The sequence below is a fragment of the Brevundimonas huaxiensis genome (assembly GCF_014218725.1).
GTDB classification, from domain to species: Bacteria; Pseudomonadota; Alphaproteobacteria; order Caulobacterales; family Caulobacteraceae; genus Brevundimonas; species Brevundimonas huaxiensis.
Genome location: NZ_JABBJE010000001.1, coordinates 55,183 through 169,554 on the forward strand (window position 1 = coordinate 55,183; position 114,372 = coordinate 169,554).

The 114,372-nt window shown below is 66.1% G+C and carries 103 protein-coding genes (1 of these 103 only partly in view); 68 read left to right on the plus strand and 35 right to left on the minus strand.

Annotation, left to right across the window (positions count from 1 at the left end):
- Positions 1-61: 61 nt before the first annotated feature.
- The gene (locus HF680_RS00305) at positions 62-1,081 is read right to left on the minus strand and encodes an RluA family pseudouridine synthase (RefSeq protein ID WP_185223715.1); all 1,020 of its coding nucleotides are present in this window, start codon (positions 1,079-1,081) and stop codon (positions 62-64) included.
- An 83-nt stretch (positions 1,082-1,164) separates the two neighbouring features.
- Here HF680_RS00305 and HF680_RS00310 point away from each other — a divergent pair, with 83 nt between their 5' ends.
- Positions 1,165-1,800, plus strand: a complete 636-nt coding sequence (locus tag HF680_RS00310) for a DUF2799 domain-containing protein (protein WP_185223716.1) — start codon at positions 1,165-1,167, stop codon at positions 1,798-1,800.
- 9 nt (positions 1,801-1,809) lie between these two features.
- Here the strand turns inward: HF680_RS00310 and fba are convergent, their stop codons facing one another.
- The 3 genes from fba to gap form a co-directional block, all read right to left on the minus strand.
- Positions 1,810-2,895 carry a class II fructose-bisphosphate aldolase gene (gene fba / locus HF680_RS00315; RefSeq protein WP_185223717.1) on the minus strand — a complete coding sequence of 362 codons (1,086 nt, stop codon included), beginning with the start codon at positions 2,893-2,895 and terminating at the stop codon, positions 1,810-1,812.
- 144 nt (positions 2,896-3,039) lie between these two features.
- Positions 3,040-4,236: a phosphoglycerate kinase gene (locus tag HF680_RS00320; protein ID WP_185223718.1), complete on the minus strand. Its 1,197-nt coding sequence runs from the start codon at positions 4,234-4,236 to the stop codon at positions 3,040-3,042.
- A gap of 463 nt (positions 4,237-4,699) precedes the next feature.
- Entirely contained in the window at positions 4,700-5,707 is a 1,008-nt protein-coding gene (gene gap / locus HF680_RS00325; protein ID WP_045810439.1) for a type I glyceraldehyde-3-phosphate dehydrogenase, read from the minus strand.
- Between the two features lie 258 nt (positions 5,708-5,965).
- On the opposite strand from gap, the gene HF680_RS00330 reads away from it, so the two are divergent.
- The 11 genes from HF680_RS00330 (at position 5,966) to HF680_RS00380 (ending at position 17,654) form a co-directional block, all read left to right on the plus strand.
- A complete protein-coding gene (locus HF680_RS00330; protein ID WP_168189895.1) occupies positions 5,966-6,118 on the plus strand; it encodes a hypothetical protein in 153 nt (50 codons plus the stop codon).
- Between the two features lie 91 nt (positions 6,119-6,209).
- Entirely contained in the window at positions 6,210-7,949 is a 1,740-nt protein-coding gene (gene ilvD, locus HF680_RS00335; protein ID WP_185223719.1) for a dihydroxy-acid dehydratase, read from the plus strand.
- Positions 7,950-7,952: 3 nt separating this feature from the next.
- Positions 7,953-8,966 carry a ketol-acid reductoisomerase gene (gene ilvC, locus HF680_RS00340; RefSeq protein WP_185223720.1) on the plus strand — a complete coding sequence of 338 codons (1,014 nt, stop codon included), beginning with the start codon at positions 7,953-7,955 and terminating at the stop codon, positions 8,964-8,966.
- A gap of 19 nt (positions 8,967-8,985) precedes the next feature.
- Complete coding sequence (gene ilvG / locus HF680_RS00345; protein ID WP_185223721.1) at positions 8,986-10,698, plus strand: acetolactate synthase 2 catalytic subunit; 1,713 nt, start codon at positions 8,986-8,988, stop codon at positions 10,696-10,698.
- Position 10,699: 1 nt separating this feature from the next.
- Positions 10,700-10,951, plus strand: coding sequence for an ACT domain-containing protein (locus tag HF680_RS00350; RefSeq protein WP_039244600.1), 252 nt, complete (start codon positions 10,700-10,702; stop codon positions 10,949-10,951).
- On the plus strand, positions 10,951-12,198 hold the full coding sequence (locus HF680_RS00355) for a 2-isopropylmalate synthase (RefSeq protein ID WP_185223722.1): 1,248 nt from the start codon (positions 10,951-10,953) through the stop codon (positions 12,196-12,198). Before HF680_RS00350 ends, HF680_RS00355 begins: the two co-directional genes overlap by 1 nt.
- On the plus strand, positions 12,191-13,648 hold the full coding sequence (leuC, locus tag HF680_RS00360; protein WP_185223723.1) for a 3-isopropylmalate dehydratase large subunit: 1,458 nt from the start codon (positions 12,191-12,193) through the stop codon (positions 13,646-13,648). Before HF680_RS00355 ends, leuC begins: the two co-directional genes overlap by 8 nt.
- The gene (gene leuD / locus HF680_RS00365; protein ID WP_185223724.1) at positions 13,641-14,228 is read left to right on the plus strand and encodes a 3-isopropylmalate dehydratase small subunit; all 588 of its coding nucleotides are present in this window, start codon (positions 13,641-13,643) and stop codon (positions 14,226-14,228) included. The genes leuC and leuD overlap by 8 nt, the downstream gene beginning before the upstream one ends.
- Entirely contained in the window at positions 14,225-15,331 is a 1,107-nt protein-coding gene (gene leuB, locus HF680_RS00370) for a 3-isopropylmalate dehydrogenase (protein ID WP_039244589.1), read from the plus strand. Before leuD ends, leuB begins: the two co-directional genes overlap by 4 nt.
- 217 nt (positions 15,332-15,548) lie before the next feature.
- Positions 15,549-16,892, plus strand: coding sequence for an ammonium transporter (locus HF680_RS00375; protein WP_185223725.1), 1,344 nt, complete (start codon positions 15,549-15,551; stop codon positions 16,890-16,892).
- A gap of 66 nt (positions 16,893-16,958) precedes the next feature.
- Positions 16,959-17,654 carry a TorF family putative porin gene (locus HF680_RS00380; protein WP_185223726.1) on the plus strand — a complete coding sequence of 232 codons (696 nt, stop codon included), beginning with the start codon at positions 16,959-16,961 and terminating at the stop codon, positions 17,652-17,654.
- 59 nt (positions 17,655-17,713) lie between these two features.
- Here HF680_RS00380 and HF680_RS00385 read toward each other — a convergent pair whose 3' ends face one another.
- From HF680_RS00385 to HF680_RS00400, 4 genes are read right to left on the minus strand one after another with little or no spacing between them, the layout of a single operon-like run.
- Entirely contained in the window at positions 17,714-20,086 is a 2,373-nt protein-coding gene (locus HF680_RS00385) for a glucan 1,4-alpha-glucosidase (RefSeq protein ID WP_185223727.1), read from the minus strand.
- Between the two features lie 8 nt (positions 20,087-20,094).
- Positions 20,095-21,036: an alpha/beta hydrolase gene (locus HF680_RS00390; protein ID WP_052689507.1), complete on the minus strand. Its 942-nt coding sequence runs from the start codon at positions 21,034-21,036 to the stop codon at positions 20,095-20,097.
- On the minus strand, positions 21,033-22,544 hold the full coding sequence (locus tag HF680_RS00395; RefSeq protein WP_185223728.1) for an MFS transporter: 1,512 nt from the start codon (positions 22,542-22,544) through the stop codon (positions 21,033-21,035). The genes HF680_RS00390 and HF680_RS00395 overlap by 4 nt, the downstream gene beginning before the upstream one ends.
- Entirely contained in the window at positions 22,541-24,604 is a 2,064-nt protein-coding gene (locus tag HF680_RS00400; protein WP_235968803.1) for a glycoside hydrolase family 97 protein, read from the minus strand. Before HF680_RS00400 ends, HF680_RS00395 begins: the two co-directional genes overlap by 4 nt.
- 106 nt (positions 24,605-24,710) lie before the next feature.
- Here HF680_RS00400 and HF680_RS00405 point away from each other — a divergent pair, with 106 nt between their 5' ends.
- Entirely contained in the window at positions 24,711-25,724 is a 1,014-nt protein-coding gene (locus tag HF680_RS00405) for a LacI family DNA-binding transcriptional regulator (RefSeq protein WP_045810428.1), read from the plus strand.
- A 5-nt stretch (positions 25,725-25,729) separates the two neighbouring features.
- Here HF680_RS00405 and HF680_RS00410 read toward each other — a convergent pair whose 3' ends face one another.
- The gene (locus HF680_RS00410) at positions 25,730-27,373 is read right to left on the minus strand and encodes an alpha-amylase family glycosyl hydrolase (protein ID WP_317133971.1); all 1,644 of its coding nucleotides are present in this window, start codon (positions 27,371-27,373) and stop codon (positions 25,730-25,732) included.
- On the minus strand, positions 27,370-29,187 hold the full coding sequence (locus HF680_RS00415; RefSeq protein WP_205195858.1) for an alpha-amylase family glycosyl hydrolase: 1,818 nt from the start codon (positions 29,185-29,187) through the stop codon (positions 27,370-27,372). Before HF680_RS00415 ends, HF680_RS00410 begins: the two co-directional genes overlap by 4 nt.
- Positions 29,188-29,475: 288 nt before the next feature.
- On the opposite strand from HF680_RS00415, the gene HF680_RS00420 reads away from it, so the two are divergent.
- Both HF680_RS00420 and HF680_RS00425 read left to right on the plus strand, forming a co-directional pair.
- Positions 29,476-32,280: a TonB-dependent receptor gene (locus tag HF680_RS00420; RefSeq protein ID WP_205195859.1), complete on the plus strand. Its 2,805-nt coding sequence runs from the start codon at positions 29,476-29,478 to the stop codon at positions 32,278-32,280.
- Positions 32,281-32,479: 199 nt separating this feature from the next.
- On the plus strand, positions 32,480-33,754 hold the full coding sequence (locus HF680_RS00425) for a sugar MFS transporter (protein WP_161638554.1): 1,275 nt from the start codon (positions 32,480-32,482) through the stop codon (positions 33,752-33,754).
- Positions 33,755-33,823: 69 nt separating this feature from the next.
- Here HF680_RS00425 and HF680_RS00430 read toward each other — a convergent pair whose 3' ends face one another.
- Positions 33,824-34,429 (minus strand): TetR/AcrR family transcriptional regulator, encoded by a 606-nt coding sequence (locus HF680_RS00430; RefSeq protein WP_240893620.1) that lies wholly within the window; start codon positions 34,427-34,429, stop codon positions 33,824-33,826.
- 132 nt (positions 34,430-34,561) lie between these two features.
- Between HF680_RS00430 and HF680_RS00435 the strand changes: the two genes are divergently transcribed.
- The 3 genes from HF680_RS00435 to HF680_RS00445 are packed head-to-tail and all read left to right on the plus strand — an operon-like array spanning position 34,562 to position 40,479.
- The gene (locus HF680_RS00435; RefSeq protein WP_185223731.1) at positions 34,562-35,764 is read left to right on the plus strand and encodes an efflux RND transporter periplasmic adaptor subunit; all 1,203 of its coding nucleotides are present in this window, start codon (positions 34,562-34,564) and stop codon (positions 35,762-35,764) included.
- Between the two features lie 3 nt (positions 35,765-35,767).
- Complete coding sequence (locus HF680_RS00440; protein ID WP_185223732.1) at positions 35,768-39,046, plus strand: efflux RND transporter permease subunit; 3,279 nt, start codon at positions 35,768-35,770, stop codon at positions 39,044-39,046.
- Complete coding sequence (locus tag HF680_RS00445; RefSeq protein ID WP_185223733.1) at positions 39,046-40,479, plus strand: efflux transporter outer membrane subunit; 1,434 nt, start codon at positions 39,046-39,048, stop codon at positions 40,477-40,479. Before HF680_RS00440 ends, HF680_RS00445 begins: the two co-directional genes overlap by 1 nt.
- Positions 40,480-40,558: 79 nt before the next feature.
- On the opposite strand, the gene HF680_RS00450 is transcribed toward HF680_RS00445, so the two are convergent.
- Entirely contained in the window at positions 40,559-42,646 is a 2,088-nt protein-coding gene (locus HF680_RS00450; protein ID WP_185223734.1) for a catalase, read from the minus strand.
- A 181-nt stretch (positions 42,647-42,827) separates the two neighbouring features.
- Between HF680_RS00450 and murC the strand changes: the two genes are divergently transcribed.
- The gene (gene murC / locus HF680_RS00455) at positions 42,828-44,240 is read left to right on the plus strand and encodes a UDP-N-acetylmuramate--L-alanine ligase (protein WP_185223735.1); all 1,413 of its coding nucleotides are present in this window, start codon (positions 42,828-42,830) and stop codon (positions 44,238-44,240) included.
- Here murC and HF680_RS00460 read toward each other — a convergent pair.
- Positions 44,237-44,914 (minus strand): hypothetical protein, encoded by a 678-nt coding sequence (locus HF680_RS00460; RefSeq protein ID WP_185223736.1) that lies wholly within the window; start codon positions 44,912-44,914, stop codon positions 44,237-44,239. The genes murC and HF680_RS00460 overlap by 4 nt on opposite strands.
- A gap of 98 nt (positions 44,915-45,012) precedes the next feature.
- On the opposite strand from HF680_RS00460, the gene murB reads away from it, so the two are divergent.
- The 7 genes from murB (at position 45,013) to lpxC (ending at position 56,011) form a co-directional block, all read left to right on the plus strand.
- Positions 45,013-45,924, plus strand: coding sequence for a UDP-N-acetylmuramate dehydrogenase (murB, locus tag HF680_RS00465; RefSeq protein ID WP_185223737.1), 912 nt, complete (start codon positions 45,013-45,015; stop codon positions 45,922-45,924).
- Between the two features lie 78 nt (positions 45,925-46,002).
- Positions 46,003-46,944 (plus strand): D-alanine--D-alanine ligase, encoded by a 942-nt coding sequence (locus tag HF680_RS00470; protein ID WP_185223738.1) that lies wholly within the window; start codon positions 46,003-46,005, stop codon positions 46,942-46,944.
- Complete coding sequence (locus HF680_RS00475; RefSeq protein WP_205195861.1) at positions 46,932-47,819, plus strand: cell division protein FtsQ/DivIB; 888 nt, start codon at positions 46,932-46,934, stop codon at positions 47,817-47,819. Before HF680_RS00470 ends, HF680_RS00475 begins: the two co-directional genes overlap by 13 nt.
- Before the next feature lie 55 nt (positions 47,820-47,874).
- Positions 47,875-49,167, plus strand: coding sequence for a cell division protein FtsA (ftsA, locus tag HF680_RS00480; RefSeq protein ID WP_039247066.1), 1,293 nt, complete (start codon positions 47,875-47,877; stop codon positions 49,165-49,167).
- 144 nt (positions 49,168-49,311) lie between these two features.
- On the plus strand, positions 49,312-53,103 hold the full coding sequence (locus HF680_RS00485; protein ID WP_185223739.1) for a TonB-dependent receptor domain-containing protein: 3,792 nt from the start codon (positions 49,312-49,314) through the stop codon (positions 53,101-53,103).
- A gap of 247 nt (positions 53,104-53,350) precedes the next feature.
- Positions 53,351-54,925: a cell division protein FtsZ gene (gene ftsZ / locus HF680_RS00490; RefSeq protein WP_185223740.1), complete on the plus strand. Its 1,575-nt coding sequence runs from the start codon at positions 53,351-53,353 to the stop codon at positions 54,923-54,925.
- A 186-nt stretch (positions 54,926-55,111) separates the two neighbouring features.
- Positions 55,112-56,011, plus strand: a complete 900-nt coding sequence (lpxC, locus tag HF680_RS00495) for a UDP-3-O-acyl-N-acetylglucosamine deacetylase (protein ID WP_185223741.1) — start codon at positions 55,112-55,114, stop codon at positions 56,009-56,011.
- Here lpxC and pgeF read toward each other — a convergent pair.
- From pgeF to lgt, 3 genes are read right to left on the minus strand one after another with little or no spacing between them, the layout of a single operon-like run.
- On the minus strand, positions 56,008-56,778 hold the full coding sequence (pgeF, locus tag HF680_RS00500; protein ID WP_185223742.1) for a peptidoglycan editing factor PgeF: 771 nt from the start codon (positions 56,776-56,778) through the stop codon (positions 56,008-56,010). The genes lpxC and pgeF overlap by 4 nt on opposite strands.
- Positions 56,779-56,791: 13 nt before the next feature.
- On the minus strand, positions 56,792-57,877 hold the full coding sequence (locus tag HF680_RS00505; protein ID WP_185223743.1) for a class I SAM-dependent methyltransferase: 1,086 nt from the start codon (positions 57,875-57,877) through the stop codon (positions 56,792-56,794).
- The gene (lgt, locus tag HF680_RS00510) at positions 57,874-58,749 is read right to left on the minus strand and encodes a prolipoprotein diacylglyceryl transferase (RefSeq protein WP_185223744.1); all 876 of its coding nucleotides are present in this window, start codon (positions 58,747-58,749) and stop codon (positions 57,874-57,876) included. Before lgt ends, HF680_RS00505 begins: the two co-directional genes overlap by 4 nt.
- Positions 58,750-58,922: 173 nt before the next feature.
- Here lgt and HF680_RS00515 point away from each other — a divergent pair, with 173 nt between their 5' ends.
- The 3 genes from HF680_RS00515 (at position 58,923) to HF680_RS00525 (ending at position 60,593) form a co-directional block, all read left to right on the plus strand.
- Complete coding sequence (locus HF680_RS00515) at positions 58,923-59,210, plus strand: accessory factor UbiK family protein (RefSeq protein ID WP_185223745.1); 288 nt, start codon at positions 58,923-58,925, stop codon at positions 59,208-59,210.
- 73 nt (positions 59,211-59,283) lie between these two features.
- On the plus strand, positions 59,284-59,787 hold the full coding sequence (locus HF680_RS00520; RefSeq protein WP_017504503.1) for a type III secretion system chaperone family protein: 504 nt from the start codon (positions 59,284-59,286) through the stop codon (positions 59,785-59,787).
- 17 nt (positions 59,788-59,804) lie between these two features.
- The gene (locus tag HF680_RS00525; RefSeq protein ID WP_317133972.1) at positions 59,805-60,593 is read left to right on the plus strand and encodes a pyrroline-5-carboxylate reductase family protein; all 789 of its coding nucleotides are present in this window, start codon (positions 59,805-59,807) and stop codon (positions 60,591-60,593) included.
- Here HF680_RS00525 and HF680_RS00530 read toward each other — a convergent pair.
- The 3 genes from HF680_RS00530 to HF680_RS00540 all read right to left on the minus strand — a co-directional run bounded on the left by HF680_RS00530 (position 60,590) and on the right by HF680_RS00540 (position 63,255).
- Positions 60,590-61,066: a hypothetical protein gene (locus HF680_RS00530; protein ID WP_055754198.1), complete on the minus strand. Its 477-nt coding sequence runs from the start codon at positions 61,064-61,066 to the stop codon at positions 60,590-60,592. The two genes, HF680_RS00525 and HF680_RS00530, sit on opposite strands and share 4 nt — an antisense overlap.
- Before the next feature lie 85 nt (positions 61,067-61,151).
- On the minus strand, positions 61,152-62,519 hold the full coding sequence (locus tag HF680_RS00535; RefSeq protein ID WP_066626393.1) for an ATP-binding protein: 1,368 nt from the start codon (positions 62,517-62,519) through the stop codon (positions 61,152-61,154).
- A gap of 4 nt (positions 62,520-62,523) precedes the next feature.
- Complete coding sequence (locus HF680_RS00540) at positions 62,524-63,255, minus strand: response regulator (RefSeq protein ID WP_369796268.1); 732 nt, start codon at positions 63,253-63,255, stop codon at positions 62,524-62,526.
- A gap of 88 nt (positions 63,256-63,343) precedes the next feature.
- On the opposite strand from HF680_RS00540, the gene HF680_RS00545 reads away from it, so the two are divergent.
- Both HF680_RS00545 and HF680_RS00550 read left to right on the plus strand, forming a co-directional pair.
- Positions 63,344-64,222: a branched-chain amino acid aminotransferase gene (locus tag HF680_RS00545; RefSeq protein ID WP_039246906.1), complete on the plus strand. Its 879-nt coding sequence runs from the start codon at positions 63,344-63,346 to the stop codon at positions 64,220-64,222.
- 133 nt (positions 64,223-64,355) lie between these two features.
- Positions 64,356-65,627, plus strand: coding sequence for a NupC/NupG family nucleoside CNT transporter (locus HF680_RS00550; RefSeq protein WP_045810404.1), 1,272 nt, complete (start codon positions 64,356-64,358; stop codon positions 65,625-65,627).
- A gap of 7 nt (positions 65,628-65,634) precedes the next feature.
- On the opposite strand, the gene HF680_RS00555 is transcribed toward HF680_RS00550, so the two are convergent.
- The gene (locus tag HF680_RS00555; protein WP_039246907.1) at positions 65,635-66,066 is read right to left on the minus strand and encodes a PaaI family thioesterase; all 432 of its coding nucleotides are present in this window, start codon (positions 66,064-66,066) and stop codon (positions 65,635-65,637) included.
- A 47-nt stretch (positions 66,067-66,113) separates the two neighbouring features.
- On the opposite strand from HF680_RS00555, the gene HF680_RS00560 reads away from it, so the two are divergent.
- From HF680_RS00560 to HF680_RS00630, 15 genes are all read left to right on the plus strand, one after another.
- A complete protein-coding gene (locus tag HF680_RS00560) occupies positions 66,114-66,416 on the plus strand; it encodes a DUF3253 domain-containing protein (RefSeq protein WP_185223747.1) in 303 nt (100 codons plus the stop codon).
- On the plus strand, positions 66,406-67,047 hold the full coding sequence (locus tag HF680_RS00565) for a uracil-DNA glycosylase family protein (RefSeq protein WP_185223748.1): 642 nt from the start codon (positions 66,406-66,408) through the stop codon (positions 67,045-67,047). Before HF680_RS00560 ends, HF680_RS00565 begins: the two co-directional genes overlap by 11 nt.
- 16 nt (positions 67,048-67,063) lie before the next feature.
- Positions 67,064-68,089 carry an alpha/beta fold hydrolase gene (locus HF680_RS00570; RefSeq protein WP_185223749.1) on the plus strand — a complete coding sequence of 342 codons (1,026 nt, stop codon included), beginning with the start codon at positions 67,064-67,066 and terminating at the stop codon, positions 68,087-68,089.
- Between the two features lie 89 nt (positions 68,090-68,178).
- Positions 68,179-69,819: a flagellar basal-body MS-ring/collar protein FliF gene (fliF, locus tag HF680_RS00575; RefSeq protein ID WP_185223750.1), complete on the plus strand. Its 1,641-nt coding sequence runs from the start codon at positions 68,179-68,181 to the stop codon at positions 69,817-69,819.
- Complete coding sequence (gene fliG, locus HF680_RS00580) at positions 69,819-70,853, plus strand: flagellar motor switch protein FliG (RefSeq protein ID WP_039246914.1); 1,035 nt, start codon at positions 69,819-69,821, stop codon at positions 70,851-70,853. The genes fliF and fliG overlap by 1 nt, the downstream gene beginning before the upstream one ends.
- A gap of 1 nt (position 70,854) precedes the next feature.
- On the plus strand, positions 70,855-71,517 hold the full coding sequence (locus tag HF680_RS00585) for a FliH/SctL family protein (protein ID WP_185223751.1): 663 nt from the start codon (positions 70,855-70,857) through the stop codon (positions 71,515-71,517).
- Positions 71,517-71,849, plus strand: a complete 333-nt coding sequence (gene fliN, locus HF680_RS00590) for a flagellar motor switch protein FliN (RefSeq protein WP_039246916.1) — start codon at positions 71,517-71,519, stop codon at positions 71,847-71,849. Before HF680_RS00585 ends, fliN begins: the two co-directional genes overlap by 1 nt.
- Positions 71,850-71,885: 36 nt before the next feature.
- The gene (gene flbD, locus HF680_RS00595; RefSeq protein WP_185223752.1) at positions 71,886-73,298 is read left to right on the plus strand and encodes a sigma-54-dependent transcriptional regulator FlbD; all 1,413 of its coding nucleotides are present in this window, start codon (positions 71,886-71,888) and stop codon (positions 73,296-73,298) included.
- A gap of 4 nt (positions 73,299-73,302) precedes the next feature.
- Positions 73,303-74,208 (plus strand): class A beta-lactamase, encoded by a 906-nt coding sequence (gene bla, locus HF680_RS00600; protein ID WP_185223753.1) that lies wholly within the window; start codon positions 73,303-73,305, stop codon positions 74,206-74,208.
- 13 nt (positions 74,209-74,221) lie between these two features.
- Positions 74,222-76,318 carry a flagellar biosynthesis protein FlhA gene (flhA, locus tag HF680_RS00605; RefSeq protein WP_185224286.1) on the plus strand — a complete coding sequence of 699 codons (2,097 nt, stop codon included), beginning with the start codon at positions 74,222-74,224 and terminating at the stop codon, positions 76,316-76,318.
- Positions 76,319-76,425: 107 nt separating this feature from the next.
- Complete coding sequence (locus HF680_RS00610; protein WP_185224287.1) at positions 76,426-77,907, plus strand: sensor histidine kinase; 1,482 nt, start codon at positions 76,426-76,428, stop codon at positions 77,905-77,907.
- Positions 77,904-78,326: a response regulator gene (locus HF680_RS00615; RefSeq protein WP_231576585.1), complete on the plus strand. Its 423-nt coding sequence runs from the start codon at positions 77,904-77,906 to the stop codon at positions 78,324-78,326. Before HF680_RS00610 ends, HF680_RS00615 begins: the two co-directional genes overlap by 4 nt.
- 35 nt (positions 78,327-78,361) lie before the next feature.
- Positions 78,362-79,366, plus strand: a complete 1,005-nt coding sequence (locus tag HF680_RS00620; protein WP_317133996.1) for a sensor histidine kinase — start codon at positions 78,362-78,364, stop codon at positions 79,364-79,366.
- Positions 79,367-79,380: 14 nt separating this feature from the next.
- Entirely contained in the window at positions 79,381-79,824 is a 444-nt protein-coding gene (locus HF680_RS00625) for an NUDIX domain-containing protein (RefSeq protein WP_185223754.1), read from the plus strand.
- 83 nt (positions 79,825-79,907) lie between these two features.
- Positions 79,908-80,087: a CsbD family protein gene (locus HF680_RS00630; RefSeq protein ID WP_185223755.1), complete on the plus strand. Its 180-nt coding sequence runs from the start codon at positions 79,908-79,910 to the stop codon at positions 80,085-80,087.
- Positions 80,088-80,155: 68 nt separating this feature from the next.
- Here the strand turns inward: HF680_RS00630 and HF680_RS00635 are convergent, their stop codons facing one another.
- The 3 genes from HF680_RS00635 to HF680_RS00645 are packed head-to-tail and all read right to left on the minus strand — an operon-like array spanning position 80,156 to position 82,425.
- Positions 80,156-80,653, minus strand: a complete 498-nt coding sequence (locus HF680_RS00635) for a hypothetical protein (RefSeq protein ID WP_185223756.1) — start codon at positions 80,651-80,653, stop codon at positions 80,156-80,158.
- Between the two features lie 45 nt (positions 80,654-80,698).
- Positions 80,699-81,877, minus strand: coding sequence for a vWA domain-containing protein (locus HF680_RS00640; RefSeq protein ID WP_185223757.1), 1,179 nt, complete (start codon positions 81,875-81,877; stop codon positions 80,699-80,701).
- A 20-nt stretch (positions 81,878-81,897) separates the two neighbouring features.
- A complete protein-coding gene (locus HF680_RS00645; RefSeq protein WP_185223758.1) occupies positions 81,898-82,425 on the minus strand; it encodes a GNAT family N-acetyltransferase in 528 nt (175 codons plus the stop codon).
- A gap of 73 nt (positions 82,426-82,498) precedes the next feature.
- On the opposite strand from HF680_RS00645, the gene HF680_RS00650 reads away from it, so the two are divergent.
- From HF680_RS00650 to dxs, 5 genes are all read left to right on the plus strand, one after another.
- On the plus strand, positions 82,499-83,437 hold the full coding sequence (locus HF680_RS00650; RefSeq protein WP_185223759.1) for a histone deacetylase family protein: 939 nt from the start codon (positions 82,499-82,501) through the stop codon (positions 83,435-83,437).
- A 23-nt stretch (positions 83,438-83,460) separates the two neighbouring features.
- Positions 83,461-84,123 (plus strand): histidine phosphatase family protein, encoded by a 663-nt coding sequence (locus HF680_RS00655; RefSeq protein WP_052247765.1) that lies wholly within the window; start codon positions 83,461-83,463, stop codon positions 84,121-84,123.
- A 48-nt stretch (positions 84,124-84,171) separates the two neighbouring features.
- The gene (locus HF680_RS00660) at positions 84,172-84,423 is read left to right on the plus strand and encodes an exodeoxyribonuclease VII small subunit (RefSeq protein WP_185223760.1); all 252 of its coding nucleotides are present in this window, start codon (positions 84,172-84,174) and stop codon (positions 84,421-84,423) included.
- Positions 84,424-84,502: 79 nt separating this feature from the next.
- A complete protein-coding gene (locus tag HF680_RS00665; RefSeq protein WP_137722573.1) occupies positions 84,503-85,378 on the plus strand; it encodes a polyprenyl synthetase family protein in 876 nt (291 codons plus the stop codon).
- Positions 85,379-85,435: 57 nt separating this feature from the next.
- A complete protein-coding gene (gene dxs, locus HF680_RS00670; protein ID WP_185224289.1) occupies positions 85,436-87,349 on the plus strand; it encodes a 1-deoxy-D-xylulose-5-phosphate synthase in 1,914 nt (637 codons plus the stop codon).
- A 9-nt stretch (positions 87,350-87,358) separates the two neighbouring features.
- On the opposite strand, the gene gcvA is transcribed toward dxs, so the two are convergent.
- The gene (gcvA, locus tag HF680_RS00675; RefSeq protein ID WP_185223761.1) at positions 87,359-88,288 is read right to left on the minus strand and encodes a transcriptional regulator GcvA; all 930 of its coding nucleotides are present in this window, start codon (positions 88,286-88,288) and stop codon (positions 87,359-87,361) included.
- A 124-nt stretch (positions 88,289-88,412) separates the two neighbouring features.
- Here gcvA and cysG point away from each other — a divergent pair, with 124 nt between their 5' ends.
- From cysG to HF680_RS00700, 5 genes are read left to right on the plus strand one after another with little or no spacing between them, the layout of a single operon-like run.
- Positions 88,413-89,798, plus strand: a complete 1,386-nt coding sequence (gene cysG / locus HF680_RS00680; RefSeq protein ID WP_185223762.1) for a siroheme synthase CysG — start codon at positions 88,413-88,415, stop codon at positions 89,796-89,798.
- Complete coding sequence (locus HF680_RS00685; protein ID WP_185223763.1) at positions 89,795-90,070, plus strand: DUF2849 domain-containing protein; 276 nt, start codon at positions 89,795-89,797, stop codon at positions 90,068-90,070. The genes cysG and HF680_RS00685 overlap by 4 nt, the downstream gene beginning before the upstream one ends.
- Positions 90,070-91,737, plus strand: coding sequence for a nitrite/sulfite reductase (locus HF680_RS00690; protein WP_185223764.1), 1,668 nt, complete (start codon positions 90,070-90,072; stop codon positions 91,735-91,737). Before HF680_RS00685 ends, HF680_RS00690 begins: the two co-directional genes overlap by 1 nt.
- Entirely contained in the window at positions 91,724-92,800 is a 1,077-nt protein-coding gene (locus tag HF680_RS00695) for a phosphoadenylyl-sulfate reductase (RefSeq protein WP_185223765.1), read from the plus strand. The genes HF680_RS00690 and HF680_RS00695 overlap by 14 nt, the downstream gene beginning before the upstream one ends.
- Positions 92,801-92,836: 36 nt before the next feature.
- Entirely contained in the window at positions 92,837-93,835 is a 999-nt protein-coding gene (locus HF680_RS00700) for a cysteine synthase A (RefSeq protein WP_185223766.1), read from the plus strand.
- A 160-nt stretch (positions 93,836-93,995) separates the two neighbouring features.
- On the opposite strand, the gene HF680_RS00705 is transcribed toward HF680_RS00700, so the two are convergent.
- From HF680_RS00705 to flgF, 7 genes are all read right to left on the minus strand, one after another.
- On the minus strand, positions 93,996-95,783 hold the full coding sequence (locus HF680_RS00705) for a DUF885 domain-containing protein (protein ID WP_185223767.1): 1,788 nt from the start codon (positions 95,781-95,783) through the stop codon (positions 93,996-93,998).
- A gap of 49 nt (positions 95,784-95,832) precedes the next feature.
- Complete coding sequence (locus HF680_RS00710; RefSeq protein WP_205195865.1) at positions 95,833-96,333, minus strand: hypothetical protein; 501 nt, start codon at positions 96,331-96,333, stop codon at positions 95,833-95,835.
- Between the two features lie 11 nt (positions 96,334-96,344).
- Positions 96,345-96,773 (minus strand): hypothetical protein, encoded by a 429-nt coding sequence (locus HF680_RS00715; protein WP_185223768.1) that lies wholly within the window; start codon positions 96,771-96,773, stop codon positions 96,345-96,347.
- A 142-nt stretch (positions 96,774-96,915) separates the two neighbouring features.
- The gene (flgH, locus tag HF680_RS00720) at positions 96,916-97,638 is read right to left on the minus strand and encodes a flagellar basal body L-ring protein FlgH (protein WP_045810385.1); all 723 of its coding nucleotides are present in this window, start codon (positions 97,636-97,638) and stop codon (positions 96,916-96,918) included.
- Positions 97,639-97,650: 12 nt separating this feature from the next.
- A complete protein-coding gene (locus tag HF680_RS00725) occupies positions 97,651-98,259 on the minus strand; it encodes a flagella basal body P-ring formation protein FlgA (RefSeq protein ID WP_235968804.1) in 609 nt (202 codons plus the stop codon).
- Between the two features lie 10 nt (positions 98,260-98,269).
- On the minus strand, positions 98,270-99,058 hold the full coding sequence (gene flgG / locus HF680_RS00730) for a flagellar basal-body rod protein FlgG (RefSeq protein WP_039246952.1): 789 nt from the start codon (positions 99,056-99,058) through the stop codon (positions 98,270-98,272).
- Positions 99,059-99,072: 14 nt separating this feature from the next.
- Positions 99,073-99,813, minus strand: coding sequence for a flagellar basal-body rod protein FlgF (gene flgF / locus HF680_RS00735; protein ID WP_185223770.1), 741 nt, complete (start codon positions 99,811-99,813; stop codon positions 99,073-99,075).
- Between the two features lie 180 nt (positions 99,814-99,993).
- Here flgF and HF680_RS00740 point away from each other — a divergent pair, with 180 nt between their 5' ends.
- From HF680_RS00740 to HF680_RS00785, 10 genes are all read left to right on the plus strand, one after another.
- Positions 99,994-100,662, plus strand: coding sequence for a flagellar basal body-associated FliL family protein (locus HF680_RS00740; protein WP_185223771.1), 669 nt, complete (start codon positions 99,994-99,996; stop codon positions 100,660-100,662).
- Between the two features lie 2 nt (positions 100,663-100,664).
- Positions 100,665-101,708 carry a flagellar motor switch protein FliM gene (fliM, locus tag HF680_RS00745; RefSeq protein ID WP_017504455.1) on the plus strand — a complete coding sequence of 348 codons (1,044 nt, stop codon included), beginning with the start codon at positions 100,665-100,667 and terminating at the stop codon, positions 101,706-101,708.
- Complete coding sequence (locus HF680_RS00750) at positions 101,708-102,289, plus strand: DUF6468 domain-containing protein (RefSeq protein ID WP_045810380.1); 582 nt, start codon at positions 101,708-101,710, stop codon at positions 102,287-102,289. Before fliM ends, HF680_RS00750 begins: the two co-directional genes overlap by 1 nt.
- Before the next feature lie 17 nt (positions 102,290-102,306).
- A complete protein-coding gene (locus HF680_RS00755; RefSeq protein ID WP_185223772.1) occupies positions 102,307-103,227 on the plus strand; it encodes a MotE family protein in 921 nt (306 codons plus the stop codon).
- An 86-nt stretch (positions 103,228-103,313) separates the two neighbouring features.
- A complete protein-coding gene (locus tag HF680_RS00760) occupies positions 103,314-103,454 on the plus strand; it encodes a hypothetical protein (RefSeq protein ID WP_156146762.1) in 141 nt (46 codons plus the stop codon).
- A 96-nt stretch (positions 103,455-103,550) separates the two neighbouring features.
- A complete protein-coding gene (locus tag HF680_RS00765; RefSeq protein ID WP_039246962.1) occupies positions 103,551-103,790 on the plus strand; it encodes a DUF3297 family protein in 240 nt (79 codons plus the stop codon).
- 43 nt (positions 103,791-103,833) lie between these two features.
- Complete coding sequence (locus HF680_RS00770; protein ID WP_185223773.1) at positions 103,834-105,279, plus strand: M28 family peptidase; 1,446 nt, start codon at positions 103,834-103,836, stop codon at positions 105,277-105,279.
- A 215-nt stretch (positions 105,280-105,494) separates the two neighbouring features.
- Positions 105,495-106,751, plus strand: a complete 1,257-nt coding sequence (locus tag HF680_RS00775) for a site-specific integrase (RefSeq protein WP_185223774.1) — start codon at positions 105,495-105,497, stop codon at positions 106,749-106,751.
- 96 nt (positions 106,752-106,847) lie between these two features.
- Positions 106,848-107,906, plus strand: coding sequence for a type IV toxin-antitoxin system AbiEi family antitoxin (locus HF680_RS00780; protein ID WP_205195867.1), 1,059 nt, complete (start codon positions 106,848-106,850; stop codon positions 107,904-107,906).
- Complete coding sequence (locus HF680_RS00785; protein ID WP_185223776.1) at positions 107,900-108,757, plus strand: nucleotidyl transferase AbiEii/AbiGii toxin family protein; 858 nt, start codon at positions 107,900-107,902, stop codon at positions 108,755-108,757. The genes HF680_RS00780 and HF680_RS00785 overlap by 7 nt, the downstream gene beginning before the upstream one ends.
- On the opposite strand, the gene HF680_RS00790 is transcribed toward HF680_RS00785, so the two are convergent.
- From HF680_RS00790 to HF680_RS00800, 3 genes are read right to left on the minus strand one after another with little or no spacing between them, the layout of a single operon-like run.
- Positions 108,754-109,290, minus strand: a complete 537-nt coding sequence (locus HF680_RS00790) for an SLATT domain-containing protein (RefSeq protein WP_185223777.1) — start codon at positions 109,288-109,290, stop codon at positions 108,754-108,756. The two genes, HF680_RS00785 and HF680_RS00790, sit on opposite strands and share 4 nt — an antisense overlap.
- Positions 109,287-109,967: an SMODS domain-containing nucleotidyltransferase gene (locus HF680_RS00795; protein WP_185223778.1), complete on the minus strand. Its 681-nt coding sequence runs from the start codon at positions 109,965-109,967 to the stop codon at positions 109,287-109,289. The genes HF680_RS00790 and HF680_RS00795 overlap by 4 nt, the downstream gene beginning before the upstream one ends.
- On the minus strand, positions 109,946-110,200 hold the full coding sequence (locus HF680_RS00800) for a hypothetical protein (RefSeq protein ID WP_185223779.1): 255 nt from the start codon (positions 110,198-110,200) through the stop codon (positions 109,946-109,948). The genes HF680_RS00795 and HF680_RS00800 overlap by 22 nt, the downstream gene beginning before the upstream one ends.
- A 572-nt stretch (positions 110,201-110,772) precedes the next feature.
- Between HF680_RS00800 and HF680_RS00805 the strand changes: the two genes are divergently transcribed.
- On the plus strand, positions 110,773-111,135 hold the full coding sequence (locus HF680_RS00805; protein WP_185223780.1) for a hypothetical protein: 363 nt from the start codon (positions 110,773-110,775) through the stop codon (positions 111,133-111,135).
- Between the two features lie 565 nt (positions 111,136-111,700).
- Here the strand turns inward: HF680_RS00805 and HF680_RS00810 are convergent.
- Positions 111,701-113,776: a TonB-dependent siderophore receptor gene (locus HF680_RS00810; RefSeq protein ID WP_185223781.1), complete on the minus strand. Its 2,076-nt coding sequence runs from the start codon at positions 113,774-113,776 to the stop codon at positions 111,701-111,703.
- Positions 113,777-113,881: 105 nt separating this feature from the next.
- Here HF680_RS00810 and HF680_RS00815 point away from each other — a divergent pair, with 105 nt between their 5' ends.
- A protein-coding gene (locus HF680_RS00815; RefSeq protein WP_185223782.1) for an ABC transporter substrate-binding protein crosses the window boundary here: on the plus strand, positions 113,882-114,372 show its start. 697 nt of this gene lie beyond the right edge of the window; the window shows 491 of its 1,188 coding nt (coding positions 1-491); its start codon is at positions 113,882-113,884; the stop codon falls past the right edge of the window.

The window sequence follows — 114,372 nt, forward strand, 5'->3', positions numbered from 1 at the left end:
TCGCCGTCCTATATAGAACTTTGTCAGTTGCTATTCAAGACCGGCCCAGACCGGCCGCTGTTCAGAGTTCGGCGAGGCGAGTTTCGAGATGCTGCATGTCAGACGGCGGCGCGGTCTCGAAGCGAAGCGCCTCGCCCGTGACAGGATGGACAAAGCCCAGCACGGCGGCGTGCAGGGCCTGACGCTCAAGGCCCGCTTCGGCGATGGCGGCGCGAACGGGTATGGCGGGGCTGCCCGAGCCGTAGGTGGCATCGCCGAGGATCGGCGCGCCTTTGGACGACAGGTGGACGCGGATCTGATGGGTGCGGCCGGTGTGCAGGGTGCAGGCGACGCGCGCGGCCATGGGGGCGCCGCCAGCTTTCGCGGGCTGCCCGAAGGTCGCTTGGACGACATAGTCGGTGATGGCCTCGCGACCGCCGGTCTTGAGGACCGCCATCTTCTTGCGGTCGCTGGTGGAGCGGCCGATGCGGGTGTGGATGCGGCCGGTCGCGGGCGATGGCGCGCCGCGCGTCAGGGCGATGTAGGTGCGCTCGATGTCGTGCGCAGCGAACAGGGCGGACAGGCCGGCGTGGGCGCGGTCTGTCTTGGCGGCGACCATGACGCCGGACGTGTCCTTGTCCAGCCGATGAACGATGCCGGGGCGGGCGACGCCGCCGATGCCCGACAGGCTGTCGCCGCAATGGGCCAGCAGCGCATTGACCAAGGTGCCGTCGGGCGTGCCGGGCGCGGGGTGGGCGGCCATGCCCGCGGGCTTGTCGATGACGATCAGGTCGGCGTCCTCGTAGAGGACGATCAAGGGGATGGCCTGGGGCTGAGGCATGGCCGGCGCGACGGGCGGCAGGGCGACGGCATAGAGGCCGGGCTGGGCCTTGGCGGAACCGCCGGTCAGGACCGCGCCATCGCGACTGACAGCGCCCTCGACCAGCAGGGCCTGGAGCCGGGCGCGCGACAGGGTAGGGAAGGCGCCGGCCAGGGCCTTGTCCAGGCGAACGCCGGCCGCGGCGATGCGGGCCTCCAGCACCTCGGCGGGGGCGCCGGTTGCAGGGTCTTCGTCGTCATCGATCAGATCATGGGCGGACACGTCGTCTCCCTAGCACGACCGGCCGCTTGCGCGAGGGGCGCGGGTGAGGTGATAGTCAAGCTTGGGGGCGTAGGGGACATCCGATGAAGCGGTTGATGATCGCCGGGGGCGCGTTCGCCGCAGCGGCGCTGCTGAGCAGCTGCACCACCATGAGCAAGGACGAATGCCTGGCCGGGGCCTGGGGCGAGAAGGGCTATGCGGACGGGGCGTCAGGCTATCCGATGACGCGACTGGACGACCACGCCAAGGCCTGCGCCAAGTTTCAGATCGCACCCAACCCGGCTGCCTATGGCTCGGCGCGTGAAGATGGCTTGCGGACCTACTGCACCTTCCAGCGCGGCTGGGAGGAGGGGCGGGCGGGCAATACCTATTATGGCGTCTGTCGGCCGGAGGAGGAGCAGGCGTTTCTGCCGGCCTATCGTGACGGCCGACTGCTGCATGAGGTCGAGGACGCGTACCAGACGGCGGAAAGCGCGCTGAACAGCGCCGAGGCCCGGATCGAGAACCGCGAAGACAAGCTGGAGGCCAAGGAGCGCGAACTGCGTGGCGAAGGCCTGACGGACGAGGAGCGGGAGCGCATTCGTGACCGCATTCAGGAGGTCAGAGGCGAGATCCGCGATGCGCGTCGCAATGCCCGGGAGGCCCGCGACGCGCTGGATCAGGCGGAATGGGACGTTCGACGGGTACGGCGCGAACTGAGCGGCCGCTACCCGGTCTAAACGACGGTCCTAGGCGGCCTTGACGGCGGCGCCGCGGAAGGACGGATCCAGGTCGCCCGAGGCGTAGCGCTTCGCCATCTGGGCGGTGGAGAGGGGACGAATCTTGGAGGCCTGACCCTCGCAGCCGAACTGCTGGTAGCGCTCCATGCAGAGCTTCTTCATCGCCTCCTTGGCGGGCTTCAGATAGTAGCGCGGATCGAACTCGCCCGGCTTCTCCATCAGGGCCTTACGGATGGCGCCGGTGATGGCCATGCGGTTGTCGGTGTCGATGTTGACCTTGCGCACGCCGTGCTTGATGCCGCGCTGAATTTCCTCGACCGGCACGCCCCAGGTCTGAGGCATTTCGCCGCCGTACTGGTTGATGATGTCCTGCAGGTCCTGCGGCACCGAGGATGAACCGTGCATCACCAGATGGGTGTTGGGCAGGCGGCGGTGGATTTCCTCGATCACGTTCATGGCCAGGACCTCGCCGTCCGGCTGACGCGTGAACTTGTAGGCGCCGTGGCTGGTGCCCATGGCGATGGCGAGGGCGTCGACCTTGGTGGCGGCGACGAAGTCGACGGCCTGATCCGGGTCGGTCAACAGTTGCGAATGGTCCAGCTTGCCTTCGAAGCCGTGGCCGTCCTCGGCCTCGCCCATGCCGGTTTCCAGCGAGCCCAGCACGCCCAGTTCGCCCTCGACCGAGACGCCGCAGGCGTGGGCCATTTCGGTGACGCGACGGGTGACGTCGACGTTGTATTCATAGCTAGCGGGGGTCTTGGCGTCCTCCTCCAGCGAGCCGTCCATCATCACGCTGGTGAAGCCATACTGGATGGCGGTGGCGCAGGTCGCCGGGCCATTGCCGTGATCCTGGTGCATACAGACCGGGATGTGCGGATAGAGTTCGGCCAGGGCGTCGATGAGCTTGGCCAGAACGATGTCGTTGGCGTAGGTCCGGGCGCCGCGCGAGGCCTGGATGATGACGGGGGCGTTGACCTCGTGGGCCGCCTCCATGATCGCCAGACCCTGTTCCATGTTGTTGATGTTGTAGGCGGGCAGGCCGTAGTCATTCTCTGCCGCGTGGTCGAGCAGCTGTCGCAGCGTGATGCGCGCCATGGGGTAGTCTCCTGAGCCGAAAAGTCTTTTTGGTTGGGCGAGAGATTAGACGCCGGACAGCGCGAAGTCACGCCGTGTTACAGCCGTTTCAACGCCGATTTCAAAGACAGGATGCAGGCGTGATCCGCCTGCATCGCTGAGCCTTCAGGCCCGCAGGGCCTCGACGCCGGGCAGGGGTTTGCCCTCCATCCATTCCAGGAAGGCGCCGCCGGCGGTGGACACGAAGGTCAGGTCCGCCGCGACGCCGGCATGACCGACCGCCGCGACCGTGTCGCCGCCGCCCGCCACCGCGATCAAGGCGCCGGCCTTGGTGCGCTCGGCGACGTGCTTGGCGGCCGCGACCGTGGCGGCGTCGAAGGGCGGCACCTCGAACACGCCCAGCGGGCCGTTCCAGATCAGGGTCTTGGAGCCGTCGATGGCGGCGTTCAGGCGCGCGACGGTGTCGGGGCCGGCGTCCAGGATCTTGTCGTGAGCGGACAGGGCCTCGCCGGTCTTGACGGTGCGGGCCTCGGCGCCGGGCTTGACCTCGGTCGCCACCACGACATCGACGGGCAGCAGGATGTCGCAGCCCTTGGTCTCGGCTTCCGCCAGGATTTCGCGCGCCGTGTCCGCCATATCCTTTTCGGCCAGCGAGCCGCCGATATCGACGCCTTGGGCATACAGGAAGGTGTTGGCCATGCCGCCGCCGATAGCCAGCGTGTCCAGCTTGCCGACCAGGTTCTTCAGCAGGTCCAGCTTGGTCGAGACCTTGGAGCCGCCGACGATGCCGACGACCGGCTTCTGCGGATTGCCGAGCGCGGCGTCGAGCGCATCGAGTTCGCGGCGCATGGACTCGCCGGCATAGGCCGGGATGTGGTGGGCGACGCCTTCGGTCGAGGCGTGGGCGCGGTGCGCGGCCGAGAAGGCGTCGTTGACATAGAGATCGCCGAGATCCGCCAGCTTCTGGGCGAAGACCGGATCATTGGCCTCTTCCGCCGCATGGAAGCGCACGTTTTCCAGCAGGACAACGCCGCCCGCATCCAGGTCGCGAATGGCCTCCACGGCGTCAGGGCCGATGCAGTCGTCGGCGAAGCGGACGGGGGCGCCGAGCAGCGCTTCCAGCGGCTGGACGATCGGCTTCAGGCTCATCGACGGAACGCGCTGGCCCTTGGGACGGTCGAAGTGGGCCAGCAGGGCGACCTTGGCGCCGGCATCGCGCAGGCGCTGGATCGTCGGCAGGGCGACCCGCAAACGGGTGTCGTCGGTGACCTTGCCGCCCTCCATCGGGACGTTGAAGTCCACGCGGACCAGCGCGGTCTTGCCGGCGAGATCCTTGGCGTCGTCGAGGGTGCGGAAGGTCATTGGTCGGCTCCAGTTAGGAGTTGATTGCGCTGAAAAGAACTCTCGAAGTTTCGGCATTGGTCGGACCGACATGCAGAGAACTCGACGCCTGAGGTGCCCACATGCGGCTCCCACATCTCATTCGCACGCACGACAGTTGACCCAGACCGACACTCCCAGTGATGAAACAGGTTGGAGTCAGAATAAGCTTTGACGTTCGTCCCTAGGTGACGCCAGCGCCTGAACTCACACTGTCCAAGCGCTGTGCTGGCGGTCTGCAAGCTAACACCAGCTAGGCGAAAATCCGGATCGCGCCCGAAGGGGGCTAACTGTGGGTTCGTTTGGTAGGTCTCAAGCGACATACGAAACAAGCCAGCAGGCGTCAGCAATTGCGTAGTAGATCTAACGAACACAACCAAAGCGATGGCGGCCCCGATCAGTGCGATCCAAGCCCAAAAATTGAGGCGCACCGATTCATCGCGATCTAGAGGAACTTCGCCATCTGCAGCGCGGTGTCGCTCATGCGCGTCGCGAAGCCCCATTCGTTATCGTACCAGCTCAGAACGCGGGCCAGTTTGCCGTCGACAACCTGGGTCTGGGGCAGGGCGGCGGTGGAGGAGGCGGCGATGTGGTTCAGGTCGTGCGAGACCAGCGGGTCGGTCGTGGTGAACAGCACGCCCTTCATCGGGCCGTCGGCGGCGGCCTGAAGCGCCGCGTTGATCTCTTCGACCGTGACTTCGCGACCGGCGACGACCTTCAGATCGACGACCGAGACGTTCGGGGTCGGGACGCGGATCGACGAGCCGTCCAGCTTGCCCTTCAGCTCCGGCAGGACCAGGCCCAGGGCCTTGGCGGCGCCGGTCGAGGTCGGGATCATCGACAGGGCTGCGGCGCGGGCGCGGTACAGGTCCTTGTGCATCGTATCCAGCGTCGGCTGGTCGCCGGTGTAGGAGTGGATGGTGGTCATATAGCCGCGCTCGATGCCGAACAGGTCGTTCAGCACCTTGGCTACCGGGGCCAGGGCGTTGGTGGTGCACGAGCCGTTCGACACGACGATGTCGTCGGCAGTCAGGGTCTCGTGGTTGACCTTGTAGACGATGGTCTTGTCGGCGTTGTCGGCGGGCGCCGAAACCAGGACGCGCTTGGCGCCGGCCTTCAGGTGGGCGCTGGCCTTGTCCTTGGAGGTGAAGATGCCGGTGCATTCGAAGGCGATGTCTACCTTCAACTCGGCGTGCGGCAGATTGGCGGGGTCGCGCTCGGCCGTAACCTTGATCTTGCCCGTGCCGACGTCGATCCAGTCTTCGCCGGAGGTCACCGTGCCGGGGAAGCGGCCGTGGACCGAATCGTAGCGGAACAGATGGGCGTTAGTCTCGACCGGACCCAGATCGTTGATCGCCACCACCTCGATGTCCGTGCGGCCGTGCTCGATGATCGAGCGAAGGACCAGACGGCCAATGCGGCCGAAACCATTGATGGCGACGCGAACGGTCATGGGAAGCTCCTCTGAACGGTAGGGTGTTGTGCGCTACATATACGTTGGCGTCTCAATGGAGCGGTCGCGGACGGGTTTCAACCCCGCGCACGTAACATGATGTGATGGACGGTTACGCTTCGTCGGCTGTCCAAATGTAGCAGCGGCAAGAAACACCCTTGTTTCGATCATTTTGCTTTCGTGACGCAAAATTATTGCGACGGGGGTTGTGCGACTCCGGCGGCTATGGTTTCTTGGCGTCAGAACAGGGAGCCGCCCGTGGCCACGATGACGCGCGACATAACGAAGGGACGCACCGCCAAGGCGGTCGCAGCCGTTCGCGCGCCGGTCGGCCTGGAAAGCCCCGTATTCCTCATTACGCTCGTACTTCTCGGCCTGCTTACGCAAGCGGCGTGGATGCACGCGACCTGACCTTAGACACACTCAGGATCGCCTCGCACCACCCCGCCTCCGAAAGGAAGCGGGGTTTTTAGTGCGCGGCGGTTCGAAACGAACCGGACCGATGACGCAAAATTCTACCTCCCAGCCCAGAAAGCCCAACGCGCGCAGCGCGGCGGTGACGGCTGGCCCGAACCGGGCGGCCGCCCGCTCATATCTGCGCGCCGCCGGCATGCAGGACGCCGACTTCGACAAGCCGATGATCGGCATCGTCAACACCTGGTCGACCGTCACGCCGTGCAACATGCACCTGGATCGGCTGGCCAAGGATGTGCGCGCCGGCATCGTCGCGGCGGGCGGCTATCCGGTCGATTTCAACACCATCGTCGTGACCGACGGCATCTCGATGGGCACGGCGGGGATGAAGGCCTCGCTGATCAGCCGTGAGGTGGTCGCCGACTCCATCGAACTGGCCATCGAAGGCCACCAGCTGGACGGCGTGGTCTGCATCGTCGGCTGCGACAAGACGATCCCGGCGGCGGCCATGGCCTTGGCCCGGATGGATATCCCCGGCCTGGTCTATTATGGCGGCACCATCATGCCCGGCGTGATCGGGACCAAGGAAGTCTCGGTCCAGGAAGTCTTCGAGGCCATCGGAGCCCATTCGGCCGGGGCCCTGGACGACGAAGGTCTGAAGGCGGTCGAACAGGCCGTCTGCCCCGGCGCGGGGGCCTGCGGCGGCCAGTTCACGGCCAACACCATGGCCATGGCCCTGTCGATCATGGGCATCTCGCCCATGGGCGCCAACGACGTTCCCGCCGTCGATCCGAACAAGGCCGCCGAGGGCGAGCGCTGCGGTCGGCTGATCGTCGAGCGCGTCTTTTCCGGCGACACGGCCCGCAAATACATCACTCGCGCCAGTCTGAAGAACGCCGCCGTCGCGGTCTCTGCCTCAGGCGGATCGACGAATGCGGTCATGCACCTGACGGCCATCGCGGCGGAGGCCGGGGTCGAGTTCGGGGTCGAGGACTGCCATCAGGCCTGCGTCGAGGCGCCGGTCATCTGCGACCTGAAGCCGGGCGGCCGCTTCCTGGCCTCGCACCTGTTCGCCGCCGGCGGCACCCGTCTGGTCACCCAGCGGATGGCCGAGGCGGGTAAGATCGTGAACACCCCGACCGTCACCGGCCGCAGCCTGTTCGCCGAGGCCGCCGAGGCCGAGGAGACGCCGGGTCAGGTGGTCGTGACCACCTTCGACGCCCCGGTGATGGATCGCGGCAGCTTCGCCGTCATCTATGGCGACGTCGCCCCGGAAGGCGCGGTCATCAAGCTGACGGGTCACAAGGTCGATACGTTCGAGGGTCCGGCCTGCGTCTTCGACTCAGAGGAAGACGCCTTCCACGCCGTTCAAGACGGATCGGTCGGCGAGGGCGACGTCATCATCATTCGCTACGAAGGACCCAAGGGCGGTCCGGGCATGCGCGAGATGCTGCAGGTCACCGCCGCCCTGAAGGGTCGCAGGATCGACAATGTCGCCCTGCTGACCGACGGCCGGTTCTCGGGCGCCAGCTACGGCTTCGTCGCCGGACACGTCTCGCCGGAAGCCGCCGTCGGCGGCCCGATCGCCCTCATTCGCGATGGTGACCGCATCACCATCGACGTCACCAACCGCCGCATCGACGTCAATGTCGATCTGGCGACGCGCCGGGCGGGCTTTACGCCCCACGTAGTCCGTCCGGCGCGAGGTGTCTTCGCCAAATACCGCGCCTCGGTCGCCTCGGCCGCCCAGGGCGCCGTCACCATCCCCAACCCGCCGCCGGCCCAAGTCCCGGCAAGCCACAAAACCAACGCTGCTCAGGACGCCTGACCCATGGCCATCACCATCTACACCAACGAAGACATCAAGCCGGGCGCCATCGCCGGCCAGCGCATCGCCATCATCGGCTATGGTTCGCAGGGTCGCGCCCACGCCCAGAACCTGAAGGACAGCGGCCATGACGTGGTCGCCGGCGTCCGTCACGGCGGCACGGGCTGGAAGCACGCCACCGCCGACGGCGTCCCAACCGCAGAGCCGGCCGAGGCGGTCAAGGGCGCCGACATCATCGCCATCCTGACCCCCGACATGGTTCAGGGCGACGTCTATCGCGACATCATCGAGCCGAACGCCAAGGAAGGTTCGGCCCTGCTGTTCGCCCACGGCTTCTCGATCATCTACGAGCGCATTACGCCGCGCGCCGACATGGACGTGATACTGGTCGCGCCGAAGGGGCCGGGCGACCTGGTCCGCCGCGAGTTCCAGCGCGGGCGCGGCGTGCCCAGCCTGTTCGCCGTCGAGAAGGACGTCACCGGCAAGGCGCGCGACCGGGCCATGGGTTACGCAAAGGGCAACGGCGGCGCGACCGGCGGCCTGCTGGAAACCACCTTCCGCGAAGAGACCGAGACCGATCTGTTCGGCGAACAGGCCGTCCTGTGCGGCGGCGCCAAGGAGCTGGTCATCCAGGGTTTCAACACCCTGGTCGAAGCCGGCTACCAGCCCGAGATCGCCTATTTCGAATGCCTGCATGAGCTGAAGCTGATCGTGGATCTGTTCTACGAGGGCGGCATCTCCAAGATGCACCACTTCATCTCCGAGACGGCCAAATACGGCGCGGTCGCCAGCGGCCCGCGCGTCGTGACCGAAGAGACCAAGGCCCGCATGAAGACCATTCTGGACGAGATCCAGGACGGCACCTTCGCGCGCAACTGGATCGCCGAGAACGAGGCCGGCAAGCCGCAATACGAGGCCTGGCTGAAGGCGGACCGCGAAAGCCAGATCGAACAGGTCGGCGCGCGTCTGCGCGAACGCATGGCTTGGCTGAACACGCCCAAGGCAGAAGCGGCCTGATCGCCGCCTGAACGACCGGATGACCCTGATGACCGCCGCCGCCTTCAAACCTCAAGCCGAGACCGCACCCCAGTCAGGTGCGCGTCTGCTGGTCTCCACCTTGGAGCGGCTGGGGGTGGAGGTGGTGTTCGGCTATCCGGGCGGCGCCATCATGCCGGTCTATGACGCCCTGGCTGGCTCCAAGCTGAAACACATCCTGGTCCGCCATGAGCAGGGCGCGGCCTTCTCGGCCGACGCCTATGCCAGGAAGAGCGGCAAGGTCGGCGTGTGCATGGCCACCTCCGGCCCTGGCGCCACCAACCTGGTCACCGGCATCGCCAATGCGATGATGGATTCGGTGCCGATCGTCTGCATCACCGGCAATGTCGCCCAAGGCTTGATGGGCACCGACGCCTTTCAGGAGATCGATATCCTGGGCGTCACCCTGCCGATCGTGAAACATTCGATCCTGGTCCGCTCGGCCGCCGAGGTGCCTGCCGCGATCGAGGAAGCCTTCCATATCGCCCGGTCGGGCCGACCCGGCCCGGTTCTGGTCGACCTGCCTAAGGATGTGCAGTTCGAGACGACCGGCGATGACTACGGATTTTCAATCCCCAACGAGACGGCACGCGTCGATTACGACGCCATCGCCGCCGCCGAGGCCGCGATCCGGGCTGCGAAGAAGCCGTTGGTCTATATCGGCGGCGGGGTGAAGATCGGCGGCGCGACCGAGGCCCTGCGCGCCTTCGTCGCCGCGACCGGTATTCCCCAGGTCTCGACCCTAAACGCCTTGGGCACCATCCCGACCGATGCGCCGGGCATGCTGGGCATGCTGGGTATGCACGGCACGCGCGCCGCCAACCATGCGGTGCAGGACAGCGATCTGCTGATCGTCGTCGGCGCCCGCTTCGACGACCGCGCGACAGGCAAACTGGCCGAGTTCGCGCCGAACGCCAGGATCGTCCATTTCGACATCGATGCCTCGGAAGTCGGCAAGCTGCGCAGCGCCAATGTCGCCGTCGTCGGCGAGCTGCGTGAAGGCGTTGAGGCGCTGACGGCGCGGATGCGGTCGGGCGCCGCCTTGGACATCCAGGCCTGGGCCGACGACTGCGCCGATGCGGCCAAAGCGGGCGCTCACCGCTATGACGCGCCGGGCGAGGGGGTTTATGCGCCCGCCCTGCTGAAGGAAATCTCGGAAGCGGCCGGCGATGACTTCGTCGCCGCCTGCGACGTGGGCCAGCATCAGATGTGGGCGGCCATGCACTGCCGCTTCGCCAAGCCGGAAGCCCACATCACCTCGGGCGGCCTGGGCGCGATGGGCTTCGGCCTGCCCGCCGGCATCGGCGCCAAGCTGGCCGATCCTTCGGCGACGGTCGTCACGATCGCCGGCGACGGCGGATTCATGATGAACATTCAGGAGCTGGCGACGCTGAAGCGTTACGGCATCCCGTTGAAGATCGTGCTGATCGACAATTCCTCGCTGGGCCTGGTGCGCCAGTGGCAGGAGCTGTTCTTCGCCGAGAACTATTCCGAGATCGACCTGTCCGACAATCCGGACTTCGTGAAGGTCGCCGAAGCTTTCGGCATCGAGGCCTTCCGCATCGATCGCCGCGATCAGGTGTCGGACGGCATCCAGCGCCTGTTGGCCGCCGACGGACCCTGCTTGGCCCATGTGGTCATCGACCCCCGAGACAATGTCTGGCCGCTGGTTCCGCCGGGCAAGAGCAATGCTGAAATGATGGAGGGCTCCTGAGATGAGCAACACGATCCACATCCAGATCGACCGTGCGGACGGTTCGCTTCAGCGTCTCATTGGCCTGGTGGAGCGCCGCGGCTTCCACATCGACGGCATGGCCTTGGCTGACGAGGGCGCTTTCCGCCGCATCGCCCTGACTGTGCGCGGCCGCGACGCTGGCCGCTGCATGGACAATCTGGGTCGCCAGATCGACAGGCTGTTCGGCGTGCGCCGCATCAGCAACGACATTATTCAATCCGAGGCCGCGTGATGCACCCCGACAAAGTACGAGTATCGGGCGTATCGCGCACCGAGCAGATCGCCGCTGACCCCAACCGCGTCATCGTCTTCGATACGACGATGCGGGACGGGGAACAGGCTCCGGGCTTCTCGATGAGCGCCCAGGCCAAGGTGAAGATGGCCCATGTCCTGCGGGATCTGGGCGTCGATGTCATTGAGGCCGGCTTTGCCGCCGCCTCGCCGGGCGACGAGGACTGCATCCGCCGCGTGGCGGGCGAGGTCGAGGGGCCGGTCTTCTGCTCCCTGTCGCGCGCCAACGAAAAGGACATCGACGCCACCTTCCGCGCGCTGGCGCCGGCCCCGAAATCGCACCGGCGTTGCCACACCTTCATCGGCACCAGTCCGATCCACCGCACCGCCAAGCTGAAGATGTCCACCAATGAGGTGCTATCCACGGCCGTACGGTCGGTGGAATACGCCCGCAGCCTGTTCGACGATGTCGAATTCTCGGCCGAGGACGCCTTCCGCACCGAGCCGGAGTTCCTGGCCGACGTGCTGGAGGCCGCCGCCGACGCCGGCGCCCGCACCCTGAACGTGCCCGACACCGTGGGCTATGCCACCCCGCAAGAGGTGCGCGAGCGGTTCGCCGCCCTGGCCGCGCGCATCAAGAAGCGGCATCCGCACGTGATCTTCTCGGCCCACTGCCACGACGACCTGGGCATGGCGGTCGCCAACTCCCTGGCCGCCGTCGAAGGCGGCGCGCGTCAGATCGAGGGCGCGATCAACGGCATCGGCGAGCGGGCCGGCAACTGCTCCATCGAAGAGGTCGTCATGGCGCTGAAGGTCCGCGAGGATCGCTATGGCGTCACGACCGGCGCCGACAGCCGCCATCTGGTGCGCGCGTCCAAAATCCTGTGCGAGATCACCGAGACAGTCATCGCCCGCAACAAATCGGTAGTGGGCATCAACGCCTTCGCCCATGAGGCGGGAATCCACCAGCACGGGATGCTGGCCGACAGCCGCACCTATGAGATCATGCGTCCCCAGGACGTCGGGTTCGAGGGCAGCTGGTTCGTGCTGGGCAAGCATTCGGGCCGTCACGCCATCGCCAAGCGCGCCGAGACCATCGGCCGTCCCATCGAGGGCGAGCGGCTGGCGGCGGTGGTCGCCGGATTCAAGTCACGCGCGGATCAGATCGGCGAGATCAATGACGCCGAACTGATCGCCATCATTGACCGGGTCGATGGCGTGTCCGAGGTCGTGGCCCAATATGCCTGATCCCAAGACCCTGTTCGACAAGGTGTGGGACGCCCACGTGGTGCGGTCGGAAACGGCCGACACGCCGGGCGTGCTGTATATCGACCTGCATCTGGTCCACGAAGTCACCAGCCCCCAGGCCTTCAGCGAGATCGAGGCGCGCGGGCTGAAGGTGCGCCGTCCCGACCGGACCTACGCGACCCTTGACCATTCCACCCCGACCCTGCCGGCGGGTCTGAACGGGCTGAAGCCCTATGTCACGGCCCAGGCCGAGGCTCAGGTCCATACGCTGGAGCGCAATTGCGCCGCCCACGGCGTGCCGCTGGCGGGATGGGGATCGGACGATCGCGGCGTGGTCCATGTCATGGGACCGGAACTGGGCCTGACCCAGCCGGGCATGACCGTGGTCTGCGGCGACAGCCATACGGCGACCCACGGGGCCTTCGGCGCCCTGGCCTTCGGCATCGGCACGTCCGAGGTCGGCCATGTGCTGGCGACCCAGTGTCTGTTGCAGCGCAAGGCCAAGGCCATGCGGGTGACCGTGACCGGCGAACTGCAGCCGGGCGTGTCGGGCAAGGATGTGGCGCTGGCCGTCATCGCCGCCATCGGCTTTGGCGGCGGCACCGGCTATGTCATCGAATATGCGGGCGAGGCGGTGCGGTCGCTGGACATGGAGGGGCGGATGACCCTGTGCAACATGTCCATCGAGGCCGGCGCGCGGGCGGGCATGATCGCCCCGGACCAGACGACCATCGACTGGCTGCGCGGACGCAAGCACGTCCCCGCCGACTATGAGGCGGCGACGGCCGAATGGCTGAAACTGGCGACGGATGCAGGCGCGGTCTTCGACAAGGAAGTCACCCTCGACGGCGCCGCCATCCGACCCATGGCGACCTGGGGCACAACGCCGGATGCGGGCGCGCCCATCGGTTCGCCTGTGCCGCAACCCCAGTCGGACTCGGACCGCAAGGCCATCGCCTATATGGGCTTTACGGCAGGGGAGGCGACGACCAGCCAGCCGGTGGATGTCGTCTTCATCGGCTCCTGCACCAACGGGCGCCTGCCCGATCTGCGCGCCGCCGCCGAGGTGCTGCGCGGCCGCAAGGTCAAGCCGGGTCTGCGCATGCTGGTGGTGCCGGGGTCCGAGGCCGTGCGTCGCGACGCCGAGGCGGAAGGCCTGGACCAGGTCTTCATCGCCGCCGGGGCCGAATGGCGCATTCCCGGCTGTTCGATGTGCATCGCCATGAATGGCGATTTCGTCGCGCCGGGCCAACTGGCCGTATCCACGTCGAACCGCAATTTCGAGGGGCGTCAAGGCAAGGACGCCCGCACCATCCTGGCCAGCCCGGCGACGGCGGCGGCGACTGCCGTGGCCGGGGTGCTGACCGATCCGCGCGTCTATCTGAAGGAGGCGGCCGCCCTCAAGCAGTCGAGCGCCGCGCGCGAGATGGTAGGAGCGCAAAATGTCTGAACCCTTCCAGGTGCTGACCTCCAAGACCGTGACCCTGAGTCAGGCCAATATCGACACCGACCAGATCATTCCGGCGCGGTTTCTGACCACGACCACGCGCGAAGGGCTGGGCAAGGCCGCCTTCTATGACTGGCGTTACGAAGACGACGGCTCGGAAAAACCCGAGGCCATTCTGAATCGCATCGATCCGGCCGAGCATCGCATCCTGCTGGCGGGCCGGAACTTCGCCTGCGGCTCGTCGCGCGAACATGCCCCTTGGGCGCTGCTGGACTATGGGTTCCGGGCGGTGATTTCGACCGAGATCGCTGACATTTTTACATCGAATGCGCTGAAAAACGGCCTGCTGCCCATCGTCGTCAGTCAGGCGGTTTGGGACGATCTGGCGTCGCAGCCGGACCAGCCGGTCACGATCGACCTCCAGGCCAATCAGATTCAGCGCGGCAATGCCGAACCCGCGCCGTTCGGGGTCGAATCCTTCGCCCGCCAATGCCTGCTGGACGGAGTGGACACCCTGGGATGGCTGCAAGCAAACATGCCTGAAATCGAAGCCTACGAGCGATCGAAAGAGACCGTAAGATGAGCACCGCCGCCACCAAGACCTACAACATCGTCCTGCTGCCCGGCGATGGCGTCGGACCGGAGGTCACACGGGCCGCGCGCGACGTCCTGCGGGTCATCGGCGACTTCTATGGTCACCATTTCGAGTTCGCCGAGCATCTGATCGGCGGCGCGGCCATCGACGAGACGGGCGAGCCCTTGCCCGAGGCCACACGCGCCGCCTGCGTCGCGTCCGACGCCGTGCTGCTGGGCGCCGTCGGCGGGCCGAAATGGGATGGCGGCAAGGCGCGTCCGGAACAGGGGCTGTTAGCGATCCGCAAGGCGATGGGCCTGTTCGCCAATCTGCGGCCGTTGCAGGTGTCGCCGGTGCTGGCGCACCGCTCGCCGCTGAAGAAAGAGATCGTCGAGGGCGTCGATCTGATCGTCTTCCGCGAACTGACCGGCGGCGTCTATTTCGGCGAGAAGACCCGCACCGCCGATCGCGCCACCGACCTGTGCGAATACACCGTGCCGGAGATTGAGCGGGTGACCCGCGCCGCCTTCCAGACCGCCCAACAGCGTCGTGGCAAGGTGACCTCGGTCGACAAGGCCAACGTCATGGAGACCAGCCGCCTGTGGCGCGAGGTCGTGACCCGCATCCATGCCGAGGAGTTCCCCGACATCACGCTGGAGCACGCCCTGGTGGACTCCATGGCCATGCACCTGATCCGCAAGCCGCGCGACTACGATGTCATCCTGACCGAAAACATGTTCGGCGACATCCTGTCGGACGAGATTTCAGTGCTGGGCGGCTCCATCGGCCTGTTGCCGTCGGCGTCGCTGGGCGCGGGCGGGCCGGGCCTGTTCGAACCGATCCACGGTTCGGCGCCGGACATCGCCGGTCAGGATCTGGCCAATCCGGTCGGGACCATCCTGTCGGCGGCCCTGCTGCTGCGCCACAGCCTGAAGCTGGAGGACGAGGCCGATTCTATCGAGGCCGCCGTCGCCGCCGTGCTGGCGGCCGGCGCCGTGACGGCCGATTTGGGCGGCGCGCTGGGCACGCGCGCGGCGACCGAAGCCGTCATCGACGCCATCCGCGCCATCCACTGGGCGGCCGCGCACAGGGTGCAGATGCATTGGGCCTGACGGCTTGAACTGAGGCTGAAAATCCTGCCGCTGAGCTTGGCTTTGTCGGCATGCACAATCCGACATCGGGCCGTATGATTGAAAGATCGTGCGGCCCTGATCTTTTTGTTCGTGACCGTTGCAAGAAAGTTGCGCCGTTCACGGTCCAGCCCCTTGCGCGTATCGCAAATGCGGTAAAATCTTCGCAACTGCGAGATTGCATAGGGGGTACTAGCTCATGTCGCAGATTACGAAACGACTTACGGGAGCGGCTGCGCTCCTTCTTCCCACACTCTGTCTCATGGTCGCCGGCGTGGCCAATGCACAGGACGCCGCGCCCGCCTTGCTCGGCCACCAGGCTGCGCTTGAGTTGGACAGCGCCGGCGCCTCATGGCTCGGCACCTCGACCGCCCTGGTTCTGCTGATGACCCTCCCCGGTCTAGCGCTGTTCTATGGCGGCATGGTGCGCAAGAAGAACGTCATCGCCACCATCACCCAGTCCGTCGGCGTCTTCGCCGTGGTGTCGCTGGTTTGGTTCATCGCCGGCTACAGCCTGGCCTTCGGCAAGAACGCGAGCGCCGGCCTTCAGCCTTTCATCGGCAGTCTGGATATGCTGTTCCTGAACGGCGTGTCGCTGAAGACGGCCAACGCCCTGCTGCCCGGCATTCCCGAGTTCCTGTTCATCTCCTTCCAGATGACCTTCGCCATCATCACCCCGGCGCTGATCACCGGCGCCTTCGCCGAGCGGTTCAAATACTCGGCGCTCTTGCTGTTCACCGCCCTGTGGTCGCTGCTGGTCTATGCGCCGATCTGCCACTGGGTCTGGGGCGGCGGCTTCCTGGGTTCGGCGGGCGTGCTGGACTTCGCGGGCGGCGCCGTCGTTCACGTCAACTCGGGCGTCGCGGGCCTGGTCTGCGCCATCTTCCTGGGTCGCCGTAAGGGTTACGGCACAGAGGTTATCACCGCCCACAACCCCGTCCTGACCATGATCGGCGCCTCGCTGCTGCTGGTCGGCTGGATCGGCTTCAACGCCGGCTCGGCGGGCGCCGCCAACGACCTGATGGGCGTGGCGCTGCTGAACACCATCCTGGCCGCCGCCGCCGCCGCCCTGACCTGGAAGATCGTCGAATATATTGAGAAGAAGAAGGTCTCGCTGATCGGCATGCTGTCGGGTGTCGTCGCCGGTCTGGTCGCCATCACCCCGGCGGCCGGCTTCGTCGATCCCAAGGGCGCGGTCATCATCGGCCTGATCGCCGGCCCGGCCTGCTACGCCTCGTCGGTGTGGATCAAGAAGCTGCTGCGCTACGACGACAGCCTGGACGCCTTCGGCATCCACGGCGCGGGCGGCCTGATCGGCGCCCTGCTGACCGGCGTGTTCGCCACGACCGCGATCAACAGCCTGTCGGAAGGCGCCAACGTCGGCGCCCAGGCGCTGGGCCTGTTGTGGACCATCGTCTACAGCGCCGTCGGCACCCTGATCATCCTGTTCATCTGCAAGTTCACCACGGGACTGCGCGTGAGCGAGGCTGAAGAAGCCGCCGGTCTGGACACCTCGCTGCATGGCGAGGCGCTGGAACACTGAGCTGAGATCGGGCTCGGCTCCCAAACCCGCGCCCGGCCTCGAATAACGACAACAAGGGGATAGACTATGAAGAAGACCATCATCCGCGCGGCCGCCGTCGCGACCCTCGCCGCAGGACTGATCGGCCTCGCCGCGCCGGCCTCGGCCCAGAGCACCGTCGATGTCGCCTGGAACGTGGGCGCCGTCAGCGACTATGTCTTCCGCGGCTTCAGCCAGACCAGCGAAGATCCCGCCATTCAGGGCGGCGTCGACCTGACCTCCGGCAGCTTCTATGCAGGCGCCTGGGCCTCCAACGTCGACTTTGGCGACGACACCGATGCGGAGGTCGATCTCTACGGCGGCTATCGCACCGAGGCCGGCGGCTTCGCGCTCGACTTCGGCGTGATCGGCTATCTGTATGTTGGGGAGCCGGACGGCGCGGACTATAACTACGCCGAGTTCAAGGCTGCGGCCTCGCGCGCGGTCGGCCCTGCGACCTTCGGCGCGGCCGTCTATTACTCGCCCGACTTCTTTGGCATCGACGACGAGGCGACCTATGCCGAAGTCAACGCCGCCTTCTCGCCGGCGCCCAAGTGGACGGTGTCGGGCGCGCTCGGCAAGCAATGGCTCGACGTCAGCGACGACTACACCACCTGGAACGTCGGCGTCGGCTATGCCCTCACCGACAAGGTGGGTCTCGATGTCCGCTATCACGACACTGATGTGGACGGCGTGCCCGGCGCCGAAGATCGGATCGTCGGCGCGGTGAAACTCACCTTCTGAGCCGCGTCAGCCAGAAATGAGTACGGCCCCGGAGAGCGATCTCCGGGGCCGTTTTCGTATCAGCGCGCGTAGCGGTCGTGGACGGGATCGTAGCTGTCCCAGACCTTGCCGTCGGCCAGCGACCGTAGCAGCTTCAGATATTCCGCGTGGGTCCAGGCCAGGGGCGTCGCCGAGTCCGTATTCTGACCCACGGCGTAATCCTTGGCCGTCGGGTTTCCGACGCCGTCCCACACCTGTTCGGCCAGCATCAGTCCGCCGTTGGCGAACCGCTCCATGCCACGCACATAGGTTTGACGGATGGCGGCGATGTCGGCGGCCGAGGGGGCGCCGTTCACGCTGACGCGGGCCAGCTCATAGTGACCGCGCTCGCCCGTGAAGAAGGGCCAAACCCGGCCGCGCTGACCTGGGCTCATTTCTCCGCCGACGCCATAGTTTGCGCCCGTCAGATGGTCCTCGCCATAGCCATCGACGCCATAACGGCGCCAGCCCGGCGTCTTGTCGCCCTCGGGACCGAAGTCGTAGCGGACGCGATAGAGCGGCTCCAGCGACTGATCGTCATAGACGGGCAGGGTGGACAGGATGTGCGGATCGTCGGCCTTGCGCACGCCATAGCGCACCAGTTCCAGGAAGCCGCCGTCCACGACACGGTCTTCCGCCGGCGCGATCTGGCCATTGGCGGCGCCGATCGGTGCCTTGTCGTTCGGGTTTTCGTTCTGCGTGATGCGGATGAAGTAGCGACCGTCGCCGAAGTCGCCGTTGGTGGTGAACATCCGCTCTTCGATCTTGGATGCATAGCCGTCGGCCGCGATCTGGTAGCGCGTCGCGCCGGCGGCGTCGCCTGAGGCGCGCGCCATTTCGGCCGCCACCGTCAGGCCCGCGACCACGGCGGCGGTCGAGGACGGCGAATAGCCCTGCTGCTCTTCCCAGCGCTCCTGCTGGGTGAAGGGCGGCTTGATCTCCGCGTCGTTCCACATCAGCCCGATCTTGCCGCCGTCGACCAGGAAGTCGGCCGCCGGTTTCAGCATGGACCGATAGTGTTCGGTCATCTGGGCGTCCGACAGCCAGCCCATCTTCCACAGGCGATAGCCCAGCATGATCGGCATGGCGGTCTGGTCCAGTTGGACCGCGACCCACTCCAGTTCGCCGTCCACGTGCGTCTTCTGCAGGAACCAGCCGCCGACGCCGGTGTTGCCGGGCGTGTTCGGGCCGACCTGGACTTGGGGCAGATAGTTGAAGGCCGCCAGCGGCGTGTCCTTGTCGCCCAGCGCCGCCAGAGCCATCGCCACCTGATAGAAGTCACGTGGCCAGACGGCCTTGTAGCCGGTCGAGGATTTCGACGCGTCCACCGTATCGCCCCAAGGGTTCGACAGCGACGCGATCAGGGCGCCGGCATGGGTGCGATCCTCCTGCACCTTCAGCATCAGAGCCGAGGCGTAGGCCAGCTTGCCGCCGTCAGTCGCCTGCTCGGCGATGCGCGGCAGTTCGGTCAGGGAGCCGACATAGTCTTCCCAGCCGACGCGCTCACCCTCGCCGTTGAAGCGGGCCAGCACCTCGTCCAGGCCGGTCGCGAACGAACCGTCCGCTGCCGCGCGCGCCTCAGCTTCGCTGGCGCCGAAGCCGATGACGAAGTCGCGCGTGATCCGGCTGCTTTGGCGCAGACGCGGCAGGGCGCCGGTCATCATGGTGTTGCCGGCCTGGTTGCCGGTCGAGGCGTAGGTCCAGTCCAGCTTGCCGTCCTTCAGATCCGTCAGACCGTCCGAGGCGCCGACGAAGCCGACGCTGGCCTTTTCGAAGGCTTCGCTTGGCTTCAGGAACAGGTGAGTATCGCCTTCCCAGGCGTGGAAGCCGTCACGTGTGACCTGACCGCGATCGTCGACGCCGGTATTCGCGATGTGCGGCTCCAGCATCAGATAGGGCGTCACATCGCCCTTCAGCGCCGTAATGGTGACGCGCAGCACCAGGGCGTTGCGGTCGGGATCGCTGAAGATCTGCTTTTCGATCTGGAAGCGGCCGTTCTTGTCCTGGGTCGTGACGCGATAGGCCGGCGACAGCGGACGCCCCTGGGCGTCGACGTGCAGATATTCGGTGCGGCTGGTGGTGTCGTCGCCCTCGACGACCAGACCGTCATGCGTCACGCCGGCGAAGCGCAGGGCCTTGATCTGGGCCTCATGGATCAGGCCGTACATGGTCTCGGTCAGGACGCCGTCGGCGATGGAATACCAGACCTTGGACACCGCGCCGGTCGAGCCGCCGTCGCGATACTGGCCATCCACATAGGCCTCGTAGGACGCGCCCGCGCCGGTCTTGGCCGCGCTGGACCAGACGGGCGGCGCGCCGGGCGCGCCGGGGGCGACGCCCGATTGGGCGCTTGCGGCGGAAGCGAGGGCCAGGCCGGCGGCTCCGGCGAGGCAGAAGGTACGGAAGTGACGCATTGTGGTCCTCACGGGTTGCGCGTGGGGGCGGGGGAAAGAAGGAAGGTCAAAGGCACGTCCAGCCGCTGGTTCCAGGACGCTTCATTGTGCTGGGCGCCGGGGAAGACCAGGCTGCGGAAATCGCCGGCGCCATAGCCGCGACGGCGGAAGGTCTGGTCCACCTGGGTCTGGAAGATGGCGTAGAACTGATCCAGCGTCTCGTCGCCCCGGTCGAAATAGAAGCGGTGGTGGCCCGGCGCTGGCAGGCCGCGTTCGATCACGCCGGTCCAGGCGGCGACTAGCCGCGTGCGCCAGGCGTCCAGCGCCGCGCCGGGCTCAAGCCCTTCGACCTTCAGCGGCCAATGGGTGGACAGACAGGCGGCGGCCGAAAAAACCTGCGGCTGTTTCATCACCGCATACATGGAGATCAGGCCGCCCATGCTGGAGCCGGCGATCATCGTGTCCTGCGGTCCGCTCAGGGTGCGGTAGGCGCTGTCGATGAAGGGCTTCAACTCCTCGACCAGGAACCGCAGATAGGCGTCGGACAAGGACGGGCCGCCGTAGATGGCCTGGACCTCGTCTCGCATGTCGGCGGGCAGGGCGGCGATCAGGTCGGCGGGGACATATTCCCTCAGCCGCAGGTTGGTGTTCCAGACCCCGACGACGATTGGAGCCCGCACCTGGCCGCTCGCGATTAGCCGCGTCAGGTGCTCGTCCACGCCCCATTCGCCGAAGTTGGCCGTGGCCGGATCGAACAGGTTCTGGCCGTCGTGCATGTAGAGGACGGGATAGGTATCATCGGACGCCTCGTAGCCGGGCGGCAGCCAGACCGAGACGTTGCGCGCCTTCACATGGGCCGACGCGACCGCCTCATGCAGCACCAACCGCCCGCCTGCGAGGGCGCCGTCGGCGCGCGCCGCGCCGGCGAAGGGCAGGGCGGCCATGAGGGCCAGAAGACTCCGACGGTTCATCCGCGATGCTCCTTGACCATTAGCGCGCTGGCGGCGGCCAGGACGAAGGAGACGGCGCCGAGGACCAGGGCCCAGATCGCCTGACCATTGAACAGGGTCTTCAGGATCAGGCCCAGAACCGTGGCGGCCAGCAGCTGGGGCACGACGATGAAGATGTTGAAGACGCCCATATAGACGCCCATTTTTCGGTCCGGCACCGCTGCCGACAGGATGGCGTAGGGCATGGAGACGATCGACGCCCAGGCGAAGCCGACGCCGATCATCGGCAGCCACAAGAGGCCCGGCTCGCGGATGGCGAAGACGCCGAACAGACCGGCCGCACCCAGCATCAGCATCAGCGCATGGGTCGCCTTGCGTCCGATCCGTTTGGCGATGACCGGCAGGGTGAAGGCCGCCAGGGCCGCCACGCCGTTATAGACCCCGAACAGAACCCCCACCCAGTCCGCGCCCGTAGCGTAGGCGGCCGAGGTGGTGTCGGTGGCTCCGTAATGGACGCGGGTCACGGCCGCGGTGGTGTAGATCCACATGGCGAACAGGGCGAACCAGCTGAAGAACTGAACCACGGCCAGGCCGCGCATCGTCTCGGGCATGCGGAAGATGTCGTTCAGGATTTCGGTCGCGGCGTTGGTGATGCGGCGACGTTGCATCATGCCCACGGCGATCTGCAGCAGGCCGAACCCGACGAAGAAGCCCGCAAGGATCAGCAGCTCCTTCTCCAGATCGAGCGCGCCGATCAGCACGAAACCCAGCCCGCCGAGCACGGCGCAGACCAGGCCCGAAGTCATCCAGCCCTGCACGCTGCGGGCCGGCGCTTCGGCCTCGACGGGCGCGGTCGGCGCGTCGTCTCGAGCGCGTGCGAAGGCCGCGATCTGTTCGGGGCTGTACTCCTTGGTCGACAGCACTGTCCACAGCACGGCCGAGAACAGGCCGGCGGCGCCGACGTAGAAGGCGATCTTGACCGACAGGGGCACCACGCCCGCCTCGGCGGTCGAGGCGATGTCGAAGACGTTGGATAACAGCCACGGCAGGACCGAGGCGAAGACCGCGCCGGCGCCGATGAAGAAGCTCTGCATCGCATAGCCTGCAGTGCGCTGCTCCTCCGGAAGGTTATCGCCGACAAAGGCGCGGAACGGCTCCATGGTGATGTTGATCGAGGCGTCCATGATCCACAGCATGGCCGCGGCGAACCACAGGCTGGGGCTGTTGGGCATGGCGATCAGGGCCAGGGTGGTGGCGATGGCCCCGACCAGGAAATAGGGCCGCCGCCGGCCGAAGCGGGTCCAAGTCTTGTCGCTGAAATGGCCGATGATCGGCTGGACCAGCAAGCCCGTCAGCGGCGCGGCGATCCACAGGATCGCCAGGCTGTCGACCTCGGCCCCCAGCGTCTGGAAGATCCGGCTGGTGTTGGCGTTCTGCAGGCCGAAGCCGATCTGGATGCCGAAGAAGCCGACGCACATGTTCCAGATCGCCAGGCCGGACAGGCGCGGGCGGTGCGAGAGAAGAGTCATCCGCGTCGCGCCCGGCCGACCGGCACGAACCGGATCGCCTGACCGCCGCCGGGGGCCAGCGCCAGGGTCAGGGTGTCAGACGACGTCACCTCGCGCTGCTCGATGACGATGTCCTCACGCTTGCCGCGATAGTCGGCGTCCGGCCCGTCGCGGTAGATTTCGGCCCGATATCGACGGCCGGCGTCCAGGAAGTCGAGCGGGGCCTTCAGCACGCGCGGATGCTCGTCGGTGACGGCGCCCAGGGCCCAGACATCCGTGCCGCGCTGCTTGCGAACCGTGACGATATAGTCGCCCATGGCGGCGTCCAAGGTGCGGCTCTCGCTCCAGTCGACCGGCACATCCTTGATGAACTGGAACGGGCCGGGGTTGGCCTCGTAGTTGACCAGCAGGTCCGCCGCCATCTGGATCGGGCTGTAGATCACGACATAGAGCGCCAACTGCTTGGCCCAGGTCGTCTGCACGCCGCCGGGGCTGCGTGTCTCCATGCCGAAGATGCCAGGCGTATAGTCCATCGGCCCGGCCAAGAGGCGGGTGAAGACCAGGTTCGGCTCATGCTCGGGCGGATTGCCGGGATTGCCCCAGGCCGAATATTCCATGCCGCGCTGACCCTCGCGGCTGATGATGTTTGGATAGGTGCGGCGAAGGCCGGTGTCCTTGAACGGCTCGTGAGCGTTGACGGCGACCTTGTGGCGATAGCCGGCCTCGACCACGCGCATGTGGTGCTGCGCCATCGCCTGGCTTTCGTGCCAGGCCATGACCATCTGTCCGTCCGGCCCGGCGACGCGTGCGCCTTGCGCATCAGCGACATAGCCGGTCTTTACTGAATGGACGCCGAGGCGCTCATAAAGCGCCATGGCCGGCTCGAGCTGCTGCTCATAGTGGAAGGCGTTGCCGCCGGTCTCGTGGTGGCCGATCAGCTGCACGCCCTTTGACCGCGCGTGGGCGCAGACGGCCTCAATGTCGAAATCGGGATAGGCCTCGGTGAAGCTGAAGTCCGCGCCGTTGGCGAACCACTGGCCGTCCCAGCCCTTGTTCCAGCCTTCGACCAGAACGCCACCCAGGCCGTGTTTGGCGGCGAAGTCGATGTGTTTGATCGCATTCTCGGTCGTCGCGCCGTGTTTGGGCCCGGAGTTCCAGGTCTTCAGGTCCAGGTGCATCTCCCACCAGACGCCGACGTATTTCATCGGCTTGAACCAGCTGACATCGCCCAGCGTGTTGGGCTCGTTCAGGTTCAGGATCAGGCTGGAATCCAGCAGGCCCGCGGCGCTGTCGGAGATTTGCAGGGTCCGCCAGGGCGTGTTGAACGGCGCCTCGCGCACTACCGCCGCATTGGTCAAGCCCGGCGTCAGCTGAGCGCGGAACTTCGTTTCCTCCGACCGGCGCAGGTTCATCCCCGCATAGTCGATGCAGGCCGCCTCGTGGATGGAGACATGCAAGCCCGACTGGCCCCGAACCGTCATCGGCGTCTGGGCGCTGCCGACCGCATCGATCGGCGTGCGGCTGTAGAGATATTCCTCTCGGTTCCATTCCCAGGCCGGGCACCACAGGGCCTCGCCGTTTTCGGCCAGGTTGAACTCGGTGATCTCCGAACCGATGCGGACGGTGGTCAGGCCGGCCTGCTGCGGGAACTCATACCGGAAGCCCAGACCGTCGTCGTACAGGCGGAAGACCACGTCGACGCGGCGTTGCAGACCGCCGGTCTCGGCATAGGCGACGCGCCATTCGTTGTAGTGGTTGCGGATGAACTGCCGCTCGCCCCAAGGCTGCTCCCAGGTGTCGTCGACCGCGATCGGCTGGCCTGCGGTCAGGGTCAGGCCGCGCTCGATGGCCGGGGCGTCGGTCAAGAGGAAGCCTAGCTTGGACGGCGCCACGACGACCCGGCCCTGACGCAGCACCGAATACATCGGCCGCCCGTCATTGTCGGTGAAGGCCTCGACGGTCAGCACGCCGCCGGGCGAGGACGCCCGGGCATGGTTCGGCGCGGTCTGGGCGCGCACGCCCGTCGCCCCCAGAGCCAGGATCGATACGCCGCCAAGGGCCAGGAAGGATCTGCGCTGCATCATGGGAACTCCGTTACGCCGCCTCTTGCCAACCGCCGCGAACGGTGGCTGAAATATTTGCAGAAAATTTTGCAGCTTCACCATGCTGCTGTGAGGACCCGCGACCTTGAGCCGCAAGACAACCCGTCTGGAAGACATCGCCCGCCTGGCTGGCGTGTCCATCGCCACCGCCTCGCGCGCCCTGAACGACAGCCCCGCCGTCAACGACCGGACCAAACAGACGATCTGGAAGCTGGCCAAGGAACACGACTACCCGTTCCGCCGCCACATGCCCGCCGGTCCGATCGGCGCCCAGGGCACCATCGCCCTGGTGGTGCCGCGCCCGCAGGGGCGCGAAGGGCGCCTCAGCGACCCCTTCTTCCTGGAGCTTCTGGCCGGGGTGGGCGAGGCGGCGCGCGAACGCGGCTGCGACCTGCTGATGAGCCATATTTCGCCCGCCAACTATGACGAGCTGTCGGCGGCGCTGAACACCAGCCGGGCGGACGGCGTGATCTTCTTGGGTCAATCCAGCCTGCATTCGGCCTTCAACCGTCTGGTCGACGCCGACCATCGTTTCGTCGTCTGGGGCGCAGAACTGCCCGACCAGGACTACTGCTCCATCGGCTCGGACAACATCTCCGGCGGGCGCCGCGCGACGCTTCATCTGGCGCGGCTGGGGCGAAAGCGCATCGTCTTCCTGGGCGATCTGGATCCGCCCGAGGCCATGCAGCGGCATCGCGGCTATCTGGACGCCATGAGCCAGAGCGGGCTGGACGTGGACGCCGACCTGATCGTGCCCGCGCATTTCGAGGTCGAATCCGCCGAGGCCGCCGTGGACGCCCTGATCCGACGCGGCCTGGATTTCGACGGCGTCGTAGCTGCGTCCGACCAGATCGCGCTCGGCGCCGTGCGTGCCCTGTTGCACGCCGGCGTCGAGGTGCCGGGCCAGGTCTCGGTCATCGGTTTCGACAATGTGCCTTTCAGCCGCTACTCGCGCCCGGCGCTCAGCACCATCGCCCAGGACACCATGAAGGCCGGCCGTTTGATGGTGTCCAAACTGCTGGATCACGGCGGCGCCGCAGCTGGCCGTTCCGAGCGCGTTCCGACCGAGCTGATCGTTCGCGAGACTTGCGGCGGCTGACCCCGTCATCCGGCGTCGGCGAAGATCAGGCCGGCCAGCGGCCTCAACGTCGATCCGTCCGCCTCGGTCCAGTTGACCGCCGCGATCCGGCGCGCGCCGGCGGGCGTTGACCAGTCCACGGACTCGAAGCCCAGGTTGAACACGCACAGCAGACGCTCGCCGCCCTCGGCCCGTTCGAATCGACGGAAGACCAACAGGTCGCCCGCGCTCTCGATCTCCAGCCCGCCGATCCGCAGCGCCGGATGGGTCTGGCGCAGGGCGATGATGCGTCGCGCGGCGTGCAGGATCGATGTCGGGTCCGCCTCCTGCGCGTCCACCGCCAACGCCAGATGGCGCGGATCGACCGGCAGCCAGGGCTCCACCGTCGAGAAACCGGCGTTGGGCGCCGAGGCCACCCAGGGGATCGGCGTGCGGGCGCCGTCGCGGCCCAGCGTCTCAGGCCAGTTGGCGATGGCCTCGGGATCGACCAGCCGCTCGAACGGCACCTCGGCCTGAGGCAGGCCCAACTCTTCGCCCTGATAGACGAAGACATTGCCACGCAGGCACATCAGCAACAGCAGGGCCATTTCCGAGAAGGCCTTCTCGTCCCGGCCCTGGGCCCAACGAGACACGGCGCGCGGCGCATCGTGGTTGGAGAAGGTCCAGGACGGCCAGCCCTCGCCCTGCTGATCCGGCCACATCCCGTTGCCCACGCCGATCAGTTCGCTCTTCAGCGTATCGGCGTAGAGATAGAGGAAGCCGTAGGCCGAGTGCAGACGGTCGTTGCCGGCGGTGAATTCCTTCATCTCGCGGTCGGCGTGATCGCCGCCGACCTCCGCCACCGTGAACCGGCCTTCATAGCTGTCGGTCAGTGCGCGGATGCGGTTCAGGAAGCCAATGATGTCCGGGTGGGACTGGTTGTAGATCTTGTCCTGGAAGTCGAACGGCCGCGTGCGCTTCTTGCCGTCCTGGATCGGCGGATTGTCGCGCAGGGACGGGTCGTGGATGGCGAAGTTGATCGCATCCAGACGGAAGCCGTCCACCCCCCGGTCCAGCCAGAACCGCGCCGCTGCGATCAGGGCGTCTTGAACCGCCGGGTTCCTGACATTCAGCTGAGGCTGCGAGGCCAGGAAGTTGTGCATGTAGTACTGGCCGCGTCGCGCGTCCCAGGTCCAGGCCGGGCCGCCGAACACCGACTGCCAGTTCGAGGGCGGCGAGCCGTCCGGCTTGGCGTCGGCCCAGACGTACCAGTCGGCGTGATCGCCGTTGCGGCTGGCGCGGCTGTCGGTGAACCAGGGATGTTCGTCCGAGGTGTGGGAGAAGACCTGATCGATGACGACCTTCAGCCCCAGGGCATGGGCGCGCGCAATCAGGGCGTCGAAGTCGGCCAATGTGCCGAAGATCGGATCGACGTCGCAATAGTCCGACACGTCATAGCCGAAGTCCTTCATCGGCGACGTGAAGAAGGGCGACAGCCAGATGCCATCGACGCCTAGAGAGGCGACATGGTCCAGGTGCTGGGTGATCCCCTTCAGATCGCCGACGCCGTCGTCGTTGGAGTCGGCGAAGCTGCGCGGATAGATCTGATACAGCACCGCGCCGCGCCACCAGTCGTGCGCCAATGCGGGAGCGGCGTCAGCCGTGGAAAGATCGAGAGGCAGGGCAGTCACGGCACGCTCTTGCAGACGAGGTAATCGAGGGGGGGCACGCGAACGGCGACGCTGGCGGGCGCGGAGGATTCGGGTGCGCAATCGCCGCGCAGAGCTTGCCACCGCAGCGAGCCAGGCTCCACCTCGACCTGGGCGGCGACGGGCGCAGTCGAGGTGTTGAACAGGGCCAGGACCTCGGATCCGTCCTCGCCGATGCGAGACATTGCGAACAGGCCGGGCTTGTCGCCATAGGCGCGCACGACCTGACGGCCGCGTCGCAGGGCTGGCTCCGCTGAGCGGATGCGGGCCATCTCAGCGATCGCCTGGTATAGGGGCGCGTCGGTGGAATAGGCCGGCTGGCGACCGCCGATGGGGGTTTCGTTCGCATAGACCGGCGTGCGGCTGGGCCACATGTCCTGGCGCGAGTTCCCGTATCCGCCCGCGCCGGCAAAACCCTGTTCATCCCCGTAATAGAGTGTCGGCACGCCCCGGCTGAACATCATCAAGGCATGGGCCAGTTTGATGCGCGCCAGCACCTCCGCGTCGTCGGCGTTCGGATTGGCCTGTTTCACGAAGAAGCCGACCCGGCCCATGTCATGGTTGCCCAGGAAGGTCGGCAGGATGGCGGCGGTTTCAGCGCCCTTATCATAGATGGTGTCGGCGTCGAACAGCTTGGCCAGGGCGTCGGTCCCGACCTTGCCGGCCGCCACATCGGTCGCCTGCTTCTGGAACGGGAAGTCCAGTACCGCCGGATAGCCGTCGACCCGCGTGAACCGCGCCGTCACCGCCGGATCGGGATCGTAGACCTCGCCGAAGATGTGGAAGTTCGGGATGCCCTTGGCCTCGGCGCGGGCGATCATGGCGGGGATGAAGGCCTGCCAGAAGCCCGAGTTCACATGGCGCGCGGTGTCGATGCGGAAGCCATCGATCCCGTATTTGTCGATCCAGCCGCCGAAGATGTCGATCATGCCCTGGATGACCACCGGGTCCTCGGTCAGCAGGTCGTCCAGCCCGGCGAAGTCCCCGTCCAGGCTGCTTTCGCCGGTGAAGGTGCTTTCGCCCCGGTTATGATAGTGGATCGGATCGTTCAGCCAGGCCGGAACCTTGGCGTTCTCCTCGCCCGCCGGGACATAGGGGGTGTAGGCGTAGTCGGGCCGGGTCAGGCGCGAGAAGTCGCGGCCGTCGAAGCCCTCATTGATCGGGGCGCCGTCAACGCCGCCCTTGCGCGTGTAGGGATATTCGGCGCGGCTGCGGTAGGCGCAGTCGTTCTGCGGACATTCGCGGTAGCGGATCACGTCCGCCGTGTGGTTGGCGACGATGTCCAGATAGACCTTCATGCCGCGCGCGTGGGCCGCCTCGACCAGGGCGCGCATCGCAGCCTCGTCGCCGAAGTGCGGATCGACGGCGGTGAAGTCGGTGATCCAGTAGCCGTGGTGCGCTGCGCCGGTATAATTCCCGTGGCTCTGCACCGGCTTGTTCTTGAACACGGGCGCCAGCCAGACCGCCGTCGCGCCAAGCCCCTGAATATACTCCAACTGCTGGGTCACGCCGGCCAGGTCGCCGCCGTGATAGAAGTCGGTATCGTCCGGATCGAACCCGCTTTTCAGCCGGTCGGCGGCGTAACCGCCGTGGTCGTTCGATGCATCGCCATTGGCGAAGCGATCCGGCAGCAGGAAGTAGATCACCTCGTCCTGAGGCAGGCGTTGACGCAGGGCTGACAGGGCGTCTTCGGTCTGGCGGTTTTGCGCCGTCGTCGGCGTTGCAAAGCCGCTCAGCAGAGCCGCCGCCGCCATCGCTGCGTGCAGTCCGGCTCTTCTGGGGGTTCCCCTTGCCATGACGCTCACTCCCTTGCGTCTGGAAAGTGCAAAGCCTTCCAGATCGATTTGCAAGATTTTGCAGCAATGGGCGGGGCTGTCAACGCGTCGCTGAAATGCTGCGATGCGCCATGGGAATAGCGCGAAACCGCACATTCCCGCGCCTTTGCGGGCTATCAACGGGCCCGAAGTGAGACGGAAATCGGACGCCCGCATTAACTGCTTGCAACATTCCAAAAGATTTGCATATTTTTGCGACGGCTTCAGATCGCGACGTTCAGAATCGCGGTTAGCCCAGGGAGGATGACCATGTTCCAACGTCTCAACCGGCGCGCGCGCCTGCTATCCGGCGTCGCCTTCGGCGCAGCCGCCCTGATGGCGGTCGGTTCGGCCCACGCACAAACTGCAGCCGCCACGACGGCCCAAGCCGACGACCAAGCCACTGAAGTCGGCGAAATCGTCGTCACCGGCATTCGCCGTTCGATCGAGGCTGCGATCTCGGCCAAGGCCAACAACACCTCGATCGTCGAAGTCATCTCTGCCGAAGACATCGGCAAGCTGCCGGACGTCTCGATCGCCGAATCCCTGGCGCGCCTGCCGGGTGTGACCATGCAGCGCCTCGACGGCCGCAGCCAGGCGATCTCCATCCGTGGCCTGGGGCCTGACTTCACCACCGCCTTGTTGAACGGGCGCGAACTGGTCACCACCGGCGACAACCGCGGCGTCGAGTTCGACCAGTTCCCCGCCGAATTGCTGAACAGCGTCGTCGTCTACAAGACCCCGGACGCGGCCCTGATTGGTAAGGGTCTGGGCGGCACCGTCGACCTGCGCACCGTTCGCCCGCTGGCCTACGGCCGTCAGGCCATCGCTCTGAACTATCGTCATGAGTGGAACGAGCTGGGCGCCCTGAACTCGGGCACGACCGATAACGGCGACCGCTACACCATCTCCTACATCGACCAGTTCCTGGACGGCACGCTGGGCGTGGCCCTGGGCTACGCCCACATGAACTCGCCCTATCAGTCCGAGCGCTTCAACGCCTGGGGCTATCCCAACTACACGGACGGCAATCTGCTGACCGGCGGCGTGAAGCCCTATGTGATGTCGTCGGAGCTGGAGCGCGACGGCTATATGGGCGTGCTGGAATGGCGCCCGAACGATCGTATCCACTCCACGATCGACGCCTTCTATTCCGAGTTCAAGAACACCCAGGTTCTGCGCGGCATCGAGTTCCCGCTGGCTTGGGGTGGTTCCTCTGGTGATTGCACCGTGAACGTCCCGTCGGCGGTCTGCCGTCCGGCGCCGTCGCTGCGTCCCGGCTACACTGTCGAAGACGGCCTCATCGTCGCCGGCACCTGGGACAACATCAAGGGCGTGGTCCGCAACGACCTGAACAAGCGCGACAGCAACATCACCGCCTTGGGCTGGAACGCCGAGTTCACGCTCAGCGACGACTGGTCGGCGAACCTGGACCTCAGCTATTCGAAGGTCGAGCGTAACGACATCATCCTGGAAACCAACGCCGGCACCGGCCGCAACGTCAACGGCGCGTTGGACACTCTGGGCTTTGAACTGACCGACGACGGCGTGACCCGCTTCACCAGCCGTCTGAACTACGCCGATCCGAACCTGATCCGTATCACCAGCCCGCAAGGCTGGGGCGGCGACGTCATTCCGGGCGGTCAGGCCGGTTATATGAACACGCCGTCCATCGAGGACGAGATAAAGGCCGCTCGCTTCTCTGTGACGCGTGAACTGCATCAGAGCCCGTTCAAGTCGATCGACTTCGGCGCCAACTACACCGAGCGTCAAAAGAGCTTCGTCAACGATCAGTTCTATCTCGGCGTCCCCGGCGGCGGCGATCTGACCGTGCCTTCAGCCTTCCTGCTGGACCCGACCGACCTTGGCTATCTCGGCATCAGCGCCGTGCTGAGCTACGACGCTCTCGGCCTGGTCAACAGTGGCGCGCTGAACCGTGTCCGCAACCCGAACGCCGACGTCACCGCAGGCAACTGGGAAGTGACGGAAAAGGTCTCGACCGCCTACGTCCGCGCCAACATCGATCACAACCTGTTCGGCCGGGCCCTGACCGGCAACGTCGGCATGCAGTTCGTCTATACCGACCAAAGTTCCAGCGGCTTCTCGGCGCGGCAGGTCGGACCGGGCGTCTCCGAGACCATCGCGGTGACGGGCGGCGACGAATATCTGGAGATTCTGCCCAGCGCGAACTTCATCCTGGAAACCGGCGAGGACATGTTCGCGCGTCTGGCGGTTTCGCGCACCTTGGCGCGTCCGCGCATGGACGATATGCGCGCCTCGCGAAACTACAGCTATAACCCCAGCTTGGCCCAATCGACCGACATCAACCGTTCCCCCTGGGGCGGCGGCGGCGGCAATCCGGAACTGCGGCCGTATATCGCCGACGTGATCGACGTGTCGTTCGAGAAGTATTTCGCCAATCGCAAGGGCTACGTCTCGCTGGCGGCGTTCTATAAGAATCTGGAAAGCTACGTCTTCAATCGCAACCAGATCTTCGACTTCACTGGCTATCCGATCGGCGTGATCTCGCCGACCAACCCCGAGCCGGCCTTGCGCCAAGGCCTGGTCGGCGCGCCGGACAACGGCGAAGGCGGCTGGATCAAGGGTCTCGAGCTTTCGATCTCGGCGCCGTTCGACATCTTCCATCCTGCCCTGGAAGGTTTCGGCGCCCAGTTCAGCGCTTCGACCACGGACAGCGAAGTCCAGCCCGATCCGACCCAGGCCCCGACCGCTCTGCCGGGTCTGTCGGAAAACGTGATCAACGGCTCGCTCTACTACGAGCGCTACGGCTTCCAGTCGCGGATTTCGGCCCGCTATCGCTCGGATTACCTGGGCGAGGTCGCCGGCTTCGGCAACGGCCGGACCCTGCGTTCGGTCGCGGCGGAAACCGTGGTCGACGCCCAGGTCGGCTATGAGTTCCAGTCCGGTCCGCTGGAAGGCCTATCGGTTCTGGCTCAGGTCAACAACCTGACCGACGAGCCGTTCAAGACCTTCGAGAACGGCGATGAGCGCCGGACCATCGACTATCAGCACTACGGCCGCACCTTCGCTGTCGGGCTGAACTACAAGTTCTGATTTCCCCTCTCTTCTGAGCAAACTTGGGCCGCCGCGTTCGCGAGGCGGCCCTTTTCTTTGCCTGCGCGCAGGCCCGGTGGAAAAGTTTCGTTACAGAGCGCGCTTTTCGGCTGGACGCGCCTTCCATGATGGCCGAACCAAGCAAGATGAGAACCGCGCGACCACAGCGCGGCCGTTCGATTTTGCTGGGGGATCATTCATGACCGTTCCGGACGCCGGAAAACGCCAGGGTGCAGGCCTGGCCTTCGCCTATGTCACCACGCTGTTCTTCGCCTGGGGGTTCGCGACCTCGCTGATCGATCCGCTGATCGCGGCGGTGAAGCGGGTGTTCGACCTGAACAACGCCGAGGCCTTCCTGACCACCTTCGCCTGGTTCATCGCCTACGGGCTGATGTCGCTGCCGGCGGCCTCGGTGCTCAGCAAGCTGGGTTACAGCCGCTCGATCATCGGCGCCTTGATCGTCATGGTCGCAGGCTGTTTGATCGTGCCGGCCGCCACCGCCGCCGACTGGTATCCTGGCGTGCTGATCGCCCTGTTCGTCATCGCCTCGGGCGTGACCCTGCTGCAGGTCGCGGCCAACCCGCTGGTCGCCGAACTGGGCAGCCCCAAGGGCGCCTCCAGCCGTCTGAACCTGTCGCAGGCCTTCAACTCGCTGGGTACGACGGTCGGACCTTATCTCGGATCACACGTTCTGCTGACGGGCGGCGTCTTCGCCGCCGGCGCCGTGGTGACCGCCGCAACGCGCACCCAGTCGCTGCGCAGCATCGACATGGCCTTCCTGGGCATGGGCGCCTTCTTCGCCTTGATCGCCGTCTTCATCTTCACCGCGCGCAAGAAGATCAATGCGGCGGCGCCGGAGTTTCACAACGCGGTCTCGCCGCTGAAGGCGCTGTCGTCGCCGTGGGCCGTGTTCGGCGCCCTGGCCATCTTCCTCTACGTCGGTTCCGAAGTCGCCATCGGCGGCATGCTGACCAACTTCCTGGAAAGCCCCGACATCCTGAACGCCCCCATCGAGACGGCGGGCAAGATGGTCGCCCTGTACTGGGGCGGCGCCATGGTCGGCCGCTTCATCGGCTCGGCCGTCCTGACCAGGGTGCGTCCCGGCATCGTCCTGGCCTTCTGCACCGTCGCGGCGGCCGTCCTGTGCCTGACCGTCAGCCAGATCGGCGGCCCGACGGCGGCCTATGCCGTTCTGTCGATCGGCCTGTTCAACTCGATCATGTTCCCGACCATCTTCACCCTGACGCTGGAGCGCTCGACCGCGCCGACGTCGGCGACCTCGGGCCTGCTGGTGTTCGGCATCATCGGCGGCGCATTGCTGCCTCAGGTCGCGGCGCATATCGCCGATGCGGCCGGCAAGCTTCAGCCCGCCTTCATCGTGCCGATGCTGGGCTACGTCGGCCTGACCATCTTCGCCATCGGCTGCATCCGCACCAAGGCACGGACCGAAGTGACCTCGACCGCATCGCACTGAGCCGGTCGCCAGACAAGACGAAGGGCGCGGAGGCTGGCCTCCGCGCCCTTTTTCATTTCGGCGATGGGATCAGCCGTCGATCAGCGACTGAAGGATCGGCGCCAGGCGGTCACGCATCTCCTCGCATTGAGCGGGTTCGATGTTGAAGCTGCCGCCGCCCAGCTCACGACTGACCGACATGCCCATGATGAAGCCTGCCAAGAGCCGCGCGCGGACGGTGGCGTCCGGCCCGCTCAGCCATTCCTCCAGCGGACCGAAGAAGCGCTGAGTGCAGGTGTTCTGAACCATCTCCGACGCCTTTGCCGAGCCGATGGAGCGCAGCATGATCGACATGCCCTTCAGCTTTTCGGCCTTCTTGGGTTCAAAGACGATCTCATGCGCCACGCGCCGTCCGAAGTCGGCCTTTTCGCCCTGCATCAGCGCGCTGCCGTCGCCGCAACTGTCCAGCGCGGCCAGGAACAGGTCGTCCTTGGAGCCGAAGTAGCGGCTGATCAGGGCCGCATCGACACCGACGTCGCGGGCGATGTCGCGCATGCCCACGTCGTCATAGCTCTCGGCCGCGAATCTCTCGCGCGCAGCATCGAGAATGGCCGTGCGCGTGGCGGCGGCGTTTCTCGGGCGTGGGCCGGGACATAACAAGGTGATGACACTCCACAGACAATAACCGTAGATCACATATGGCTTTGTCAACGCCTGTTGACAAGCGCCACGGCTCCGACCATTAAGGCACCACGCGTTGACAAGGCCGACTCCCCATCGGCCTATGTCCGCACGACAGGGATTTACCTCCGACAGGGAGATGCGCAGATGCGCGGGCTGAAGATTGCGGCGGTATCCGTCATGGTGACGGGTGCGCTTTATGGTTGTTCCCCAAAGGCAGAGGCGCCGGCGCAAGGCGCGCCGCCCGTGACGGTGGCCGTGCCGCTGAAGCAGCAGGTGCGGGACTGGGACGAGTTCACCGGGCGCTTCGAAGCGGTCGAAAGCGTGGATGTGCGCGCCCGCGTCGGCGGCTATATTCAGGCGGTTCACTTCCGCGACGGACAGATGGTTCAGAAGGGCCAGCTGCTGTTCACCCTGGATCCGCGCCCGGCCCAGGCCGCGCTGGCCCAGGCTCAGGCCCAGGTCGCTCAGGCCCAGTCGCAGCTGTCGCTGGCCCGCGCCAACCTGGCCCGCAGCGAGGCTCTGTTGGCCTCGCAAGCTGTGTCCAAGGCCGAATATGATTCCAACAAGGCGGCCGTCGATGCGGCCCAGGCCAATCTGGCGGCTGGCAACGCCGCTGTTCGCAATGCGCGTCTGAACCTGGAATACACCCGCGTCACCGCGCCGACCTCGGGTCGCGTATCCGACCGTCGCGTCGATCCGGGCAATCTCGTCGCCGGCGGCTCGTCGGCTGGAGACATCCTGACCACCATCATTTCCGGCGGCCCGATCCACTTCGTCTTCGACGGTTCGGAAGCGGTTCTGCTGAAGTATCTACGTCAGGGCGGCGCCAATCAGGGTGCGGTCGTCAACGTGCGCCTGCAGGACGAAAGCACCTACAAGCATACCGGCCGTCTCGACTTCGCTGACAATGCCGTGGACACCGCTTCGGGCGTGATCCGTCTGCGCGCCATCCTGCCCAACGCCGACGGCTTCCTGCGCCCCGGCATGTTCGGCAGCGCCCAGGTCGCGGGCGCCGGCGCCTATGACGCCCTGCTGGTGCCGGATTCGGCCATCGGCACCGATCAGGCCCGCCGCACCGTCGCCGTGGTCAACGCCGACGGCACCGTGACGAACAAGGCCGTCCAGCTCGGCCCGATCGTGCAGGGCTTGCGCGTCGTCCGTTCGGGTCTGGCCCCGACCGACCGCGTCATCATCGCGGGTCTGCAACGCGCCGCTCAACCGGGCGCCAAGGTCACGCCCAAGAACGGCAAGATCGAACCCGTCGCCGGCGATGCGTCCCAGGCGCCCGTCACCCAGGCGGCACCTGCGTCCAGCGCCTCCTTCGCCAACAGCCTGCCGGCCGGCTAAGCCATGAACATCTCCCGCTTCTTCATCGACCGGCCGATCTTCGCGGCCGTGATTTCGGTGGTGATCACGATCATCGGGATCGCCGCCTATCCCTTGCTGCCCCTGTCGCAGTATCCCGAGATCGCGCCCCCGACGATCACGATTAACGCCGCCTACCCCGGCGCCTCGGCCGAGACCCTGGCCGAAACCGTCGCCGCCCCCATCGAGCAGGAGGTGAACGGCGTCGAGAACATGCTCTACATCTCCTCCTCGTCCACGTCGGACGGGACGGTGGCCATCACTGTGACCTTCCAGCCGGGAACGGATCTGGATGCTGCTCAGGTGCTGGTCCAGAACCGGGTCGCCTTGGCCGAGCCTCGACTCCCGGAAGCGGTTCGCCAGACGGGCGTCGTGGTCAACAAGGCCGAGAGCGGCTTCCTGATGATCCTGGGTTTGACGTCGCCTGACGGCACGTTGGACAACGACTATGTCGGCAACTACGCCAACTCCACGCTTCGGGATCGTCTGCTGCGGATCGAGGGCGTCGGCGCAGTTCAGGTCTTCGGCGGCGGCAACTATTCGATGCGCGTATGGATCGACCCGGCCAAGGCCGCCGAGCGCGGTCTGACGGGCCCTGAGATCGTCTCGGCCCTCCGCGCCCAGAACGTGCAGGCCGCCGCCGGCTCCATCGGCCAACCTCCCTTCCCGAACAACGCCGCTGCGTTCCAATTGCCTGTTCAGGTTCAGGGGCGTCTGAGCGATCCCAATGAGTTCGCCAACGTCGTGCTGAAGACGGACGCCGAGGGTCGCGTCACCTACCTGCGCGACGTCGCGCGGATCGAACTGGGCGCCCAGGATTACGGCATCCGCGGCTTCTTCGACGGCCAACGCGGCGTCGGCGTCGCGATCGTTCAGCAGCCGGGGGCGAACGCCTTGGGCACGGCTGATCGGGTCCTCAAGGAAGTCGAGGCCGTCAAGGGCGAACTGCCGGCCGGCATGGCCATCTCGGTGCCTTACAATCCGACCGAGTTCGTCGCCGCCTCGGTGGAGTCGGTTCAGCACACCCTGGTCGAGGCCGTCATCCTGGTCATCATCGTGGTCATGGTCTTTCTTCAGACCTGGCGCGCGGCCATCATTCCCATCGTCGCCATCCCCGTCGCTCTGGTCGGCACCTTCGCGGTGCAGCTGGCGCTGGGCTATTCGATCAACTCCCTGTCCCTGTTCGCCCTGGTCCTTGCGGTCGGCATCGTGGTCGATGACGCCATCGTCGTGGTCGAGAACGTGGAGCGCGCGATCAGCGAAGGCCTCAGTCCCAAGGAGGCCGCTTATCGATCGATGCAGGAGGTCTCCGGCGCCCTGATCGCCATCGGCCTGGTGCTGGTGTCGGTGTTCGTGCCGACGATGTTCGTGCCCGGCATCCCCGGCATCTTCTATCGCCAGTTCGCGGTCGTCATCGCATCGGCCTCGGTCATCTCGCTGTTCGTGTCGCTGACGCTGTCGCCGGCCATGGCCGCCCTGCTGCTGAAGCCGCACAAGAAGGATCATGAACATGCCCGCAAGCCGGGCGTCCTGGGTGCGGTGGTCTACTACGGCGGCTGGGCCGGGCGGAAGTTCAACGACGGCTTCGACTGGCTGTCGGATCGCTACGGTCGTTTGACGGCACGTCTGATCCGTACGGTCGGCCTGGTGCTGATCATCTATGCCGGTCTGCTGGGCCTCACCGCCTGGCGGTTGATCGATACTCCTTCGGGCTTCATTCCTGAACAGGATCAGGGCTTCCTGATCGGCGTTATCCAACTGCCCGCCGGTGCGTCGCTGGATCGTACGGAAGCGGTGATGACGCGTGCTACAGACATCATCCGCAAGACCGACGGTGTCGACGGCGCCATCGCCTTTGCGGGTCTGGACGGATCAAGCTTCTCCTTCGGCTCGAACGCCGCGACCATCTTCGTGCGTCTGAACCCGTTCGAGGATCGCACCAAGGAGCAGGCCGCCACGGCTCTGGCCGGCGCCATCACCCAGGCGACCGGACAGATCGAGGACGCGCAGATCTTCGTCATCGCCCCCCCGGCGGTCCAGGGTCTGGGCACCGGCAACGGCTTCTCGATGATGATCCAGGACCGCGAAGGCGCCGGCTATCGTCCGCTGGAAGGCGCCACCTTCGCCATGATGGGCGCCGCCGCCCAGAAGCCGACCGAGGTCAGCCAGGTCTTCTCGACCTACAACACGGCCTCGCCGCGCGTGACCGCCGATGTCGATCGCGACAAGGCGCTGATGCTGGGCGTCCAGCCCAGCTCGGTGTTTGACACCTTGGGCGTCTATCTGGGTTCGTCCTACGTCAACGACTTCAACATGCTGGGCCGAACCTTCCGGGTGACGGCGCAGGCGGAGCCGACGGCGCGCGACGACATCGCCGACATCGCCAATCTGAAGACCAAGTCGTCCTCCGGCGCCATGGTGCCGATCGGATCGGTGGCTAATCTGATCGACGACTCCGGTCCGGCGCGGATCGTCCGCTACAACCTGTTCCCGGCGGCCGAGCTTCAGGGCAACGCTGCAGCAGGGGTCTCCTCCGGCGAGGCGCTGCAGGTCATGGAAACCATGGCCGCCCAGACCCTGCCGCAGGGCTTCTCCTACGAATGGACGGGTCTGGCCTATCAGCAGAAGGCGGCGGGTTCCGGCGCGACGGTCATCTTCCTGATGGCGGTGGTGTTCGTCTTCCTGGTGCTGGCGGCTCAGTACGAAGCGTTCACGCTTCCGCTGGCGGTCATTCTGATCGTGCCGATGTGTCTGCTGGCGGCCATCATCGGGGTGAACCTGCGCGGCCTGGACAATAACATCCTGGTCCAGATCGGACTTGTCGTTCTGATCGCGCTTGCGGCCAAGAACGCCATCCTGATCGTCGAGTTCGCCAAACAGGCCGAGGAAGAGCAGGGCATGAACCGGTTCGAGGCTGCGGTCGCCGCCGCCAAGACCCGTCTGCGTCCGATCCTGATGACCTCGTTCGCCTTCATCCTCGGCGTCGTGCCGCTGATGCTGGCCTCGGGGCCGGGCGCGGAGATGCGTCAGTCGCTGGGCACGTCCGTCTTCTCGGGCATGCTGGGCGTGACCTTCTTCGGCCTGATCTTCACGCCGGTCTTCTATGTGGTCTGCCGCTGGCTGTCCTCGAAACTGCCGCAAGGCAAGAAACCGACCCCGACGCCTGACCGTCCTTCGGACCGGCCCGTGCGTTATGACGAAACCAGCGACCTGACCGATCCGAACGCGCCTGCGCCCGCGACCGGCCGGGGAGGGGACATCTGATGACCCGCAACAAGACCCTCAGCTTCCTGACCGCTGCGGCGTGCAGCGCCCTGCTGGCCGCCTGCGCGGTCGGGCCCAAGGCGCCGGTCGCGGACCTGCCAGTCGCCGGCACGGGCGCCTTCGTCGGCTCGGCCAGCCCCACTGTCTCGACCGCTGCGGCGCGCGACGACTGGTGGCGGCTGTATGAAGACCCCACGCTGGACGCCTTGATCCAGCAGGCCTTCGCCGAGAACAACCAGCTCGAGGCCGCCTTCGCCAATCTGCGCGCGGTCCGGGCGTCGCTGTCGGAGGCCCGCGTCGGCCGTTTTCCGACCACGACGACCAGCGCCCAGGCCCAGCGCAGCCGAGCCTCTGCCGCCACGGTTCAGGGCCTGCCCGCAGGGCAAGACGCGCCCGAAATCGACACCTATGACGTTGGCATTCAGGCGGCCTATGAGGTCGACCTGTTTGGACGCGTGGAATCCACCATCCGCGCCGCTCGCGCCGACGCCCGCGCCGCCGAGGCCGCCCTGGCCACGGTCCAGGTGACGGTCGCGGCCGAGACGACCCGCGCCTATGCCGACACCTGCTCGGCCAATGCGCAGATCGCGGTGGCCGAACGGACGCTGGAGCTGCAACGCAACACCGCCAATCTGACCCAGACCCTGCTCGACGGCGGGGCGGGCACGGGGCTGGATGTGGCCAGCGCCCGCGCGGCCCTGGCCCAGACGGCGGCGACCCTGCCGACCCTGCGCGCAGCCCGTAACGAGGCCCTGTTCCGCCTGGCGACACTGACCGGGCGCACCCCGGCCGAGGCCAGCCAGGCCGCCGCCGCCTGTGTGCGTCCGCCCCAGCTCAGCCAGCCGATCCCGGTCGGCGATGGCGCGGCGCTTCTGGCCCGCCGTCCCGACGTGCGCCAAGCCGAGGCTGAACTGGCCGCAGCCGCCGCGCGCGTGAACGTGGCCACCGCCAACCTGTTTCCGCAGATCAGCCTGGGCGGCTCCTTCGGTTCCACCGCGCTGGACGCTGGGGAACTGGGCGACGACCAGAACTTCCGCTTCAGCTTCGGTCCGCTGATCAGCTGGTCCTTCCCCAACGTCTTCGCCGCCCGCGCTCAGATCAAGGCCGCCGGCGCCCGTTCGGATGCGGCGCTGGCGACCTTCGACCAGACCGTGCTGACGGCGCTTCAGGAAACCGAGACGGCGCTCAGCAACTACGCCAACGAACTGGATCGCCGTGCGGCCCTGACAGAGGCGCGCGACCAGGCCGCCCGCGCCGCCGACCTGTCGCGCCTGCGCTTCAACGCCGGCGCCGACAGCTTTCTCCTGGTGCTGGACGCTGAACGCACCCAGGCGGCGGCGGACGCGGCTTTGGCTCAGTCCGACGCCCTGGTCACCACCTACCAGATCGCCCTGTTCCGCGCCCTGGCCGGGGGTTGGCAAGCCGACAGCTGATCGCGTCGCAATGCTGAAAACGAAAGGGCCGGGCGACGTATCGCCCGGCCCTCTGTTGTTCTGATCAAGTTTACTGCGGTCAGGCCAACATGCGCACTTTGGGCTCGCGATCCCACTGGCGAGTGCGGGCGGGGGCGAGGAAGCTTTTGGCGTTCTTGGACAGGTCGATCACGCCGGCGTCCGGCTCGACGCCTGCCTTGTCTAGCAGGGGCTGGGCCTCGGGGGTGTGGCCGATGGCCTTGAGGTGGCCGAAGGCGTCCTTGGCGAAGTCGACTGCGGCGCCTTCTTTCAGCATCTGGGCGCAGCCGTCCTCGGACAGAACGATCGCCACGGCGTCGAACAGGACCGACGGGCTGCCGGCCAGCTGACCGTCGGCCGCCAGCGTCTTGCCGTCCTTCAGCTTGGCGCCGCCGATCTTGGGCGCGACGATGAAGACCGAGCCGCCATCGCCTTCAACCGCCGCCTTCACGGCGTCGACGACCGCGCCGTCCGAACCGTCGGCGACGAGGATGGCGACCTTTCGGCCCTTCAGGGTGTCGGGATATTTGCCGACGATGCGCAGGGCGGGCGAGGGTTCCAGATCGATGGGCGCCACACCAGGGTCCGACGCCTTGGGCAGGGGCAGGTTTAGCCCGTCTGCGACCCGCTGGGCCAAGGTCTCATCGACGTTCTGCAGATTGGCCAGAACACGCTCGCGAACGTGAGCGAGCGACACCTTGGACAGTTCAAAGACGATAGCGCTGGCCAGGTGGGCCTGCTCGATATCGGTCTGTGAGCGGAAGAACAGCCGCGCCTGGCTGTAGTGATCGGCGAAGCTTTCGGCGCGCAGCCGGACCTTTTCGCCCTCGACCGGGATGGGCGCGGTGCGGAAGCCGCCCTTAGGATCTTCACGCGGGCCGCCGTCCTCGCCCGCCTCGGACAGGCTGTTGGGTTCGTAGTTGGCGCGGCCCTTCGGCACAGCCATCTGCATATGACCGTCGCGCTGGAAGTTCTGGAAGGGGCAGCCCTTTGCCTGATTGATCGGGATCTGGTGGAAGTTGACCGTGCCCAGGCGCGACAGCTGGGTGTCCTGATAGGAGAACAGCCGTCCCTGCAACAGCGGATCTTCCGAAAAGTCGATGCCCGGCACGATGTTGGTCGGCAGGAAGGCGACCTGTTCAGTCTCGGCGAAGAAGTTGTCGGGATTGCGGTTCAAGACCATGCGGCCGATCACGCGGATCGGATAATCCTCTTCCGGCACCAGCTTGGTGGCGTCCAGAATGTCGAAGGGCAGGGCGTCGGCCTGTTCCTGCGTGAACAACTGTACGCCGAACTCCCATTCGGGGAAGTCGCCCTGATCGATGGCCTCATACAGGTCGCGACGGTGATAGTCCGGGTCGGCGCCGGCGATCTTGACCGCCTCGTCCCAGCAGGTCGATTGCGCCCCCAGCTTGGGCCGCCAGTGGAACTTGACCAGGGTCGCCTGGCCCTCGGCGTTGATCAGGCGGAAGGTGTTGACGCCGAAGCCTTCCATCATGCGCAGGCTGCGCGGGATGGCGCGGTCGGACATGGCCCACATGACCATATGCATGCTCTCGGGCATCAGGCCGATGAAGTCCCAGAAGGTGTCGTGGGCGCTGGCCGCCTGGGGATAGCCCTTGTCCGCCTCCATCTTCACCGAATGGATCAGGTCCGGGAACTTGATCGCGTCCTGGATGAAGAAGACGGGGATATTGTTGCCGACCAGATCCCAGTTGCCCTCGGTCGTGTAGAACTTGACCGCAAAGCCGCGCACGTCGCGCGGCGTATCCACCGAGCCCGCGCCGCCGGCGACGGTCGAGAAGCGGGTGAACAGCTCGGTCTTCTTGCCAACTTCAGTCAGAATCTTCGCGGTAGTGAACTCCGACAGACTGTCGGTCAGTTCGAAGAAACCGTGGGCGGCCGAGCCACGGGCATGGACGATACGCTCAGGGATACGCTCGTGGTCGAAATGCTGAATCTTCTCGCGAAGGATGAAGTCTTCCAGCAGGGTCGAGCCGCGCGGGCCGGCCTTCAGCGAGTTCTGGTTGTCGCTGATCGGCGTGCCGTGATTGGTGGTCAGGCGGGTGTCAGGCGTTGAGGCGGTCTGGTGCACCTCGCCGGCGTTGCCGATTGTCAGCGCGCCGGCCGGCTTTGGTTTCTTGGCCATCTTGGGAGTCCTTTGGTGCAGCAGCGCAAGCGGGAGCCGCGCGCGTTCCCGAAACAACTCGGTAGAGGTGCAATAGTTCTGTGCGAGTTCGCGCACAGCCGCGCCCGATCGTCGCTAGAAAAGTTCGCTCCGTATGCGGCGCGCCCTTCGCAGGAGGCGAGGCGGCGTTTATGAGGCAAAAATGATCGCACGCCTTCGCCCCGTCCCGTTCGACCTTGGTCCCGTTCATTTCGTCGGCATCGGCGGCATTGGCATGAGCGGCATCGCCGAGATCATGCTGAAGATCGGCTATTCGGTGCAGGGCTCGGACGCCAAGGCCAGCGCCAATACCGAGCGGCTGGAACAGCTGGGCGCCAAGATCTTCATCGGCCACGACGCCGCCCATGTGGGCGAGGGCGTCTCGGCCGTGGTCTATTCGACGGCGGTCAAGGCCGACAATCCCGAGATGAAGGCCGCCCGCGAGCGCCGCATCCCGCTGGTGCGTCGGGCCGAGATGCTCGCTGAGCTGATGCGGCTGCAATTCTCGATCGCGGTCGGCGGCACGCACGGCAAGACGACGACGACCTCGATGGTGGCCGCCCTGCTGGATGCGGCGGGCCTGGATCCCACGGTGGTCAATGGCGGCATCATCAACGCCTACGGCACCAACGCCAAGGTCGGCGACGGCGACTGGATCGTGGTCGAGGCGGATGAGAGCGACGGCAGCTTCCTGCGCCTGAAGTCGACGGTGGCCATCGTCACCAATATCGATCCCGAACATCTGGACCACTACGGCGACTTCGACGGTGTGCGAAAGGCGTTTGTGGACTTCGTCGAGAACATCCCCTTCTACGGGTTCGCCGCTGTCTGCCTGGACCATCCGGAGGTGCAGAAGCTGGTCGCCGCCATCGATAACCGGCGGCTGGTGACCTACGGGGTCAATCCGCAGGCCATGGTGCGGGCTGATAATGTCGAGATGGGGCCGGACGGCTGTCGCTTCGACGTGGTCATCCAGAATGGCGAAACCCATGTGATCTCGGGCGTTCATCTGCCGATGGCCGGCTGGCATAATGTGTCGAACGCCCTGGCCGCCATCGCCGTGGCGCGCGAGCTGGATGTGTCGGATGATGCGATCCGCACGGGCCTTGCCGGCTTTGGCGGGGTCAAGCGGCGCTTCACCACCACGGGCGTCGTGGGCGGCGTTCGCATCGTCGACGACTATGGCCACCACCCGGTCGAGATCGCCGCCGTGCTGAAGGCCGCGCGTCAGGTGACGGAGGGTCGGGTCATCGCTGTGGTCCAGCCGCACCGCTACACGCGCCTGCGCGACCTGATGGACGAGTTCTCGACCTGCTTCTCGGACGCGGACAGCGTGATCGTCGCCGATGTCTATCCCGCCGGCGAACAGCCGATCGAGGGGGTGGACAAGCACGCCCTGGCCGACGGGGTGCGCCGCTACGGCCACCGTCACGTCCAGGCCTTGGAGAACGCCGCTGTCCTGCCGCGCCTGATCAAGGATGAGGCCAAATCCGGCGACGTTGTGGTGCTGCTGGGCGCCGGCGACATCACCAGCTGGGCCTATGGCCTGCCGGCGCAGCTGGAGGCCTTGGGTTAAAGGAAGCCCAGGATCATGGTTCCAGCCACGAAGGCGATGAAACCCGTCATGACGAAGGCGGCTGCAAAGGCGAACAGCCACTGCCGTTTCGCCTGAAGCCGCAACGCTTCTTCAGGATTGACGACGCCGTCCTCCAGCCGGCGACGGTCCCACTCCACAAAAGGCGCGATGATGGCCAGGCTCACGATCATCGGCAGATAGATGACGATCAGTCTTGCCAGGCTGGTGAAGGACTCGCGACCCGCGCTGAATCTGCCGAGGAGGCCGACCAGCCATGCCTGATGGTCGATCGGTGCATAGGCGGCGATCAGCGACAGGATGCCGACGGCGTAAAGCGAGACATAGAGAAGGCGCTGTCCGGCCGTCTTGTTCACGCGCGGGGGAGGAGCGGTCGGCTCCGATCCGAACGCAGGGACCTGTCGCCCGAGCGAGATCGAGCCTGACGCCTGTTTGCGGTCGATATGCCAGAACCAGCGATAGTTCGCAGCATGAAGGGTTGGCAGGCCGACGACCGCCAGCAACGCCACGAGGATGAGGTTAAGCGCGGCCTCGGCGGTCATGATGACGGACGTATAGGTGTTGACGGCGTAGACGAGACCGATCCAGCCGAACAGGATCACGGCCGTGCCGCCTATGCCGAGCACAATCATGCGGATTGCGGCCCTGAAGGTCATGGTCGTCACCTTAGAGGCCTGGTCGCTGATGTGAATAGCCCGCTCTATTTGAGACGGCGCGTCTTTCGCATCGTACGTGCTGGCGTTATCGGATCGGCATGACTTCAAACGACACCCTTTCGCCGGTTCGCGGCAAGCTGCTGCGGAATGAGCCGCTGGCGCCCTACACCTGGTTCCGGGTAGGCGGCGCGGCCGAGGCGCTGTTCATTCCGGCGGACGCCGAGGATCTGGCGGACTTCCTGAAGGCGCTGGACCCGGCCGTGCCGGTGACGGTTCTGGGCGTCGGATCGAACGTCATCGTCCGTGACGGCGGGGTCGAGGGCGTGGTGATCCGCCTGGCGGGCCGCCCGTGGGCGCAGATCACGACGGACGGCGACACGGTCACGGCCGGCGCGGGCGCGCTGGACTCCATGGTCGCCAAGGCCAGCGCCAAGGCGGGAATCGCCGGGCTGGAATTCTACGCCGGCATTCCGGGCACAATCGGCGGCGCCCTGACCATGAACGCCGGTTGCTACGGCTCCGAGACCAAGGACGTGCTGGTGTCGGCCTGGGGCCTGACGCGGGCGGGCGAGCGAGTCGATTACGATCTGGCCGACTTCGGCTACACCTATCGCCATTCCCAGGCGCCGGCCGACATCATCTGGATCGAGGCGACCTATCGCGGCACGGCCGACGAACCCGAGGCGGTGGCGGCCCGGATCTCCGAGATCACCAGTCGTCGCGAGACGACCCAGCCGATCCGCGAGAAGACGGGCGGCTCGACGTTCAAGAACCCCGAGGGCCATTCGTCGTGGAAGCTGGTGGATGAGGCCGGCTGGCGCGGCAAGCTGCACGCCAAAACCGGGGGTGGGGCCAAGTTCAGCGAACTGCACTCCAACTTTATGATCAATCCCGGCGAGGCAACAGCCGCCGACATCGAAAGCCTGGGCGAGGCGGTTCGCGCTGATGTGCTGGCCAAGACCGGCGTTCTGCTGGAGTGGGAAATCAAGCGGATCGGCCGGGCGGGATAAAAAATCCCGCGCAAAAATGGCCGGCGGACGCGAATGGTTGACGGCCTGTTAAACATGTAGGCCCCAATCCAAGGCGTCATGTCCCGCGCTTTCAAAGATCTTCATGTCGCCGTTCTGATGGGCGGTCTTTCCGCAGAGCGTGAGGTGTCCCTCTCGTCGGGCGAGCAGTGCGCGCGCGCGCTGGAGCGGCAGGGCGTGCGCGTCAGCCGCGTGGACGCCGGGCGCGATCTGGCCAATGTGCTTTCGGGTCTGATCAAGCCGGACGTGGTGCTGAACTGCTTGCACGGCGCCTGGGGCGAGGACGGCTGCGTCCAGGGCGTGCTGGAGACCCTGCGGATTCCCTATACCCATTCCGGCGTGCTGGCCTCGGCCCTGGCGATGGACAAGAACAAGTCCAAGGCCGTGCTGCGGGCGGCGGGCATCAAGGTGCCGGGCGGCGGTCTTTACGATCGTCACGAGGTCGCCAGCCGCCACGTCATCGACCCGCCCTATGTTGTAAAGCCCAATGCCGAGGGCTCATCCGTCGGCGTCTTCCTGGTTCGCGAAGGCGCCAACCGTCCGGTTTCCGAAGTGGGCGAGCCGGGCTGGACTTACGGCGAGCAGGTTGTCGTCGAGCCCTATATCGCCGGCAAGGAGCTGTGCGTCACCGTGCTGGGCGAACCGGCCGGGCCGCGCGCCCTGACCGTCACCGACATCACCCCGACCAAGGGCTTTTACGATTACGAGGCCAAATATGCGCCGGGCGGATCGGTGCACGTCCTGCCGGCCGTCCTGCCGCCGCATGTGTTCGAAAAGGCGCTGCGTCAGGCCGAGGCGGCGCACGTCGCCATGGGGTGCCGCGGCGTGTCGCGATCCGACTTCCGTTATGATGATGTTAAGGACGATCTGGTCCTGTTGGAGGTCAATACCCAGCCCGGCATGACCCCGACTTCGCTCGCGCCCGAGCAGGCCGCCCATACCGGGATGAGCTATGACGATTTGGTTCGGTGGATGGTGGAGGACGCCTCATGCCCGCGGTAGTTCGCGGCGGTCGGCGACAGGGTTCTAATCAGGCTCCACAACGCGGTTCGGCTTCCAAGGGCGGAGGACGGTCGCGCGGCGGGGCCCAGAACGCGTCCGCCGTTCCTGGCAAGATGGCCGCCATCGGCCGTGTCGATATTTCGCCCCGCACCGCCGTGATCGCTCTGGGCGCCGGCGCGCTGCTGCTGGTCGGAGTTCTGGCCACGGGCGCTCGCGCCGAGCGGATCGGCGCCTCGGTTTCGCATGGCCTGGACAGCGTGACGGCCGGTATGGGCCTGACGCTGAAACGGGTGCATATCACCGGCGCCTCGCCGGAGGCTGAGCCGGCGATCCAGCGGGCGCTCGGCCTGTATTCCGGTCAGCCGATCACCAGCCTGGATCTGGACGCCATTCGCACGCGGGTTCAGGGCGTGGGTTGGGTCAAGGAGGCGCGCGTGGTGCGCCTGTTGCCCGACACCCTGATTGTCGAGGTCAAGGAACACGACCGCCTCGCCGTCTGGCAGGAAGCCGGTCAGATCAAGGTCATCGACAACCGGGGCCAGGTCATCGATGGCGCCGATGCGCGTCGCTATCCGACGCTGCCGCTCGTCGTGGGCAAGGGCGCCGATGTGGCGGCGGGCGAAATCCTGCCTCTGCTGGCCCAGCGCCCGCGACTGATGGGGATGGTGGACGCCCTGGTGCGCGTGGACGAGCGCCGCTGGGACCTGCGTCTGAAGGACGGCAGCCTGATCCAGCTTCCCGCCACCGAACAGGAGGCGGCCCTGATCCGCCTCGATGCGCTGGACCAGCGCGAACGCCTGCTCGACCTGGGCTTCGCTCGGGTCGATCTCAGAACCCCCGACGAGGTCGCCGTGCGACCCGCCGGCGACGCCTAAGGACCGTAGAGACATGACCAAGCAACGCGGCGTGGCGAATGATCACGGTCGGGGCATGGATCCTCGCGCCGGACGTGCGCCTGTGGTCGCCGCGCTGGATATCGGTCAATCCAAGGTGTCGTGCTTCATCATGAAGCCGGACGGCGTCCGTCACGCCGACCGCACCATCCGCGTCGCGGGCGCCAGCCATGTCCAGTCCAAGGGCGTGAGGGGCGGGGCGATCATCAATATGGACGAGGCAGCACAGGCCATCGGCCACGCCGTCGAACGCGCCGAGCGCGCCGCCCAGAGCCCGGTATCCGGCGTCGTCGTCACGACCGCCATCGGCCAGATGGCCAGCCACCGGGTGCAGGCCCGCGTGTCCCTGGGCGCCAATCCGGTCGGGGACGCCGATCTGGCGCGCGCCATCGGCATGGCCCTGGCGCAGATCCGCCTGCCCAACCGTCGCCCGATCCACGTCCTGCCCATCGCCTGGTCGGTCGATGGCGCGCGCGGCGTGCATGATCCGCGTTCGATGCGGGGCGGCTCGCTGGGGCTGGATCTGTTGGTCGTCTCGATGGCCGAGAACGTCTTCACGACCCTCAGCCACTGCCTGGAGCTGGCGCACTTGGATCTGCAAGGCGTCGCCGCTGCACCCGTGGTCTCGTCTCTGGCCGCGCTGGAAGAAGACGAAATGGACCTGGGCGCCGTCTGCATCGACATGGGCGGCGGATCGACCAGCGCCGCCGTGTGGGGCGGGCGGTCATTGCTGCATATCGAAAGCCTGAACGTGGGGGGTGATCACGTCACCTCCGACATCGCCCGCGGTCTGTCGACGTCCAAGGCCGGCGCCGAACGGCTCAAGACCCTGCACGGCTCGGCCATGGCCAGCGCCAACGAGGATCGTGAAATGCTCGAGGCCCCGCCGCGCGGCGAGGACGCCTCGGCCGGCCCCGTCATCGTTCCGCGCGCCATGCTGAAGACCGTCATCGCCCCCCGCGTCGAGGAAACCCTCGAACTGCTGCGTGATCGACTGAAGAATGCCGGCGTGGGCCTGGAACCCGGCGCGGGCCTCGTTTTGACCGGCGGGGCCAGCCAGTTGAACGGCGTGCGCGAGCTGGCGGTGCGTGTCTTCGACCGTCCGGTCCGCCTCGGAAAACCCCAACGGGCGCCACATTTGGCCGACGCCGCCTCCGGCCCCGCCTTCTGCGCCACTGCCGGCGTCCTCCTCCGCGCCGCCTACGGCCCGCGTGAGGCGGTTTCGGCGAGAAAGCTGATGGCGCGGCAGATCACCGCTGCGGATGCGCCGCGAATTCATCGCGGGAATGTGGTTGGACGGGTAGCTGGCTGGCTCCGCGACAATCTGTAGCAAATCTAGGCAACAGTGTTGTTTGAGCGCCACTTCGGCCTCGTTTTGCCCTGATTGAGACACAAACCGCTTGCCTCCACTTGAAGGTTAGGTGACAGAAAGTTCACCAAACTATCGCGCCACATGCGACTTTCAGGGGCTGAAATGACAAAACGATACCATTTGTTCGGGACTACGATTCTCGCCGGCGTTCTGGCGACTTCGGCTCCCGCATGGTCGCAGGCGACAACGCAGCAGTCGACCTCGCCGTCTCCTTCGACCTCTTCGACTCAAGACCAATCGGAAGCTGAACAACTGGAAGAGGTTGTTGTTACGGGTTCACGTATCGCACGCCCTCAGTATGAGGGCGTTATTCCTGGTGTTCAGGTTGGCGAGAAGGATATTGAAGAGCGTCTGTTCACCAACGCTGGCGACATTCTGAATGACGTGCCGCTGGTCGGCGGCGGTGCCAGCTTGAATGGTACGAACGGCGGTCAGACGGCGTCGCTGGGAGTTACATATATCGATCTGTTGAATCTCGGCACCGCTCGCACGCTGACGTTGGTCAATGGTCGCCGCTTCGTGTCGAACAACTCCGCCACGATCTTTGTGTCTGGCAATGAGACGGGTTCTCAAGTCGATGCATCGACCATCCCCGTCGCTCTGATTGATCGTGTCGATATTTTGACGGTAGGCGGTGCTGCGACATATGGTGCGGATGCCGTTTCCGGCGTGGTCAACTATGTCCTGAAGGACAAGTATGAAGGCGCAGAGATCAATATTATTGGCGGTCAGACGTTCGAATATAACGATGCTGGTCGGATTGCCGTGAATGCCACGGTCGGCAAGTCGTTTCTTGACGATCGTTTAAATGTTGCTGTTTCCGGTGAGTACAGCAAGATCGACGGTGTGCTGGCTAATGCCCGTCCGTTCCGGTCGGATAACCAGGGCGGCATATCGAACTTTGCGAACGGCGGTTTCCGCAACCCCGCCTTTACTCCGGGTGTTGTTGGTTCGACGGCGTTCCTAGCCGGTGGCGTGGATGGCATTCCATCGACGATTTATTCGCGCAGCCTGCGTCAGATTAACAACTACTTTGGCGGTGTGGTTTTCAACACCGTCGCAGGTAGCGGGACATCGGAATCGACTGTGACTCAGCCGGGCTTCGCACGTATCGCGCCGCCGGCTTCGTCCTTCATTTCCGGGACGCTTCAACAAATCCCCGGCGCGCCAAACCTGTGTAACGGCGGCGCCTTCTCGGCAGCCCAGGCGCAAGCTGCGGCATTGGCCAACAGCCGTATTTGTAACTTCGCGCCTTCTGCGCTGCCGGGCACCACGACCGCACAGCAGGATGCCAATGCGGCGCGCGTGTTCGCCTTCTACGGCGTGACGCCGCCTGCTGGCGCCACTGCAGCCCAGCTTCGTGCCGCCGCTCTGCAAATCCTGCAGCAGCGCAATCCGACTGCGCGCGAATATTATGCCGCCAACCCCAATACGCCGCTTAACGCGTTCGCGGGAAGTTTCCTTGCAGGTCTTCCCGACATTGCCAATACCGGTATCGGTGCGGGCGTGCTGCCGCGTCTTGCGACCCCTCTTCGCTTCAATCGTAACGGTGATCTGGAAACCTACACGCTGGGAATCGGTGGGCCTAACACCCCTGGTACCTTCGCGACAGGCGTCGGCGGCGACGGGGCGAACCGCACCGACTCGACTGTCCTGCGTGTCGAACAAGAACGTAATGTTGGAAATATTATCGGCAGCTATCGCGTAACCGACGACATTCGCTTCTTCACCGAAAACCTTTACTCAGACATCAAGGTCACCAACCCGATCGGAACGGGCGGCCTGTTCAATGGCGTGTCGTCCAGTTCTACCGAAAACGCGGCCATTCTGGTCAACGTCAACCACCCGTTCCTGACCGCTCAGAACCGTGCGGCGTTGGCTGCAGCAGGCATTACAGGTAACTTCACTGTTTCCCGCTACAACGAAGACATCGTCAACGACCTTTCGCAGGTGTCCACCAATAAGACGTTCCGCACCGTCAACGGCTTTGAGGGCAACTTCCGGGCCTTCGATCGCGCCTTCAACTGGGAACTGTCGCACACCTACGGCAAGGCTGAAACTCGCGTCGAATTCAGCGCCATTAACGACGTTGCCTTCGCCATGGCGATCGACGCCGTCGATCAAGGCGGCGTCACACGGTGCCGCGCCGGTTCGACCGGAAGTCCCACGCTGGCAAGCTATCTCGGCTTCTATGGCGGTCAGGTACCTGGCACTCAAGCTAACGTAATCAGCCAGGTTGCTGCGGATGGTGTTCGAGAGCAGGTCGTGTTCCAAACGAACGCGACGCAAGCCCTGTTCGACGCCTGTCAGCCGTTGAACATCTTCGGTGAAGGCCGAGCCTCCCAGGCTGCCAAGGACTTCGTCAGCGTTCGAAACTTCTTCAACAACGAATCGACGCAGAACTTCACGCAGGCCGTGTTCGGCGGCGAACTGTTCAATCTTCCAGCCGGTCCGTTGCAGTTCGCGCTCTCAGGCGAGTATCGGAAGGAAGAACTGAAGTATACGGTTGACGAAATCACGCGTATTGGTGCGACCCGTTCCGCACCTTCCGCCACAACCATGGCGGAAGTTGAAACCAAGGAGGGCGGGCTGGAACTGCGCGTTCCGATCTTCGGCGGCGACTTCACTCTGCCGTTCTTCAAATCGCTCGAGTTCAACCCCTCAATCCGCTACACGCAGTTGGAAGGTTCTGCGCCGTCCTTCCGCGATACGACAGGCACCCTGCGCTCGCCCAGCTATAAGGGTGATGTTGAGGAGGTTTATACCTTGGCTGCGACTTGGCAGCCCTCGGAAGACATCCTGTTCCGCGGCAACATCTCCAAGTCTGTTCGTCAGCCCAGCATTGTCGAACTGTTCTTGGGTGGTCAGCCGTTCTTCACCTCGTCAGCAGACCCTTGCTCCACAGCCAACATCAGCGTCGGTCCCGCGCCGGCGACGCGTCGCGCAAACTGCATCACTGATGTGCTGAACCGGGCGACCGCCAATGGTGGAACCCTGACGGGCAACGCCGGAGCTGTTGCGATCACCGATCGCGCCAGCGCTGAGAGTTTCTTGAATAATAACTTCACGCCCTCAGGCGCAGCGTTCACGGGCCTGATCTCAGGAACCCAGGATCTTCGTCCGGAGGAAGGCGACTCGTTCACGTATGGCTTCGTGGCGACGCCGCGGTTCATCCCGAACTTCATCTTCGCCGCCGACTATCTGGAAATCACCGTGACCGGCGCTCTTGGTCCGCTCTTGGCGCAGCCGGCTGCTGAGTTCTGCTACGACAGCGCCAGCTTCCCGAATAACTCGGCCGATATCGGCGTGAACAGCTGCGCCGGCATCCGTCGTGATACCAACTTCAACTTCACGAACGGATTCGAACTGCCCTTCTTCAACCTGGGCGGAACGCGGGTTAAGGCGATCAACTCCAACTTCAGCTACAGCATGGACTTGGCTGATGTGTTCAGCGCTAATCGCGACCTCGGTCGCTTGGCTCTGCGCGGCAATATTTACTATCTGATGGAGTACACCACGTCGGGTACGGGTGACTTCAGCGACGCACAGTCGGCCGAAGACACCCTGGCCAATCCGGTTTGGTCGACGCAGTTGACGGCGCTATATGACCTGGGTCGCTTCAACGCGCGTTGGACCACACGTATCCAGGACGCAACGCGCATCAAGTCAGCAGGAACGCCTATCGGCATTGAGTTCCAACCGATCGTCCGTTACGACGGCTATACGTTGCATACGCTGTCGCTGGGCTACGACGTCACCGACACGACGCGTGCACAATTGGTCATCGACAACGTGACCGACGAAGACGCCCTGGGCCAAAACGGTTTCTTCAACGGCGCTTATATCGATAACATTGGTCGTCGTTGGACGGCTTCGATCCAGATGAAGTTCTAACCCAGAACTTATGGACTGATCTGATCGCCCGAGGCTTGCCTCGGGCGATTTTCTTTGTGGCGTTGGAAGAACTCGAAAAAGTCCGGCAACGCTTTAGGTTTGGGGTGTGCTTCGGTCCGACTCACATTATCGCCGTAACCTTCTCTTAACCTTCATGGGCGCAATCCTTAACGCGCTCATAACCAAAGCGATTCGGCGGGGCGGTCGGTTGGTTTGAAGGGGCGGGTCAGCAGGTCGGAAACAGAAAATGTCGCTCTCATTGGTCAAGCCGCAACACACTGAACTGAAGCCCCGCATCGTCGTGTTCGGCGTCGGCGGCGCTGGCGGCAACGCCGTGAACAACATGATCGACGCCGGCCTCGAAGGGGTCGAGTTCGTCGTGGCCAACACCGACGCGCAGCACCTCAGCTTCGCTAAGACCGATCGCCGCATCCAACTGGGCGAGACCATCACCCAAGGCCTGGGCGCCGGGGCCCACCCCGAAGTCGGCATGAACGCCGCCGAGGAATCCGCCGACGAAATCCATCAGCACCTGGAAGGTGCACACATGGTCTTCATCACCTGCGGCATGGGCGGCGGCACCGGCACCGGCGCGGCGCCGGTCATCGCCAAGTGCGCGCGTGATCGCGGCATCCTGACCGTCGGCGTCGTGACCAAGCCCTTCACCTTCGAAGGCCGCCACCGCATGCGTCTGGCCGACGCCGGCGTCGCCGAGCTGCAACGCTATGTCGACACCCTGATCGTCATCCCGAACCAGAACCTGTTCCGCGTCGCCAATGAGCGCACGACCTTTGCCGACGCCTTCGGCATGGCCGATCAGGTCCTGCACTCCGGCGTCCGCTCGATCACCGACCTGATGATACTGCCCGGCCTGATCAACCTGGACTTCGCCGACGTGCGCGCCGTCATGTCCGAGATGGGCAAGGCGATGATGGGCACGGGCGAGGCCACGGGCGACGACCGCGCGCTGCTGGCGGCCCAGAACGCCATCGCCAACCCGCTGTTGGACGAGACCAGCCTGAAGGGCGCCAAGGCGGTTCTGGTGAACATCACCGGCGGTCTGGACATGACCCTGCTGGAAGTCGACGAGGCCGCCAACGCCATCAGTGCAGAAGTGGACGGCGACGCCAACATCATCTTCGGCGCGGCCTTCGACCCGGCCCTGGACGGCAAGATCCGCGTCTCGGTCGTCGCGACCGGCATGGACGAGGGCGAAGTGCGTCGCATCGAACCCATCGCCCCGCCGGCCGCCAGCGCGCCGCTGGCCAGCCATGATGCGCGCCGCTCGGCCGGCGGCCTGTATGGCACACAAGCCTCGCGCGCCCCGGAACCGACCCGCGACGCCTACCGCGAGCCGGTCCGCGCCGAAGCCCCGCGCGCGCCCGAGCCCCGCATCGAGGCGGCGCCGGTCGTGCCGACCTTTCAGGCCCCTGCCGCTCGCGAACCGGAACCGCGCCCCGAGCCGGTGATCCGCGTCGCCGAGCCGCAGCCGCGCACTCTGGACCCCATCGTCGATCCTTGGGTCGAGGAATATGAAACCCGCGCCCCGGCGCCGCAAGGCGATCTCTACGAGCGCGCCGCGCCTGCGGCCCAGCAGCCCCAAGCCGACGATGGTTACGACGATCGTGACCACCGCCGCAGCGGCTGGAGCCTGTTCGGTCGCGGCAAACGCACCCAGCCTCAGCACGATATGTCCTATGCGCCGCAATCGTCGCATTCGGCGCGCGCGTCGGCTCAACCGGTCCAACAGCCAGAACCGGAGGCGGGACAGGCCGATGACGACCTGGAAATCCCATCCTTTCTCCGCCGTCTGGCCAACTAAACATCCCAAATGACGACCAAACGCCCCGGAGCCCGCCTCCGGGGCGTTTCTCGTTTCCGGATGTGTCTCAGACCGAAACAATCCGAAACCGGACTTTGATTTCGCGCTTGCGGCATGACCGCTAAATGAAACCCAGGGCGCAATCCGCACGGCGTGCGGCGCGCAAAGGAAAGAGCGAGTTCAGGTTTGTCGGTCAGAAACGACCATCACGAACGCACCATCGTCGCCCCGGCTATCATCGCCGGGGTCGGGGTGCACACCGGCCGCCGGGTGCGGCTGGCGGTTCGGCCTGCGCCTTCGGGCACGGGCATCGTCTTCGTGCGCACCGACATCACCGACCGCGACAACCGCATTCCGGTGTCGGGCGAGGCGGTGGTTGACGCCCGCCTGAACACCATGATCGAGAACGCAGCCGGCGTTCGTCTATCGACCATCGAACACCTGATGGCCGCCTTCGCCGCCCTGGGCGTGTCGAACGCCGTGGTCGAGGTGGACGGACCGGAGCTGCCGATCCTGGACGGTTCTGCGCTGGAGTTCGTGAAGCTGCTGGATCGGGCCGGTTTCCGACCGCAGCCGACGCCGCAGCGCTACATCGAGATCCTGGAAACGGTCCATGTCGTCGAGGGCGACAAGCATGCGGCCCTGATGCCGTGCGACCGCTACGAGATGCGGTTCGAGATCGACTTCCCGTCGGCCGTGATCGGCAATCAGGTGATCGACTTCGTCGTGGACGAACCGACCTTCCGCAAGGAGATCATGGCCTGCCGCACCTTCGGGTTCGCCCATGAGGTCGAGGCGTTGCGCAAGGCGGGCCTGGCGCGCGGCGGTTCGCTGGAGAACGCCGTGGTCATCGATGGCGACGAAATCCTGAACCCCGGCGGCCTGCGCGTGGAACGCGAGTTCGTGCGGCACAAGGCGCTGGACGCCATCGGCGACCTGTATGTGCTGGGCGCGCCCCTGCTGGGGCGTTACGAAGGCTACAAGGCCGGCCACGCCCTGAACAACAAGCTGGTCCGCGCCCTGCTGGCCGCCCCGCACGCCTGGCGTGAAGTGACCCGCGTGCCGGAACTGGCGCGCGCGGGCTAGGCCCCGATCACCGCAATCAATCGACCGAAGTCCGGCTCGCCGTGCTGGAAAGCGCGGCGGTTCGAATAGAACCGCTCTGCGTCCGCGCAGGTGTCGTGGCCGGTCCAGACGGCCTGACCGATCCCCGCTTGCTGTAGCCGCCACAGGACGAAGCCGGGCAGGTCGAACTGGCGTTTGTCGTCGGTCTCTCCCGGGTGGAAGAAGCGGTCGCTGCCAGGATCGTGGTGGGTGAAGCGATCTTCGAAATCGACGCCGACTTCATAGCTCGCGGGTGCGATGCACGGGCCGACGACAGCGACCATCCGCCGAGGCTCGGCGCCCAGGGCCTGCATGGCGGAAATGGCGGAGTGGATGACGCCGCCCAGCGCGCCCTTCCAGCCGGCGTGGACGGCGGCGACGATGCGCGTCTCCGGATCGGCCATCAGGATCGGCGCGCAGTCGGCGGTCAGGACCGAACACAGCAGGCCGGGCTCGGCCGAGACGACGGCGTCGCCCTCCGGCCGGTCGCCATGCCAGGGGCCTTCGGCCACACGCGCAACGGCGGAATGGATCTGGTAACAGCCGTTCAGGTGGTCGGGGTCGGCGTTGAAATGGCCCGCGACACGCCGGCGGTTTTCGGCGACGGCGGCCGGGTCGTCCTTGGAGCCGACGCCGGCGTTCAGCCCTTCATAGAGGCCGGTCGAGACGCCGCCCGCGCGGGTGAAGAAGCCGTGGGCGATGCCGGCGGCGGTCAGAAGCGGGTGGGTGATGGGGGCGAGATCGCTCATGCCCCCACCTATATCAGGCGTCCCAGCCGGGCACGACCAGGGATCGAGGGGCGAAGATGGCGGCGGCCTTGAACAGGGTTCCCATCTGGTCGTCGCCGGTCAGCCGATCTAGCTGACGCGCGATGACTTCTGACGCGGCGGGGCGGCCGGCTTTCAGCGCCTCGGCGCGGGCCTCGATGCCCAGCCGGCGCAGGAACTCGCCTTGGGGCAGGCTGCCGGTGACGTCGGCGCCGGTTCGCACCGCGCCTTCCAGCACTAGGGGAAAGTCGGCCCATTGGGTCAGGTCGGCTTCGCCGGGCGTGGCGAGGGGATCCACCTTCTGATGACGACGCAGGGCCTGGAGCGTGTCTCCGGCCTCGGGCCGGGCGCGGCCATAGTCGATCAGCAGGGCGGCGCCCGAGGCGGCCTTCATCAGCAGGCCGAGGTCGCGGCCGAAGACCGCCTGCTGGTCCGAAATTTCGAGAATGCCGCCCGGCGCGATTTCGAAGTCTGGCTTCTGAAAACCGCCGGATATGGCGGTCAGGCCGAACATCAGGTCGCCATCGTCTGTGACGCCGACGCGGCGCTCGGCCCAGCCGCCGTCGGTGCGGACGAATTGGCGCGCAGGCATGCAGTCCAGCACTTCGTTGGCGATCAGGATGACCGGCGCGTCGGTCTCGATCGCCGTCAGGCTGCGGACCCAGCGCGGCGACAGGTCGGCCCCGGCCAGGGCCTTGGCCTGGAGATCGCGCAAGGGGGCGCTGGGTTCGATCAGGATCAGATCGCAGGCTTCGAGAAAACCTGGGACCAGACGGGCGGCGCGCAAGGCGTCGCTCATCAATGTGCCGTCGCCGGGGCCGACCTCGACCAGGCGGAACCGCTCGGGCGCGCCCAGCCGGTTCCAGGTTTCGACCGCCCACAGGCCGATCAGTTCGCCGAACATCTGGCTGACCAGGGGCGCGGTGATGAAGTCGCCACGCGCGCCCAGATCCGGACGCGACGCATAGTAGCCGCCCTTGGGATCATGCAGGCAGCGGGTGACGTAGTCGGCGACCGTCATCGGGCCCGTCAGGGCGATCTCGCGCGCCAGACGGGCTTTCAGGGTTTCGGCCTGGCTCATGCCTCAGCGGCGGCCGGCGGACGCTTCCACGCGCGCCAGATCAGCCAGGCGCCGACCAGGATCATCGGGATCGACAGCATCATTCCCATGGTCAGGCCGAACGGGAAATCCGGCATGCCGATATCCGGCTCGCGCACATTCTCCAGCGCCGCACGGCAGACGCCATAGCCCACCAGGAACAGGCCGGTGATATAGCCGGGCTTCTTCAGCAGGCCGAACTTCCAGATCGCAATGGACAGGATCGAGAAGAGAACGATCCCCTCAAGACCCGCCTCATAGAGCTGGCTGGGGTGGCGGGGCGCATCGCCGGCGGGGCAGAAGCCGTACATCTGTTCGATGCGGGCGTTGCAGAAGCGCACGGCCCAGGGGACGGTCGTCTCGCGGCCCCACAGCTCGCCATTGATGAAGTTGGCCAGGCGGCCGAACATCAGGCCGATCGGCACGACGGGCGCGACCAGATCGCCGAGGCGCAGCATGTCGATCTTCTGCGACCGGGCATAGAGGACGATGGCCAGGCAGACCCCCAGGAAGCCGCCGTGGAAGCTCATGCCGCCGGTCCACAGCTGGAACAGTTCGAACCGCTCCCCCAGCGTCTGGCCGGTGAACAGCTGGCCGTACATGGCCGGCTTGTAGAAGAGGGCGTAGCCGAGGCGGCCGCCCAGGATGATGCCCAGCACGATCCACAGCACCAGATCGTCCAGTTGCGTCGTGGTGACAGGCGGCTTGCCGGGCGCCCACAGCCGCTGGGTCTTGGCCAGACGGGCGGCGTACCACCAGCCCAGCACGATGCCGGCGACATAGGCCAGGGCGTACCAGCGGATCGGAAGCGGTCCGATGTGAATCAGGACCGGATCGAATTCGGGAAAGGGCAAGGGGCGTTCCTGTGCGGGACTGTCTTTGACAGCGGTTTAGCAAGCGTCGCCGCCGTCGTCGCCTGTGAAGACGCATCACGACGCCTTGATGGCGCCCGCGAAGCAGCAGAAAGAAAGGTTTCGTTCACCATAGTCGGTGAACCTTCGTTAACGACGTTGAGGTCGGAGCCGCCATGCAGACCCGCAATCCCATTCTGGACGAGTTCGCCAAGCTGACGACCGGCGCCATGGGCCTGGCGCAGGCCGCAGGCGAAGAGGCCAAGACCGCCTGGCGCGCCCAGGCCGACCGGATCGCCGCCGAAATGGACCTGGTCCGTCGCGACGAGTTCGATGTTCTGAAGAACGAGATCGCCGCTCTGCGCGCCGAGCTCGCAGAGCTGAAGGCCGTCCAAAAGCCGGCTGCAAAGCCCGTGAAGGGAACGTCCACAGATGGAACTCAACCCGCGGACGCAGCCGGTTGAGCCGAATCTGCGAACAGGCTTACCGTTCTGTTAACGCCCGCGATTCTCGCGGACGCAGCGTGAAAGACACTTGATGGACATCGCCCGGCCCGAGGAAGTGGACGTGCCCTTCGACCCGCTTGAGGTCGTCGAGCATGTGCTCACGGCCGAGAACCTTCCGTTCGACCGCACCGACGACGGCGACCTCGCCTTTGCGCTGGCCGGCGACTGGAAGGACTATGAGCTGTGGTTCGCCTGGCGTCCCGAGGGCGACTGTCTTCAGCTGTGCTGTGCGCTGGATCTGAAGGTGGCCAAGAGCCGCAAGACGGCCGCCTATGAACTGGTCGGCCTGATCAACCAGCGCACCTGGATGGGCCATTTCGAGGTCTGGGCCGAGGACGGCGAGATCGTCTTCCGCCATTCGCTGGCCTTGCCGATGGGCGAGCGCCCGACCTTGGCCCAGGCGGCGTCGATGATCGACGCGGCCATCGAGGCTTCGGATCGCTACTATCCCGCCTTCGACTTCATGGTGCGCGGGAACAAGAAGCCGCAGGAGGCTATCGACGCCTGCCTGTTCGAGACCGTCGGCACCGCCTGATGCCAAGCGCGGCATCTGTGCCGGGTCCCGTTGTCCTGGTCGGCTGCGGCCGCCTGGGGTCCGCCATTCTGGAAGGCTGGCTGCTGACCGGGACGGTGGCGGCGCCCGATCTGATCATTCTCAGCCCGTCAGAAAAGCCGGCTGCCGAAACGGCGCGGACCAAGGGCGCGCGGATCAATCCGCCGCTGGAGGCTTTGACCGAGGCGGCGGTCATTGTGCTGGCGGTGAAACCGGCGATGTGGCGCGAGGTGATGGCTCCGCTGGCGCCGTTCGTGAACGACCGGGCCGTCATTCTATCGGTCATGGCAGGCGTGACTGCGCCGACCTTGGCCGAAGGCCTGGGAGGCTGGCCGATCGTTCGGGTGATGCCGACGACCGGTGTGTCGCGCGGGCGCGGCGTGGCCTCTGTCTGGTCGGCGGACCCACGCGCCCAAGACGTCGGGCGGGCGTTGTTCGAGCCGATGGCCGAGACGGTCGTGCTGGCTGACGAGGCGCTGATGGATGCGGCGACGGCGGTGGCCGGATCGGGCGCAGCCTATTTCTACGCCTTCACCGACGCGCTGGCGCGGGCCGGGGAGGCGGCGGGTCTGGATGCGGCGACGGCGGATGTGCTGGCGCGCGCGACGTTGAGGTCCGCAGCCGACTCCATGGGCGACGATGCGCTGGAGACCCTGATCGGCCGCATCGCCTCGCCCGGCGGCTCGACCCGCGCCGGACTTGACGCCATGGCGAAGGACGGCCGCCTGACTGCGATGTTGAATGAAACGGTCGCGGCGGCGGTTAGACGCAACCGCGAGATGGGCTAGAAGCGTCCGCGCTCGATCTGATCGCCGAAGCGCTCGAACGCGCGGTTGGCGTCACGCCAGACGCTGTAGCCCCAGACGTCGTTGATGCTGGGCGTGAAGTAGGAATAGTCCACGGGCCGCGTCACGCCGTCCGCCATCACGATCTCGCCCTTGATGGCCGCGCCGCCGACGGACACGCTGCGGATCGGGTCGAGGCCCGGCGTCTGACGGACCTGTTCGAAGGTCGGCCGGTTCGGCTTCAGATCGACCAGGACCAGATTGGCGGTCGCGCCCGGATAACGCTGGGCCAAGGCCTTGCCCACCTCGGCCTGAAGGCCGGCGATCTGTTCGTTGACCTCGCGGTCACCGAGCTTTTCGACCTCGCGCTGAAGCTGCGGCCCGACCGTGACGTTTACCGTCGGCGCTTGGGCCTGAGCCATGGCGGCGACGGCGAGCGTCGCGGCCAGCGGTGCAAAGAAGGCGAGTTTACGCATCAAAATCATCTCCAAGCCCTGTCGCCCTCAAGATGATCCTTGCAGCGTCGTTTCGCCAGACCCTGCTGACGAAAGCTTCAAAGGCTTAGGCGGACTCGGCGACGGTGACCGCGCCGGGGATGCGGATGGTCGCTTTCAATCCGCCCAGTTCGCTGCGATCCAGGGTGACGTCGCCCCCGTGGCCGCGCGCCACATCGCGCGCGATGGCCAGGCCCAGACCGACGCCCTTGCGGTTCTGGTTGCGGGACTCGTCCAGGCGCGAGAAGGGCCGGAAGGCCTCGTCATACATGGCTTCGGGAATGCCGGGCCCGTCGTCCTCGACGATGATCTCCAGCCCGCCGGACGCTAGGGCGCGGCCCGACAGCCGCACATGCTCGCCGTGAGAGGCGGCGTTGCCGGCCAGGTTCACCAGGGCGCGCTTGAAGGCGAGGGGGCGAACCGAGGCGGTCAGGCCCTCGGCGACGACCACCTCGACCTCGGCGCCAGCGCGCTTCGCATCCTCGCCGGCCGCCTTCAGGAGGTCGGAAATCGACACCGGCTTAGGCGGCTCTCCCGCCTCGCCGCGGGCGAAGTCGAGGTATTCGTCGATCATATGCTCCATCTCGTCCAGGTCGCCCCGCATCGCCGACTGGCGCTTGAACGGCGGAGCCAGAGCCAGTTCGAGGCGTAGACGGGTCAGGGGGGTGCGCAGGTCGTGGCTGACCGAGGCGAGCAGGGCGGTGCGCTGATCGATGTGGCGCTGGATGCGGTCGCGCATGGCCATGAAGGCGACGGCGGCGGCGCGGACCTCGCGCGCGCCATGCGGCTTGAACCGGGGCACGGTTTCGCCACGCCCGAAGGCCTCGGCGGCGTCGGCCAGACGCTCGATGGCGCGGACCTGATTGCGGATGAACAGGATGGCCACGCCCATCAACAGAACGGTCGCCACCGCCAGCCACAGGACGAAGATATGGGCTTGGGTCGCCACCGCGCGCTCGCGCGGGGCGATGATGCGCAGCACGCCTTGCGGCTCCTGCACCTGGATGTCGACGTAGGCGGGATAGCGGGTGGTGTCGAACCAGTACGGGCGGTCCAGACGCGCATCCAGGGCCTTGTCCAGCACACGGTCCACCACGCCGATGGCGCCGCGGCGTTCTTCGGTCGGAAGGGTGCGCCCATCCTGAAGCACGATGGACAGGGACATCGACCGCTCGGCGCGATTGGCCAGCTTGTCCAGGTTCGCCGGGCTGGGGTCGTCCTCATAGCTCTCGACGGCCCAGGCGATGTCGCCGGCCAGACCTTCGGACAGGCGCGCGGTCACCGTCTGCCAATGGGCGTCGAAGAAAACCCAGGTCACCGCCATCTGCATGACCAGCACCGGCAGGACGATGATCAGCAGCGACCGGCCCCACAGCGAGGTCGGCAGGCGCCGCTTCAGGAATCGCGGCCACAGATAGGCGGGCAGAAGCCGCATCGGTTCAGTCGGGAGCCAGCATATAGCCGACGCCGCGCACCGTCTGGAGATAGCGCGGGTTCTTGGGGTCGACTTCCAGCTTGCGGCGCAGGCGCGTCACCTGCACGTCCACGGCGCGGCCGGTGATGTCGGCTGTGTCCGGCGACAGGCTCATCCGCTCGACCGGGGCATGGGCGTGGAGCGCCAGGGTCTTGAGCAACTGAGCTTCGGCCTCGGTCAGGCGCTGGGGCGCGCCGTCACGGCTCAACTCCAGCCGTTCCATGTCGAAGACGGCGGTGCCCAGCTTGATCTCCTTGGGACCGATCGGTTTGCCGCCGGTGCGACGCAGGATGGCGTCGATCCGCAGCACCAGTTCGCGCGGCTCGAAGGGCTTGGACATATAGTCATCGGCGCCGCGCGACAGGCCCTCGATCCGGTCCTCGGCGTCTCCGCGCGCGGTCAGCAGCAGGACCGGCGTCTTGGACAGTTCGGCCTTGTTGCGGACCCAGCTGGTCAGGTCCAGGCCGCTTTCGCCTGGCATCATGACGTCCAGCACGACCAGATCGAACTCGATCAGCTCCATCATCCGCTTGGCGGCGGCCGCGTGCGCGGCGCCCGTCACGCGATAGCCTTCGCGCGCCAAGAATTCCTTCAGCAGTTCGCGGATGCGATCGTCGTCATCGACGATCAGCAGATGGCGGCCGACGCCGGGGCCGGCGATGGGGCCGGAGCGGCCATGCGAACGCGATTCCGTCATGCTCATGCGACGTTTCCCCCGCTTGCGGCGTTGACCTGAGCGATTCGTGCGGCTCTAAGACCGTCAGTTTCGCGGGAGACGTATTTCAATGGCCTTCGTTCCTTTCGACGATCGTGACGGCTTCATCTGGGTGAATGGCGATTTCGTCCCCTGGAGGGAAGCGAAAACGCACGTTCTGACCCATGCCCTTCACTATGGCTCGTCGGTCTTTGAGGGTGAGCGTATGTACGGCGGCGAAATCTTCAAGCTGACGCAACATTCCGAGCGCCTGAAGCGGTCCGCCAACCTGCTCGATTTCGAGATACCCTACAGCGTCGCTGAAATCGACGCCTTCTGTAAGGAAACCTGCGCCAAGAATGGTCTGACGGACTGCTATGTGCGTCCCGTCGCCTTCCTCGGCCCGGAACAGACCAGCGTTTCGGCTCTGAACAACAAGGTCCATCTGGCGATCGCCGTGTGGGACTGGCCCAGCTATTTCGACCCCGAGGTCAAGGCGCGCGGCCTGCGCCTGGAATGGTCCAAGTGGCGTCGTCCCGATCCGGCGACGGCCCCGACGACAGCCAAGGCGGCGGGTCTGTACATGATCTGCACCATGTCCAAGAACGCCGCCGAGCGCCGCGGTTTCGCCGACGCCCTGATGCTGGACTGGCGCGGCTATGTCGCCGAGGCGACCGGCGCCAACGTCTTCTTCGTCAAGGACGGCGTCATCCACACGCCGAACGTCGAGCACATTCTGGACGGCATCACCCGCCAGACCGTGATCGAGATCGCCCGCGAGAAAGGCATCGAGGTCGTGGTGCGCGAGATTAAGCCGGAAGAGCTGTCGGACTTCACCGAATGCTTCCTGACCGGCACGGCCGTCGAGGTGACCCCGGTCGCCGAGGTCGGCGAATACCGCTTCACCCCCGGCGCCCTGTCGCTGGACCTGATGGATCACTACGGCAAGCTGGTGCGCGGCCAGCTGTAAGCCGAGGCGCGACGACAGGATGAGGGCGGTCCCTTAAGGGGCCGCCCTTTTTCGTTTCGCTTGCCAGCCGCGTCACTTTGTCCTTGAAGCGAATAGAAACCGGCAGGCGCGCCGAGTGCGGGGATCGTTTTTCATGTTCAGCCTCCTGAACCTCCAGAGCCTTCTGGGTCTGGTCGTCATCGTCGCGGTCTGCTGGGCGATCTCGGAGAACCGCAAGGCCTTCCCCTGGCGGCTGACGATCGGCGCGATCCTGGTGCAGGCCGGGCTGGTGCTGGCCCTGTTCGCCATTCCGGGCTCGCAGGCGGTGCTGGCCGCGGTGACGGGCGCGGTGGATGGTCTGGCGGTGGCGACGACCGAGGGAACGAAGTTCGTCTTCGGCTATCTGGCCGGCGGGGACCAACCCTATACGGTCTCGAACCAGGGCGCGCTGTTCACCTTCGCCTTCCAGGTTCTGCCGCTGATCCTGGTGATTTCCGCCCTGTCGGCCCTGCTGTGGCACTGGAAGATCCTGAAGTGGATCACCCTGGGCTTTGGCTTCCTGTTCCAGAAGACGATGGGTCTGGGCGGCGCCTCGGCCCTGGCGGTCGCGGCCAACATCTTCCTGGGCATGATTGAAAGCCCGATCGTGATCCGCGCCTATCTGGACAAGCTGACTCGGTCCGAGATCTTCCTGATGATGGTGGTGGGCCTGGCGACGGTCGCCGGTTCGACCATGGTGGCCTATGCGACCATCCTGTCGCCGGTGCTGCCCAATGCGGCGGGCCACGTGCTGGTGGCCTCGATCGTTTCGGCGCCGGCCGGCGTGCTGCTGGCGCGCATCATCATCCCCGAGAAAGAAGGTATGGGCGGCGCGGTCGCCGACTATGACTCGGCCCTGAAATACGACAGCGCCATCGACGCCATCGTCAAAGGCACGTCCGACGGCCTGATGGTCGTGCTGAACATCTCGGCGGTGCTGATCGTGTTCGTGGCCCTGGTCGCCCTGGTCAACGTGATGCTGGGCGGGTTTGTGGTGTTCGACGCACCCCTGACCGTCGAGCGGATGCTGGGCTGGATCTTCGCGCCGATCGCCTGGCTGATCGGGGTCGAGTGGAAGGACGCCGACGTCGCCGGCTGGCTGCTGGGCGTCAAACTGACCCTGACCGAGTTCGTCGCCTTCATCGACCTGGGCAAGGTGCCGGCCGCAGACATGACCGAGCGCACGCGCATGCTGATGACCTACGCCCTGTGCGGCTTCGCCAATATCGGCTCGGTCGGCATCACCGTCACTGGCCTGTCGGTCCTGATGCCCGAACGCCGCGAAGAGGTGCTGGGCATGGTCTGGAAAGGCCTGTTCGCCGGCTTTCTGGCCACCTTGATGACCGCGGCCATCGTCGGCGCCATGCCCAGCGTCGTCTTCGGCTAGGACACGCTCAGCGCGGCGTGAATTTGCGGATGACGCCGGAGAAGGTCATCAGCAGGCGCTCGCCGGTATTGATCTGACCCCGCACGAAGATCAGGCTCTTGCCCGCTTTGGTGACTTGGCCGGTGGCCTCGATCAGTTCGCCGACATAGCCCCCGTCGATGAAGGTGGAGTCTAGTTGGACCGTGACGCCCGAGGCGCCCTCCATCTCCTGATAGGCGATCTGGAACATGGCGATATCGGCGAAGGTCATCAGGCAGCCGCCGTGCATTCGCCCGCCTGCGTTCATATGCTTCTGCTCGGCGCGGAAGGCGCAGCGCATGTGCCCGTCGGGATCCGGCTTGCCGTAGAAGGGGCCGACCACCGTGTCGAAGGTGTCGTGCAGATCATAGGTCTGCCAGCCGGCGAACTCGCCTTCGGTGATGGTGATTTTCTTGGGCATGCAGACTCGGCCTTACTTCTGGGCGTGCGTTGCAGCATATAGGCGCAATGAGCGACCCGATCGAAACCGCAATCCTGAACAAAATCGCCGCGCTTGAGCCCGGCAAGAGCATTGAGCCGGCGGAAGTGGCTAAAGAGCTACAGCCCGAGCAGTGGCAGCGCATGCTGCCCAAGGTTCGCGCGGCCGCTCTGGGCTTGATGCGCCAGGGCAAGCTGACCATCACCAAGAAGGGAAAGGCGATCGATCCGGACAATTTCCGTGGCGTCACACGCCTGCGTCAGGCGACCGAGGAAGAAACGGCCCTGGCGTTGAGCCGCCGTCCGCCGGTCGCCGAGGGCGATGACGACTGATCTCCAGGATATCCTGAACGACATCCGCGCCTGTCGCGCCTGCGCGGGCGTCCTGCCGCACACCCCGCGCCCGGTGGTGCGGGTCTTTCCCGAAACGCGGCTGCTGATCTGCGGCCAGGCGCCGGGGCGACGCGTCCATGAGAGCGGCCTGCCGTTCACGGATCCCTCAGGCGATCGTCTTCGTGACTGGATGGGCGTGGATTATGAGACTTTCTACGCCGACCCGCGCATCGGGGTGGCGGCCCAGGCCTTCTGCTATCCGGGCACTGCGCCAAAGGGTGGCGACTATCCGCCGCCGACACGCTGCGCGGAACTGTGGCGACCGCAATTGCTGGACGCCCTGCCGCAGATGGAGCTGACCCTGCTGGTCGGCGGCTATGCGCAGGCGTGGGCGCTGGGCGACAGGGCCAAACGGACCATGACCGAAACGGTGCGGGCGTGGCGTGAGTATGCGCCGGACTTGCTGGTGCTGCCGCATCCGTCGTGGCGCAATACGGCCTGGCTGAAAAAGAATCCGTGGTTCGAGACGGAGGTGCTTCCCTATCTGCGGGAACGCGTTCGGCGCATTCTGACTTCTGCAAATCCGGCGGCCGTTCGCTCCTGCGAGACGGACTTGCCGGTGGTATCGTGAGCGCTGCTTGGGACACATGGCCTTGATCGCCTCCAGACTTACGCCGCTGGCCGCCGCTTTCGTTCTGTCGGCCTGCGGCGCGCCCCACATTCAGCCGCCGTTGACGCCGCCGCCGGGCTTTGTCGGCGCCCATGTCGAGGATCGCGCCCTGGTCATGTCGGACGGCGCGCGCCTGCCGTATCTGCACTGGGGGCCAAAGGATGGGGCACCTTGGGCGGTGATCGTGGCCCTGCACGGCATGAACGATCACGACGCCAGCTTCCGCTTGGCCGGACCCTGGTGGGCCGAGCAGGGGATCGAGACCTGGTCCTACGACCAGCGTGGCTTCGGCGGGGCGCCGGGGCGGGGCGAGTGGGCGGGGCAGCAGCGGATGACCGATGATCTGCGCGAGATCACCGCCATGGCCCGCGCCCGCTATCCCCATGCCGTCATCGCCGTTGTGGGCGAGAGCATGGGCGGGTCTGTGACGGCGGCGGCTTTCGGCTCCGATAATCCCCCGGATGCGGACCGGATCGTGCTGCTGGCCCCCGGCGTGTGGGGCTGGTCGACGCAAGGACCGTTGAACAGCACAGCGCTGAACATCGCAGCGCGGGCGCTGGGCGACGTGGCGCTGGAACCGCCTGAGTTCATCACCCGCGACATCCACGCCTCATCCAATACGCTGGAGCTCATCCGCAACGGGCGCGATCCGAGGAGCATCCTCGCAACCCGGTTCGACACGGTCTATGGGCTGGTCGATCTGATGGAGGCCTCGTCGCGCAGCCTGGGCCGCATCCGGGGCGACGCCATCCTGATGTACGGCGCCCACGACGAGGTGGTGAAGAAGGGGCCGATGAAGCTGGCGCTGGAGCGTGCCGAGCGGGAGGGCGGGACGCTGCGGACCGCCTGGTATCCGAACGGCTGGCATCTGCTGAACCGCGATCTGGACGCCGAGATCGTCTATCGTGACGTCGTCTCGTGGTTGAGAGACCCGAAAGCCCCCTTGCCGTCCCGTGCGCCGGCGGTCTTGCCGCAGCTTCAGGCGGGCGGGGCGCGCCCTTAAGCGGGTCTTAACGCGACGTTTACCATCCAGGCGGCATTTTCTGCCTAGCGGGGCGTTCGTGTCTCCCGCGAGTACGGGGGCGGGGACGCGTGGGCGGCTTCACAGCGGCGTTGCAGAAGTTCGGGATCGGCCGTCTGGCTGCGGTCCTCGGCGTCGCCGCGGGCGTGGCCGCCGTGCTGGTCGCCATCATGCTGCGCATGGGCCAGGCGCCGGACGCGCTTCTCTATTCCAACCTGGATCTGCGCGAAGCCAGCGAGATCACCGCCGCCCTGGACCAGGCCGGCATCAAATATTCGTCCAAGGGCGACGGCTCGACCATCATGGTCAACCGCGACGAGGTCGGCACGGCGCGGATGCTGGTCGCGGGCAAGGGTTTGGTCACGTCCGGATCGGTTGGTTACGAGTTGTTCGACAGCCAGTCGGTGCTGGGCCAGACCGAGTTCCAGCAGCAGTTGAACGAACAGCGCGCCCTGCAAGGCGAACTGTCGCGCACCATCATGTCCATGCGCGGCATCACGGCAGCCCGCGTGCACATCACCATGCCGCGCCGCGAGATGTTCACCTCGGCCGCCGGCGAACCGACCGCCGCCGTTCTGGTGGGGTTAGGCGGGCGTGACCTGACCAGCGATCAGGTGCGGGCGATCCGCAACCTGGTGGCCTCGTCTGTGCCGAACCTGAAGCCCGACCGCGTCACCGTGGCGGACCAGACGAACCGCACCCTAGCGGCCGGCAGCGACGACGGAACCTTCACCTCGGCCTCCGCCGCCGAGGCCAAGGGCAATACCGAGAGCCAGCTTCAGGCCCGCATCAAGGATATCGTCGAAGGCGTCGTCGGCGCCGGCGCCGCCCGTGTTCAGGTGACGGCCGACATCGACCAGAGCCGCGCCACAACGCAGGAAGAGAAGTTCGATCCCGATGGTCAGGTCGTCCGCTCGACGACGACCAACGGCTCGCAATCCGCAGACAACAGCGCCCAGCCCGACGGCGGCGTGACTGCGACGAACAACATCCCCGGCGGGGCTGCGCCCGGCGCGACGCCGGCCGGTTCGACCAACTCGGAAAACGCCGAGACGACCAACTACGAAATCTCCAAGACCACCACGACCACGACCAAGGAGCCGGGCGAGGTGAAGAAGCTGGCCGTCGCCGTCGCGGTCGACGGCAAGTGGACGCCGGCCAAGGACGGCAAGGGCGAGCCGACCTATGCGCCGCGCACGGCCGAGGAGATCGCCCAGATCAAGTCGCTGGTCGCCGCCGCCGCCGGCATCGACGAGGCACGCGGCGACAAGATCGAGGTCATCAACGTCCGCTTCAATCACGACACCGGCATCGAGGGCGGTCTGGACGGCAAGTCGTCGCTGCTGGACTTCTCCAAGAACGACATCATGCGTTTCGTCGAACTGGGCATCCTGACGGTCGTCGCCTTTCTGCTGATCTTCTTCGTGCTGCGTCCTCTGCTGAAGACGGCGGCCGGCGGCGGGGCCAATTTGCCGGCGCTGGCGGGCGCCAACGGCGTGCCGGTCACGACCGTGGCGACCACGGTGATCGGCCCGGACGGCCAACCTCAGCTGGTGCAGCTGCCGGCGCCCAGCGAGATGGAACAGAAGATCGACATCGCCCGCATCGAGGGCCAGGTGAAGGCGTCGTCGGTCAAGAAGGTCGCCGACTTCGTTCAGTCGCATCCCGATGATGCGGCCGGCATTCTGCGGTCCTGGGTGGCCGAAGGCTGATGGCGAAGCTGGTCAACAAGAAGGCATCGATCGACGATCCCAACAAGCTGTCGGGACCGGAGAAGGCCGCCGTCATCCTGCTGGCGTTGGGCGAAGAGCATACCGCCCTGTGGGAGCGGCTGGACGACGACGAGGTCAAGGAAATCTCCCAGGCCATGGCGACCCTGGGCAACGTCAGCGCCGAGGCCGTCGAGGCCCTGATGATCGAGTTCGTCTCGGGCCTGTCCGGTTCGGGCTCGGTCATGGGCAGCTACGAGCAGACTCAAAAGCTGCTGGCCGCCTTCCTGCCCAAGGATCGCGTCGATGGCCTGATGGAAGAGATCCGGGGTCCGGCTGGTCGCACCATGTGGGACAAGCTGGGCAATGTGAACGAGGCTGTTCTCGCCAACTATCTGAAGAACGAATACCCCCAGACCGTCGCCGTCATCCTGTCCAAGGTGCGTTCGGACCACGCCGCCCGCGTCCTGACCAGCCTGCCGGAAGACTTCGCCCTGGAATGTGTTCAGCGGATGCTGCGCATGGAGCCCGTGCAGCGCGAAATCCTGGACAAGATCGAGGCCACTCTGCGCACCGAGTTTATGTCCAACTTGGCGCGGACCTCCAAGCGCGACAGCCACGAGATGATGGCGGACATCTTCAACAGCTTCGACCGCCAGACCGAGGCCCGCTTCATCGGCGCGCTGGAAGAGCGTAATCGCGAGTCGGCCGAACGCATTCGCGCCCTGATGTTCGTCTTCGAAGACCTGTCCAAGCTGGACCCGGGCGGGGTGCAGACCCTGCTGCGCGCCGTGGACAAGGATTCGCTGGGCCTGGCGATGAAGGGCGCGTCGGAAGGGCTGCGCGAGATGTTCTTCTCCAACATGTCCGAACGCGCGTCCAAGATCATGCGCGAGGACATGGAGTCGATGGGTCCGGTGCGTCTGAAGGACGTGGACGCCGCCCAGATGGCCATGGTCCAGGTCGCCAAGGATCTGGCCGCCAAGGGCGACATCATGCTGGCCGGTCAGGGCGCCGACGACGAGTTGATCTACTGACATGACTCAGTCCCCTGAAATTCGACGCCTCTTCGCCTTCGACACCGAGTTCGACGCGGACGGCACGGTCGTGCGCCCCGGCGCCTGGACGCCGGCCAAACGCTCCTATCTGCCGGCCGAGGTCGAGGCCTTGGTCGCGCAAGGGCGTCTGGAAGCGCGCGAGCAGGCGCTCAGCGAGGTCGAGAACATCCGCGCCATGGCCCTGAGCAACATCGCCCAGGCTGTGGCCTCGGCCATGCCGACCCTGAAGGCTGTGGCCCAGGCGCACCGGGAACAGGCTGCTGACCTGGCCCTGGCTGCTGCGCGCACCATCGCCGGGGCCGCTCTGGACCGGTTTCCGCATGCGCCGCTGAAAGCGGCGTTGGAACTGTTGGCGCAGGAGATCGACGCCTCGCCACGCCTGGTCGTTCGCGCTTCGGGCCTGGATGACGAGGCGCGCGGCCTGATCGAGCGCGCCTGCGCCGACAGCGGCTTCACTGGCGTGGTCGCCTTCCGCGACGAACCGGGCATGTCCCAGGCCGCCTTCCAGCTGGAATGGGCCGACGGCCGCGCCGATCACGATCCGCAAGGCTCGGCCGACCGCGTCGCCGAAGCCCTGACCGCCGCTCTGGCCGCCGAGGCCGGACACGCCGAAACCCTTCCCGTCGACAGGAGCATGTTCTGATGGCATCCGACGACCTGGCGCTGGAGGAATTCTCCGGCCTTTCGGGCCTGCCGCCCCTGGACGACAGCGGCGAAAAGAGCGCCGCTGATCTGGCCACTGTCTTCGACGTGCCGGTCAACATCTCGGCGGTTCTGGGCAAGTCCCACATGTCGGTGGCTCAACTGCTGAAGCTGAACAAGGGCTCGGTGCTGGAGCTGGACCGCAAGGTCGGAGAGGCGATCGACATCTTCGTCAACAACCGCCTGATCGCGCGCGGCGAGGTCGTCGTCGTCGACGACCGGCTGGGCGTGACCATGACGGAAATCATCAAGACCGAGGACTCGGGCGCCTGATTGGCGACCGGCTTTAGAGATTAGAGGAGAAGAACGATGCGTCTTCTGGTGGTAGGCAGACTGAGCGGCCAGCTCGCTTCGGCAGTGAAGATGGCCATGGCGCACGGCGCCAAGGTCAATCACGTCGAGCGCGCCGACCAGGCGACCGAGCAACTGCGCCGGGGGCAGGGCGCCGACCTGCTGATGGTCGACTATCAGCTGGACATCGCCGCCCTGATCGCCGCCAACGAGGCCGAGCGGATCACCATTCCGGTCGTGGCCTTCGGCGTCGACGCCGATGCGCGAGAGGCGGCCGCCGCCATCAAGGCCGGCGCCAAGGAGTTCATTCCGCTTCCGCCGGACGCCGAACTGATCGCCGCCGTCCTGTCGGCCGTCGCCGACGACGAAAAGCCGATGATTTCGGCCGACCCGTCGATGAAGGCGGTGCTGCAGCTGGCCGACCAGGTTGCGCGCTCGGAGGCCTCGATCCTGATCACCGGCGAAAGCGGCGTCGGCAAAGAGGTGATGGCGCGCTATCTGCACGAGCATTCGCGCCGGTCCGAGCGCCCCTTCATCAGCGTCAACTGCGCCGCCATTCCCGACAATCTGCTGGAATCCGAACTGTTCGGTCACGAGAAGGGGGCCTTCACCGGCGCCGTCGCGCGCCGCATCGGCAAGTTCGAAGAGGCTGACGGCGGCACGCTTCTGCTGGACGAAATCTCCGAGATGGACGCCCGGCTTCAGGCCAAGCTGCTGCGCGCCATCCAGGAGCGCGTCATCGACCGCGTCGGCGGCTCCAAGCCGGTCTCGGTCAATATCCGCATCATCGCCACCTCGAACCGCGATCTGTCCAAGGCCGTGGCGGAGGGCACGTTCCGCGAGGACCTGCTGTATCGCCTGAACGTGGTGAACCTGCGCCTGCCGTCCTTGCGCGAGCGGCCCGGCGACATCGTGGTTCTGGCGGACCATTTCATCAAGAAATACGCCGCCGCCAACGGCGTGCCGGTGCGTCCGATCTCGGCCGCCGCGCGTCAGGCTATTTCGGCCCATCGCTGGCCGGGCAACGTCCGCGAGCTGGAAAACGCCATGCACCGCGCGGTGCTGCTGGCCACCGGCCCCGAGATCGACGTCGACGCCATCCGCCTGCCGGACGGTCAGCCGCTAGGCGGCATGGGCGCAGGGATGATGGCGGGACAGGCCTATGAGGCGCCGCAAGCCGGCGTCGCCGCCCGCGCCGCCCAGGCGGCCGACGCCGTGACCCGCAGCTTCGTCGGCCAGACCGTGGCGGCGATGGAAAAGACGCTGATCCTGGACACCCTGACCCACTGCCTGGGCAATCGCACCCATGCGGCCAACATCCTGGGCATCTCGATCCGCACCCTGCGCAATAAGTTGAACGAATACGCCGATGAGGGCACGGCCATTCCGGCGCCGATGAGCGGCGTCTCCGCCTCGGGCTACGCGGCCTGAACCCATGCGCGCACCCGTGGAGCGCCGATGCGTCCTGACGGGGCTGGCCGCCTTGAGCGCGGTCGGCTGTTCGCCGCGCGCGGAATCACGCCCTGCCGCGCCTGCTCCTGTGTCAGACGAGGTCATTGACCTGTCCGACCTGGAAACGCGCAATGGCGGCCGCCTCGGCTTCGTCGTTCAGGACGTGGCGACGGGCCGTAAGCTGGTTTGGCGCGGCGACGAACGCTTCGTCTATTGCTCGACCTTCAAGATGTATCTGGCCGCCGCGACCCTGTTGCGGGTGCAGGCCGGGCAGGAGCGACTGGACCGCCGCATCCCGATCACGGCGACGGACATGATCAACCACGCGCCGGTCACCGAGCCCGCCGTCGGCGCCAGCCTGACAGTCGAGCAGTTGATGAAGGGCGCGGTGGAAGTCAGCGACAACCCCGCCGCCAATCTGTTGCTGAAGGCCATGGGCGGCCCGTCGGCGATGCAGACCTTCTATCGCGGCATCGGCGACGACAGCACCCGCTCGGACCGTTTCGAGCCGGAGATGAATCGCCTGGACGGCGACAAGGACACCATCCTTCCCAACCAGTCGGTCGCCAATCTCCAGCGTCTCTTTATCGATCCGGCCTCGCCCCTGACCGCAGCGTCACGCGCCCTGTTGCAGCAGTGGATGACCGATACGCCCACGGGTCAGAATCGTCTTAGGGCTGGGACGCCTGCGGACTGGCGGGTGGCGCACAAGACGGGGACGGGGGGCTATGGGCCGACCAATGACATCGGCCTTTTGTATCCGCCGAATGGCCAACCCGTGATCGTCGCCGCCTATTACCACGCCACCCGGGCGACGTCTGACGACGCCAATGCGGCCGTGATCGCCGAGGCGACCCGTCGCGCACTGAAGGTGTTGGGTCGTGGCTGATGCGCCGATCCTGATGAAGGACGGCATGGCGCGCCCCACGGGGCGCGACGTGATCGGCTGGCTGAACCGCGGCGAAGTCCTGATGGCGGTGGGCGTGATCGGCGTGATCATGCTGCTGATCCTGCCGGTGCCCAAATTCCTGCTGGATCTGCTGCTGGCCTTCTCGCTGGTGTCCAGCGTGCTGATCCTGATGACCGCCGTGATGATGAAGCGGCCGCTGGACTTCGCCATCTTCCCGACGGTGCTGCTGGTCTCGACCCTGTTCCGGCTGGGCCTGAACCTGGCCTCCACGCGCCTGATCCTGACCCACGGCCAGGAAGGTCACGAGGCGGCCGGTCAGGTCATCAACGCCTTCGGTCAGCTGATGATGGGCGGCAACTTCATCATTGGGGTGATCATCTTTGCGATCATTCTGGTGGTGAACTTCGTCGTCATCACCAAGGGTTCGACCCGGATCGCCGAAGTGTCCGCCCGCTTCACCCTGGATTCCATGCCGGGCAAGCAGATGGCCATCGACGCCGATCTGTCCTCGGGCCTGATCACCGAGGATCAGGCCAAGCTGCGCCGCAAGGAGCTGGAGCAGGAATCAACCTTCTTCGGCGCCATGGACGGCGCCTCCAAATTCGTGCGCGGCGACGCCGTCGCCGGGCTGATCATCACCTTCATCAACGCCATCGGCGGCATACTGATCGGCACGCTGCAACACGGCATGCCGGCGATGGAGGCCGCCAACACCTATGTGCAACTGACCATCGGCGATGGTCTGGTGACGCAGGTGCCGGCCATCATCATCTCGATCGCCGCCGGCTTCCTGGTGTCCAAGGCGGGCGTCGAGGGCACGGCGGACAAGGCGATGGTGACGCAACTGGCGACCAATCCGGTGTCGCTGGGCGTGGTCTCGGGCGCGGCTGGTCTGATCGGCCTGATCCCCGGCATGCCGCTGATCCCGTTCGCAGCCCTGGCGATCGGCTCGGGCTTCATGGCCTGGCGACTGGGCCGCAATCGCTTGAAGCCTCAGCCGACAGAGGCGGAGATCGCGGCGGCGGCCGCGGCCGCAAAGCCCAAGGAAGACGTCGAAGAGCCGATCGCCAATGTGCTCACCATCGACGAGGTGAAGATCGAACTCGGCTATTCGCTGCTCAGCCTGATCAACGATCTCGAAGGGCGCCGACTGACCGATCAGATTCGCGCCCTGCGCCGGTCGCTGGCCCAGGAATACGGTTTCGTCATTCCCCAGGTGCGCATCCTCGACAATATGCGCCTGCCGACGCAGGGCTACGCCATCCGTATCAAGGAGATGGAAACGGGCGCGGGCGAGGTGCGGCTGGGCCACCTGATGGCGATGGATCCGGCGGGGCGCCAGGTCGAGCTTCCGGGCGAGCATATGCGCGAACCCGCCTTTGGTTTGCCGGCGACCTGGATCGAGGAAGGTCTGCGCGAGGAGGCGACGTTCCGGGGCTACACCCTGGTCGATCCGTCAACGGTCCTGACGACTCATCTGACCGAGATCCTGAAAGACAATATGGCCGATCTGCTGTCCTATGCAGAGGTGCAGAAGCTGCTGAAGGAACTGGGCGCCGAAGAGAAGAAGCTGGTCGAAGAACTGGTGCCTAGCGTGGTCACCGTCACGACGCTGCAGCGGGTGTTGCAGTCGCTGTTGCGGGAAAAGGTGTCGATTCGCGACCTGCCGGCGATCCTGGAAGGTTTGGCCGAGGCCGCCCCGCACAGTTCCAGCGTCACGACCCTGGTCGAACACGTCCGTGCGCGCCTGGGCCGCCAACTGTGCTGGCAGAACAAGGACGGCGAAGGGGCCCTGCCCATCGTCACCCTGTCGCCGGAATGGGAAAACGCCTTCGCCGAAAGCCTGATCGGCAACGGCGAGGACAAGCAGCTGGCCATGGCCCCGTCGCGCCTTCAGGATTTCATTCGCGCCGTGCGCGACACCTTCGAGCGGATCGCCATGACGGGCGAGAACCCGGTGCTGCTCACCGGCCCGATGACGCGGCCCTATGTGCGATCGATCATCGAACGCTTCCGCGGCCAGACCGTCGTGATGAGCCAGAACGAGATCCACCCCAAGGCCCGGTTGCGGACCTTGGGCCAGGTCTGATCCCGTCGACTTGGCAGTTTGACGTTTGACGCGGCGACGCACCCCGCTAAAGCTCCGCCGTCATGAGTCCGAACCCTCGATCCCAATGGTCGCGCCTGCGCGACTTCATGCGTACGCCGTCGTTGGCCCGGTCCATGTCGGCGATGCTGGTCCTGGTGTTCGGGCTGCTGATCCTGGTCAATGCGACGACGTTCGTGATGATCCAGCGCACGGCGTCAGTGAACCAGAGCATTGAACACGCTCAGCAGATGCGCCGGGCGGCGCGCACCACCTTGATCGCCATGCTGAACGCCGAGACGGCCCAGCGGGGTTTTCTGCTGACCGGACGCAGCGACTTTCTCGAACCCTATCGAAACGCGCGGGCGGATATGGCGCCGGCGTTGGCCTTCCTGGACGAGGGGGCGGCGCTGGACCCGACGCTGAAGTCGACCGTCGAACCTATTCATCGACTGGCCGATCGCAAATGGGCCGAGATGGAGCGCACCGTTTCGCTGGCTCAGCAGGGACGGATCGGTCAGTCGATTCAGGCCGTGCGCTCAGGCGACGGCAAGCGCTATATGGACGAGCTGCGCGCGGCCGTGGACACATTCGACGCGCTCAAGTCGAAGCGGATCGAAGATCGACGCGTCGCGTCGGAACGGTTCGGCGTCCTGACCGTGGTCATGAACGCCATCGCAGGACTTTTGGTCATCGTCTTGGCGCTGCTGTCAGCCTGGCTGGTGCGGCGCTACGTGGCCGAGATCCAATCCGCCCGTGCCACCCTGGACGCCGCCAACGCCAGCCTTGAGGACAAGGTCCGCGAGCGCACCGGCGACCTGATGCGCGCCAACGAAGAGATTCAGCGCTTCGCCTATATCGTCAGTCACGACCTGCGTGCGCCGCTGGTCAATGTGATGGGCTACACCTCCGAACTGGAGCAGGCGGGCAAGATCGTCGACAAGGCGATCTATGAGGCCGAGAAGACGCGTGTGGTCGATGCCGAGATCGTGACCGCCGTGCGCGAGGAAATGCCCGAAGCCATCGGCTTCATCCGCGCCTCAACCGAGAAGATGGACCGGCTGATCAACGCCATCCTGAAGCTGTCGCGCGAAGGGCGTCGCAACCTGCTCCCAGAGCCGCTGGACATGACGACGATGGCCCAGAACATCGCCAACAGCGTTCACCACCAGACCGAAGCCTCTGGCGCGCGCATCGAGGTGCAGTCGCTACCGGAGATCGAGAGCGATCGCATCTCGATGGAGCAGATCGTCGGCAATCTGATCGACAACGCCGTCAAATATCTGGATCACGACCGACCGGGCGAGATCGTCGTATCGGGCGAGGACGTGCCGGGCGGCTGGGTCGTCTACCGGATCGCGGACAACGGTCGGGGCATCGCGCCGCGCGACCACGAGCGGATCTTCGAACTGTTCCGTCGTTCCGGAAAACAGGACCGTTCGGGCGAAGGTTTGGGGCTGGCGTTCGTCAGAAACAGCGTGCGCCGCCTGGGCGGCACGATCGACGTGGAGTCCGAGCTGGGTAAAGGCTCGACTTTCCTGCTCAAATTCCCCAAACGACTGATCCTGTCTGAACCCGGAGGCGCGCTGTGACGCAACCCGTCAAAATCATCATGGTCGAAGACGACCACGGCCACGCCAAACTGATCGAAAAGAACATCCGCCGGGCCAACATCAACAACGAGATCAAGCATTTCGACGACGGCGGTTCGGCGCTCGATTATCTGTTCAGCGATGAAATCCTCACCAATGGTCCGCTGCTGATCCTGCTGGACCTCAACCTGCCGGATATGTCGGGTACGGATATTCTGGAAAAGGTGAAGGCCAACGAGCGCCTTCGCCGCGCGCCGGTGGTGGTGCTGACGACGACCGACGACAAGGTCGAGATCCAGCGCTGCTATGACCTGGGCTGCAACGTCTACATCACCAAGCCGGTGGATTATGAATCCTTCGCCGGCGCCATCCGTCAGCTGGGCCTGTTCCTGTCGGTGATCCAGGCGCCGGAGATCTGACGATCGACGCGTCCCAGCCCATCCGCCTGCTCTACATCGACGACGATCGGGGTCTGTCCCGGCTGGTCGAAAAGGAGCTGGGGCGTCACGGCTACGCCGTCACCTGCGCGCCAGACGGCGATGCGGGTCTGGAGCTGTTGCAGCAGGGCGAGTACGACATCTGTGCGCTGGATCACTACATGCCGACGCGAGACGGGCTGGACGTCCTGCCGGATATCCTGGCCCTGACCACGCCGCCTCCGGTTGTCTATGTGACGGGCGCCCAGGATGGTCGGATCGCCGTCGCGGCCCTTCGCGCGGGTGCGGCGGACTATGTCATCAAGGACGTGACGGAGGACTTCACCTCCCTGTTGCGCTCAGCGCTCGAGGACGCCCTGTCGCGTCGTCGGCTGGAGCGCGAAAACGAACTGGCGCAGGAAGAAATCCGCCTGGCGCGGGATCGGGCCGAGGCCATGCTGCGCGAGGTCAACCACCGGGTCGGCAACTCGCTGCAACTGGTGTCCAGCTTCATGTCCTTGCAGATGCGCCACGTCACCGATCAGGGGGCCAAGGATGCATTGCGCGAATCTCAGGCGCGGATCGAGGCCGTCGCCCATGTTCACCGCCGCCTCTATACGTCCGGCGACATGAGCCACGTGGCGATGGACGAGTATCTGGTCGGGCTGATGGACGAATTGTCCAAGTCCATCGGACCGGACGAAGGATCGCCCAAGCTGACGCTGGACGCCGAGCCGTTGTCCGTCACGACCGACCAGGCCGTGTCGATCGGCGTCATCGTCACCGAACTGGTCACCAACGCGGTCAAATACGCCTACGCCCCGGGGCAAGGAGGCGAGATTCGCATTCATATGCGCCGCGAGAGCGAGCATCGCGTGATGCTGACGGTCGAGGACGACGGTCCCGGTATGGGCGACGGCACGCCGAAAGGCACCGGTCTGGGCGCCAAGATCATTTCCGCCATGGCGTCGGGTCTGCGGTCGGCGGTCGAGTTCGACGGCGCCCACAAGGGCGTGCGCGCCAGGCTGTCGTTCGACCTCTAGGGTCGGTTTTCATCATGTTGCAGTTCGGCGTTCGCAAACCCGCTTCGGATTATCGTCACCGCGCCACCGCGTTCGGCATCGTCGAGCGCGACGGCCTGATCGCCTGTGTGCGCGTCGAGCGTGAGATCGGTCCCTATTTCGATCTGCCCGGCGGCGGCTTGGATTTGGAAGAGACCGAGGTTCAGGCTCTGATCCGCGAATTCGTCGAGGAAACCGGCCTGACGGTCACGCCTTTGAACCGCATCGCCGAGGCCAGTCAGTATTTCGTGCGTTCGACCCGCGAGCCGGTGAACAATGTCGGCGGCTTCTGGACGGCGACCGTGGCGGCCGAAAATCCCGATGCGAAATGCGAGGACGATCACACGCTGGTGTGGCTGGATCCGACCTTCGCCATCTCGCGCTTGCGTCACGACTCCCACGCCTGGGCTGTCGCCGTCTGGCTGCGCCGTCCAAGCTGAGCCGTACGGAACGGCCACTTGAGGAAATCGTTTATTTTCCGAACCGCAACGGCCTGTCGCGGCGAAGAAAACAGGAGATTTCCATGGCTGATCATGACCGTATCGAAGGCGCCGCCAAGAACATCGGCGGCAAGATCAAGGAAGGCGTCGGCAAAGTGACCGGCGACACCAAGCTGCAAGCCGAAGGCAAGGCCGATCAGGTCGAAGGCAAGGTTCAGAACGCTGTCGGCGGGGCCAAGGACAGCCTGCGCGACAAGGCCTAAGCCTCACTCGAAATGCGCGAAGATGCGAAGCGCCGTCCGCGAAAGCGGGCGGCGCTTTTCTGTCTCGATCAATCCTTGTCGCCCCACAGGGTCAGCGCCAGCCCCTTCTTGTCGGCGCCATCGACCGGGCGGCACTCAGAGCTGAATCCGCCTTGGACCGGACGCGGACGACAGTCCATTTCGCGCAGGCTCGAGGGCGCGGCCGCCATGCGCGACTGCGGGCCGCACTGGACGGCGTAGTCCGAACCCCCGGCGGTGGCCCGGATCATCTGGCAGTCACCGGCCATGCCGCTGGGGCGAAGAGCTTCCGGTAAGTCCGGTCCCATGGCGATGGCGAGTTGTTCGCGCACCTCGGTCTGGCATTCGGCCATGGACGTCTCGCCGCGGAGCAGCGGACTGCACCGAGCGCGCTCGAAGCCAAAGGGATCGGCCAGGCCCCAGGCAGGCACAGTGTGCTCGGGCGGCGGCGCTGGCGTTTCGACGACCGCCTCTGGCGCGGGTGCATCCCACACGACGGTCGGCGCAGTCTGTTGAAGGATCAGCAAGGCGAAGGCGGCGGCGATCATGGTCGGACCCTTCGGAAAGGTTCAGGCGGTTTCCCCGAACGTCCCCTACCTTGTCAGGGCGCGCATCGCCTTGTCGAGGCCTTCCAGGGTCAGCGGGAACATTCGCTGCTCCATCACCTCACGCAACAGGCCGACGGAGGCGGTATAGTCCCAGTATCGCTCCTGAACGGGATTCAGCCAGACCGACTTCTCCCACTGCTGGCGCGCCCGCTTCATCCAGACGGCGCCGGCTTCTTCGTTCCAGTGCTCGACGGAGCCGCCCGGCATGGTGATCTCATAGGGGCTCATCGTCGCATCGCCGACGAAGATGGCGCGCCAGTCACCGGGGTATTTGTGCAGCAGATCCCACGTCGGGATCCGCTCGGTGTGGCGCCGGCGATTGTCCTTCCAGACCCCTTCGTAGAGGCAGTTGTGGAAGTAGAAGAACTCCAGGTTCTTGAACTCGGTCTTGGCCGCCGAGAACAACTCCTCGACGAGCTTGATGTGGCCGTCCATCGAACCGCCGATGTCGAGGAACAGCAGCACCTTGATCGTATTGCGCCGCTCGGGCCGCATCTGGATGTCCAGCCAGCCCTGACGCGCCGTGCCGTCGATGGTGCCGTCGATATCCAGCTCGTCCGGCGCGCCCTGTCGGGCGAAACGGCGCAGACGACGCAGCGCCACCTTGATGTTGCGTGTGCCCAGCTTGACCGTGTCGTCCAGGTTCTTGAACTCGCGCTTTTCCCACACCTTGACCGCCCGGCCATGCTTGCCCGGACCGCCGATGCGAACGCCTTCGGGATTATAGCCGCCATGGCCAAAGGGGCTGGTTCCGCCCGTGCCGATCCATTTCGAGCCGCCGGAGTGACGCTCCTTCTGCTCTTCCAGACGCTGCTTCAGCGTCTCCATCAGCTTGTCGAATCCGCCCAGCGCCTCGATCTGGGCCTTCTCCTCGTCGGTCAGATATTTTTCGTTCAGCAAACGCAACCAGTCTTCGGGGATGTCGGTGGTCAGGTCCTCGCCCGTCCCGACCGATTCGACGCCCTTGAACACCGTCCCGAACACCTGATCGAACCGATCATAGTGTTTCTCGTCCTTGACCAGGACCGCGCGCGACAGGTGATAAAAGGCCTCGACCTCGCGCCCCGCCACGTCGCGATCCATGGCCTCCATCAGATGGAGCCATTCCTTCATCGACATCGGAACCTTGGCGTCGCGCAGCGCGGTGAAGAAGGGCAGGAGCATGAGAGGGATGTGAACCCGGATCAGCCGCGCCGCAAGATGAACTCGCGGTCGCGCCAGGCGCCGACGGGATAGTCGTATTCGCCCGCCTTCTCGAAGCCGTAGGCGGCGTAGAGGCGCTGGGCCTTGTCGTTGCCGCTCCAGACGCCGATCCACAGCGGTCCGTCCGTGTGGGTTTGCATCCAGTCCAGAGACAGCTTCAGCAGTCGGGTTCCCAGCCCAAGACCTTGCGCCGCCTTTGACACATAGAGCCGGCGCAGTTCCATGTGCGACGATCGAGCCTCCGGATGGGGCAGGCCATTGGGGCCGGCGTTGGCGAAGGCCAGAAGCTCGCCTTCGCGGTCGGCCACCCACCAGACGCAGTCGGGCTCCGCCAGCTTCTTAAGTGTCGGTTCCGGATCGAAACTGGCGTCCAGAAACGCGTTCAGGTCCGCCTCGGGATAGGGGATGCCGAACCCCGCGACGAAGGTGTCGATAAAGGTCTGGCGGCCCAGAGCGCCCAGGGCGGCGGCGTCTTCGGGGCGAGCAGGGCGGATCACGATCTCGGTCATGCCTTGGCTCTAGCGCGCGCCTTGGTGCGCGTCACGGGCGACAAGTCCGAAAGCCCGGCGTATCGTCGCTTCAATGTCTCTGCCGATCTTCACCCATCCGTCCATGCTGTCCCACGCGCCGGGCGCGGGCCATCCCGAAAGTCCCGAGCGGCTGAAGGCGGTGCTGGATGCTCTGGAAGATGTAGGCTTGGCCCGCGACCGGCGCTCCGCGACCCAGGCCGAGGTTGCGGATCTGGAGCGGGTGCATCCCGCCGCCTATGTCGCACGCCTGCTGGACGCCTCGCCGGTCGCAGGCATGATCCAGCTGGATGCTGACACCGTCCTTTCACCCGGCAGCGTGCCGGCGGCGCGGCTGGCGGCCGGGGCGGCGATCGATGCGGTGCGAGCCGTGGCGCGGGCTGAGATGGATCGCGCCTTCGCCGCCGTGCGTCCGCCGGGCCACCATGCTGAGCCGGACCGCGCGATGGGATTCTGCCTGTTCTCCTCCGTCGCCGTTGCGGCGCGCGCGGCTCAGGCCGAAGGGATGGCGCGGGTTGCGGTGGTCGATTTCGACGTTCACCACGGCAATGGCACCCAGGCGGCGTTCGAAGACGATGACAGCCTGTTCCTGGCCTCCATCCACCAAATGCCGCTCTATCCCGGCACGGGCGCGGCGTCCGAGACGGGCGTCGGCAATATCGTCAACGCCCCGGTGGCGCCCCATGCGGCGCGCGAGAACTGGCGCGCCACCTTCGCTGGCGGATTGATGCCGGCGCTGGAATCGTTCCGGCCGGACCTGATCCTGATCTCGGCCGGTTTCGACGCTCACCGGCGCGATCCGCTGGCGCATCAGTCGCTGGAGGCGGAGGATTTCGCCTGGGCGACGCGTGCGATTCTGGAGGTCGCGCGTCGGACCTGTTCGGGCAAGGTTGTGTCGGCGCTTGAGGGCGGTTACGACCTTGAAGGACTAGGCCGCTCTGCGGTCGCCCACGTCGCTGCGCTCGGGGAGGACTTAGGACGCTTAACGCCTTGAAACCAAAGGCCCGTCCGTTTGTCATGTCAGCCCCCGCCCTGTCCCTCGATTCGACCGAACCGTCCGTGTCACCGCCTGACGCCGCGCCATCTGTCGGCGCGCTTGTCGCTGTCCGTCCCGGCGCGATCATCCTGACGCGTCACGGCGAGCCGGCCCTGTCGCGCAAATGCCTGATTTCGGCGCGCCAGTACGGCGACTGGTGGGCGAAGTATGAGATCGGCGGCCTGCTGGCGGGTCAGACCCCGCCGCCCGAACTGGTTGCGGCGGCGCAGGGCGCTGGGGCCATTTACGCCTCGACCCGTCAGCGCGCTCAGGAAACCGCCGCTGCGGTCGCCGCCGGCCGCGAGGTCATGGCCGACGTCATGTTCATCGAGGCGCCTCTCCCGCCGCCGCCGATTCCGGAGTGGATCAAGCTGTCGCCCAAATGGTGGGGCGTGGTGTCGCGCTTCTGGTGGCACGCCTTTGATCACCACGGCGGCCAGGAAACCCGCGCCCAGGCCGAGGCGCGGGCCGATCAGGCGGCGCAGAAGCTGATTGCGCGCGCCGAAAGCGGGCAGGACGTGCTGGTCTTCGCCCACGGCTATTTCAACCACATGGTCGGCCGCGCGCTGAAGGCCGACGGCTGGAAACTGGTCCAGAACCAAGGCTTCAAATACTGGTCGCAGCGTCGCTACGAGAAGCGATAGCCGCTTCTGACGTTGATGCGCCACGCGCGCGCCTCTAGGGTCCGCGCCATGACCGACACCGCCGCCGCTATCCCCGCCGATCTCAGCTTCGAAGACGCCCTGAAGCGCCTGGAGACCATCGTCTCTCGTCTCGAATCCGGCCAGGCGCCGCTGGAAGAGTCGATCGTCCTCTATGAAGAGGGCGCCAAGCTGAAGGCGCATTGCGAGGCGCGGCTGAAGGCGGCTCAACTGCGTGTGGAAAAGATCGTGGTCGGCCCCGACGGTCAGGCCAAGGGCGTCGAGGCGGCGTCGTTCGAATGACACCTGCATCGTCTTCGAGCCTGGTCTGGAGCCGGTTCTCGTGAGCCGCGTCATCGCTGCGAACTCGCCAGAACAGGCGGTGATCGATCGCGTGGCCGAGGTCGCCGATCTGGTCACGGTTGCGCTGGATGAACTGCTGCCACGCGCTGAGGGCCCGGAATCCCGTCTGACCGAGGCCATGCGCTATGCGGCGCTGGGCCCCGGCAAACGCTTGCGGCCGTTCTTCGCGTTGGAGGCCGCGCGGCTTTTCGACATTGATGAGCGATCGGTATTGCGCGCCGCCTGCGCGCTGGAATGCGTGCACGCCTACAGCCTGGTTCACGACGATCTGCCCTGCATGGACGACGACGATGTGCGGCGCGGTCGGCCGACCGTTCATCGGGCCTATGACGAGGCGACGGCGGTGCTGGCCGGCGATGCGCTGCAGACGGCCGCCTTTGACATCATCCTGCATGAAGACACCCATGAGGATGCGGCCGTGCGTTGCGAACTGGCGGCGCGGCTGTCGCTGGCGTCCGGCGCGCGGGGCATGGCGGGCGGTCAGATGATCGACCTGCTGGGCGTGCGCGACGATCTGGGCGGGGTGGCGCGGATGCAGCGCCTGAAGACCGGCGCCCTGTTCGCCTACGCCTTCGAAATTCCTCTGATCATCGCCGACGCCACGGCCCAGCACCGCCATGCCCTGATCAGCTTCGCCCACGACGTCGGTCTGGCTTATCAGATCGTCGACGACCTGCTGGACGCCGAGGGCTCGGCCGAGGAAATGGGCAAGGCGGCCGGGGGCAAGGACGCAGCATTGGGCAAGACCAACTTCGTCACCCTGCTGGGTCTGGAGGCGGCGCGGCAAAGGGTCGCGCATCTCGCAAACCAAGCCCGTTCGCATCTGGAGCCGTTCGGCGACGAGGCCGAAATCCTCAGGGCCAGCGTGGACTTTGTGCTAAAGCGCCGGTCCTGATACGAAACGTTGAAACGACCTGCGGGTTGATCGACCAGACTTTCCAAGGTTTTACGGCTGATGCCCGACACCCCGCTACTCGACACCGTCAAGACGCCCGCCGACACGCGCGACTTCGACATCGCCCAGTTGAAACAGCTGGCCCAAGAGGTGCGGGCCGAGACGATCGACGCCGTGTCCGTCACCGGCGGCCATCTCGGCGCAGGTCTGGGCGTGGTCGAGCTGACAACGGCGCTGCACCATGTGTTCGAGACGCCCAAGGACATCCTGATCTGGGACGTCGGGCATCAGTGCTATCCGCACAAGATCCTGACCGGGCGGCGCGACCGCATCCGCACCCTGCGTCAGGGCGGCGGCCTGTCGGGCTTCACCAAGCGCAGCGAGAGCGAATACGATCCGTTCGGCGCGGCCCACGCCTCGACCTCCATCAGCGCCGCCCTAGGCTTCGCCGCCGCGCGCGATCAGAAGGGCGAGAAGAACCGCGTCGTGGCCGTCATCGGCGACGGCTCCATGTCCGCCGGCATGGCCTATGAGGCGATGAACAACGCCGCCGAGGCGACCAGCGGCCAACTGATGGTCATCCTGAACGACAACGACATGTCGATCGCGCCGCCGGTTGGCGGGATGAGCGCCTATCTGGCCGGCCTGGTGTCGGGCGGCGCCTATCAGAACGTCCGCCGCCTGGGCAAGACGGTGGCCCAGCATCTGCCGCGCCCCTTCCGCAAGGCGGCCAAGAAGGCCGAGGAATACGCCCGCGGGATGGTGACCGGCGGCACCTTCTTCGAGGAGCTGGGCTTCTATTACGTCGGTCCGATCGACGGGCACGACATGGACAATCTGGTGCCGATCCTGAAGAAGGCGGCCGCCATCGAGGACCGCCCGGTTCTGGTTCACGTCGTGACGCAGAAGGGCAAGGGCTACGCCCCCGCCGAAAGCAGCGCCGACAAACTCCATGCGGTCGTCAAGTTTGACGTGGTCTCGGGCAAGCAGGCCAAGGCCATCTCCAACGCCCCCAGCTACACCAAGGTGTTCGGCACCGAGCTGATCAAACACGCCAAGGTCGATCCGTCGATCGTGGCGATCACGGCGGCCATGCCGTCGGGCACGGGTCTGGACCTGTTCGGCCAGGCCTTTCCTGAGCGAACCTATGACGTGGGCATCGCCGAACAGCACGCGGTGACCTTCGCGGCCGGGCTGGCGGCGGACGGCATGAAGCCGGTCTGCGCCATCTATTCGACCTTCCTTCAGCGCGGCTACGATCAGGTCGTCCACGACGTGGCGATCCAGTCGCTGCCGGTGCGTTTCGCCATGGACCGGGCGGGTCTTGTCGGATCGGATGGCGCGACGCACGCCGGATCGTTCGACATCGGCTTTATGGGCGCGCTGCCCGGCATGGTGCTGATGGCCGCCGCCGACGAGGCCGAACTGGCGGCGATGATCTCGACCAGCCTGGCCATCGACGACCGGCCCAGCGCCTTCCGCTATCCGCGCGGCGACGGCGTGGGCGTGGAGATCCCGGAACTGGCGGCCCCGCTGGAGATCGGCAAGGGCCGGATTGTGCGCGAGGGGACCTCGGTCGCCATCCTCAGCCTGGGCACCCGTCTGCAGGAATCGCTCAAGGCGGCGGATATGCTGGCCGCCAAGGGTGTGTCGGCCACCGTCGCCGACGCCCGCTTCGCCAAGCCGCTGGACGCCGATCTGATCCTGCGTCTGGCGCGCGAGCACGAGGCGCTGATCACGGTTGAAGAAGGCGCCATGGGCGGCTTCGGCGCCTTCGTGCTGCAACTGCTGGCCGAAAAGGGCGCGTTGGACGGCGGGCTGAAGATCCGCACCCTGAACCTGCCCGACGTTTTCCAGGACCAGGATGCGCCGATGGCCATGTACGCCCAGGCCGGTCTGAACGCCGAACACATCACCGCCGCCGCGCTACAGGCCCTGGGCGTGTCGGCCAGTCAGGCAGCCAGGGCCTAAATTCCGGGCCTAGAGTTGGCCCATCGTATTGTCGTGATCGACGGCCTGTTTCTTCAGCCAGCCGACGAAGGCGGTCGCGCTGGGCGAGGGCGGCCGGTCGCGAGGCTGGACGACGTAGTAGGCGAACCCGACCGCTTCTGATCCGTCAGGGAAGGGCGCGACCAGTCGCCCTGACGCCAGGTCCGCCTGGGCCAGGGTGCGTTTGGCCAGGGCCACGCCGCGCCCCGATATGGCGGCCTCGATCAACAGACCCGACTGGTTGAAACGCGAGCCGCGACGCGGGTCGGGGTGACGAATGCCGCGCGCCTTCAGCCACATGGCCCAGTCGGGACGGCTGGGGTCGCCGTCGTTGGACATGTCGTGCAGCAGCGTGTGTCCGATCAGATCGGCGGGTTTGCGGATAGGCTTGTCGCCGTCCATCAGCGAGGGGGCGCAGACCGGCAGCACCGTTTCGGTCATCAGCCGATCGACCGTCAGACCAGGATAGTCGCCGGGACCGTAGCGCACCGCCAGATCGACCTTGCCATCGCTCAGGTCCGCCGGCTCCATGTCGGCCGAGATCCACAGTTCGATCTCGGGATGGGCGGTGTGGAAGTCGTCCATGCGCGGCATCAGCCATTTGGAGGCGAAACCGGGCGCGACGCTGATCGACACCTGTTTGCGACGCGGCGGTTCGCGTAACAGGGCAGAGGCGTCCATCAGCCGTTCGAACCCCTCGCGCAGCAGCGGCACGGAGGAACGGCCCAGATCGGTCAGTTGGAGGCCCCGCGCCTCGCGCACGAACAGCGGCCCGCCGACGATGTCTTCCAACAGGCGGATCTGCTGGCTGACCGCACCGGGCGTCACCGACAGTTCGTCGGCGGCGCGCGAAAAGTTCAGGTGACGCGCAGCGGCCTCGAAGGCGCGCAGGGCGTTGAGTGGGAGCAGGGGACGGGCCATCGCGGATAGAAATCCTATCAGCGAGACAAAGGCAATCTGGTTTGCGGCTCTGGACAGGGAAGACGAAGGTTCGCGCCCTGCCGTCGCCCCTGTCTCCTCTCCCGACGGCCCAGAAAGCAAGACGATGCGTGTATTTCTCGCCTCCATTCCGCTGGAGGCCGCAAAGATCGTGATCATCGGCGGCGGCGAACCGGCGCTGGCCAAGCTGAGACTGTTCGTGAACACGCCGGCCGAGGTGGTATGGTTCGCGCCCGACGGCGCGCCCCCCAAGATCGAGATGCCGTTGACGGCGCCGGAGCCGGTGCTGCGTTCGCCAGAGGCTGAAGACTTGGTGGGCGCACGGCTGGTCTTCATGGCGCTGCACGATGCGGACGAACTGACGCGGCTGGGCGCTCTGGCGCGGGCGGCGGGCGCCCAGGTCAATGTGGTGGACAAGCCGCATCTGAGCGACTTCCAGACTCCGGCCCTGATCGATCGCGACGAGGTGGTGATCGGCGTCGCGACCGGCGGATCGGCGCCCATCCTGGCGCGGGACATCCGCACCGCCATCGAAGGCGTGCTGCCGGCCGGCCTGGCCAATGTGGCGCGGCTGGCGCGTGAGTTGCGCGACATGGTCAAGGCCAGCGTGCCGGACTTCATGGCGCGCCGGCGCTTCTGGGAAAAAGCCTTCCGGGGTCCGGCTGCGACCCTGGCGGCGGAAGGTCGGACGGCCGAGGCGCGGCGCGAGATGCTGCGTCTGCTGAACGTCGCCGCGCCGGAACAGGGCGTGGTCCACATCGTCGGCGCCGGTCCGGGCGATCCGGAACTGCTGACCCTGAAGGCGCTTCGCGTATTGCAGGACGCTGACGTCATCATCCACGACCGACTGGTGCCCGAGGCGGTGCTGGAGCGGGCGCGGCGCGACGCCAAGCGGCTGTATGTCGGCAAGGCGCGCGGCGAGCATTCGGTGCCCCAGGATCAGATCGAGGCCCTGATGATCGAGGAGGCCCGCGCCGGTCATCGGGTCGTGCGGCTAAAGGGCGGCGATCCCTTTGTGTTCGGGCGTGGCGGCGAGGAGCTGGACGCCATGCGGGCAGCCGGCGTTCCGGTCTTTGTGGTGCCCGGGGTGACGGCGGCCTTGGCCTGCGCCGCCTCCGCAGGCATTCCCCTGACGCACCGGGACCATGCCCAGGCGGTCACCTTCGTGACGGCCCAGGCCAAGCCGGGCGGCGTCGAGGCCGACTGGACGCGATTGGCCGGCCCCAACCACACCCTGGCCATCTACATGGGTTCGGATCGGGCCGAGGAGACGGCTGCGCGCCTGATCGCGGCAGGTCGCGCGCCTTCGACGCCCGTCGCCATTGTCGAGAACGGCAGCCGCCCGGATGAGCGCGTTCTGACCGGGCGACTGGACGGGCTGGGCGCCCTGGTGCGCGGCGCCGACCTGACCGGCCCGACCCTGCTCTTCGTCGGCGAAACGGCGGCCTTCTCGGCGGCCCAGCTGGATGTTCGAGCGGAGGTCGCGGCGTGAAGATCGTCACCGCAAACCGCCTGTCGGACGGCCGCGTCATCTATGCGGGCGTGGACAACCAGCCGGTCGAGCACATCGACCAGGCTTCGGTGCTGGACGAGACGGCGGCCGAGGTCGTGCTAGCTGACGTCGCCGGGCGGCCGGACGTCTTCGTGAACCCCTATCTGGTTGAGGTTCAGGACCGCACGCCGTCAGGCCGCGATCGGCTGAAGGAGCGCATCCGTTCGGCCGGGCCGACCGTCGGCCATAGCGTCGTCGGAGGCGTGGGCTGATGTATCGCTATGACGAGTTCGACCATGCCCTGGTGCGTGAACGGGTCGAGGAGTTCTCGGACCAGGTGGCGCGCCGCGCATCCGGCGCCCTGACCGAGGACGCGTTCAAGCCGCTGCGGCTGATGAACGGGGTCTATCTGCAACTGCACGCCTATATGCTGCGCGTCGCCATTCCGTATGGCGTGATGAGCAGCCGTCAGATGCGCCGGCTGGCCCATATCGCGCGGACCTATGACAAGGGTTACGGCCATTTCACCACCCGCTGCAACATCCAGTACAACTGGCCGGCCCTGACCGATCTGCCGGCGATCCTGAGCGATCTGGCCGATGTCGAGATGCACGCCATCCAGACCAGTGGCAACTGCATCCGCAACACCACGACCGACGTCTTCGCCGGCGCCGCCGACGACGAGATTGAGGATCCGCGCCCCTGGTGCGAGATCATCCGCCAGTGGTCGACCATCCACCCGGAGTTCTCCTTCCTGCCGCGTAAGTTCAAGATCGCGGTAATCGGCGCGGAGAAGGACCGGGCGGCGATCCGCACCCACGATGTCGGCCTGCAGATCGTGCAGGGCGAGGACGGCGGCACGGCTTTCCGCGTCTTCGTCGGCGGCGGGCAGGGGCGTTTGCCCCATATCGGTCAGGAGATCGCTGCGGCCGTTCCGGCGGCGGACCTGCTGGCCTATCTGACCGCGATCCTGCGGGCCTGGAACCTGCTGGGGCGGCGAGACAACATCCACAAGGCGCGGATAAAGATCCTGGTCGCCTCGCTGGGCATCGAAGCCTTCCGCGAGGAGGTGGACAAACATTACGCCACCTTGCGCGGTGAGGATCTGCGGATTCCCGACGACGAGGCCGCGCGTATCCAAGCCTATTTCGCCCCGCCGCCGTTCGAAGCCCTGCCCGAGACCAGCGCCCCGTTCGAGCGCGCCCTTCTGGCCGATCCCGATTTCGCCCGGTTCGCGCGTAACAACGTCCGCCGCCACCGTCAGCCGGGCTATGCCTCGGTGGTGGTGTCGCTGAAGCCGGTCGGCGGCGTGCCCGGCGACATTACGGCGGACCAGATGGACGCGGTGGCGGACTTGGCCGAGCGCTATTCGTTCGACGAACTGCGCGCCGCCTATGAGCAGAACCTGGTTCTACCCCATGTGAAGCTGGACGATGTGCTGACGGTCTGGCGGGCGTTGCGGGAGGCGGGGCTGGCCACGGCCAACGCCGATCTGGCGACCGACGTGATCGCCTGCCCGGGCCTGGACTATTGCAGCCTGGCCAACGCCCGCTCGATCCCGGTGGCCCAGGCCCTGTCCAAACGTTTGGCGGACATGGACTATCAGGAGACATTGGGGCCGGTCCGCATCAACATGAGCGGCTGCATCAACGCTTGCGGCCACCACCACGTCGGCCACATCGGCGTGTTGGGCGTCGATCGCAAGGGCGAGGAATACTACCAGATCACCGTCGGCGGCTCGCCCGACGAACAGGCGGCGCTGGGCGATATCGTCGGCAAGAGCCTGCCCTCGGATGAGGTGGCGCCGGCCATTCAGCGGACCCTGGACCGCTATCTGCAAATCCGCGCCGAAGGCGAGCGGTTTATCGACACAGTGCGCCGCGTCGGTCCCGATCCCTTCCGCGACGCCATATATGAGACGCTAGATGCAACGGCTTGAGGGCATACAGAACGGGCTGCGCCTGTCGGTGACGACCCCGCTCGAGGAGGTCGAGGCGGCCGCCGCAAGCGAAGACACGCTGGTGCTGGAGTTCGACGCCTTCCGCGACGGACGCGGCTTCTCGCTGGCGGCGGTTCTGCGAGAGCGAGGTTACGCCGGGCGTCTGATCGCGGCGGGCAAGGTGCTGCCGGATCAGGCGCGACACCTGCGGCGTTCGGGCTTCGATGCGGTGGAACTGGCCGAGAGCGCGGATACGGCGGCCTGGGACCGGATGGACCGGGCGTTCAGCGGCGCCTATCAGCCGGCGGTCGATCCCGCGCCGACGATCTGGCAGCGTCGGCGTGCGGCGTCGAACGACCGCGACTTAGACGCGCTGGCCGAACGATTGAACCGCGAGACCGAGGGCCAAGACGCGTCCGAAATCCTGAAGGCGGCGCTGGATTCGGCGCTGGGCCTACGGGTCGGCGCCATCTCGTCCTTCGGCGCCGAGTCCGCCGCCCTGCTGGACATCATCGCCGGCGAGGACAAGACCGTGCCGGTGGTGTTTCTGGAGACAGGCCAGCATTTCCTCCAGACCCTGTCCTATCGCACGCAACTGACCAAGGCGCTGGGCCTGACCGACGTGCGGCTGGTCACGCCGGATGCGGGCGAGAAGGCGACGCTGGATGCGCGCGATGACCTGTGGAAGACAGACGCGGACGCCTGCTGCGACCTGCGAAAAGTGCGGCCGCTGGCGCGTGCCACAGCGGAGTTCAATGCTCTGATCACCGGGCGGAAGCGCTATCAGGCCGCGACGCGGGCGAAGCTGAAGCCGTTCGAGGTGTTGGACGGGGTGCTGCGGATCAATCCCCTGGCGAACTGGGACGCCGACGACGTCGAGGTCTGGCTGGAGGAAAACGATCTGCCGCGTCACCCGCTGGTCGAGCAGGGCTATGCCTCCATCGGCTGCTGGCCCTGCACCCGCGCGGTCCAGGACGGCGAAGACGCCCGCGCCGGACGTTGGTCGGGCATGGACAAGGTCGAGTGCGGCATCCACTTAGGGCAACGCCAGGCCGCCGCCTGATCCGCCCTGTTTCGACCTTCGCCTGAAAGCCTGACCTTGTCCGCTACGTCATCCGTCATCGACCTGATCGGCAATACGCCGCTGGTGCGCCTGAACCGCCTGTCCGACGCGACGGGCTGCGAAATCCTGGGCAAGGCCGAGTTTCTGAATCCCGGCGGCTCGATCAAGGATCGCGCGGCCCTGTCGATCGTGCAGGGCGCGCGGGCGTCGGGCGCGCTGAAACCCGGCGGGACGATCGTCGAGGGCACGGCCGGCAACACCGGTATCGGCCTGGCCTTGGTCGGGGCCGCCTTGGGGCATCCGGTCGTCATCGTCATTCCGCGCACTCAGTCGGAAGAGAAGAAATCCGCCATCCGTTCGCTGGGCGCCCGCCTGGTCGAGGTGGACGCCGCGCCCTTTTCCAGCCCGAACCATTTCGTCCACTATTCCGGGCGTCTGGCCGCTGAGCTGAACGACAGCGAAGAGGCCGGCGCCATCTGGGCCAATCAGTTCGACAACACCGCTAATCGCGAGGCCCACTACAACACGACCGGCCCCGAAATCTGGACGCAGACAAACGGTCAGGTCGACGCCTTCGTCTCGGCCGTCGGCTCGGGCGGGACTATCGCCGGCGTCGGCGCCTATCTGCGCGAACAGAAGCCGGATGTGACCATCGCCCTGGCCGATCCAGCGGGCGCGGCCATGTTCAACTGGTTCACCAAGGGCGAGATGACGGGCGAGGGATCGTCGATCACCGAGGGGATCGGAGTGGCCCGCATCACCGGCAATCTGGAAGGCTTCAAGCCCGACTACGCCTATCGAATCGAGGACGCGGAGTTCCTGCCGATCCTGTTCGACCTCGTGAAGCACGAAGGCTTATCGCTGGGCGGATCGGCGGGGGTGAACATCGCCGGCGCTGTACGGCTGGCGCGCGAGCTTGGCCCCGGCAAGACCATCGTGACCTGCCTGTGCGATCCCGGCTCGCGCTATGCTTCCAAGCTGTTCAATCCGGAATTCCTGAAGTCGAAGGGGTTGCCGGAACCGGACTGGGCTTAAGCCCATCGTCTCCTCCCCACTTGTGGGGAGGGGGACCGCGAAGCGGTGGAGGGGCTCTTGAAGTCCCACAAGCGGCCTGTGATGCGGTTAAGAACCCCTCCGTCTCTCCGCTTCGCTCCGAGCCACCTCCCCACGAAGCGGGGAGGAGACGACGCTTCTGCTATTTCGCCTTCTGCTCCGCGATCCAGGCGTCCATCCGCTGGTCCAGCAGCGCCAGCGGCAGCGGTCCCTCGACCAGCAGGGCGTCGTGGAAGGTGCGGACGTTGAATTTCGGCCCCAGTTCTCGCTCGGCCCGCGCGCGAATCTCGCGCAGGCGGATTTCGCCGATCTTGTAGGCCGTGGCCTGGCCGGGCCAGCCGATGTAGCGCTGAAGCTCGGTTTCGATGTTGTGGGGCGCGAGCGCCGAGTTGTCGCGGAAACAGCCGCGGGCCTGTTCCTCGGTCCAGCCCATCCAGTGCAGGCCGGTGTCCGCGACCAGTCGGCAGGCGCGCCACATCTCATAGGACAGGCGGCCGAACCGTTCGTAAGGCGTGCGGTAGAAGCCCATCTCCTCGCCCAGATATTCGGCATATAGGCCCCAGCCTTCGGTATAGGCGCTGACATTGGCCTGACGGCGGAAATAGGGTTGGCCGGGCGCCTCCTGCTGCAAGGCGATCTGGAGGTGATGGCCCGGAACGGCCTCATGCAGGGTCAGGGCGGGCAACTCGTACAGCGGACGCTGATCAAGCTTGGACGTGTTGACGATGTAATGGGCGGCGACGCCGTTCTGCATCGAACCGCCGTTGTAGCGGCCGGTGGTGTAGTTTTCCTCGATCTGCGGCGGCACGGGCTGCACGTCGTAGGTCAGGCGGGGCAGGGTGGCGAACAGGGGCGGCAGGCCGCCGTCCGCACGCTTGGCCATCTCCGACGCCTGCTGCAACAGGGCCTCACGGCTGGTCGCATAGAACTGAGGATCGGTGCGCAGGAAGTTCAGGAAGCCGGCGAAGTCGCCGGTCCAGCCCGACGCCTTCATCTCCACATCCATGCGGGCGCGGATGCGGGCGACCTCGTCCAGACCGATCTGATGGATCTGGTCCGGCGTCAGGTCTGTCGTGGTGTGACCGCGCACTAGATAGGCGTAGAGTGCCTTGCCGCCGGGTCGATTGCCGATGCCCGGCTGGACCGGCGCCTTGGGCAGATAGTCGCTCTCGAGGAAGGCCAGCCAGGCCCGGCGCGCGGGAAGGATCGTTTCTGAAACCGCCGCCGTCGCCTCTGCGGTCAGGCGATCCTTATCCGCCTGAGACACGGCGGAGGGCAGGGTCGCCAAGGGTTTCAGCAGCGGCTCGGCGTCCGGCTTGATCGCCACATCGTTTCGCGCCAGCGTCAGCGCGCTTTCGGTCACCGATCGCGCCTGGACCAGGCCGGTGTCCAGGCCGCGCCGGGCGTTGGCGGTCGTCTGGGCATAGATTTGGCCAAAGCCCTGGATACGTTTGATATAGGCCTCGGCCTCCGCGACGGAGTTCAGCCGCGTGCTGCCGCCGACGTAGAGCGCCCAGGTTCCGGGGCCGCCTTCGGAGTCGAACGCCAGGCGGCTGGTGTCGTAGTCCAATCCTTCCAGGCTGCGGTTAAGCGTGTAGAGCAGGAAGGCGTGGTTGATGCCGCCGGCGTGGGAAAGACTTGCCGGGTCGATGGCCGTCAGCCGCCGCACGAACGCTTCCAGCGGCGCGCGCTGGGCCAATTCGAACTCCCGCGACAGGTCAGGCACCCGGCCCATCGCCTCGACATCTCCCTCACCGCCGGCCGAGATCGGATCGACGGACTTCAGATAGGTCTCGTAGTCGGCGATGACGGCGTTCAGCGCGGCGTCTGCCGGGGCGGTTGCGACGGCGGCGGGCGGCGTCTGCGCCATGGCCACGATCGGCGAACCAGCCGCAAGCATGGCTGCTATAGCCAGATAAGAAATCTTCATGACGCCCCTCCTGTCAGGAGGGGCACGCAAGCCGAGCAGAGCCGATGCGTCAACCGCAGACAATGAAGAACAGCTCGATTTGCACCTTTGCGGCGGGATGGGCGGCATAGACGTGACGTTCGTCGTCAGCCCAGGCGGCGATCCAGCCCAGACGGCGGAAGCGCTGGAAGACCGGATCCTTGGTCTTGGCCTGCGCCGTCAGCAGTTCGCCGTCATGCACGACGGCCGGCTCGGATGCGGCGCGATAGCGCTCGGTGTCGCCGCCGGATTCCAGATAGATTTCGCGGCCCGGCTTGTCGCTGGCGGCCGTCAGTTCCAGTGCGCTCGACCCCACCTGGCAGGCGAGCCGAAGTTTGACCTCGTCGCTGTTGGCGACGCCGTAGGCCAGCATGGCCTCCTGTCCATCGGTGTTCAGAAACCAGTCGTAACCGGGCGTGGGCGCGGGCGCAGATGCAGTCGCCGCAGAGCCGGCTGCAGGCATCGGGGCCTGGGTCGCGCAAGCCGCGAGAGCCGAGACGGCGATCAAGGCTGGAATGAGTTGAAGACGCATACGTGAGTTCCTCAGCCGGCGCAGCGATCGGCGAAGCGACGCAGCTTGGCCATGTGCGGACGTTCGACGGTGATCGTGCTGGCGTCGTCGCCGACGGCGATCGTCATCCGGCCGTTCGACACGAAGGCGGAAAAGGCGGGGTGGTCGACGGGGATGGCCGTCTCCAGCTTGCCGCCACGCCCGACGCGCGCCTCGCTCGTCGCGGTCGACCCGCCTGAGGTGATGCGCGCAAAGCCGGCGGACGCATCCTCGCCATAGACCGCGACCGAGACCGCGCCCGAACCCGGCAGGCATTGCAGCGTGGCGCGCAGGCTGGCGGTGTCGGGGATATCGTTGGCCAGGACCATCGGTCCCTCGCCCTCGTACAGGCTCCAGGTCCAGCCTGCGCCGGGCGCAGTCTGTATCGCGGCCGCCATCAGGGCGGAGAGTATCAGCATCATGTGTCAGCCCCCGCCGACGACGCGCGTCGTCGCGTCGCCTTCAATGTCGTCAGGCGCGGCTGTGACCGCAAGAGATCGGACGACCGCATTTCCCTTGAACGCGGTTATCCGTCAGCAGTTCAACCCGCAGGGTCGGCGCGCGTCAGAACGGGCTGAAGCGTTCCGCCAGCGCCTGACCCACGGGCGGGGCCTGGACGCGGCTGACGTCGCCACGACCGCCGTAGGAGATGCGCGCCTCGGCGATCTGGGTGTGGTTGATGGCGTTGGCTGATGAGATGTCCTCGGGACGGACGATGCCGGCGACGGTCAGTTCGCGGACCTCGCGGTTGGTGCGCACTTCCTGCCGACCCTGGATCACCAGATTGCCGTTGGCCAAGACGTCGGTGACGACGGCGGCGATGGTCAGCGACACCTTTTCAGCGCGGGTGACCGAACCATTGCCCGACGACTTCAGATCGCCTTCCATGCCGACCATCTTCGACGGATCAAAGCCGCCGGGGAAGGCGCGGCCCAGGCTGCTTTCCAGGCCGAACAGGTTGCTGACGCCGGCGTTGATCTCGTTGGAGCGCGAGCGCTGGGTCGAGTTCTGGGTCTGGGCGCGATCATCGATGTCGATCTTGACCGTCAGGATGTCGCCGATATGGCGCGCGCGCTGGTCGCCGAAGAAGGTGCGGGCGCCCGTGCGCCACAGGCTGTTGGCGCTGGCTGGCGTGGTCTCGCGCGCGGGCAGATAGGCTTGCTGCGCCGGGATCAAAGCGGCGGGATAGCCGATGGGGGCCAGTTCCGGACCGCGCACCGTTTCGGCGACGGTCGAGCAGGCGGCGAGCGGGGCGAGGGCGGCAAGGATCAGGACGGCTTTACGCATGACTGGGATTCCCTAGCGGGCGGCGAACTGTTGGGGATTGGCGCGGGCCATGTCGGCGCCGGGGCCGGCGATGGCCTGGCCGGGACCGGAGGCGACCGCATCGATGATGCGGTTGGAGGCTGTGTTCATAACGGCGACCGGCTCACCCAGACCGGCGCTGCGCATGGCCTTGCCCATGACGGCCAGGTTCACGCCGCCGACCTGATAGGTGACACGCACCATGTCGTTGCGGGCGATGACCTGCGGCGCGGCGCCGGGGCGATAGGCAGCGCGGGCGGTGGGCTGGACGGCCAGGACGGTATCCGCCGGCGTGGCCTCGGCCACGGTCTGAACGGGTCCTGCCGAACGGCGCACGGCGACGCGGCGCAGGCCGTTCGGATTGCTCCAGTCCAGGCCCGCCTGACGCGCCTGGGCCTGAAGTTGACCGGCGTCCAGCACGACCGAGGGACCGACGCGTTCGGCGACGGCGACATTGGCCGCAGCGCCCGCCCCCTCGAAAATGTCGCCCAGGGTGACGCGACCGTCGTCGTCAACAGGGTTGGCGCGTAGCACGACCGGGTTGGCGAGGGCGGCGCCGGCGAAGGCGCTGACGGCGGCGGCGAGCAGCAGGGAACGGATCATGGTCATGGCCCTAGCCCTTCACTTGCGAGGCGACCGACAGCATCTGGTCGGCGGTACTGATGACCTTGGAGTTCATCTCATAGGCGCGCTGGGCCACGATCAGGGCGCTGATTTCCGCCACCGCATCGACGTTCGACGCCTCGGTGTAGTTCTGCATGATCTGGCCATAACCGGCGTCGCCGGGCGTGCCGACGATGGCCGGGCCGGACGCGGCGGTCTCCAGCAACAGGTTGTCGCCGATGGCTTCCAGGCCGGCTTCATTGAAGAAGCTGGCCAGTTCGATCTGCCCGACCGTGGTCGGGGCGGGCTGTCCGGCCTGGGTGACCTGAACCAGGCCGGTCTTGGAGATGGACACCTTGGTCGCGTCCTGCGGGATGGTGATCGCCGGCTCCAGCAGATAGCCGTCGTCGGTCACCATCTGGCCTTCTGGATTGACCTGCAGATTGCCGGCGCGGGTGTAGGCCTTTTCGCCGGAAGGCAGGCTGATCTGGAAATAGCCCTTGCCGTCGATGGCCATGTCATAGGGGTTGCCGGTCATCTGCGGCGTGCCCTGCTCGGTAACGCGATAGACAGCCCCCGCCTTGACGCCCGCGCCGATCTGGATGCCGGTCGGAACCACGGTGCCGGAGGCCGAGGACTGGGCCCCCATGCGTTCGACGTTCTGGTACAGCAGGTCCTGGAACTCGGCGCGCTGCTTCTTGAAGCCCACCGTGTTCATGTTGGCGATGTTGTTGGAGATGACCTCCACGTTCAGCTGCTGGGCGGCCATGCCCGAGGCTGCAGTGCGAAGTGCGCGCATCTTGAGGGGCTCCCTTAAGCGGCCTTGCCGAGGCGCTCGACAGCGCGACGGCTTAGGTCGTTGGTGTTGTCGATCATGCGCGACACGCTCTCGTAGGCGCGGCTGATTTCGACGAGATTGGTGATTTCGATCAACGGATTGACGTTGGAGGACTCCAGCGAGCCCTGATGAACCTGGGCGTCGGCGGCCTCGATCGGCTGGGCGTTGGACGTATTGCGGTAGAGGCTGTCGCCGCCCTTTTCGAGCACGCCCAGCGTATCGAAACGCACGACCGACAGCCGGCCGGTGACCTGTCCGTTCTGGGTTATGGTGCCGTCGGCGCCGACGCTGGGCGCGCCGAGCGCGGGATCCAGCACGATCTCCGCGCCCCCGCCAAGGACGGCCTGACCCTGTTTGGTGGTCAGACGCCCTTCCGGATCCAGGGTGAAGGCGCCGTCGCGGGTGTAGGCCTCGCCGTTGGCGCCGTCACGCACGGTGAAGAAGGCGCCTTCGCCGGAAATCGCAAAGTCCAGCGAGCGGCCCGTCTGCTGCATCGAACCCTGGCCGAAGTCGCGGCCGACGCCGTTGTCCAGCACGAAGCTGGCCGACGGGCGGATCGAGTCGTTGCGCGCCCGCTGACCGATCTCGGTCCCCAGCATCAGCTGCTCGACCTTGAAGCCGGTGGTGTTGGCGTTGGCGACGTTGTTGGCCACGATGTCCAGTTCGCGACGCAGCGTCATCTGGCGTGACAGTCCGATATAGGCGGCGTTTTCCACGAGAGGCGTGCTCCTTCGCCTCAGCCTCTCGCAACGGCCGTGCCAACAGGGTTAATTCAGGCGGAATGCGGGTTTGAACGGGATCGGGTCGCTTCCGACCCGGCAAATCCTGCCCATTGTAAACGTCGCGTTAACCAAACCGGACGATCCTCGTCATGAGAGAGTCTCCGGGGCGCGCGCATGTTCAAGTTCGGCAAGAAGAAGGGTGCGCCTGCGGCCGACGCCGACGCCAATCTGCCGGCCGTGACCGAAGGCGAGGTCGCCGAGGGCGACGCCGCCGCGCCCAAGAAAAAGAAAATCCCGCTGCTGTTCATCATCGCGCCGGTCGCCCTGTTGGTGCTGGGCGGCGGGGGGGCGGCCGCCTTCTTCATGCTGAAGCCCAAGCCCGCCGAAGCGCACGGCGCCGAGGCCGAAGCCGGCCACGGAGAAGAGAAGGCCGATAAGGCCGAAAAAAAGGAAGAGAAGAAGGAAGGCGGCGGTCACGGCGGCGGCAAGGAAGGCGAGGCTGATCCTGCGCTGGGCGTCATTTCTGAAGGGCCGGATGGCGTGACCTTCTACACCCTGCCCGACATGGTCATGAACATTCAGTCGCCCGACGGCCGTCCGACCTTCCTTAAACTGAAGCTGACGCTGGAGATGCAGGACGCCGAGGTGGCGACCCATCTGCAGGAAGAGATGCCCCGTCTGCAGGACATGTTCACCGGCTTCGTGCGCGAACTGCGCCCTGAGGACCTCAGCGGCTCGGCCGGCACCTATCAGCTGCGCGCTGAGATTCTGCGCCGCGTCAATCTGATCGCCGCTCCGGGCAAGATCGACGCCGTGCTGATCGAAGAAATGCTGGTGCAATAGGCATGACGGACGCGGCGCAACTCGATCCGTTCGGCGGTCTGGGCGATCCTGGCGACGCCCTGTCCGAACGCGTCCTGAACCAGGATGAAATCGACAGCCTGCTGGGCTTCGATCTGGGCGACGACGACGGTTCCGAACGCTCGGGCATCCGGGCCATCATCAACTCCGCGCTCGTCAGCTACGAGCGTCTGCCGATGCTGGAGATCGTGTTCGACCGCTTGGTGCGGTTGATGACGACCAGCCTTCGCAACTTCACCTCCGACAACGTCGAAGTCAGCCTGGACAATATCTCGTCGATCCGGTTCGGCGACTATCTGAACTCGATCCCGCTGCCGGCCATCCTGGCGGTGTTCCGCGCCGAAGAGCTGGACAACTACGGCCTGCTGACCGTCGATTCCAACCTGATCTATTCGATCGTCGATGTGCTGCTAGGCGGTCGTCGCGGCACGGCGGCGCTGCGCATCGAAGGCCGGCCCTACACCACCATCGAGCGAGTGCTGGTGCAGCGGATGGTCGAGGTGGTGCTGAACGACGCGCGCCAGGCGTTCGAGCCGCTGACCCCGGTCCACTTCAACCTGGACCGCTTGGAAACCAACCCGCGCTTCGCCGCCATCGCGCGTCCCGCCAACGCCGCCATCCTGATCAAGCTGCGGATCGACATGGAGGATCGCGGCGGTCGCATCGAACTGCTGCTGCCCTATGCGACGCTGGAGCCGATCCGCAAGATGCTGCTGCAGCAGTTCATGGGCGAGAAGTTCGGCCGCGACAACATCTGGGAAGGCCACTTGGCCACCGAGATCTGGACGACCGAAACCGAAGTCCGCGCGGTCCTGGACGAACAGCAGATGCCTCTGTCCAGCGTGCTGAACCTCAAGGTCGGCGACACGATGATGCTGAACGCCACGCCGGATTCCGAGGTCTCGATCCGCGCCGGCTCCATTCCGCTGACCACCGGCCGCATGGGGCGCAAGGGCCAGCACATCGCCATACGCGTCGAAGGGCCGGTCAATCCGGAAGTCGCCGCCCGCCTGGGAGTGAACGTCTGATGGCCGGAATGATCATGGACGGCGTGCTGATGGTGCTGCTGATCGCGGCGGTCGGTTACGGCATCAAGCTGGAACGCAAGCTAGCCACCCTGCGCGCCGGACAGCTGGCCTTCGCCCAGGCCGTCACCGAACTGAACGCCGCCGCAGGCCGCGCCGAAAACGCCCTGGCCACCCTTCGCGCCTCGGGTCAGGAAACGGACCTGCTTCATGATCGGATCATCAAGGCGCGAGAGGTCAAGGCCCAGTTGGAGACCCTCATCGCCCGCGCGCCGGCCATGGCGCCGGCGCGGATCGTCGAGGACGAGCCCGTTCATCGCGCGACGCCGGCCGCCCTGGCTCCGGCGCCGGCCGCGACCGAAGACGAGGCGCGGGCCGAGCGTATGGCGGCCCTGGCGCAACGAATCCAGGGACTGGCCAGTCCCGCTTCGAGCCGTCGCAATGAAGCCGTCGCCCCCGCCGGGCGCGACAATGTCGCCGCTATCGTTCAGGCCCTGACGGCCGGACGCTCCGCTAACCATTCCGCCAAACAAAGCCTCAACGCCGCGCGTCGTAATCTCGACGACGACCTGTTCGCCGCCTGAGTTCGGAACCCCATTTCATGGCCCGCCTTCCCCGCATCCTGCCCCTGATCGCCATCGCCATCGGCGGGGTCGTCGCCGTGCGCGCCGTCGGCGTCGCGCCTGGCCTGTTCGACGGGGCCAAGGCCTGGGCCGAGGAGGCGGTTCCCGCTGCGGCCGGCGCGCCGCCCAAGCCGGCTCTGCCCGGCACCTGTTCCGCCCTGTCTCCCGAACAGCTGGCCCAGCAGGCCGGGATTTCGCCGGCCGAGCTGAAGATCATCCAGTCGTTGTCGCAGCGTCGCGCGGCGCTGGATGCGCGGGATCAGGACTTCGCCACCACCCTGCCGCTGATGGTCGCCGCCGAGCAGAAGCTGGACGCCAAGGTCAAGGCGCTGGAAGCCCTGAAGGCTGAGATGAAGCAGATGCTCGGCCAGGTCGACGAGCGCGAGAAGGCCGAGATCGACCGTCTGGTTCAGGTCTATTCCGCCATGCGTCCCAAGGAGGCCGCCCCGGTCATGGCCGCGCTGGAGGACCGGGTGCGCCTGCCGGTCGCCGCCGCCATGCGTCCGCGCACCCTGGCCGCCATCATGGCCCAGATGAGCGCGCCGCAGGCCAAGGAGCTGACCGAAAAACTCGCCGCCCGCTTCCAGGCCCAGCAGATGGCCGCCCGCGCCGCCGCCGCCGAGGCTGCGACGCCTCTGGCCGCGACGCCCTCCGCTGCTGCGCCCGCCGCCACGACGCCGCCTGCGACGCCGACGGCTCAGCCTGCCGCCGCCCCGACGACCCGTCCGACGCCGCGCCCGGCCGCCAACCGTCCTGCTGCGCGACCGGCGGCTCGCCCGACCGCGACCCCGGCGCGTCGTCCCGCCGCCACGCCTGCGGCGGCTCCCGCTGCGGCCGGCCCGCAGCCCTATCAGCCGTCCGCCGCCCCCAACGCCCAGCCCCGTCAAACTGTGCAGTAACCTTAAGTGTGATCGGTGGACGGACGTTTCGTCTCGACAGCGCGCGCTGTTCGACCAATGATCTTCGAACGCTCCGCCAGAGAGCGATGACATCGAGGATCCACGCCATGATCGGCGAACTGCTTTACGTGGCGCACCGCATGCGCCGGGCCATCATACTCGCCGTTCCGGCGGTCGGAACCGTGATGATGGCCGCCGTCGCCCAGCACTATCATCTGCTGCCCTAAAGGTCTTCGAGCTCGGTTTGGCCCGGTTTCGGATTGGCAGGGCGCGCCTGCGCGTCTATCACCGCGCCTTCCCGAGATCTGAGCCCGACCAACGCCATGTCCGACACGCCCCCCGATCGCCTTTCGGTCGACCCGTCCAGCCCGCACCACGACGCCGAGGTTCTGCAACGCGGCGTCGGCGTTCGCTTCAAGGGCGAAGAGAAGACCAATGTCGAGGAATATTGCGTGTCCGAAGGCTGGGTGCGCCTGGCGCTCGGCAACCGCGTGGATCGCAAGGGCAAGGCTCTGACCGTGAAACTGCAGGGTCCGGTCGAACCCTATTTCCAGAACGACTGAACCTACCTAGGGTCCGGCTCTCATCTGAGTCCGGAGCCTGCAAATGTCCATTCGTCTGCTGACCGCCAGCGCCGTCGCCCTGGGTCTTGTCGCGTTTATCCCGGCGGCCCATGCTCAGGATGCGGCGACGGTGCAGCAAGCGATCGTCGTGCGCGACGCCGCGATGCGTTCGAACATCGCCATGGACTATGTCACCCAGCTGACGACGCGGTTCGGCGCGCGCCCGGCGGGTTCGCGCTCCGAACAGCAGGCCGCCGCCTGGGCCGCCGACTATCTGCGCGCCAACGGCTTCCAGAACGTCCGCATCGAAGAGTTCCCGCTGGTCGGATGGGAGAGGGGCGAAAGCTCGGCCGCCATCGTCGGCGACAACGCCCAGGCCCTGGTCGCTGCGGCGCTCGGACACTCGCCGGCCACGCCAAGAGGCGGCGTCGAGGCGGAAATCGTGCGTTTCTCCACCTTCGAAGACCTGCAGGCCGCGCCCGAGGCCGCCGTCCGCGGCAAGATCGTTTATGTCGATCTGGGCCAGATGCACCCGATGCAGGACGGCTCCGGCTATGGTCCCCAGACCCGCGTGCGCGGCGCCGGCCCCGGCGTGGCGGCGGCCAAGGGCGCGGCGGCCTTCGTCATGCGCTCTGTCGGCTCTGACGAGGACCGGATGCCTCATACCGGCACCACCCGCTATGTCGACGGCAAGCCGACCATTCCCGCCTTCGCCCTGGCCGCGCCCGACGCCGATCAGGTCAGCCGCCTGGTCGCCCTGGGTGAGCCGGTGCGCCTGCGCCTGACCTCGACCGCCCGCACCTATCGCACCACCAGCCAGAATGTGATCGGCGATCTGCCCGGCGCCACGCGCCCCGACGAGATCATCGTCCTGGGGTCGCACATGGACAGTTGGGACCTGGGCACCGGCGCCATCGACGACGGGGCAGGGGGCGCCATCACCGTCGCCGCCGCCAAGGCCATCGCCGACAGCGGCCGCCGTCCGGCCCGCACCTTGCGCGTCATCCTCTACGGTTCGGAAGAAGTGGCCCAGCCGACCGCCCAGACCGGCAACGGCGGCGGCGTCTACGCCCGCGGCCAGGGCGCGGCGCTGGACAAGCACATCATCGCCGGCGAGAGCGATTTCGGCGCCGACCGCGTCTATGCCCTGCGCCTGCCCGCCGGCGCGCAAGGCTCGGAATTCCAGAAGGCCGCGACCCGCGTCCTCTATCCGATCGGCGTCCTGGCCTCGGATCGTGTCGAGACCGAAGGCGGCGTCGATGTCGGGCCGATGGGTCCGCTGGGCGTGCCCTTCTTCGGTCTGGCCCAGGACGGAACCCGCTATTTCGATCTGCACCACACCGCCAACGACACCCTGGACAAGATCGACCCGGCGCAACTGAACCAGAACGTCGCCGCCTGGGCCGGCCTGCTGTGGCTGATCGCCGATTCGGACGTGGACTTCCGGGCGATGAGGCCCGCGACCACGCCGTCGACCCCGGCACGCTGACGACTTGGAGACCCGGCCTGGTTCCGTCTATAGGAGCCGGACCGGGCCAGACCGGGCTGCGGGCGTGGCGAAACTGGTAGACGCAGCAGACTTAAAACCCACTACCGTAGATTTACGTAGCTAAATCAAAAGGTTGAGAGGGATAGACACTTACACATGCCTTACACAGTTGCCGCGAGCGGCAAGGAGGTCATGTGTCGGAGTCTCACTCCCTCATGGACGGCAAGCTCCATGTGTATCGTCGCGAGAACAGCCGTTACTGGCAGTGCGCGACCTACCTGAGCGGTCGCAACTATCGGCAGTCGACGAAGGAGACGAATGTCGCCTTCGCGCGAGAGTTCGCGCGTGACTGGTATCTCGACCGGGTCGCCGAGGATCGCCTTCGCAGATCCGGCCGGCTTCCGGCGGCGCCCGACAGACCGGTCGTCATCCCTGAGCGCAATGCTCCGAAGCGTCCGGGAGAGAAGACGTTCCGGGAAGCTGCGGCCGTCTTCGAGAAAGAGTTCGAGGCGATGACGCTCGGCGAGCGCAACGCTCACTACGTCGCCGGCAAAGGGCGGGTGATCCGGCTCTATCTGAACCCGTTTTTCGGCGACCTGGCGATTTCCGAGGTGTCTGCCGGACGCATCCAGGACTACCGTCTGCACCGCGTCACGCCACCCGCCGAGCCGCAGCGCGTACGCTTCGTCTCCGATGGTCAGGAGCGGATCGGCAAGGCCAAGGTCTGGAGGCGGCCCAGCCGGCAGACGCTTCACAACGAGATGGTCTGCCTCCGGCAGATCCTGAAGACCGCCAATCGGAAAGGGTGGATCTCGGCGCTTCCCGACATGAGCAACCCGTACCGAGCCTCCGGCAAGGTGAGCCACCGCGCCTGGTTCTCGCCGGAGGAGTACCGGCGCCTGTACGAGGCGACGCGCGAAAGGGCTAAGAACCCGAAGAAAGAGCGTTGGCGGGAAGAGTGCGAGCAGTTCCACGACTTCGTCCTGTTCATGGTCAACACCGGGCTGCGTCCCGACGAGGCGCAGCGCCTCGAGTTCAGGGATGTCTCGATCGTCGAGGACGAGGCGACCGGCGAACGGATCTTGGAGATCGAGGTGCGCGGCAAGCGCGGGGTCGGCTACTGCAAGAGCATGCCGGGCGCCGTTCGCCCCTTCGAACGTGTGTTGAAGCGCAAGAACGGTCAGCCAACCGATCTCGTCTTCGGTCTGGTGCAGCGTGAACTGCTGAACGCGATCCTGGACGAGCTGGGTCTGAAGAAGGACCGGGATGGCAAACCGAGGACAGCCTACAGCCTGCGCCACACCTACATCTCCATGCGGCTGATGGAGGGCGCCGACATCTACCAGGTCGCCAAGAACTGTCGGACGAGTGTGGAGATGATCGAGAAATACTACGCCTCGCACATCAAGAACGTCCTCGACGCCTCGGCAATCAACGTCCGCAAGCCGAAGCCGACGAAGCGAAAGTCATGAGAGGCGGATAGCGCCTGATCGTCGTCGCCAGAGACCGAACTTGATTATTTCAGTGAAATGACTTATTTCAGCGTGATGATGAAACAGGACTTCTCAGTGAAAGAGACCGAGAGGGCGGTAGCGGAAGCGCTGCGGGAAATCCTCAGCGGTGTTCCTCTCGTGGATTTTTGCTCGATCAAGTCCGAGGTCGAGACGCCAGCTGGTAGGCACGTAGACTTCATCGCCGATATCGCCATCGATGCTCGCCCGTACAAGATCCTTTTGGAGGTCAAAAGCTCGGGCCAACCGCGCGCCATCCGTGGGGCGATCGATCAAGCACGCCATGCCGCAGAACGGGTCGGAGGCAAGTTCGTAGCGGTCGTGGGAGCGCCCTACATCGCGGACGCCGCCCGGCGCCTGTGCGAAGAGGCCGGGGTGGGCTGGATCGATCTCGCGGGTAACGTCCGCATCGTCGGCCCGGGCCTCTACATCGATCGCCAGACGACCGAGAAGCCCAAGGCGGTTGCGCGCGAGCTAAAGTCGCCGTTCGCGCCGAAATCGGCTCGGGTTCTCCGTTGTCTTCTTGAGACGCCCGGCCGAGCCTGGAAGGTGACGGACCTCGCCGAAGCCGCCAATGTGAGCTTGGGCCAGGTCAGTAACGTCCGGCGCGCGCTGATTGATCGTGAGTGGGCCTTGGCCGACTCTGACGGGCTGCAACTCACCGATCGCGAGGGGCTCCTGCGCGGCTGGCGAGAGAGCTACGAACCGCATGTGGGCGAGCGCCGACGATACTACACGACCTTGCATGGCAAGCGGCTGGATGTGGCGTTGCGAGACGCCCTGCGTGAGGCCCAGTCCTTAGGCCGGGCCGCAGCCATGTCCTTCACGGCAGCCGACTGGTGGGCGCCCTACGCCCGTGTGCCGATGACCTACCTCATGGCCGAACCCGGCGCCCTGCCGGCCTTGGTCGAGCATCTTCAGCTCAAGCCCGCCGAAAGCGGGGCCAATGTCGAGATTCTGATCCCCGACGAGGCCGAGCTGCTCGACAATCTGCGTCAGCCCGCGCCGGGTTTCTGGACGACCAGCCCGCTGCAGACCTACCTCGACCTCGGGACGGGTGGCGAACGCGGACAGGAGGCGGCGGATCATCTGCTCGCCAGCGTGTCGCAATGGTGAAGTCGGAACCGCAGAGCGCGGCGGACTACCCCGCACGTAGCACCGCCGCCGTCCGCCAGACCCTCGTCGAGATCGGCCAGATTCTAGGCGGCTATGAAGGCAAGTTCGCCGTGGTCGGCGGCGCCGTGCCGTGGCTGTTGCTCGAGCCGGACGACATGGTCCATGTCGGGACCTTCGACATCGATCTCGCGCTCGACCCGGTCGCGCTCGGCGACACCGAGTACGCGGATCTGGTGCACGCGCTTCAGGCCCATGGCTACGAGCGTGGCCCGGAGGATCGGGCGTTCCAGCTAACCCGGGAGGTTCCCGCCGAAGACGACGGTCCCCCGATCAAGGTCGTCGTCGACTTCCTAATGCCGCGGGATGCGGAGGTGCCGAAGCGGGAGCGGCCGCTCGTGAAGGACTTCGCGGTCCAGAAGGCGCATGGGGCCGACTTGGCGATCGACTTTCAGGCGCTGATCGAGATCGAGGACCGGATGCCGGGACGGTCCGGGACCAACCGCGTGAAGATCGCGGTGGCCTCGATCCCGGCGCTTCTCGGCATGAAGGGGCATGCCCTCGTCGGCCGCTTCAAGCGCAAGGACGCCTACGACATCTATTATTGCGTCAGAAACTACCCGGGCGGCCCCGAAGCCCTGGCAGAAGCCTGTCGGCCCCTGTTGGAACGGGCCAGCGCCCTTCAGGGCTATGAGAAGATCGCCGGCAAGTTTCGGGAGGTCGACGACCATGGACCGACCTGCGTCCGCGAGTTCGTAGAGGCCAGCGCGGCCCTTGGTGCCCGGACCCAGGAACAGTGGCAGACGGACGCGTTCGGACAGGTGCGGGCCTTCCTCGACGCCCTCGGGCTCTAGCCGCCTGCGAGCGCCAGTTCCTCGGCCGTATACTCCGCTGATCCGCCCTGGATCGACTTGAACGCCTTCTTGTGGGCCGCAGACGGGATCGGCAGGGATTCGGCCTGCAAGGCCCCGATCTTCTCCGTCAGCTCCGAGAGGCGCGACCGTAGCGCCTCGACGTCCATCATGCCGATGTCGATCTGGACGAACTGGCGCAGAGCGCGCCGGAGGATGCCGTAGGAGACGCCGCTGCGGTGGTGTTGCGCTGCGCGTTCGGAAGGGTTGAGGAAGGTCATCAGGGCCGTGATGGCGGCGCCGACAAGCGCCAGCGAACCGCCGATGGCTGGGTCCATCTTCGCTAGAAAGGTGGCGCCGGCGGTGGTGCCGATGAGCGCGGCAGGAATGCCGAGTCCGTAGGTGCGGCCGCGCCAGGCGCTGGCGGACTCGAAATGACCCTTCTCCGAATAGAGCGCGTCTACGGCCAGTCGTCGGGCCTCTGCCAGAATGGCCTCGCGAGGGTCGCTTGCAGTCGGGCTGACGGTATCGGTCATGACAAAGGTCCAATCGCGGAGCCGAACAGCGACCGCCATTCCACGCCCGCCCGGCGGTCGGCGTTTACCGCCTCATACTGACAGGCGCGCTGGGCGGTCGCCAAGGCCGTTCGCGCTCGCGAGGCCCAGGCGTCGCCGATCGACACCCACGCGCCGGTGCCAGGCATCTGGATCGAGCCGCCGACATATCGGAGCATGAACTCGAAGAAGTCGCGGACCATCCAGTCCTCATAGCCCGCGGCCGCGTGCTGCCAGGATTCGAGGAAGGCCACGGCCAGCCGCTCGAGCATGAACGACTTGATCGGCGCATGGGCGTGACGCTGCCACTGCTTGGCCATACGGATCAGGCGGCAGGTGGCGCGATCCGACTCTTCAAGCGCCGAGAGTTCAGCCCTGGGATCCGTTGTCCGGTATGAACCGCCGCCATTCGCATCGGCGATCAGATATTGGCCCGTGTCGAGACGGAAGGCCGGGATGACCTCGACAGGCATGGTCTCGAAGGGGACGACGACGACCTGGCCCTCTCCGCGGATCGCCGTTTGAGGGTAGGTTTGCGACAGCGCCGAGCGAACTTCCTGCAACAGTTGGGACTGCCGCTTGCCCGTGCGGGCCTCGTAGCGATGGAATACATCGACAGGCATGCAGAACAGAACGTCTATGTCGTGCGGCGGGGCCACGCGAGCGTCTTGGCCCAGGAGCCGATCAACAGGCTGTTCTGCGTCGCGTCGCCATGACCGTAGTACCAGCGGTTCAGCGCGGTCCGAACGCCCGCCTGCTTGCGCGCCCCGTCAGCCGCCTGCGCATCCGTGATTCCCAGCCGCTGAATGAAGGCCGAGAAGCGCGGTCCAACGAGCATCCACCCCGGCGAGGGCATTGGCGGAGCGGGCGACAGCGAGACGAGGAAGCTCAAGGGCGGATCGGGGATCGGCGGCGAAGTGTCGGCATATCGCCGATATAGGGAGCCTCTGCGCCGATGCGAGAGCCGGGCGCGCTTTGGGAAACTCGCGCTCGGAGACAGGTCGCCGCGTCTCTGTGGTTGAAGTCGGCCGGCCGCCTTGGCGCGCGGGCACGAACGCGGGTATAGAGCCCGCTCGGCTGGCGGGCGTGGCGAAATTGGTAGACGCAACGGACTTAAGCTGAGGATTGAGTGCGCCGGGGGAAATCCCGGACGTAGAACCGCTCAAAGTCGGGGAACCCTGTCAGATGGCGATCCCGAGCCAAGCCCGTCCCCTTGGACGGGAAGGTGTAGAGACTAGACGGGCGGCGCCTAAGGCTTCGGCTACGGCGAAGGGATAGTCCAGACCACGAACGCCATCCGGCGGCGGCGAAAGTCGAAGTGGTAAGAAAATCCGTCGGGCTTTGCCCATGCCGGTTCGACCCCGGCCGCCCGCACCAACCCGAATTCGGTGAACGTTGCGCCTTGAAATGGCAAGGGCCGGTTCCGATCTCTCAGGCCCCCCTGAGAATGGAGGATAAGAAACCATGGGAGAAGCCCGCACCCCGCTGTTCGCCTACGTCGATGAGTCCGGAAACACCGGAAGGAACATCTTCGATACGGCGCAGCCCGACTATTACACCGCCGCCTTGGTCAGCCGCGGCGACTTCGACCGGAACTATGGCGACCAGGTTCGAGCCATCGCCGGGAAGGTCGGCGCCACTGCCATCCACGCGAACGAGCTCGGCCTCGGGCGCCTGGGCGGTGAAGGTGCCTCCCTGGAAGCCTGCGATGAAGAGGGTCGTCTCGCTCTACCTGCCGACCAGGCTGGTTCGCCGATCGTTGAGTGTCCACGGACAAATGAACAGTCAGATCGTGCCCGACCTAGATGGTTCGAGACTCGCGCGTAAGGTAAAAACGTGCAATCTCAGCTTGGTGTCGCGACGGGGCGTTAAGCGACGAAATGCCACCGCGATCCTAGGTTTCGGTCCTAGAAGCGCATCTGCTCGTCCCGACCCGCGCTGCCGGATTTCTGCGGATCGGACAAGAAGCCAGGCTGCAGGTCGAGGCCTTTCCCTTCCAACGTTTTGGTTTCGTGGAGGGCAAGATTATGGATATCGCAACGACTGTGACTCGTCCGGGGAGGCCGCCTTCCCAGTCGAACACCAAGAGCCGGTTTATGAAGTCCGCGTAAGGCTCAATCGGGATTATGTGAACGCTTATGGGGATCAGCGAGCTCTTCAGCCCGGTATGGCTCTACGGGCTGATCTGCCGATCGATCGCCGAAGACTCTGGCAACAGCTCTTTGATCCGTTAATCGCCGCTGGGAAGCGGGCGGGGTAGGTGGGATAGGCTGGGTGAAGCTGTCGTCTGCGTGAACGGTGTCGAACCTTTCAATCAGAAAGGGCGAGGGAGGCACCAAGCACTGCGCCTAGAAACGCGATCCTTCAAACACTACCTCGGGGAGGCGCACCCTTACCAACGCTTGCTCAGGGTCAGGCGGGCCGTTCGCGGGGCCTGCGGATAGATCTGGGAGAAGCCGCCGGTGATGAAGATGGTCTCGTCGGTGACATTGTCGACGTTCAACCGAGCCTCATACCCATCGGCGAAGGCATAGGCGGCGTTCAGGTCCACCCGGGTGTAGCCCGGCAGATCGAGATTGTTGCTGGTGGTGGCCGCCTGACTGGAGGCGTGGAAGACGCCGCCGCCGATCGTCAGCCCGGTCAGGGAACCGTCGAACGCCCACGAGGTCCACAGGGCGGCCTGATGATCCGGGACGCCGGCCAGCCTGTTGCCGACGATGAAAGCGTTGGTGTCCTCGGCGATCTCGCTGTCGCTGTAGGCGTAGGAGGCAACGACGGTCCAGGGATCGAGAGGCCGCGCCGACGCCTCGGCCTCGATGCCGCGCACGCGAATCTCGCCCGCCTGGATGACCAGGTTGAAGTCGACGGGGTCGGAAACCACGGCGTCGGTCTTGGTGATCTCGAAGGCCGACAGCGTCAGTTCCGCACGGCCATCGAACGCCAGCGCCTTGGTCCCGATCTCGAACTGCTCGCCGCGGGTAGGTTTCGGCGTCAGGCCGCTTTCCAGCAGACCTGCGTCGCCCTCGTTGCGCGAGGATCTGGCCCAGCTGCCGTATATCGACCAGTCCGGGGTCAACAGATAGGTCAGGCCGGCGCGGGGCGAGAACGGGCGGTCGGTGCGGCTGACGCCCGGATCGACGAAGTCGGCGGTGAAGGCGTAGGTCTCGACCTCCTCAAGGCGCCCGCCCAGCAGCAGGCGCCAGTTGTTCCAAGCAATCTCGTCCTGAACATAGAGGCCGGTCGAGGTGTAGTCGTAATGGCTGTCGCCGACCGGGAGGTAGCCCGTCGGACGGCCGGTGCGGACGGGGTTTAGCAGATCGATCGGCTGGCCGTAGGCGATCTGGCCGTCGAGATAGGAGAGCTCGTCCCGGCTGTGATCGAGACCGATCAGGAGGCGGTGGGTGAGCGGCCCCGTGACGACCCGGCCGTAGAGCTCGGCCTCCAGGGTCAGGTCGTCCTGGGATTCGTCATAGCTGACGAAGCTGCGGTTGACGGTCGTGCCGGAAAGGGGCGGGAAGCCGTAGTTGAAGAACTGCTCCTCGGGCACATCCACCGCCGAAACGAAGCCGCCCAGGCGCAGGCGCCAGTCGGCGTTCAGGCGGCGGTTGAACTCCAAGCCGGCGACCCACTGCTCCTTCTCGATCCGCATGAAGTCCTCGCCGTAGTTGCGGCTGACCGGCTGATCGAGGAAGGCGGCGTTGTTGCCGAAGCCGCGGTCGAAGGCGGCGTCGCGCTGGAGATATTCCAGCCGGGCGAGGAGGCTGGTCTCGGCGTCCGGTCGCCATTCCACGACGGGCGAGATGTAGAGCTGCTCGTTGTCGACCAGGTCGCGATAGCTGCCGGCGTTCTCATAGCCGATGTTGAGGCGCGCCAGGACCGTGCCGTCGGCGGTGATCGGCGCGTTTACGTCCAAGCCGCCGCGCCAGTAGTCATTCGACCCGCCGACGACGAAGGCCTCCCCGCCCGACCAGCCGAAGGGTCGCTTGGAGACGAAGTTGACTACGCCGCCCGGTTCGAAGCGGCCGTAGAGGGCCGAGGCTGGTCCCTTAAGCACCTCGATGCTCTCGACGCCCTGCAGGTCGATCTCCGGCTGACTGACCGACTGGCGGAAGCCGTCGCGCAGGGTGGAAATATTCTGGAAGCCGCGAATGCGGAACCGCTGGTTGCCCGAGAAGCCGATGGTCCGCTGGACGCCGCTGACCGTCTCCGCGGCCTCGCCGATGTTGGAGACATTGCGCAGGTCGAGCAGCTCGCGCGACACGATGTTGACCGTGAAGGGCGTGTCCAGGATCGGGGCGCCGGTCTTGGTCGCGGTTTCACCGGGGACTCTGCCGAGCGGGCGGCCGAAGACGGTAATCTCGTCCAGCTCCGTCGCGTCGTCGTCCGCCGTGATTACTGGTGCGTCCTGGGCGAAGGCTGGCGCCGCGAACAGGGCGGCGAGGCTGGCGGTGGCGAGCAGCAGTTTCATGGGGTCCCCCGAGCGATTGGTCGGGCTTGTTATGCTATAACATTGCGTTTAGTCACCCCTGGGGACGGCTTTTTCTGTTCCGCGTGGGACAGGAGGCGGCGAGACATGCTGAGACGATCATTCCTTCTGGCCGCCGGCGCGTCAGCGCTCTCGGCCTGTTCGGAGAGCGAGGTCGGGGCGCCGCAGACGGGCGCCGGCGCCGGGACGGCGATCCCGCTGAGGCATGCGCGCTACCTCACGCTCGAGCGCCACGACGGTTACACAGTCGCGCGCTTAAGGGCTCCGGTGGCAGACCAAAGCGGCGGTCAGGCGCGCGAGCAGGAAGCCGTGCTGGTCTTGGCGCCGCGCGGGGGCGGCGAGCCGCGTCTGCCTGCCGCGTTGCGGGACGCTACGGTGATCCGGACGCCCGTGATGCGGGTTGCCGCCAACGCCAGTTCCGACGAGGCCTTCCTAGGCCAACTCGGTGTCAAGGATCGGCTGGTGGCTGTGGGCGGTCGGGTGTCTTTCGACGACGATGTGCGTCGCGGCGTCATCGAGGGCCGCATTGGCCAGATCGGGTACAATTGGCACGCGCCGCCCAACCTCGACGTCCTGCT

What these genes read in the sequence shown, in the direction of transcription:
- HF680_RS00310 (WP_185223716.1), top strand. Translation starts at nt 1,165, where the DNA reads ATGAAGCGGTTGATGATCGCCGGGGGCGCGTTCGCCGCAGCGGCGCTG.
- fba (WP_185223717.1), bottom strand. Translation starts at nt 2,895, where the DNA reads ATGGCGCGCATCACGCTGCGACAGCTGCTCGACCACGCGGCAGAGAAT.
- HF680_RS00320 (WP_185223718.1), bottom strand. Translation starts at nt 4,236, where the DNA reads ATGACCTTCCGCACCCTCGACGACGCCAAGGATCTCGCCGGCAAGACC.
- gap (WP_045810439.1), bottom strand. Translation starts at nt 5,707, where the DNA reads ATGACCGTTCGCGTCGCCATCAATGGTTTCGGCCGCATTGGCCGTCTG.
- ilvD (WP_185223719.1), top strand. Translation starts at nt 6,210, where the DNA reads ATGACGCAAAATTCTACCTCCCAGCCCAGAAAGCCCAACGCGCGCAGC.
- ilvC (WP_185223720.1), top strand. Translation starts at nt 7,953, where the DNA reads ATGGCCATCACCATCTACACCAACGAAGACATCAAGCCGGGCGCCATC.
- ilvG (WP_185223721.1), top strand. Translation starts at nt 8,986, where the DNA reads ATGACCCTGATGACCGCCGCCGCCTTCAAACCTCAAGCCGAGACCGCA.
- HF680_RS00350 (WP_039244600.1), top strand. Translation starts at nt 10,700, where the DNA reads ATGAGCAACACGATCCACATCCAGATCGACCGTGCGGACGGTTCGCTT.
- HF680_RS00355 (WP_185223722.1), top strand. Translation starts at nt 10,951, where the DNA reads ATGCACCCCGACAAAGTACGAGTATCGGGCGTATCGCGCACCGAGCAG.
- leuC (WP_185223723.1), top strand. Translation starts at nt 12,191, where the DNA reads ATGCCTGATCCCAAGACCCTGTTCGACAAGGTGTGGGACGCCCACGTG.
- leuD (WP_185223724.1), top strand. Translation starts at nt 13,641, where the DNA reads ATGTCTGAACCCTTCCAGGTGCTGACCTCCAAGACCGTGACCCTGAGT.
- leuB (WP_039244589.1), top strand. Translation starts at nt 14,225, where the DNA reads ATGAGCACCGCCGCCACCAAGACCTACAACATCGTCCTGCTGCCCGGC.
- HF680_RS00375 (WP_185223725.1), top strand. Translation starts at nt 15,549, where the DNA reads ATGTCGCAGATTACGAAACGACTTACGGGAGCGGCTGCGCTCCTTCTT.
- HF680_RS00380 (WP_185223726.1), top strand. Translation starts at nt 16,959, where the DNA reads ATGAAGAAGACCATCATCCGCGCGGCCGCCGTCGCGACCCTCGCCGCA.
- HF680_RS00385 (WP_185223727.1), bottom strand. Translation starts at nt 20,086, where the DNA reads ATGCGTCACTTCCGTACCTTCTGCCTCGCCGGAGCCGCCGGCCTGGCC.
- HF680_RS00390 (WP_052689507.1), bottom strand. Translation starts at nt 21,036, where the DNA reads ATGAACCGTCGGAGTCTTCTGGCCCTCATGGCCGCCCTGCCCTTCGCC.
- HF680_RS00395 (WP_185223728.1), bottom strand. Translation starts at nt 22,544, where the DNA reads ATGACTCTTCTCTCGCACCGCCCGCGCCTGTCCGGCCTGGCGATCTGG.
- HF680_RS00400 (WP_235968803.1), bottom strand. Translation starts at nt 24,604, where the DNA reads ATGCAGCGCAGATCCTTCCTGGCCCTTGGCGGCGTATCGATCCTGGCT.
- HF680_RS00415 (WP_205195858.1), bottom strand. Translation starts at nt 29,187, where the DNA reads ATGGCAAGGGGAACCCCCAGAAGAGCCGGACTGCACGCAGCGATGGCG.
- HF680_RS00420 (WP_205195859.1), top strand. Translation starts at nt 29,476, where the DNA reads ATGTTCCAACGTCTCAACCGGCGCGCGCGCCTGCTATCCGGCGTCGCC.
- HF680_RS00425 (WP_161638554.1), top strand. Translation starts at nt 32,480, where the DNA reads ATGACCGTTCCGGACGCCGGAAAACGCCAGGGTGCAGGCCTGGCCTTC.
- HF680_RS00435 (WP_185223731.1), top strand. Translation starts at nt 34,562, where the DNA reads ATGCGCGGGCTGAAGATTGCGGCGGTATCCGTCATGGTGACGGGTGCG.
- HF680_RS00440 (WP_185223732.1), top strand. Translation starts at nt 35,768, where the DNA reads ATGAACATCTCCCGCTTCTTCATCGACCGGCCGATCTTCGCGGCCGTG.
- HF680_RS00445 (WP_185223733.1), top strand. Translation starts at nt 39,046, where the DNA reads ATGACCCGCAACAAGACCCTCAGCTTCCTGACCGCTGCGGCGTGCAGC.
- HF680_RS00450 (WP_185223734.1), bottom strand. Translation starts at nt 42,646, where the DNA reads ATGGCCAAGAAACCAAAGCCGGCCGGCGCGCTGACAATCGGCAACGCC.
- murC (WP_185223735.1), top strand. Translation starts at nt 42,828, where the DNA reads ATGATCGCACGCCTTCGCCCCGTCCCGTTCGACCTTGGTCCCGTTCAT.
- HF680_RS00460 (WP_185223736.1), bottom strand. Translation starts at nt 44,914, where the DNA reads ATGACCTTCAGGGCCGCAATCCGCATGATTGTGCTCGGCATAGGCGGC.
- murB (WP_185223737.1), top strand. Translation starts at nt 45,013, where the DNA reads ATGACTTCAAACGACACCCTTTCGCCGGTTCGCGGCAAGCTGCTGCGG.
- HF680_RS00470 (WP_185223738.1), top strand. Translation starts at nt 46,003, where the DNA reads ATGTCCCGCGCTTTCAAAGATCTTCATGTCGCCGTTCTGATGGGCGGT.
- HF680_RS00475 (WP_205195861.1), top strand. Translation starts at nt 46,932, where the DNA reads ATGCCCGCGGTAGTTCGCGGCGGTCGGCGACAGGGTTCTAATCAGGCT.
- ftsA (WP_039247066.1), top strand. Translation starts at nt 47,875, where the DNA reads ATGGATCCTCGCGCCGGACGTGCGCCTGTGGTCGCCGCGCTGGATATC.
- HF680_RS00485 (WP_185223739.1), top strand. Translation starts at nt 49,312, where the DNA reads ATGACAAAACGATACCATTTGTTCGGGACTACGATTCTCGCCGGCGTT.
- ftsZ (WP_185223740.1), top strand. Translation starts at nt 53,351, where the DNA reads ATGTCGCTCTCATTGGTCAAGCCGCAACACACTGAACTGAAGCCCCGC.
- pgeF (WP_185223742.1), bottom strand. Translation starts at nt 56,778, where the DNA reads ATGAGCGATCTCGCCCCCATCACCCACCCGCTTCTGACCGCCGCCGGC.
- HF680_RS00505 (WP_185223743.1), bottom strand. Translation starts at nt 57,877, where the DNA reads ATGAGCCAGGCCGAAACCCTGAAAGCCCGTCTGGCGCGCGAGATCGCC.
- HF680_RS00515 (WP_185223745.1), top strand. Translation starts at nt 58,923, where the DNA reads ATGCAGACCCGCAATCCCATTCTGGACGAGTTCGCCAAGCTGACGACC.
- HF680_RS00520 (WP_017504503.1), top strand. Translation starts at nt 59,284, where the DNA reads ATGGACATCGCCCGGCCCGAGGAAGTGGACGTGCCCTTCGACCCGCTT.
- HF680_RS00530 (WP_055754198.1), bottom strand. Translation starts at nt 61,066, where the DNA reads ATGCGTAAACTCGCCTTCTTTGCACCGCTGGCCGCGACGCTCGCCGTC.
- HF680_RS00535 (WP_066626393.1), bottom strand. Translation starts at nt 62,519, where the DNA reads ATGCGGCTTCTGCCCGCCTATCTGTGGCCGCGATTCCTGAAGCGGCGC.
- HF680_RS00540 (WP_369796268.1), bottom strand. Translation starts at nt 63,255, where the DNA reads ATGACGGAATCGCGTTCGCATGGCCGCTCCGGCCCCATCGCCGGCCCC.
- HF680_RS00545 (WP_039246906.1), top strand. Translation starts at nt 63,344, where the DNA reads ATGGCCTTCGTTCCTTTCGACGATCGTGACGGCTTCATCTGGGTGAAT.
- HF680_RS00550 (WP_045810404.1), top strand. Translation starts at nt 64,356, where the DNA reads ATGTTCAGCCTCCTGAACCTCCAGAGCCTTCTGGGTCTGGTCGTCATC.
- HF680_RS00555 (WP_039246907.1), bottom strand. Translation starts at nt 66,066, where the DNA reads ATGCCCAAGAAAATCACCATCACCGAAGGCGAGTTCGCCGGCTGGCAG.
- HF680_RS00560 (WP_185223747.1), top strand. Translation starts at nt 66,114, where the DNA reads ATGAGCGACCCGATCGAAACCGCAATCCTGAACAAAATCGCCGCGCTT.
- HF680_RS00565 (WP_185223748.1), top strand. Translation starts at nt 66,406, where the DNA reads ATGACGACTGATCTCCAGGATATCCTGAACGACATCCGCGCCTGTCGC.
- HF680_RS00570 (WP_185223749.1), top strand. Translation starts at nt 67,064, where the DNA reads ATGGCCTTGATCGCCTCCAGACTTACGCCGCTGGCCGCCGCTTTCGTT.
- fliG (WP_039246914.1), top strand. Translation starts at nt 69,819, where the DNA reads ATGGCGAAGCTGGTCAACAAGAAGGCATCGATCGACGATCCCAACAAG.
- HF680_RS00585 (WP_185223751.1), top strand. Translation starts at nt 70,855, where the DNA reads ATGACTCAGTCCCCTGAAATTCGACGCCTCTTCGCCTTCGACACCGAG.
- fliN (WP_039246916.1), top strand. Translation starts at nt 71,517, where the DNA reads ATGGCATCCGACGACCTGGCGCTGGAGGAATTCTCCGGCCTTTCGGGC.
- flbD (WP_185223752.1), top strand. Translation starts at nt 71,886, where the DNA reads ATGCGTCTTCTGGTGGTAGGCAGACTGAGCGGCCAGCTCGCTTCGGCA.
- bla (WP_185223753.1), top strand. Translation starts at nt 73,303, where the DNA reads ATGCGCGCACCCGTGGAGCGCCGATGCGTCCTGACGGGGCTGGCCGCC.
- flhA (WP_185224286.1), top strand. Translation starts at nt 74,222, where the DNA reads ATGAAGGACGGCATGGCGCGCCCCACGGGGCGCGACGTGATCGGCTGG.
- HF680_RS00610 (WP_185224287.1), top strand. Translation starts at nt 76,426, where the DNA reads ATGCGTACGCCGTCGTTGGCCCGGTCCATGTCGGCGATGCTGGTCCTG.
- HF680_RS00625 (WP_185223754.1), top strand. Translation starts at nt 79,381, where the DNA reads ATGTTGCAGTTCGGCGTTCGCAAACCCGCTTCGGATTATCGTCACCGC.
- HF680_RS00630 (WP_185223755.1), top strand. Translation starts at nt 79,908, where the DNA reads ATGGCTGATCATGACCGTATCGAAGGCGCCGCCAAGAACATCGGCGGC.
- HF680_RS00635 (WP_185223756.1), bottom strand. Translation starts at nt 80,653, where the DNA reads ATGATCGCCGCCGCCTTCGCCTTGCTGATCCTTCAACAGACTGCGCCG.
- HF680_RS00640 (WP_185223757.1), bottom strand. Translation starts at nt 81,877, where the DNA reads ATGCTCCTGCCCTTCTTCACCGCGCTGCGCGACGCCAAGGTTCCGATG.
- HF680_RS00645 (WP_185223758.1), bottom strand. Translation starts at nt 82,425, where the DNA reads ATGACCGAGATCGTGATCCGCCCTGCTCGCCCCGAAGACGCCGCCGCC.
- HF680_RS00650 (WP_185223759.1), top strand. Translation starts at nt 82,499, where the DNA reads ATGTCTCTGCCGATCTTCACCCATCCGTCCATGCTGTCCCACGCGCCG.
- HF680_RS00655 (WP_052247765.1), top strand. Translation starts at nt 83,461, where the DNA reads ATGTCAGCCCCCGCCCTGTCCCTCGATTCGACCGAACCGTCCGTGTCA.
- HF680_RS00660 (WP_185223760.1), top strand. Translation starts at nt 84,172, where the DNA reads ATGACCGACACCGCCGCCGCTATCCCCGCCGATCTCAGCTTCGAAGAC.
- gcvA (WP_185223761.1), bottom strand. Translation starts at nt 88,288, where the DNA reads ATGGCCCGTCCCCTGCTCCCACTCAACGCCCTGCGCGCCTTCGAGGCC.
- cysG (WP_185223762.1), top strand. Translation starts at nt 88,413, where the DNA reads ATGCGTGTATTTCTCGCCTCCATTCCGCTGGAGGCCGCAAAGATCGTG.
- HF680_RS00690 (WP_185223764.1), top strand. Translation starts at nt 90,070, where the DNA reads ATGTATCGCTATGACGAGTTCGACCATGCCCTGGTGCGTGAACGGGTC.
- HF680_RS00695 (WP_185223765.1), top strand. Translation starts at nt 91,724, where the DNA reads ATGCAACGGCTTGAGGGCATACAGAACGGGCTGCGCCTGTCGGTGACG.
- HF680_RS00705 (WP_185223767.1), bottom strand. Translation starts at nt 95,783, where the DNA reads ATGAAGATTTCTTATCTGGCTATAGCAGCCATGCTTGCGGCTGGTTCG.
- HF680_RS00710 (WP_205195865.1), bottom strand. Translation starts at nt 96,333, where the DNA reads ATGCGTCTTCAACTCATTCCAGCCTTGATCGCCGTCTCGGCTCTCGCG.
- HF680_RS00715 (WP_185223768.1), bottom strand. Translation starts at nt 96,773, where the DNA reads ATGATGCTGATACTCTCCGCCCTGATGGCGGCCGCGATACAGACTGCG.
- flgH (WP_045810385.1), bottom strand. Translation starts at nt 97,638, where the DNA reads ATGCGTAAAGCCGTCCTGATCCTTGCCGCCCTCGCCCCGCTCGCCGCC.
- HF680_RS00725 (WP_235968804.1), bottom strand. Translation starts at nt 98,259, where the DNA reads ATGATCCGTTCCCTGCTGCTCGCCGCCGCCGTCAGCGCCTTCGCCGGC.
- flgG (WP_039246952.1), bottom strand. Translation starts at nt 99,058, where the DNA reads ATGCGCGCACTTCGCACTGCAGCCTCGGGCATGGCCGCCCAGCAGCTG.
- HF680_RS00740 (WP_185223771.1), top strand. Translation starts at nt 99,994, where the DNA reads ATGTTCAAGTTCGGCAAGAAGAAGGGTGCGCCTGCGGCCGACGCCGAC.
- fliM (WP_017504455.1), top strand. Translation starts at nt 100,665, where the DNA reads ATGACGGACGCGGCGCAACTCGATCCGTTCGGCGGTCTGGGCGATCCT.
- HF680_RS00750 (WP_045810380.1), top strand. Translation starts at nt 101,708, where the DNA reads ATGGCCGGAATGATCATGGACGGCGTGCTGATGGTGCTGCTGATCGCG.
- HF680_RS00755 (WP_185223772.1), top strand. Translation starts at nt 102,307, where the DNA reads ATGGCCCGCCTTCCCCGCATCCTGCCCCTGATCGCCATCGCCATCGGC.
- HF680_RS00760 (WP_156146762.1), top strand. Translation starts at nt 103,314, where the DNA reads ATGACATCGAGGATCCACGCCATGATCGGCGAACTGCTTTACGTGGCG.
- HF680_RS00765 (WP_039246962.1), top strand. Translation starts at nt 103,551, where the DNA reads ATGTCCGACACGCCCCCCGATCGCCTTTCGGTCGACCCGTCCAGCCCG.
- HF680_RS00770 (WP_185223773.1), top strand. Translation starts at nt 103,834, where the DNA reads ATGTCCATTCGTCTGCTGACCGCCAGCGCCGTCGCCCTGGGTCTTGTC.
- HF680_RS00775 (WP_185223774.1), top strand. Translation starts at nt 105,495, where the DNA reads ATGGACGGCAAGCTCCATGTGTATCGTCGCGAGAACAGCCGTTACTGG.
- HF680_RS00785 (WP_185223776.1), top strand. Translation starts at nt 107,900, where the DNA reads ATGGTGAAGTCGGAACCGCAGAGCGCGGCGGACTACCCCGCACGTAGC.
- HF680_RS00790 (WP_185223777.1), bottom strand. Translation starts at nt 109,290, where the DNA reads ATGACCGATACCGTCAGCCCGACTGCAAGCGACCCTCGCGAGGCCATT.
- HF680_RS00805 (WP_185223780.1), top strand. Translation starts at nt 110,773, where the DNA reads ATGGGAGAAGCCCGCACCCCGCTGTTCGCCTACGTCGATGAGTCCGGA.
- HF680_RS00810 (WP_185223781.1), bottom strand. Translation starts at nt 113,776, where the DNA reads ATGAAACTGCTGCTCGCCACCGCCAGCCTCGCCGCCCTGTTCGCGGCG.